Source organism: Pseudomonas sp. BE134 (assembly GCF_031456105.1).
Classification (GTDB): Bacteria; Pseudomonadota; Gammaproteobacteria; order Pseudomonadales; family Pseudomonadaceae; genus Aquipseudomonas.
In genome coordinates this window covers 1-90,544 of sequence record NZ_JAVDUA010000030.1, presented here as the reverse complement: position 1 = coordinate 90,544, position 90,544 = coordinate 1, and the positions used below count along the sequence as shown (strand labels likewise).

Sequence of the window (90,544 nt, the reverse complement as noted above, 5' to 3'; positions counted from 1 at the left end):
CTCTCGTCAGCGGGAGGCGAATTCTACAGCGTTACACGCTGCTGTCAACACCTCTTTTTCAACTTCCTTTCGGGCTTCGATGAACTGAAGCCGCTTGCTGTCGAAAACTGCGTAACTCTTTGTTTATCAAGGAGTTTTCCGTTTCGACTGCGCCGGAAGTGAGGCGAATTATAGACATCCAGAATCTGCCGTCAACCTTTAATTACGCCTTTCGTACAGACGGTGCCTTTTTATCCACTAAACGCGGGATTCGACGGGCAACTGCCGGTATTCGCAACACTAATAGCAACACCCCTATAGAGGCATACACCGCCCACTCCTTCAGATCGGCGCGTACGATCCACAACATATGCAGCAACCCAAGCCCGAGAATTACATAGACCAGGCGATGAAGTTTCTTCCAGCGCACACCCAAACGCCGCTGACTGTAGCGATTGGAGGTCACCGCCAACGCCAGTAAACACAGAAACCCCAACGCACCGACGATAATGTACGGCCGCTTGCGCAACTCAACACCCAGCTGCGACCAGTCAAACCCCAGGATGAACGCCATATAGCCGCTTAAATGCATAACCACATAAGCAAAGCACCACAACCCCAACTGCCTTCGAACCGCAATCCACCCTGCCCACCCGGTGAGTTTTTGCAGCGGCGTCATGCTGAGCGTAATGAGTAACAGCACAAGCGTACCCAACCCCAGTCGATCGACCAGCACCTTGCCCGGATCAGGACCCAAGACGTCCGCCCACGCCTGATACAGCCAGAGCAGCGGCCACACCGCTGCCGCAATGAAAACGCCAATACGCCAAACCGGGAAACGCATCAGTAGTTCTTCCGCAGATCGAGCCCTGTATATAGAGAGGCGACTTCATCTGAGTAGCCATTGAACATCTGCGTGTCCCGCACATTCGGCTTGAACAAACCACTTGGCAATCGGCGCTCCCGGGCCTGAGTCCAGCGCGGGTGATCAACCTCGGGATTCACATTCGCGTAGAAACCATACTCATCCGCCGCAATGCTCTGCCATGTCGTTTTCGGTTGCTCACTGACCAGACTGATACGCACAATGGATTTGATGCTCTTGAAGCCATACTTCCAGGGCGCCACCAAACGTAGCGGCGCTCCATTCTGATTAGGCAGTTCACGCCCGTACATGCCGACCGCAAGTATCGCCAGCGGGTTCATCGCCTCATCCAGACGCAGCCCTTCTACATACGGCCAGTCAATCAAGGCAAAGCCTGACCGCTGACCCGGCATGCTCTTGGGGTCTTCCAGGGTTTCGAAACGAATGTACTTCGCCTGAGAGGTCGGCTCGACTTGCTTGAGCAAGGCCGAAATGGGGAACCCGATCCACGGAATGACCATCGACCAGGCTTCAACACAACGAAGACGATAGATCCGCTCTTCCAACTGATAAGGCTTCATGAAGTCTTCCAGCGCATACCGCCCTGGCTTGCCCACTTCACCATCCACCACCACACGCCACGGTTCGGTCTTCAGTGCGCTTGCATTCGCAGCAGGATCGCCTTTATCAGTGCCGAACTCATAGAAGTTGTTGTAGTGGGTTGCATCCTTGAAGGGCGTGATCGCTTCGTCCTTGACGGTAATCGCCCCCCATTTAGTAGAAGGAAGCTTTTCGGCAAACCAGGAAGGCGCCTTGCCAGGCTCGACGTCCGCATAACGCGCAGCCTCTTCGGCACAAGCCCAGCGCGGCAGGCTACTGACAGCCAAACCTGCACCGGCAGCCCCGAGAACATTTCGACGAGATAGATAGAAGGATTCAGGCGTGACGTCCGACTCATGACAGTCAGACGCCTTGGGGACTTTGATCAGCATGGCAACTCCGCAGCTTTGGAGAACAGATGCACCAATAGACTGCGGAGTATGAGGGAAATTACATCACTCGGCGTTTTTGTGCCGACGAAGACGCAACAGGTATTGCACCGGACCAGAGGCCGCGTAAGCGAGAAAAACCAGCAGCAGAATGCGTGGCGGATCGCTGAATACCACAGCAAAGACCAGCACCACCGCAAGAATTGCCACGAAAGGCACGCGCCCTTTCAAGTCCAGCTCCTTGAAGCTGTTGTACTTGATGTTGCTGACCATCAGCATGCCGGCAGCCGCTACCATCAGCGCAACCAGGAAGGACATCTTCGACCCCTGAATGCCGTAGTCGCTGAACGCCCAGACAATTCCCGCAACCACACCCGCCGCAGCCGGACTGGCCAGACCAATGAAGTAACGCTTGTCCGCAGTGCCGACCTGAGTGTTGAAGCGCGCCAGACGCAATGCCGCCCCCGCCACATAGATGAAGGCAACCATCCAGCCGACCTTGCCCATATCACCCAAGGCCCAGCCAAACGCCAGTAATGCCGGCGCGACACCGAAGGCGACCATGTCCGACAGCGAGTCGTACTCGGCACCAAAAGCACTCTGGGTATTGGTCATGCGAGCCACACGACCATCCAGACCGTCGAGCACCATCGCGACAAAAATCGCGATTGCGGCAAAAGCAAAGTACTTGCTCGCATTGACCGAATCACCGGCGCTCAAGGCGGCCTGGGCGCTCATCGAGTTAATGATGGAATAAAACCCTGCGAACAGGTTCGCAGTGGTGAACAGATTCGGCAGAAGATAGATACCACGATGCCGGACTTTGCGACCTTCAGCGTCATGCCCTTCCTCGATATGTTCATCGATAGGCAGCAGGCTTTCGGCGTCAGAAGCCTGGTTTGGCTCTTCGGGGCGTTCGCTCATGGACGTTACCTTGCAACAGGATGGAAAGTTTTCGACAGGTGTCTGGGACGACGGTTCGGCCACAAACGATGCAGCTTTATACCAGAAGCGGCGACCCAAACGAAAAAACGCGGCCTAGGCCGCGTTTTCCGTACAAGGGCGTGACTTAGTTTTTGGCTTTGTCGACGATCTTGTTGGCACCGATCCACGGCATCATGGAACGCAGTTGCTCGCCGATGATCTCGATACCGTGAGCGGCATTGTTACGACGCTTGGCGGTCATCGAAGGATAGCCGGTTGCGCCTTCGCTGATGAACATCTTGGCGTATTCGCCGTCCTGAATACGTTTCAGGGCGTTGCGCATGGCCTGACGGGACTCGGCGTTGATCACTTCCGGGCCAGTCACGTACTCGCCGTACTCAGCGTTGTTGGAGATCGAGTAGTTCATGTTGGCGATACCGCCTTCGTACATGAGGTCAACGATCAGTTTCAGTTCGTGCAGGCACTCGAAGTAGGCCATTTCTGGCGCGTAGCCAGCTTCAACCAGCGTTTCGAAACCGGCTTTGACCAGTTCAACGGTACCGCCGCACAGAACGGCTTGTTCGCCGAACAGGTCGGTTTCGGTCTCGTCCTTGAAGGTGGTTTCGATGATGCCGGTACGACCGCCACCAACGCCAGCGGCGTAGGACAGCGCAACGTTTTTGGCGTTGCCGGAAGCATCCTGATAGATAGCGATCAGGTCAGGAATACCGCCGCCTTTGACGAACTCGGAACGCACAGTGTGGCCCGGTGCTTTCGGCGCGATCATGATCACGTCGAGGTCAGCACGCGGAACAACCTGGTTGTAGTGAATCGCGAAGCCGTGGGAGAAGGCCAGGGTGGCGCCTTTCTTGATGTTCGGCTCGATTTCGTTCTTGTACAGGGCAGACTGGAACTCGTCCGGGGTCAGGATCATGACCAGGTCGGCAGCCGCGACAGCGGAAGCAACGTCGGTCACTTTCAGGCCGTGAGCTTCGGCTTTGGCAACAGTGGCCGAACCTTTACGCAGACCAACAGTAACGTCAACGCCGGAGTCTTTCAGGTTGCACGCTTGAGCGTGGCCTTGGGAACCGTAACCGATAATGGCAACTTTCTTGCCTTGGATGATGGACAGGTCGCAGTCTTTTTCGTAATAAACTTTCATGAAATTCCCCTATATATCCAGGCCGTTCAGGCCATTCGCTAATTTGGTTTAGATGCTGAGTACTTTGTCGCCGCGGGCAATACCGGTTACGCCGCTACGGACGGTTTCCAGAATCGACGCAGTGCCAATGGACTGAATGAAGCTGTCGAGCTTGTCGCTGGTACCGGTCAGTTGAACGGTATACACGCTGGCGCTGACATCAACGATCTGCCCACGGTAAATATCGGTCGTGCGTTTGATCTCGGCACGCTGGGCGCCGGTGGCCTTGACCTTGACCAGCATCAGTTCGCGCTCGATGTGAGCACTCTCCGACAGGTCGACCAATTTGACCACTTCGATCAATTTGTTCAGGTTCTTGGTGATCTGCTCGATCACTTCATCATGGCCAACCGTGGTCAGCGTCAGACGCGACAGGGTCGGGTCTTCGGTTGGCGCCACGGTCAGGCTTTCGATGTTGTAGTTGCGCTGCGAGAACAGGCCGACTACACGAGACAGAGCGCCCGGTTCGTTTTCCAGAAGCAAGGAAATAATGTGTCGCATGATTAAGTACGCTCCGTCTTGCTCAGCCACATATCGCGCATGGAGCCGTCTTTGATCTGCATCGGGTAGACGTGTTCGCTGGTGTCGACCGAAATATCGATGACCACCAGGCGATCTTTCATGGCGAACGCTTCTTCCATCTTCGACTTCAAATCTTTCGAGTCGGTGATGCGCACGCCGACGTGGCCATAGGCCTCTGCCAGCTTGACGAAGTCAGGCAGCGACTCCATGTAGGAGTGCGAGTGACGACTGCCGTAACTCATGTCTTGCCACTGGCGAACCATACCCAGAACGCCATTGTTCAGGATGACGATTTTTACCGGCAAACCATATTGCAGACAGGTGGACAGTTCCTGAATGTTCATCTGGATACTGCCCTCGCCCGTCACACAGGCGACATCCGCATCCGGGAAGTTCAACTTGATACCCATGGCCGCCGGGAAACCGAAGCCCATGGTGCCCAATCCACCGGAGTTGATCCAGCGGTTCGGCTTGTTGAACTTGTAGTACTGCGCCGCGAACATTTGGTGCTGACCCACGTCGGAGGCCACAAAGGCGTCGCCCTTGGTGACTTCGCACAGGGTTTCGATCACGGTCTGCGGCTTGATGACGCTGCCGTCGCCCTTGTCGTAAGGGAACAGGCCACGATCACCGCGCCACTCGTCGACCTGCTTCCACCAGCTGGCAACGGACTCCTTGTTCGGGGTCTCGCCGATTTCCTTGAGAATCGCGACCATTTCGGTCAGGACGCTCTCGACCGGACCGACGATAGGCACGTCTGCCTTGATGGTTTTGGAAATCGAAGCCGGGTCGATGTCGATATGAATGATCTTGGCATTCGGGCAGAACTTTGCCGGACCGTTGATCACGCGGTCATCGAAACGCGCGCCGACTGCAAGGATCACGTCGGCATGGTGCATTGCCAGGTTGGCGGTATAGCTGCCGTGCATGCCGAGCATGCCGATGAACTGACGATCGGTGCCAGGGTAGGCACCCAGGCCCATCAGGGTATTGGTCACTGGCAGGTTGAGCATCTTCGCCAATTCGGTCAGCGGCGCGGAGCCACCACCGAGAATCACACCACCGCCGGCGTACATCACTGGACGCTTGGCCGCCAGGAGCATTTCTGCCGCCTTGCGGATTTGCCCGGAGTGACCGCGGACGGCCGGGCTGTAGGAACGCAGCTTGGCTTTCTTCGGGAAGATGTATTCGAACTTTTCGGCAGGGTTGGTCATGTCTTTCGGGATATCGACAACGACCGGACCCGGACGACCGGATTGCGCCAGGTAGAACGCTTTCTTCATGACTTCCGGGATTTCCGATGCGTGCTTGATCATGAAGCTGTGCTTCACGATCGGCCGGGAGATACCGATCATGTCGGTTTCCTGGAACGCATCGGTGCCCACCATGCTGCTAGGCACCTGGCCGGAAATGACCACCATCGGAATGGAGTCCATATAGGCCGTGGCAATACCGGTGATGGCGTTGGTTGCGCCCGGGCCGGAAGTCACCAGTACCACGCCGGCTTTACCGGTGGCACGGGCATAACCGTCAGCCATATGGGTCGCAGCCTGCTCGTGACGAACCAGGATGTGAGTCACTTCCGGTTCTTTGAACAGGGCATCGTATACATGAAGAAGAGCACCACCCGGGTACCCGTAGATATATTTGACGCCTTCGTCACGCAAGAAGCGGACGAGCATCTCACCGCCAGATAAAAGCTCCACGTTGTTCACCTCTAAAACGCCAGAATACCGTCCACTCAAACGGGGACGGGTCTTAATAGGTTTACTTCTCAGCAGAGCATGAGCGACGGTGGTCGCCGACTACGTCAGCACTGACTGAGCAAGTATTGGGATCGTCCCAAGTGTTGCGGGCCTTTCCCACCCAGCGCGAGGTAACGCGTTGCGGGTGTAACAAGTCGGCGCGGGTGTGCGCCTCATGATCTGCTGAGTGGGCCTGCTTCTGGCAGTCCCTCTACAGCGGACTTTGGATTCTTCTGTTTCGTCCTCTGCAAGTCAAGTCGTCAATGTGCTTTATTGAAGTAAGCACATGAGAAAGCAAGAAAAAATCGCCAAACAGCGACTGTGTTAGCTTCGATTGCGCAACTCAACACCAGTAAATGGTACGAGAACGAAGCTGGTGAAACTGCGGAGCAATCCCCGACTTCGGAGGATGTGAGCGGCGAGATGCACCGCCTGACCGATCAACAACGTCAGGAACGCATTGGCGAAACACAGAAACAGGTTGTGCAGAACTGCTGTAGGAGCCGAGCAAGCTCGGCTCCTACAAAGAAGGATCGGTGTTAGCGCGAGGTGGTGATCAGCAGGTCAAACTCTTTGAGCAGCACTTGCAGCTGCCGATCCTTGCCCTGGACATCACGGGCGGCGAAGACCATTTCGGCCATTTCCTGAATCCCGGATACGGCGGGCAATGGCTGATCCTGCTCGAGGATCATTTTCATCCGGGGCAGGAAGATCCATTGCAGCCACTGTTCGAAGTCCAGCGTATCGACCGAAAACGGCTCGACACTGGAAAGCGCTTCAGCAGAGGGTGCAACGTCACCCCACCACCCCTGCACCCGCAGTTCACGCTCAATCAGCAGCAGCTGCTCGGCAATCTTCGGGAAACGTGCGTCCATCACAGCGATACCTTGGCCTTCTGACGGGCCAAAGCTGCGCCGGCAGAATCACCTTGTTTGTCTCGCGCCTGGGCGATCAAGTCCCAGAGACTGGCCTGGAGATCCGGACGGCCATTGGCGAAGGTCAGACCACGACGGGCGAATTGTTCAGCCTGCGCGGCATCCCCTTGAGCCATGCGCACCTGAGCCAGACGATAAAGCACCTGCGGCTCACGCGGCGCGACGCGCTGAGCACGCTCCAGACTGGACGAAGCACCGTTGAGGTCGCCGCTTGCCTGTTGCTGTTGAGCCGTGGTCAACAGCGCCAGCACCGGACCATCAAGCTGCTCGTCGGCTGACAGACCGCCAGCGCTCGCCGAAGGAATCCCGCTCGGCGTCGACGGCATGCTGTAGCTGCCCTGATCGATCGGTGCAGACTGGACTGGCGACGTATCGATCGGCCCAGGAGTAATCGGACCCGGTGTGATTGGCGAGGTACTGATCGGTGCGGAGGTGGCAGCGCCGCCACCCGGGATCATCACCACCACACCGGTATCGCCTTGCGGAATCGCCTGGGTCTGGGATTGGGTTTGGGCTTGCGCAGGACGTTTCACAGTCGTCTTGCGAAAGCCGCCATTCGCCGAAATCCGCTCACTGTTGGACACAGCCGTGCCGGAATCCTCAACCGGAATCGAACCACGTTGTACGGTGGAGCAACCGCTGAGCAACGCCACGGTGACAACCGCTGGTATCAACCACTTGTTCACTTGAATCCCTCTTTGCTTAATTCATCCAGCCCTTGACCCAATCCATCACCGTTTCACCGGAAGCGGGGCCTTCGCCACCACAAGCCGCACCGGGAGGTGGTTCGCTGCCGCGAATATACGGCATCTGCACAGCGCCTGGGCAGCCCGCATCGGAGCCTTGACCGCTACGTGAATCGACCCAGGCTTGAACTACGTTGTCCGGCTGCGGCATGTCCAGCGGCAGCGGATCGGCTTTGCGCATGAAACTGGTCCAGACCTGCAAGGCGCCGGTAGCGCCGGTGAATGGCGTCTTGCCGTTGTCATCGCGGCCCAGCCAGACCACCGCCAGCAAGTCCTGACTGAAACCGGCGAACCAGCTGTCCCGGGAATCGTTACTGGTACCGGTCTTGCCAGCCAGGGTGAGGGTCTTGGGCAACACGTTATAAACCGAACTGCCGGTACCTTCACGCATGACCCGCTGCATGGCGCTCTGGATCAGGTAAATGGACGCTGGATCAAAACGCTGCTCGATCTGGAAAGGATAGCGTTTGAGCGGTTCACCTTCGGCGGTCAATACGCTGCGAATCCCGCGCATCGGTGTGTTGAAACCACCGTTGGCCAACGTCTGGTACATGGTCGCCACTTCAATCGGCGTCATGCCACCTGCGCCCAGCAACATCGACGGGAACGCCGGAAATTCACGAGTCACGCCCAAGCGAGCCAGGGTCTTGAGGACGTTCGGTACACCTATTGCCAAACCCAGGCGCGCGGTTGAAAGGTTGTAGGAATGCGCCAGCCCCTGATACAGGAAAACCGTGCCGTGGGAACGGCGATCGTAGTTCTGCGGTTTCCAGACCTGACCGTCCGCGCCTTTGACCGAAAAGGACTCATCCGACAGCCAGCTGGTCAGCGTGTATTGAGTGGGCTTCTCAAGGGCCGTCAGATAAACCGCCGGCTTGATCAACGAACCGATGGGGCGTACCGCGTCCAGCGCACGGTTGAAACCGGCAAAACTGGCCTGACGGCTGCCGATCATGGCCTGGACCTCACCGGTTTCCGGGTTGGTCACGACCATGGCGGCTTCGACTTCATCGGAACCCTTGCGACCGGACAGACGCTTGAACGTGTCGTTGACCGAGGCTTCGGCTTTCATCTGCAGAATCGGGTCGAAGCTGGTGAAGATCCGCAGACCTTCTTCGGTCAAGTCTTCGTCGCGGTAGTCTTCGCGCAACTGGCGTTTAACCAGATCGATAAAACCCGGGAAAGAGCTGTCGGCCAGCTTGCCGCGCGTCGTCACACCCAGTGGCATTATCTTCGCGGCAGCGACCTGCTCAGCGGTGGCGACGCCTTGTTGTTCAAGGACATCGAGCACCAGATTGCGTCGCTCAAGGGCCCGCTCAGGATTGCGGCGCGGGTTGTAATAGGACGGCCCCTTGACCATTCCCACCAACATGGCGACCTGGTGCAGTTTCAGTTCGGACAACGGCTGCCCGAAGAAGAACTGGCTGGCCAGACCGAAACCGTGAACCGCGCGCTGGCCGTCCTGACCAACGAACACTTCATTAAGGTAAGCCTCAAGAATTTCTCGTTTGTCGTAATGCAGCTCAAGCAGCATCGCCATCATGGCTTCGGTGAGTTTGCGCGACAGGCTGCGTTCGCTGGTCAGGTAGAAGTTCTTGACCAACTGTTGTGTCAGCGTACTGCCACCCTGGGTCATTTTGCCGCCAGAGGTATTGACGTAGACAGCCCGGACAATCGACTTCGGTGACACGCCCCAGTGGCTATAGAAGTCCCGATCTTCCACGGCAATCAGGGTTTCCAGCAGATAAGGCGGGACCTGATCGATTTTGATCAGGATGCGGTCTTCCAGGTTTTTCGGGTAAATACCGCCGATCATCAGCGGCTCCAGCCGCACCACCGATAGCTTCGAACCGTTGGTCGCCGAAAGCTCTGCGACATAGTCGCCAGAGAAACGCACGCGCACGGGCTGAGGTTTCTCCAGGCCTTCATAGAACTGGAAGCCGCGGGTATTCAAATCGACGGTATTGCCGTTGACCGAGGCTGCGCCCGGGCCATTGCTCACGCTTTCACGTCGGTAGCCCAAGGCGTCGAGCTCGGTGAGGAAGTCCTCCTTGCTCAGCTTCTGGCCGGTGAACAGTTCGAGCGGGCGCGCATACACCTTGGCCGGAATGGTCCAGCGCTTGCCGGAGAATTTTTCCTGGACGATAGCGTCGAGATAAACCGCGAATCCGGCGAGCACCACGAGGCCGACCAGACTGAGTTTAAGGGCCCAGCCCAACCATGGGCTCAGGCCCCTGGAAGGTGGTTTTTTTGGAGTGCGGGGGGATCGAGTACGAGTCATGGCGGCGGATTATACGCACTTTATCCAGACTCGACAGACGCCCTCCGAGGTTTGCGTCAGGCGGACTTGCGGCCATAATGGCGGCCTTGAATTTTTCCCAGACTCTGAAGGATCGCCTGTGAGCCAGTCCCTGATCGCCGCTCTGCAAAACCCGGCCCTCTACCCGCATCCGGTAGACGGGTTCCAGGTCATCGAAACCCATATTTCCTGGGTCATCCTCACAGGCCCCTTTGCTTATAAAGTGAAGAAGCCCATGAATTTCGGCTTCCTCGACTTCACCAGCCTCGACGCCCGCGAGCACTTCTGTGGTGAAGAACTGCGCTTGAACCAGCGCCTGACCAACGATTTGTATCTGGAAGTGTTGCCAATCACCGGCAGCGCCGAAGCGCCACAACTGGGCGGTGAAGGCCCTGTCGTCGACTTCGCCCTGAAAATGCGTCAATTCCCACAAAGCCAACTGCTCAGCACCCTGCAGGCCAATGGCGAACTGACCACCGCGCACATCGACGAAATGGCTGCGCAGATTGCCCAATTTCACCTCTCCGCGCCGAAAGTCCCTGCCGAACACGAAGCTGGCACCCCGGACAGCGTGATGGCACCGGTGCGCCAGAACTTCGAACAGATCCGCCCGTTCCTCAGCGACAAGGCTGATCTGCTGCAACTCGACGCCCTGCAAGCCTGGGCCGAAAGCAGCTTCGAACGCCTCAAGCCACTGTTCGCCCAGAGAAAAGCCGAAGGCTTCATTCGTGAATGCCATGGTGATATCCATCTAGGCAACGCTACCGTGATTAGTGGCAAGGTCGTGATCTTCGACTGCATCGAGTTCAACGAGCCGTTCCGTTTCACCGACGTCTACGCCGACACCGGTTTCCTGGCGATGGACCTGGAAGACCGTGGCCTGAAGTCCCTGGCACGCCGCTTCATCAGCCAATACCTGGAGCTGACCGGAGACTATCAAGGCCTTGAACTGCTGAACTTCTATAAAGCCTACCGCGCACTGGTTCGCGCCAAGGTCAGCTTGTTCAGCATGCCGGCCGAAGCCGACCCGGTGCAGCGCGCCACGACCCTGCGCCAGTACCGCAACTACGCCAACCTCGCGGAAAGCTACAGCACCATTCCTTCGCGTTTCATGGCGATTACCCACGGTGTGTCCGCTGTCGGCAAGAGCCACGTCGCCATGCGTCTGGTCGAAGCGTTGGGCGCCATTCGCCTTCGCTCGGATGTAGAACGCAAACGTCTGTTCGGCGAACAAACCGTAGCGAATGAACCGCAGGCCGGCATTTATAGTGCCGACGCCAGTGCCGCCACCTACAGCCGTCTGCATGAGATTGCCGGGGTCATCCTGCGCGCCGGTTTCCCGGTGGTGATCGATGCCACCTACCTCAAGCGCGACCAGCGCGACGGCGCGGCAAAAATCGCCGAGGCCACAGGTGCACCGTTCCTGATCCTCGATTGCAACGCACCACAAGCCGTGATCGAAAGCTGGCTGGCCCTGCGCCAGGCAGACAACAAGGATCCGTCCGACGCCAACCTGGCCATAATCGAAGCCCAGCAAGCCAATCGTGAACCACTGACGCCTGCAGAAATTCTGTGCAGCAAGCGTGTCCAGACCAATGAAAGCGGGACCCTCGATACGGTCGTCGCGCAAATTCGTCAACGCATGCCAGGCCTGTAAAACTATTTCAGCCGTGAGGCCTCCCCAGGCTTCACGGCTGTCAAATAGTGGCACTATACTGGCGTCATAAAACCATCAGGTGATGCGACATGAGCCAGCCCAAGTTTCTCGACACCCCGCTGTATGCCCTGCTGCACAAAGACGACATCACAGGCTTCAACAACGAACGGCCCAAAGACGGCCCCATTGACATGGTGGGTGGCGATTTCCGGGGGCTGGACTTGCGTGAGCTGAACGCTGATGGGGTCGACTTTACCGATGCCTATTTCCGATCCGCCGATTTGCGCGGCATCGACTTTCGCAACGCATCCCTCGAAGGGGCCAGCCTGGCTCATGCCCAGATCTCCGGCGCCTACTTCCCGCCAGAGCTGAGCGCGGACGAGATCCTGATGTCGATGAACTTCGGCACTCGCCTGCGTTATCGCACTCGTTAAAAAGACGCTTTACCTGACAAGTCCAGCGCGCCACTTTGCGCTGGACTCCGAATTTGCTCGCGACAGCTAGACTTCTAGTACCCACCCCATTTGCATTCGCCGACACTCAGCCAAGTTGTTGAGTTTGCTTCTTAGAAGCTTTTACGTCGAAAACCGCCAAACAATCACGCTTTTCCTACTGATGGCTACACTCCTGAGAAGCTCGCACACGCTCCGTTCGGCCGTCGCAAGGAGGCTTGATGAATGATGAACTGCAGCACCTGAAAAATCTTGGCAAGACGTCGGCGCAGTGGCTGCATGCCGTGGGTATCCACAGTGCCTCGGACTTGCGTCGCCTTGGGGCGGTGGATGCTTATCGAGCCGTGCGTACGCGCGGGTTTCGAGCGTCCAAGGTGTTGTTGTATGCAATCGAAGGCGCATTGATGGATGTGCACTGGAATGACATTCCAGCCGAGCGAAAAGAAGCCTTGAACAAACAGCTGGAAGCGATTTCGTCGCGCCACAAGGCTTGAGGTATTGATTTCACTCAGGCTCGCGACCTCATGCCCCAGTGTTTACCGGGCTTTGAAACGGACTGGCGACGCATTTAAAAGAAATCAAAAAACAGCGGCTGACTTGGTAATGAGAATCGATATGATTATCACAACTGGTCGCGAGACTGGTCGATATTTGAAAAGCCCTTGGTTCGGACTCTCAGATATCTCCTCATCAGGCTAATCACGGTTATTTGACCCGGCTCTTGCCGGGTCTTTTTTTGCCTGTGAAAAACCTGTCCGTTACTTGCCGAATTGCTGACGCATCTGTGCGCAGTAATCCTTAGGCGGTGAAGCGGGGGTGTACCAGACGTAATCGGCCATTGCGGCTGTCACCTCGGCCCCCTGCTCTGCCAGCATCAAAACCGCCGGCGCTTGTGCCTGCCCCAAATCCAGCATATGAATCGGCACACCAACGTCCTTGCGCGCGTGATAAGCACCGACAAAAAGCAGTGAAGGTGTAGGGGCTGCCACCAAGCGCTCAGCCATTCGCCGGTCTCGTTGCTGCTGGACCGCCAACATGGCGGGCATTTGCGAAGCGGGCAGCAAGCCACAATGGGAGTCGCTGATCTGTGCCAGCAACACCTGCTTGACCACTGCGGCATTGGAACGCGAACCGCTCAATGGCGCAGGCTTGGCGTAAACCGCACGAACGTCGAGGCTATCCAGATTGGCCGCGAGCAGCGGATAAGGCTGAGTCAGCGCGAAACGCACGATCGGCCCGTACAGCTCCCAGTCCCACCCCTCCTGCCAAGCCAAGGCAGCTGGCAAATTTTCCGGTGGCGTCGTGGCATGGCGAACGTCATCAACGCGCTGTTGTTGATCCGGCATCAGCATTTCCAGGAGCAAACTGCCTTGTGGTCGCAGCTCACCCAGCGACTGCAGCAACCACAGTTGCAGTTGATGGTGATCGCGATTGTCATGCTGCTCGCCGACGATCAGCCGCGAAGGCTCGGCAAGTCGTTCGATCAGTTCCTGCGCCGTCAGCGTTTGGCCGGTACTCAGGTCCCGAATGTCAGCACTGACCGGCGGTGGCACCGAGACATGTTGGCAGGCACTCAATAGCAGTACGGCCAACAGCAAAATTCCACGCATGTTCACCTCAATGACAAGTATCAGCGGGCGATGATCAGCGGATGCCCACGCTCCGGATGGCGCTGGACCAATACTTCCAGCCCGAATACGGCTTTGAGCGGCTCCGGCTTCAGGACCTGTTCCGGTGTATCCAGTGCCACCGGACGCCCGCCCTCAAGCAGCAACAGTCGATCACAATAACGCGCCGCCAGGTTCAGATCATGCAAGATGACCAACACGGCCGCGCCGCGATCGGCAAATTCGCGCACCGCTTGCAGGGTGGTGTGCTGATGCAGCGGGTCGAGCATCGAGGTCGGCTCATCGAGCAACAGCGTCTGCCCTGCCTCACCCGGCCAAAGCTGCGCCAGCACCCGGGCCAGATGCACCCGCTGACGCTCGCCACCGGACAGGGCCAGGTAGCTGCGACCACTCAGGTGCCCGGCATCGGCGGCGTGCAACGCGGCAGCGACAATCTCGTCATCGCGCACCCGACCGCTTTGATGGGGTAAACGCCCCATACCCACCACTTCTTCGACGCGAAAGGCAAAGTCCAGGGTCGACACCTGCGGCAGCACCGCCAGGCGCTGGGCGCGCAACGCTGCAGCCCAGTGACTTAACTGGCGATCATCGAGCCAGACGCTTCCATGATGGGCGTGCAATTCGCCGCACAAGGCACTCAGCAAGGTACTTTTGCCGGCGCCATTGGGGCCGAGCACGCCAAGCACTTCGCCAGGCATGAGCTCAAGCGTGATGTCCGACAATACGGTCTTGGCGCCGCGACGGATTTGCAGGTCTTGCGTGCGCAACATCAGGCGCGCCTCCGGAGCAACAAGAACAGGAAAAATGGCGCACCAATAAAGGCCGTGACGATGCCGATCGGTAGTTCGGCCGGCGCCAGGACCAGTCGGGCCACCAGATCGGCAAATAACAGAAGACTGGCACCTGCCAGAACCGAGGCGGGCAACAACACTCGATGATCGGGGCCGGCCAGCAAGCGCACCAGGTGCGGCACCACCAGCCCGACAAATCCGATCATTCCCGCCGCCGCCACCGCTGCGCCAACACCCAATGCCGTGCAGAACACCAGCTCACGCTTGAGCCCTTCGACGTCGATGCCCAGATGTCCGGCCTCCGACTCGCCCAGCAATAATGCATTCAAGGCCTTGGCTCGACGCGGCAACCAGAGTGCCACGCCCGCACTTACCACCAGCAACGGCCAGAGTCGTGCGTAACTGGCGCCATTAAGGCTGCCCAGGTTCCAGAAGGTCAGCGTACGCAAGGTTGCATCGTCAGCCAGATAGGTGAACAACCCCACCGCCGAGCCTGCCAGAGCGGTCAATGCGATACCGGCCAGCAGCATCGTCGCGACGTTCGTCTGGCCATTGCGTCGGCCCAGTCGATACACCAGCGCCGTCACCCCCAAGCCACCGAGAAACGCACACACCGATAACAGATAAGGCCCGAACGACTCAGGCAGCCCGCCAAACATTGACCCACCCACAATCGCGATGGCGGCACCCAATGCCGCGCCGCTGGACACTCCAACCAATCCCGGATCGGCCAGCGGGTTACGAAACAGACCCTGCATCGCCACACCGGTCAGCGCCAGCACGCCGCCCACCGCCAAGCCAAGCACGGTTCGCGGCAGACGGATCTGCCCCACGATCAATTCGGCTTGCTCCAGCCCGTCCGGCGCAATCGGCAATCCGAGCAGGCGCAGGGCAGCGTGCAAGGTGTCGAGCAACGGCAAACTGACCGGCCCCAGCGCCAGTGACAGCCAGATCGCCAGCAAACACAAAAGGCTCAGACCAATGAACAGCGCACGCGGTTTAACCAGAATGGTCATTGGTCGGCAGTGCCAGGAAAGAACCCGTCAGAGAGCTTTTTCAGGCTCTCGGGCAACCTTGGCCCCAATCCGCCCACCAGCAACGTCGGGTCCAGCTCCATGACTCGACCGCCCTTCGCCGCGCGGGTCGAGGACAGCATCGGATTTTCCTTGAACAGCGCGGCACGCGCCGCATCCCCCGTCAGTGCGCGGTCGGCAAACACCAGCACTTCGGGATCCAGGCTCACAAGTGACTCAACAGAAAAAGGCTTATAGCCGGTATGTGTGGCCAGGTTGTGACCGCCGGCCTGTTGCAGCAACCAATCGGCGGCGGTGTCCTTGCCAGCGATGAGCGGTTTGCCGCCCGCATGCCCGAGCAGCATCAACACGCCCGGTGATTGTTGCGTGAGCTGTGCCTTGGTCACCCGGATTTTTTGTTGATCGAGTTGCGCCTGATAGCGCTGGTATGCCTGTGCAGCCTGGTCTTCAGCCCCCAGCAATTTGCCCAGATGCTGCAAATTGACCTGCAACGTCGGTAGATCCGGTTGAGCCAAGAACAACTCAACCTGCACCCCTGCGTTACGAATCTGCGTGATCACCGGCGGCGGACCCATTTCTTCAGTGCCTATCAGCAACTGCGGGCGTAAGCTCAAAATACCTTCTGCCGACAATTGCCGCTGATAGCCGATGCTTGGTAGCGCCTTGAGGCTTTCCGGGTGCTGACTGGTGGTGTCGACACCCACCAGTTTCGATTCGCCCCCCAGTACGCTCACCCACTCGGACAGCGCGCCACCGGCAGTGACCCAACGTTGCGGTAACTCGTCCGCTGCGCCATGGTGACTGACGAAGAGTCCGACACAGAGCGCAGCAACGCGGGTACTCAGGCGCATAGACAGCTTCCTTTAAAGTTTTTTCCCGGGCATCGAGATGGCAGGCCACGTATTCTCGGCCACCGGCACCTGCGCCCGACGGGCAAGGCGGCCATTTGATAATTGTTTGCATTTGAACGTCAAGCTTGGACATTTCTAGTCACGAGGCGATGGATCTGAGGATAGACATGAAGTTTCTTTGCACAGGTGTCGAATTGGCTGACGCCAGCAGTCGCGGTTTCGACATCGAAGGACAGAAACTCTTTGCCGTACGCCGGGGTGGTCAGGTCTACGTCTACGTGAATCGCTGCCCGCACCGCGGGGTCGGCCTGGAATGGACGCCAAACAGCTTTCTCGACCCCAGCAACAGCCTGATTCAGTGCGCCACCCACGGCGCGCTGTTTCTGATCGAAGACGGGGAATGCGTTTCCGGCCCCTGCGCCGGTCAATCGCTGACCACCGTGCCCTGCCGCGAAGACGCGCAAGGTATCTGGGTCAGCCTTTAGCCGCTGAGCAGCACGTCCAGGCGCCGATCAACCACCATTTCCTCATGGGTCAGACGCACGCCATAGGCCAGCACTTCCACCCCGCACGCCACCGCCTCACGCAAAGCCGCCGCGTAGGCCGAGTCGATTTCTTGCGCAGGACGCACCGCATCGATACCGGTCAAGTTGACGCAATACAACTGAACCGCACGAATCCCGTCCCGGGCCAGGTGCGCCAATTCGCGCAAATGCTTGGCTCCACGCTGGGTCACCGCATCGGGAAACGCGGCCACCGCAGAGCCGTCGAAGCCCAGGGTAACGCTTTTGACTTCTACATAGGCCGGGCCGCTGGGGTAATCAAGACGGAAATCGATCCGGCTGCTTTCCTGCCCATAAGCCACCTCGCGCCTGAGCTCAGTAAAACCGTTCAGTTCACTGATCACACCCGCGCGCAACGCCTCTTCAATCAAACCATTGGCTCGCCCGGTGTTGACACAAAACAAGCGCCCTTGCGGGGTTTCGCCGACTTCCCAGGTACCGGGCAACTTGCGTTTCGGATCGTTGGAACGGCTGAACCAGACCTGCCCACCCTCGACCTGACAATTGAGCATCGAGCCCGTGTTGGGACAATGAATAGTCAGCAACTCGCCGCTAACGGTTTCGATATCGGCGAGAAAGCGCTTGTAACGACGGATCAGACGCCCTTCTTCGAGGGGAGGATGAAAACGCATCAGCCTTGCCAGCTCTTCAAACCGCGAGCGATTCGCTCGACCGCTTCCTGCAAGCGCGGCAGGCTTTGAGTGTAGGCAAAACGTACATGGTGCCCAGCGTGAAAGCGCCCGAAATCGAGTCCCGGGGTAATTGCCACATGCTCGGTTTCAAGGAAGTGTCGGCAGAACGCGTAGGCATCACCGCCGAACTTGCTAATATCCGCATACAAATAGAACGCGCCTTCCGGCTCCACGGCGATACCAAAACCCAGCTCGCGCAAGGCTGGCAGCAGGAAATCGCGACGACGGCCAAATTCAGCGCGGCGCTCTTCGAGAATGCTGATGGTCGCCGGCTCAAAGCAGGCCAATGCGGCATGCTGGGCCATGCTCGGCGCGCTGATGTAGAGATTTTGCGCGAGTTTTTCCAGCTCGCCGACAGCGGCCTCAGGCGCCACCAGCCAACCGAGACGCCAGCCAGTCATGCCGAAATACTTGGAAAAGCTATTCAGCACAAACGCACTGTCATCGACTTCCAGCACGCTGGCGGCATCGGTGCCGTACGTCAGGCCGTGATAGATCTCATCCACCACCAGATGACCGTGTCGCAGCTTGATCGCCGCAGACAACCCCGCCAGCTCATCGCGCGTCAGGATCGTCCCGGTCGGATTGGCTGGGGAAGCCACTAACGCGCCCACGCTGTCGTGCTCCCAATGACGCGCAACCAGATCAGGGGTCAGCTGATAACGCACCTCTGGACCTACAGGAACAAGCTGCGCCGCACCTTCCACCAATCGCAGGAAGTGCCGGTTGCAGGGGTAGCCCGGATCCGCCAGCAACCAGTGCTTGCCCGGATCCACCAGCAAGGCGCTGGCCAGTAACAAGGCGCCCGAACCGCCTGGGGTGATGAGGATTCGTTTGGGGTCAATGTTCAACCCATAACGCTGCTGATAGAAACCGGAAATGGCCTCTCGCAGCTCGGGAATACCCCGCGCGGCGGTGTAACAGGTCTTCCCTGCCGACAATGCCGCCTGGCCGGCTTGAATGATCGGCTCAGCGGTAGTGAAGTCAGGCTCGCCGATTTCCAGGTGGATGACGTCGTGGCCAGCGGCTTGCAGTTCGTTGGCCCGCGCCAGCAACGCCATGACGTGGAAAGGTTCGATTGCACGACTGCGGGCACTGTAGGACTGAGCCATTAGCCTTCCTTCAACAGAGAAAAGAATCAATTCTACCCAAGCGCAGGAACGAGCGAGAGCCTAAAGCGGTCTGACGCCTTAGCACCTGACCATAAACGACTCAAACGAGTACCCCAAGTTTGACTAAAATCAATATTTGACCAGGTCTCCAACACCACCAGACAAGGCTTTGCGATGATTTGCAAGCGCAAAGGGCCACTACCTCGACATCCAGGAGTAGCGCGCCCCGATTTGATCTGGTAAGTTCGCCCGCTTGCAGCCGCAGGGCCGGCAGGTGTCGGTGATGGAGCAATCCTGCGCAGATGGATTACAAGAGTAGAGGCGGTCCATTTCATGCCCACCCAAGCAAAGCAACAGCAAAGCACGACAATCAGCGGCTTCGAACCCTACAAAGAAGTGAAGGGCGAGGAGTACATGGGCAAGCCCATGCGCGCTCACTTCACCAAGATCCTGAACAAGTGGAAACAGGACTTGATGCAGGAAGTCGACCGTACTGTTGATCACATGAAAGACGAAGCGGCCAACTTCCCGGACCCGGCAGACCGTGCCAGCCAGGAAGAAGAATTCAGCCTCGAGCTGCGTGCCCGCGACCGCGAGCGCAAGCTGATCAAGAAGATCGACAAGACGCTGCAACTGATTGAAGACGAAGAATATGGCTGGTGCGAGTCCTGTGGCGTCGAAATCGGCGTCAAGCGACTCGAAGCCCGCCCTACCGCCGACATGTGCGTTGACTGCAAGACCCTGGCGGAAATCAAGGAAAAGCAAGTCGGCAAGTAACATCGACTTGAACGAAGAACGGAGCGTGCGAACGCTCCGTTTTTGTTTCTGAGATTCACCACGGAGAGCAACCTGTGGGAGCGAGCCTACTCGCGAAAGGGCCATCAGCTTCAACATTGATGGCGGCTGATACACCGCTTTCGCGAGCAGGCTCGCTCCCACAGGGACTTGAGCACGACCAGACAAAGTAAACTTGCCCTCATGACTGCTATCACCTCCCCCACCTACATCGGGCGTTTCGCCCCCACGCCCAGTGGACATTTGCATTTCGGTTCGCTGGTCGCCGCACTGGCCTCGTACCTCGACGCCCGCGCGGTGGGTGGCCGCTGGCTGATGCGCATGGAAGACCTCGACCCGCCACGGGAAGAACCCGGCGCTCAGGCGGCGATTCTCAAGGCATTTGAAAGCTATGGTTTCGAGTGGGACGGCGAAATGGTCCGCCAGAGCGACCGGCATGAAGCGTACGCCGAAGTACTCAACCGCCTGTTCAATCACGGCCTTGCTTACGCCTGCACCTGCTCGCGCAAGCAGCTGGAGCACTACCACGGTATTTATCCGGGACTGTGCCGCAACGCTGGCCACGGCACCGAAGACGCGGCGATTCGCCTGCGCGTGCCTGAGCTGGAATACCACTTCATCGACCGCGTGCAAGGTGAATTCCGCCAGCATCTGGGTCGCGAGGTGGGCGATTTTGTGATTCGCCGTCGCGACGGGCTCTACGCTTATCAATTGGCTGTCGTACTGGACGATGCCTGGCAAGGCATCACCGACGTTGTGCGTGGCGCCGACCTGCTGGACTCCACGCCGCGCCAGCTCTATCTACAAGAACTGCTCGGCCTGCGGCAACCGCGTTATCTGCACATCCCGCTGATTACCCAGCCCGATGGCAACAAACTCGGCAAATCCTACCGCTCGCCGCCGTTGACCGAAGATCAGGCCACCCCTTTATTGCTGCGTGCATTACGCGCTCTCGGGCAAAATCCCGCTACCGAACTGGCTTACGCCAGCCCACGGGAAGTGTTGAACTGGGGCATTGCCCACTGGGATGCGACGCTGATCCCGCGCACACTGAACCTGCCTGAGGCGCAACTGCAGTGATCGCACTTGCAGTGGCGCGCCCATCCGTTACCATCGCCGCACGTTTTCGGGCACGCGCATAAAAAAGAGAGACCGGGATGTACATCTATCGCTTGGTCCTGCTCCTGGTAGTGGGGATTTATCTGTTCTCCCCGGCCATCATGGATTGGTGGATCGACGCCACTGGCGCCTGGTATCGCCCTTATCTGCTCTGGCTGATTCTGATCGTCGTGACCTTCATCCTGCAGAGCCAAAAAGATGCCGATGAGCTTTAGCCTGACCCAGATGATCCTGATCAGCGCCGCGTACCTGGCGGTGCTGTTCGGCGTGGCCTGGGTCAGTGAACGGGGCATGATCCCCCGGGCGATCATTCGCCACCCGCTGACCTACACCCTGTCACTGGGCGTTTACGCCAGTGCGTGGGCGTTTTACGGCACGGTGGGCCTGGCCTATCAGTACGGCTACGGGTTTTTATCCAGCTACCTCGGGGTCTCCGGCGCATTTTTGCTGGCGCCGGTGCTGTTGTACCCGATCCTGAAAATTACCCGCACCTATCAGCTGTCGTCCCTGGCCGATTTGTTCGCGTTCCGCTTCCGCAGTACATGGGCGGGGGCGCTGACCACCATTTTCATGCTGGTCGGCGTGTTGCCGCTGCTGGCCTTGCAGATTCAAGCAGTCGCCGACTCCATCAGCATTCTCACCCGTGAGCCGGTGCAGCATCGGGTCGCCCTGAGTTTCTGCGCACTGATTACCCTGTTCACCATCTTCTTTGGTTCCCGCCACATCGCCACCCGCGAGAAACATGAAGGCCTGGTGTTCGCCATTGCCTTCGAGTCAGTGATCAAGTTGATCGCCCTCGGCGGTGTCGGTCTGTATGCCTTGTACGGTGTATTTGACGGCCCGCAACACCTTGAGCTTTGGCTGCTGCAAAACCAGACCGCCCTCGCCGCTTTGCACACGCCGCTGCAAGAAGGTCCGTGGCGTACGTTGCTGCTGGTGTTCTTCGCCTCGGCGATTGTGATGCCGCACATGTATCACATGACCTTTACCGAAAACCTCAACCCGCGCTCGCTGGTCAGTGCAAGTTGGGGCCTGCCCCTGTTCCTGCTGTTGATGAGCCTGGCGGTGCCGCTGATTCTCTGGGCCGGACTGAAGCTCGGTGCCACCACCAACCCGGAATACTTCACGCTGGGCATCGGCATCGCCGCCAACAGCAAAGCCTTGGCACTGCTGGCCTATATCGGCGGTTTGTCGGCGGCAAGCGGCCTGATCATCGTCACTACCCTGGCGCTGTCCGGGATGGCACTGAACCATCTGGTGTTGCCGCTCTATCAGCCACCGGCCGAAGGCAACATCTACCGTTGGCTGAAGTGGACTCGTCGGGCGTTGATCGTTGCGATCATCATGGCCGGCTACGGCTTTTACCTGATGCTGGGTGCAGAGCAGGATCTGGCGAACCTCGGCATCGTCGCATTTGTTGCCACGTTGCAGTTCCTGCCCGGGGTGCTGTCGGTTCTGTATTGGCCAACCGCCAACCGTCGCGGCTTCATTGCCGGTTTGCTGGCGGGAATTCTGGTGTGGCTGGTCACGATGCTGTTGCCGCTGGTGGGCAATCTGCAGGGCTTCTATATTCCGCTGCTGAACATGATCTACGTACTGGACGACACCAGTTGGCACATGGCGGCGATTGCCTCGCTGGCAGCCAACGTGCTGATGTTCACTCTGATATCGCTGTTCACCAACGCCAGCCCTGAAGAGGCCAGCGCCGCCGAAGCCTGTGCGGTGGACAATGTGCGTCGCCCGCAACGCCGCGAACTGCACGCCGCGTCGCCTCAGGAATTCGCCACGCAGCTGGCAAAACCCTTGGGCGCCAAGGCGGCACAAAAAGAAGTCGAACAGGCGCTGCGCGATCTCTACCTGCCGTTCGACGAGCGTCGCCCATACGCCTTGCGCCGATTGCGTGACCGCATCGAAGCCAACCTGTCTGGCCTGATGGGCCCGAGCGTGGCTCAGGACATGGTCGAAACGTTCCTGCCTTATAAGGCAGGCGGCGAGAACTATGTCACTGAAGACATTCACTTCATCGAAAGTCGCCTCGAGGACTACCACTCGCGCCTGACTGGCCTTGCCGCCGAACTCGATGCCCTGCGCCGCTATCACCGCCAGACCCTGCAGGAACTGCCGATGGGTGTTTGCTCACTGGCCAAGGATCAGGAAATCCTCATGTGGAACAAAGCCATGGAGGAATTGACGGGGATTGCCGCGCAACGAGTGGTCGGTTCGCGCCTGAGCACCATTGCCGATCCGTGGAAAGAACTCCTGCAAGGCTTCATTAATTTGCCGGACGAACACTTACACAAACAGCACCTGGCCCTGGATGGCCAGACCCGCTGGTTGAACCTGCACAAAGCGGCGATCGATGAACCGCTCGCACCGGGTAACAGCGGCTTGGTGTTGCTGGTGGAAGACCTGACCGAAACTCAGATGCTTGAAGACAAACTGGTGCACTCCGAGCGCCTGGCCAGCATCGGTCGACTCGCGGCAGGTGTCGCCCACGAAATCGGCAACCCGATCACCGGCATTGCTTGCCTGGCGCAAAACCTGCGCGAAGAGCGCGAAGACGATGGCGAACTGAAGGAAATCAGCGGGCAGATCCTTGAGCAGACCAAGCGTGTGTCACGCATCGTCCAGTCACTGATGAGCTTCGCCCACGCCGGCAGTCACCAGCAAACCGATGAGCCCGTCTGTCTGGCCGAAGTGGCTCAGGATGCCATCGGCTTGCTGGCGCTGAACCGACGCAATTTCGAAGTGCAGTTCTATAACTTGTGCGACCCCGATCACTGGGTCGAAGGCGATCCGCAGCGACTCGCCCAAGTACTGATCAACCTGCTCTCAAACGCCCGCGACGCCTCGCCTCCCGGTAGCGCGGTGCGGGTAAAAAGCGAAGCCGGCGAACACACGGTCGACTTGATCGTGGAAGACGAAGGCAGCGGTATTCCGAAGAACATCATGGACCGATTGTTCGAACCTTTCTTCACCACCAAGGATCCTGGCGAAGGCACCGGTCTGGGCCTTGCACTGGTCTATTCCATCGTTGAAGAGCATTATGGACAAATCACCATCGACAGCCCGGCTGATGTTCAAAGCCAACGCGGCACCCGAATCCGGGTGACCTTGCCGCGTCATGTCGAAGCGACGTCCGCTGTGAACTGAGACCGTCGAGAGTATCGAATCAATGCCGCACATTTTGATCGTCGAAGACGAAACAATTATCCGCTCCGCCTTGCGCCGCCTGCTGGAACGTAACCAGTACCAGGTCAGCGAAGCCGGTTCAGTGCAGGAAGCACAAGAACGCTTCACCATTCCCACGTTCGACCTGATCGTCAGTGACCTGCGTCTGCCGGGCGCACCGGGCACCGAGTTGATCAAACTCGGCCAGGGCACACCGGTGCTGATCATGACCAGCTACGCCAGCCTGCGTTCGGCAGTCGATTCGATGAAGATGGGCGCGGTGGATTACATCGCCAAGCCTTTCGATCACGATGAAATGCTCCAGGCCGTCGCCCGCATCCTGCGTGACCGGGCATCACTGCCAGCCAACGTCGAACCTGCCGCCGGCAAAGCGACCAACGGCGCCGCAAAAGCTGGCGTCGATAACAGCAACGGTGAAATCGGCATTATCGGTTCGTGCCCGCCGATGCAGGACCTGTACAGCAAAATCCGCAAAGTCGCGCCAACCGACTCCAATGTCTTGATTCAGGGTGAATCCGGTACCGGTAAAGAGCTGGTGGCGCGTGCCCTGCACAACCTGTCCAAGCGCGCCAAGGCACCGATGATTTCGGTGAACTGCGCAGCCATTCCGGAAAGCCTGATCGAGTCCGAGCTGTTCGGTCACGAAAAGGGCGCGTTCACGGGCGCCAGCGCCGGGCGTGCAGGTCTGGTGGAAGCGGCGGACGGCGGCACCCTGTTCCTCGATGAAATCGGCGAATTGCCACTGGAAGCCCAGGCCCGCTTGCTGCGCGTGTTGCAGGAAGGCGAAATTCGCCGGGTAGGCTCGGTACAATCGCAGAAAGTCGACGTACGCCTGATCGCCGCGACTCACAGGGACCTCAAGAGCCTGGCAAAAATCGGCCAGTTCCGTGAAGACTTGTATTACCGCCTCCATGTGATCGCCCTGAAGCTGCCGGCCTTGCGCGAGCGCGGTGCGGACGTTAACGAAATCGCCAATGCCTTCCTGGCGCGGCAGAGCGCGCGGGTCAACCGCACCGATCTGAAATTCGCCCCGGATGCCGAACAGGCGATTCGTCATTACACCTGGCCAGGTAACGTTCGCGAGCTGGAAAACGCCGTCGAGCGCGCAGTCATCCTGTGCGAGAGCCCGGAAATTTCGGCCGAGCTGCTGGGTATCGACATCGAACTGAGTGACCTGGAAGACGACGACTTCATCGGCCTGGCACCGCAGCAGGCCAGCAATGGCGGTAACTCCAGCCATGAGCCGACCGAAGATTTGTCACTGGAAGACTACTTCCAGCACTTTGTCCTTGAGCATCAGGACCACATGACCGAAACCGAGCTGGCCCGCAAACTCGGGGTCAGCCGTAAATGCCTGTGGGAGCGTCGTCAGCGCCTGGGCATCCCGCGCCGCAAAACCGGGGTCGCCAGCGAAAGCTGAATGGCACCTGTCTGATGCGCGGGTAACACATGACTTTGTGAAAAAACTGTTACCTCAGATTTTTCACGTAACAGAAGCCGGGGCTTACGGTAACGAAGCCCCGGTTTTTTTGGCCTGAAAAAACTGAACCAACCGGCCAAACCCCTTGTTTTACTGGGGTTCGCAAAAGTTGGCACGCACCATGCTATATGTCTGGTACAAGAACAATAACAAGCAATGCATAACATAATAAAAATAAGACGAATCGACTCACGCACAATAAAAACAAGACGGCGAGAGGCGCAGCTAACTGATTCTTTTGGAGAGGCGTTGTATTTGGGGGATCGCCCCACGACCAGGCCGAGAATAATAAAAAACTGTCCTAAGACAGTGCCTGAACTGGTTGGATCGCAAGATCACTGCAGCACAGCGACCAAAGCAATCCGTTTGCTCTTGGCTCCCGATTGGGAGGGTCATGAAAGAAACACGTCATGACGAGGGCACTTAACAAAAACAAAAAGCCCGAAACCAATAATAAAAATAGAGCATGCAACTACTTCTTGGGGAGCTTCGGCTCCCCTTGTAGTTTCCGAGATTCAAAAAAACCTTCCCAAATCTGCCTTGAATTGCGCTTGAAGCCTGCGGCTTACAGCTCATATCTGCTGTGTCCTACACCATCCCTCGACTAAATGCTAGAATCCCCGCCCATCATGCGGTCATTCTTCTGTTATGGCCGAACATTCCTTCAAACAGTGCATCCCATGCTGAAGAAGCTGTTCCAGTCATTCCGTTCTCCCAAGCGTCATACGCAACACATTCGCAGTACGCCTGAAGTGCTCAACAGCGGCCAACACTCGCTGCAAAAGGCCCAATTCAGCCGTTACGCGGTGAATATCGTCGAACGCCTGCAGAACGCCGGTTACCAGGCTTACCTGGTCGGCGGCTGTGTGCGTGACATGCTGCTCGGCATCACGCCCAAGGATTTCGACGTCGCCACCAGCGCCACACCTGAACAGGTGCGGGCCGAATTCCGCAATGCGCGGATCATCGGCCGTCGATTCAAGCTGGTGCACATTCACTTCGGCCGCGAAATCATCGAAGTCGCGACCTTCCGCGCCAATCACCCGCAAAACGACGAGGAAGAAGACAGCAACCAGTCTTCCCGCAATGAAAGCGGGCGCATCCTGCGCGACAACGTCTACGGCACGCTGGAAGAAGACGCGCAACGCCGCGACTTCACCATCAACGCCCTTTACTACGACCCAGTCAGCGAGCGCATTCTTGACTACGCCAACGGCGTACACGATATCCGCAATCACTTGATCCGCCTGATCGGCGATCCGAAACAGCGCTACCAGGAAGACCCGGTACGGATGCTGCGGGCCGTGCGTTTTGCCGCCAAACTGAATTTCGGTATCGAAAAACACAGCGCCTTGCCGATCCGCGAGCTGGCCCCGATGCTGCGCGAGATCCCGTCGGCCCGCCTGTTCGAAGAAGTGCTCAAGCTGTTCCTCTCCGGCCACGCCGCGGACACCTTCGAGATGCTGGTCGACTTGCAGCTGTTCGATCCGTTGTTCCCGGCCAGTGCCGAGGCGCTGGAATACAACCCGACGTACACCCACACCCTGATCAGCGATGCGCTGATCAACACGGACCTGCGGATCAAGCAGAACAAACCGGTGACCCCGGCGTTCCTGTTTGCTGCCCTGCTGTGGCCGGCCCTGCCGGCTCGCGTACTGCGCCTGCAAGAACGTGGCATGCCGCCGATTCCGGCCATGCAGGAAGCCGCTCACGAACTGATTGCCGAACAGTGCCAACGCATTGCAATCCCGAAACGCTTCACCATGCCGATCCGCGAGATCTGGGACATGCAGGAGCGCCTGCCACGCCGCAGCGGCAAGCGCGCCGACCTGTTGCTGGACAACCCACGGTTCCGCGCCGGTTACGATTTCTTGCTGCTGCGCGAAAGCGCCGGTGAGCAGACCGATGGCCTGGGTGAATGGTGGACGGATTACCAGGACGCCAATGACAGCGAACGTCGCGACATGATCCGCGACCTCAGTGGCAAGGACGACGGCACCGGCGCACCCCGCAAACGTCGCCGCAGCGGTGGCGCCAAGCGTAAACGCGCAGCCGGCGAGCCGAGCGTCTCGGGCGAGTAATCCATGGAACGCATCTACATCGGCATGGGCAGCAATCTGGCTGACCCCGCCGAACAATTGCGCAACGCCGTCGATGCGCTGGCGCAGCTGCCGCAGACCGGACTGGTCGGGGTGTCCGCGTTTTATCAAAGCGACTCGCTGCTGCCCGGCCAACCGCGTTACACCAACGCGGTCGCTGCCCTCGACAGCACCCTGGCGCCGCTGGAGCTGCTTGATGCGCTGCAAGCCATCGAGAACGAACAGGGTCGCGAACGCCTTGAACGCTGGGGGCCACGCACCCTGGATCTGGACATCGTGCTGTTTGGCGATCGCCTGATCGATGAGCCTCGCCTCAAAGTCCCTCATTACCATATGCAGGAACGGGCCTTTGTCCTGTACCCGCTGGCTGAGTTGGCACCTGTGGATTTGCGTTTGCCTGATGGCCGCTCTCTCTACGAATTGCTCGCAGCTTGCCCGTTCGTCGGCCTGGAACGCCTGCCTGCGAATTAACGCTGATCCCCTGTGGGAGCGGGCTTGCCCTAATGCCGATCAGTTAAGCCTTAACGCGGACCGTAGCAGCTGGCGAAGCCTGCGTTCGGCTGCGCAGCAGTCGTGAAATCAGCCGGTGCGGTGTTTCAGGTAGACCGCAAACTCATGTTTCACGACTGCTGCGCAGCCGAACGCAGGCTTCGCCAGCTGCTACAAAGTGCGGTTCGGCTTAACTGACTGGCATTAGGGCTTGCCCGCGATAGCGGTTTTACATTCAGCATCAATGTTGACTGATAGTCCGCCATCGTGGGCAAGCCCGCTCCCACACGGGTTGTGTGCCGCACATGAGATCTATTGTTGCTGAATCGCATCAGTTACGCCGGTAACACCCCCGACGTAACAGCGCGGTAACACATCCAATTGACTTCCCGAGTTCTCCTCACGACTATAGGCGTCCCGCTGCCGCCAACACGGCGTTGAAGGGCGCAATCCAGGCCTTAAAAGCACGACAAAAGACCGTGCGCCTGTATTTAACGAAGAATCACGCGCGTTACTCGCAGTAGTTTCCACAGCGCCTGAATGAGGATCTTTTCATGCCAGCCATCACCCTGACCACTCTGCAAGGTCTCAAGCAAAAAGGTGAGAAAATCACCATGCTGACCTGCTATGACGCGACCTTCGCCCACGCCTGCAATGAGGCTGGCGTCGAGGTGCTGCTGGTGGGCGACTCCCTCGGCATGGTTTTGCAAGGTCACGACAGCACCCTGCCCGTGACGACCGCAGACATGGCTTACCATGTGGCAGCCGTCAAACGTGGCAACTCCGATGCGCTCATCCTCGCTGACCTGCCGTTCATGGCCTACGCCACCACGGAACAAGCCATGACCAACAGCGCCCTGTTGATGCAGGCCGGTGCGCACATGGTCAAGGTTGAAGGCGCACTATGGCTGGCAGACTCGATCCGCCTGCTGGCCGAACGCGGCATCCCGGTGTGCGCGCACCTGGGGCTGACACCGCAATCGGTGAACATCCTGGGTGGTTACAAAGTCCAGGGGCGTAACGAGAACCAGGCTCGGCAAATGCGTGCCGATGCCATTTCGCTGGAACAGGCCGGGGCCGCCATGTTGCTGCTTGAATGCGTGCCCAGCGAACTGGCCGAAGAAATTACCCAGGCCGTGAAGATTCCGGTCATTGGCATCGGCGCCGGCAGTGGCACCGACGGTCAGGTATTGGTCCTGCACGACATGCTGGGCTTGGCGATTACCGGTCGCGTGCCAAAATTCGTGAAGAACTTCATGACCGGCCAGCACACCATTCAAGCCGCCCTGAGTGCTTACGTAACCGAAGTCAAAGCGGCGACTTTCCCAGGTATCGAACACGGATTCTCTGCATGAACACCGTAAAAACCGTACGCGAACTGCGGGCCGCCGTGGCCCGTGCCCGCGGTGAAGGCAAGCGCATCGGCTTCGTGCCGACCATGGGCAACCTGCACAGCGGGCATATCGCGCTGATTACCAAAGCCTCCCAACGGGCGGATTTCGTGGTCGCGAGCATTTTCGTCAACCCGCTGCAGTTCGGTGCTGGCGAAGACCTCGACAAATACCCGCGCACCCTCGCCGCTGACCAGGAAAAACTGCTCGAGGCCGGTTGCCACTTGCTGTTCGCGCCCAGCGCTGAAGAAATGTACCCGGACGGCATGGCCGGCCAGACCCGTGTCAGCGTTCCGCTGCTGTCTGAAGGCCTGTGCGGCGCCAGCCGTCCCGGGCATTTTGAAGGTGTGGCGACGGTGGTCAGCAAATTGTTCAACATGGTCCAGCCAGACCTCGCGGTCTTCGGCCAGAAAGACTACCAGCAACTGGCGGTGATCAAATCCCTGGTACATGACCTGAACATGCCGGTCCAGATCATTGGTGAGCCGACTGTCCGAGCGGCCGATGGCCTGGCGCTGTCTTCACGCAATGGTTTCCTCAGCGAAGACCAGCGGGCCGTGGCGCCAGTGGTCTATCGCACACTGAGTTCGATTGCCGATGCGATCAAGCAGGGTGAGCGGGATTTCCCCGCACTGATCGACGCGCAGATCAAACAGCTTGAAGCGGCTGGATTGCGTCCCGACTATCTGGAGATTCGCCACGCGCTGACTTTGCGCCCGGCTACGGCGGATGATCGCGATCTGGTGATTCTGGTGGCGGCGTTCCTTGGCACCACACGGTTGATCGACAACCTGCACCTGAATCTCGACACTACTGCCTGAACACCCCCCCTGCAGGAGCCGAGCTTGCTCGCGATAACGCCGGCACATCCAACACAGGGTGTGACTGACATATCGCCATCGCGAGCAAGCTCGGCTCCTACAGTGTTCTGCGCGGTTCTTACTCCGTATTGCTGCCCTCTGAGGCTTCGGGCAAACTGCCCGCCGTTCGATTCCGACCCGGGAAAACACTCATGCACGCCATCATGCTCAAGGCGAAGCTGCATCGCGCCGAAGTTACCCATGCAGTACTCGACTACGAAGGTTCTTGCGCCATCGACGGCGAATGGCTGGATTTGTCCGGCATCCGTGAATACGAGCAAATCCAGATCTATAACGTCGACAATGGCGAACGCTTCACCACTTACGCGATTCGTGGCGAAGAGGGTTCGCGCATGATCTCGGTCAACGGTGCCGCCGCCCACAAAGCCAAGGTCGGCGACCGCGTCATCATCTGCGCTTACGCTCATTACAGCGAAGCCGAACTGCTCAACTTCAAGCCACGCATGCTCTACATGGCGCCGGGCAACGAGTTGAGCCACACCAGCAACGCCATTCCGGTTCAGGTTGCCTGATCAGGCCGTTTGTCGGACCGCTCCCGGCTTCCATGCATAAAAGTACCGGGATCGGGTCTGACAAAGTCAAGACAGATCGCAGTGCGAGGTTTACTGTATTCGCCCTGTGCCATGAAATCGTGTCGACACAGTTGACCGGACGCCGACCCGCAGCGCTCCGGGATTTTTAGTGTTCAAAAAGCCGTTCAAGTAAAAAGGAAACCCGCAGCGATGGCGTACTACCGCACTCCTCACGACGTGACCGCTCTGCCCGCCTGGCAAGCGCTGAATGATCACCGCCAAGCCATGCAGGATTTCAGCATGCGCGAAGCCTTCAATGCCGACCCGCAACGTTTTACTCAATTCACCCTGAGCAGCTGCGGGCTGTTTCTCGATTACTCGAAAAACCTGATCAACGCCGAGACCCGTAATCTGCTGGTGGGCCTGGCGAATGAAGTCGACCTCAAGGGCGCGATCAAATCGCTGTTCGACGGCGAAATCGTCAACGCTTCCGAGGGCCGTCCGGCCCTGCACACCGCGCTGCGCCGCCCGGTGGGCGACAAGCTGTCGGTGAATGGCGTCAACGTGATGCCGGAAGTGCACAAAGTACTGAACCAGATCACCGACCTCGTGGGCCGCATCCACGACGGTCTGTGGCGCGGTTACACCGAGAAACCGATCACCGACGTGGTCAACATCGGCATCGGTGGCTCGTTCCTCGGCCCGGAGCTGGTGTCCGAGGCGCTGCTGTCCTACGCCCAGAAAGGCGTGCGCTGCCACTACCTGGCGAACATCGATGGCAGTGAGTTCCACGAACTGGCCCTGAAGCTGCGCGCCGAGACCACGCTGTTTATCGTGTCGTCGAAATCCTTCAACACCCTCGAAACCCTGAAAAACGCCCAGGCCGCACGCGCCTGGTACCTGGCTCAGGGGGGTTCCGAAGCCGAGTTGTATCGTCACTTCATCGCCGTTTCCAGCAACAATGCCGCGGCTGTGGCGTTCGGTATTCGCGAAGAAAACATCTTCCCGATGTGGGACTGGGTCGGCGGCCGTTATTCGCTGTGGTCGGCCATCGGCCTGCCAATCGCCCTGGCGATCGGCATGTCGAACTTCAAGGAACTGCTGTCCGGTGCCTACACCATGGACCAGCATTTCCTGACCGCCCCGTTCGAGCAGAACATGCCGGTGCTGCTGGCCTTGCTCGGCGTGTGGTACGGCAACTTCTGGGGCGCGCAAAGCCACGCGATCCTGCCGTACGACCACTACCTGCGTAACATCACCAAGCACTTGCAACAGTTGGATATGGAGTCCAACGGCAAGAGCGTGCGTCAGGACGGCACCCCGGTGTCCACCGACACCGGCCCGGTCATCTGGGGCGGCGTCGGGTGCAATGGTCAACACGCCTATCACCAGTTGCTGCACCAGGGCACCCAGCTGATCCCGGCCGACTTCATCGTGCCGATCGTCAGCTTCAACCCGGTGTCCGATCACCACCAGTGGCTGTACGCCAACTGCCTGTCGCAAAGCCAGGCGCTGATGCTGGGCAAGACCCTTGCAGAAGCGCAAGCCGAATTGCGCGACAAAGGCATGAGTGAAGAGGACGTGAAAAAACTGGCGGCGCACAAAGTGATCCCCGGCAACCGTCCGAGCAACACGCTGGTGGTCGAGCGCATCAGCCCGCGTCGCCTCGGCGCATTGGTGGCGATGTACGAACACAAAGTCTTCGTGCAAAGCGTGATCTGGGGCATCAACGCCTTCGATCAGTGGGGCGTGGAACTGGGCAAGGAACTGGGCAAAGGCGTCTACAACCGCCTCGTCGGCAGTGAAGAAACCCCGGCTGACGATGCCTCGACCCAAGGCCTGATCAACTACTTCCGCGGCCGTCACCGCGGGTGATCTGAAGCCCTGCCCACAGGTTTGAAACACAAACTCTGTGGGCAACACCCGCTCCCACATTGGTTTTGTGTCCGGCTTGAACCCGTTCGCTACTCGGTGCATCTTTATTACTTGTCGCAAAACAAGAATAAGGAACCGTCAATGTTCGATATCAGCACGTTCCCCAAAGCCGATGCCGTCCGCCGGGCTGCGAATTTAAGTCAAGACGACTATCACCGCCTGTATCGCGAATCCATCGAACACCCCAGTACGTTCTGGGCTGAACAAGCCACGCGCTTTCTCGACTGGAGTGCGCCGTGGAACACTGTCCAGCGCTACAACCTGAAAACCGGTGAAGCCAGCTGGTTTTCCGGTGGCAAATTGAACGTCAGCTACAACTGCATCGACCGCCATCTGGAACAGCGCGGCGATCAAATCGCGATCATCTGGGAAGGCGATGACCCCGCCGAATCCGCACAAATCACTTACAAAAAACTCCACCACAACGTCTGTCGCCTGGCCAACGTGCTGAAAAGCCGTGGCGTGAAGAAAGGCGACCGCGTCTGCATTTACATGCCGATGATCCCCGAAGCGGCCTACGCCATGCTGGCCTGCACGCGCATCGGCGCGGTGCATTCGGTGGTCTTCGGCGGTTTCTCCCCGGATTCTGTGCGCGACCGGATTCTTGATGCCGATTGCCGCACCGTGATCACCGCCGACGAAGGCGTGCGCGGCGGCAAAGTCGTGCCCCTGAAGGAGAAAGTCGACAAGGCGCTTGAGAGTTGCCCGAACGTCAGTACGGTGATCGTGGTCGAGCGCACACAAGGTGCGGTGAATTGGGTTGAAGGTCGCGACCTCTGGTATCACCACGCCTTGCGCGACGTCAGCGATGATTGCCCGCCGGAACCGATGGACGCCGAAGACCCACTGTTCATCCTCTACACCTCCGGCAGCACCGGCAAACCCAAGGGCGTGTTGCACACCACCGGCGGTTACCTGCTGCAAGCCGCGATGACCTTCAAATACGTGCTCGACTACCGTGACAACGAAGTGTTCTGGTGCACCGCCGATGTCGGCTGGGTCACTGGCCACAGCTACATCGTCTACGGTCCGCTGGCCAACGGCGCGACCACGCTGATCTTCGAAGGCGTGCCGAGTTATCCGAGCAGCTCGCGCTTCTGGCAGGTCATCGACAAACACCACGTCAACATTTTCTACACGGCGCCGACTGCGCTACGCTCGCTGATGCGCGAAGGGCCGGAACCGTTGAAGGAAACGTCGCGCGCCAGCCTCAGATTACTTGGCACTGTTGGTGAGCCGATCAACCCGGAGGCGTGGGATTGGTACTTCAATATTGTCGGCGAACAGCGCTGCCCGATTGTCGACACCTGGTGGCAGACCGAAACCGGCGGCATCATGATTAGCCCGCTGGTCAGCGCGCAACGGATCAAACCCGGCTGCGCCACGCAACCGATGTTCGGCGTGCAACCGGTGTTGCTCGATGAAACGGGCAAGGAAATCAAAGGTGCGGGCAGCGGCGTGCTGGCCATCAAATCCAGCTGGCCGGCGCAGATCCGCAGCGTCTACGGCGACCCGCAACGGATGGTCGACACTTACTTCAAGCCCTACCCCGGCTACTACTTCACCGGTGACGGCGCGAGGCGCGATGAGGACGGCGATTACTGGATCACTGGGCGCATCGACGACGTGATCAACGTCTCCGGGCACCGCATTGGCACCGCCGAAGTGGAAAGTGCCCTGGTGCTGCACGACAGCATCGCCGAAGCCGCTGTGGTCGGTTACCCCCACGACCTCAAAGGCCAAGGTATCTACGCCTTCGTCACGCCCATGAACGGCACCGCCCCCGACGACGAACTGAAGAAAGTACTGTTGGCCCACGTCAGCAAGGAAATCGGCAGCTTCGCCAAACCGGACTTGATCCAATGGGCCCCGGCTTTGCCGAAAACCCGCTCGGGCAAGATCATGCGGCGTATCCTGCGCAAAATTGCCTGCAATGAACTGGACACGCTGGGTGATACCTCGACCCTGGCCGACCCGAGCGTTGTTCAGGATCTCGTGGATAAACGCCTGAATCAATAAGCCTCACGCGGCCAGCAATGGCCGCGTTTCAATTTCGTCACCGAGTCGCCATGGAATTCATCCGTACCCGCATCGAAACCCAGATCATGAGCCTGACCGGTCTGTCCCTCGGAAAGCTCGATCTGGAAAACCCCAAGGGCGATCCCGGTCTGTTCGGCCCCGACTCGGTGAGTTGGCAAGTGCATGGCGATTTCAGCAGCATGCTGATCGGCGGTATCAGTGCGCTGATGCTGCAAGCCTTGCATCCATTGGCCCTGTCAGGGGTCTGGGACCATTCAAATTTTCGCGAGGACATGCTCGGCCGACTGCGCCGCACCGGACAATTCATCTCCGGCACCACGTTTGGCTCCCGAAAAGATGCCGACTGGCTGATTGAAAAAGTCCGCACCATCCACCTGCAAGTGACGGGCACCGCGCCGGACGGGCGTCCTTATGCGGCCAGTGATCCGGACTTGCTGACCTGGGTGCATGTGGCCGAAGTCAGTAACTTTCTCGCCGCCCATTTGCGTTATCGCAATCCGAATCTGTCACTGGCCGATCAGGACCGTTACTACGGGGAAATCGCGCTGGTCGCCGAGCGACTGGGCGCCCGTGATGTGCCCCGCTCGCGGCAAGAAATTGCGGATTACCTTGAACGCCTTCGCCCCCAGTTGCTGTGCGATTCACGCAGCCACGAAGTCTTGCGATTGCTGTTGAACGCCCCCTCCCCCAGCCGTCTGGCCAAGCCTTTTGGCGGTTTGATGATGCAGGCCGGCATCGATCTGTTGCCTGACTGGGCCAGTGACATGCTGGGCGTCACCCAACCCCCGCTGCAACGCAAACTGATCCGCGCCAGCGTCAACCGCAGCGCGCCGATGCTGCGCTGGGCGGTGCGCAATGGCTCGGTGCAGCGGGCTAAACGGCGGATGGGGTTGCTCACCTGAAAAGCTAAAAGCTTCGCGAGCAGGCTCGCTCCCACTGTGGATGTGTGTCGAACATAAATGTGCAAACAATTGAGATCTCTTGTGGGAGCGAGCCTGCTCGCGATGGCATCACCTCGGTTCCGGCCCAAGCTGGTAAACTCCCGCGCCCAATTCCCTCCTGCAAGGCGCCCAGCATGTCTTCCTTGAATCAGGCGCTGCGCGCCGCCCTCGAACATCGCCAGGACCTGCTTGCCGAACTGCATCAGCAAGGCACCGATTGCTATCGCCTGTTCCACGGCAGCCAGGAAGGCGCCGGCGGCCTGACCATCGACCGCTATGGCCCGCAGTTGTTGGTGCAAAGCTTTCACCAGTCGCTGGAACGCGACGTGCTACTGCACCTGCACGAGACGATCAACCAGCATTTGGGGCTCGACACCCTGCTGGTCTACAACGACCGCTCCCGGGGCAATTCGCGTATCGACCGTGAAGACACAGTTTACCGTGCCGATGCGGCGGCGCTGGAGGACTTGGTCGGCCACGAATGGGGCCTCAACTACCGGGTTCGCGGGCGTCATGCCGGTCAGGATCCGCTGCTGTTCCTCGACCTGCGCAATACCCGTGGCTGGGTCAAAGCGCACAGCCAGAACAAAAGCGTGCTCAACCTGTTTGCCTACACCTGTGGTGTCGGCCTGAGTGCTGCGGCCGGTGGCGCCCGTGAGGTGTGCAACCTCGATTTTGCCGAGGGCAACCTGGCAGTCGGCCGTGAAAACGGTCTGCTCAATCCGCAGTTGCCAGCCATGGAATTCATCCAGTCCGATTACTTCCCGGCGATCCGTCAACTGGCGGGCCTGCCCATCAGTCAACGGCGCGGGCAGAAACTGCCGAGCTACCAACGCCTTGAGCAGCGTCAGTACGACCTGGTGCTGCTCGACCCGCCCGCCTGGGCCAAGAGTGCTTTCGGCACCGTCGATCTGCTACGCGACTACCAGAGCCTGCTCAAACCCGCACTGCTGACCACCGCCGACAATGGCGTGCTGATCTGCTGCAACAACCTGGCAAAGGTCAGCATGGACGACTGGCGCGAACAGGTACTGCGTTGCGCGGAGAAAGCCGGGCGACCGGTGCGCGAATGGACCGTGATGACACCGGGCGCTGATTTTCCGTCGATGGATCAACAGCCACCGCTGAAAACGCTGATCCTGCAGCTCTGACATCCACCTGAAAATTCAGACAAAACCTGCAAATTCTGGTCACTTTTGAACTGCAATCGCATGCCATACTCCAAGGCACTCCGATTCAGACAGATGAAGCCACACATGCCCAAAGGATTGATTCGCGCCATCGGCGCCTTGTTGACTGCTCTGGCCCTCTACAGCTTGCTGGGGTTTCTGATTTTACCGGGTATCGCGTTGCGGGTTGCCAACCAACAATTGGCCCATTACGCCACGGTACCCGCCCACCTTCAGCGGATCGAAATCAACCCGTTCAGCCTCGAAGTCACCCTTTGGGGCCTGGTCATCGGTGAGCCGGGCAAAGAGCAGGTCGGCTTCGAACGCCTGTACGCCAACCTGCAACTCGACAGTCTCTCGACCAAGGCCGTGCATCTGTCCGAGATCGAACTGGTCAAATCCAAGACCGAAATCCTCTTCGGCAAGGACGGTAAACTCAACCTGCTTGGGCTGTTCAAACTGCCCGCGAGCGAACCGACGCCTGCCGACCCGGACGCCAAGCCGTTTCCGCTGCGCGTGGAGCGGATCAATCTGGTCGGCGGCTCGGTGCACTTCCAGGATTTGCGCCCCAGCGAACCCATCGAATTTATCTACGACAAACTCGATCTGGAACTGAAACACCTCAGCACCCTGCCCGACGACAGCGCCGACATGACGTTGGTGGCCATCGGACCGGCCGGTGGGCAGGTCGACTGGACCGGCAACTTCAGCCTGATCCCGCTCGCCTCCGAAGGTAAGCTGAAAATCACTGACGGCAAGATGAAGTCTTTCTGGCCTTATGTACGTGACGCCGTGCCACTGGATCTGGAAAGCGGTGTGCTCAGCCTCAGCACCGACTACAAACTCAATCTGTCCAAAGAAACCGAACTGCTGCTGAGCAATGTCGCCGTCAGTGTCGCGCCTTTCGCGATCAAGGCCCCGGACGGCCGACCTTTGGCGAAGCTCGATCGACTGGACATCAGCGAAACCACGGTAGACCTGGCCAAGCAACACGTGGTGGTCGGCAAGATTCGCAGCCACAAGCTGGAAACCTGGGCCGCCCTCGAAGCCGACGGGCAACTCGACTGGCAAAAGCTGTTCGCCAGCCAGCCCTCCAAACCTGCCGCCAAGGCCAAGGCCGAACCCGCCAGTACACCAGCGGCCGCTGACTCACCCCCACTTGAACCGGTGCCGCCGGGCAAGCCGTGGCAGGTGCTGCTCAAAGACGTGCAGCTGCGCGATTCCCTGGTGCACCTTGCCGACCGCAAGGCGCAACCCGCTGTGGCGCTGGAAGTCGGCCCGTTGAATCTGAACCTGCAAAATTTCGACAGCCTTAACGGCTCGCCATTTAATCTCAAGCTCGACACCGGCGTGGGCAAACAAGGCAAGATCCTCGCCGACGGCGTGGTCAATCTCGCCCCGGTCAGCGCCAAACTGAAGGTGCAGACCAAAGACATCGACCTGCGTGTCGCCCAGTCCTACATCACCCCCTTCATTCGCCTGGAACTGCGTAGCGGCATGCTCGGCAGTGATCTGGCGGTCGATCTGAAAAGCACCGAGCCGCTGGCGTTCAGCGTCACCGGCCGCGCTCAAGTCGATCAGTTGCACACCCTCGACACCCTTAAAACCCGCGACTTCCTCAAGTGGCAGCAGCTGGTGCTTGAAGGCCTGAACTATCAGCACGGTGACAACTTGTCGATCGACAAGGTCAATCTGTTCCAGCCTTATGCGCGCTTCATGATCAACGAAGATCGCACCACCAACATCGATGACCTGTTGATCCCGCAACCGACCGATGCCGGCGCCAAAACCACCGCCGCCAAACCGGCCAGCAACAACAAACCACTGGGCATTCACATCGGCGGCATCGCCATCAATGACGGCTCAGCCAACTTCGCCGACTTCAGCCTGACACCGAACTTCGCCACCGCCGCGCAGCAGCTGAACGGGCAAATCGGCACCATCGACAGTCGTCAGGCAAAACCGGCCAGCGTGGATATCAAAGGCAAGGTCGATCGTTATGCGCCGGTGACCATTAAGGGCGCGGTCAATCCGTTCGACCCGATGGCCAGCCTCGACATCGCCACCAGTTTCAAACGTGTGGAACTGACCACGCTCACCCCTTACTCCGGCAAGTTTGCCGGGTATCGCATCCGCAAGGGCCGACTCAATCTCGACCTGCATTACCTGATCATCAAAGGCCAGCTCAAGGCCGAAAACAAAGTGGTGGTCGAACAACTGCAGCTGGGTGAAAAAGTCGACAGCCCGGACGCCGTGAGCCTGCCGCTGAAACTGGCGATTGCCTTGCTCAAGGATGTGGATGGCAAGATTTCCATCGAACTGCCCGTCACTGGCGACCTCAATAATCCGCAGTTCAGCGTCATGCCGATTGTCTGGCAAACCCTGCGCAACCTGATCGTCAAAGCGGCCGCAGCGCCGTTCAAAATGATTGGCGGCTTGGTCAGTGGTGGTGGTTCCGAAGACTTGGGCACCGTGTCGTTCGCAGCGGGCTCAAGCGATTTGAGCCAGGAAGCTGAAGGTGCGTTGGTCAAACTGTCCCAAGCCTTGAAGGAACGTCCGGCCCTGCGTCTGGAAATCGAAGGCACGGCCGCCGCCAGCACCGACGGCCCACTCATTGCCGAGCAACGCCTGGAGCGTGAATACCAGTACAACTACTACAAAATGCTCCAGCGTCGCGGCGACAAAGTCCCGGCCCAGGCTTCATTGCTGGCGGTCCCGGAAAACGAGAAAGGCCCGCTGCTGGAAGGCATCTATCGCACGCGTCTGAAGACTCAGCCACCGGCTGAATGGAATGACTTGGGCAAGGAAGAACGCACCGCAAAAATGCGCGCCGACGTGATCAAGTTCTGGAGCACCAGTGACGTGCTGTTGCGTCAGTTGGGGCAGGAGCGCGCGAGCAGCATCAAGGACTATCTGGTGGACAAAGGTCAGCTGGCCGATGACCGTGTGTACTTTATCGATGCCAATCTTGGTCAAGCAGAAAGTGATGGTCGGGTGGTGACACCGTTGCATCTGGATGCCGAGTGATGCTCAGAAGATGGCTCAGTAGCCAGTGAGATCTGCACGACCTTGAGCGACCACAGTTATTTTGTGCCGCCCAAATAGAACAGGCCCCGACACGAATGCCGGGGCCTGTAATGGCCACATCCTTATGGCCGTTCGCATGAACTCCTAATCTTGAGAAGTGGCAGGCGTATAACTCACTCGTCTGCCACACCTTCTCCCGGTCCAGGCGAGAAGTCTTGCCTTAGTCGGCTTTCAGGCCGTCAGCGGAGACCGCTTTGACGCCTTCGATTTTCTTGGTGATCGCCACAGCGGTGGCTTTCTGAGCATCAGTCACTGCAACGGTGGACGACAGGGAAACCACGCCTTTGTTGGTTTCGACTTTGATGTCGGTGCCCGGAATGCCTTTTTCGGTCAGCAGGTCGCTTTTGACTTTGGTGGTGATCCAGGTATCGGAAGTAGCTTCCGTGGCCTTGGCAACTTCACCCGAAGCCAATGTCAGCGGGGCTTGAGTGGTGGTGGTCTGTGCGAATGCTGCGTTGGCCAGAGTCAGGGTCAGCGCGGTAGCAGTAGCGGCAGCGATAGCGAACTTCTTCATACGTGTAACTCCTGTTTTTCTTGAAAGTCTGCTGGTTGTCTTCTCAGCAGGGTTACCAGGTATATTGCGAACGCTGTGCCAACTTTGAAACACTCAAAAAATCGTTATAAATCAATAGTTTAAAAATACGGCGAAATTTCGAAATCATGCAAAATGCATGACCGGGCAAAACTCTGCATGCAACTTGCGGGTTTTCACAAAGTTCCTAACACACTGAATTTTTTGTCTTTTTTTTCACAGTTGCGGTGCATTCGACAATAAAAAAAAGCCCCGCAACCGAAGCAGCGGGGCCTTGCTGGATATCTGCGTTTACGAGGCGGAAGGGGTGCAACCTTTAGGCACGTAATCCTGCTCAGCGGAACTGGCACACGACCAGCCTTTGGTTGCATTACGGGTCAATGTAATGGTCTTGCTCATAACGGGTGCCGGGGCATTCAAAATCGTGCAGGTGATGCTGCCATCCCCTGTAGCCACGGTGCCGGTGACCGCCACGGCGCAATTGCTGGTCGTGGCACTACCCGCCGGCGCTACGTTGGCGACCGTTGGCGCCTCGCCCTGGTTGATCGCATCTTCGTACGGCACCTTCATGGCGGAAATCTCGGCCAGGCCCGCCGTCAACTTCGCCCTGGCTTGATATTTGGAATACGTCGGCAACGCAAACGTCGCCAGAATCCCGATGATTGCCACCACGATCAACAGTTCGATCAAGGTAAAACCTTTCTGAGTTTTCATAGACAAGCTCCATGCATGAGTCGAAAGCTCATGATCTGAAATAGCATCAGCACAGCCCATGCCAAGCGCTACCCCCCCTGTTGGCGGGGCAGCACGTGGAATCAACGACCTTTCCTACTCCCAGTAACCGCACTATCTGACAATTTTTGTCACCCAACACCACGGGTTTGGCTCAGCGCCTTGACTAGGCTATAAGCCATGAAGAAATCAATCGAGTCACCAAGGACTGAACATGTCGGTCAAAGCAGCAAAAATCAGCGTGTATGCCTGGGAAGGCACAGACCGCAAAGGCGCCAGAATGACCGGCGAGTTGAGTGGCCAGAACCCGGCGTTGATCAAGGCCCAACTGCGCAAACAAGGCATCAATCCCGGCAAGGTGCGCAAGAAGTCCGCTTCGATTTTCAACATCGGCAAACGCATCAAGCCTCAGGACATTGCCCTGTTCACCCGGCAGATGGCGACCATGATGAAAGCCGGCGTGCCGCTGTTGCAGTCGTTCGACATTATCGGTGAAGGCTTCGATAACCCGGCCATGCGCAAACTGGTGGACGAGTTGAAACAAGAAGTCGCGGCGGGCAACAGCTTCGCCGCGTCCCTGCGCAAAAAGCCGCAGTATTTCGATGAGCTCTACTGCAACCTGGTGGATGCCGGTGAGCAGGCCGGCGCCCTCGACACACTGCTTGAGCGGGTGGCGACCTATAAGGAAAAGAGCGAAAGCCTGAAGGCCAAGATCAAGAAAGCCATGACCTACCCATTGGCCGTGATATTCGTCGCGATCATTGTCACGGGGATCCTGCTGGTCAAAGTGGTGCCGCAGTTCGAGTCGGTGTTCAAGGGTTTTGGTGCAGAGTTGCCTGCGTTCACAGTGATGGTCATCGGCCTGTCGGCGTTCATGCAGCAAGGGTGGTGGGTAATGCTCGGAATACTGCTCGCGGGTATTTTGGGCGTGCGCCACGCTTTCAGGAAATCTCCGGGCTTTCGCGACTGGCTGGACACCTGGCTGTTGAAGCTGCCCCTGATTGGCACGCTGATGCGCAAGTCTGCCGTTGCGCGCTACGCCCGAACACTGTCGACAACCTTTGCCGCCGGCGTGCCGCTGGTTGAAGCGCTGGAGTCCGTGGCCGGTGCGACCGGCAACATTGTGTTCAAGCGTGCGGTGCTGCGCATCAAACAGGATGTGTCGAGCGGCATGCAGCTGAATTTTTCCATGCGCACTTCGGGTGTCTTTCCCAATATGGCGATTCAAATGACGGCCATTGGTGAAGAGTCCGGCGCACTGGATGACATGCTCGACAAAGTCGCGAATTTCTACGAAGACGAAGTGGACAACATGGTCGATAACCTCACCAGCCTGATGGAGCCATTCATCATGGTCGTGCTGGGTGTTATCGTCGGGGGCCTGGTGGTTGCGATGTACTTACCCATCTTTCAACTCGGCTCAGCGATCTGACATGCCTTTGAATGAAATTCTGACCGTTTACCCGGCGTTCTTCGTGGCCCTCGCATTGGTCGTGGGCCTGGTCGTGGGCAGCTTCCTCAATGTGGTGATCTGGCGCCTGCCGAAAATGCTCCATCGCGAATGGCGGCTGCAAGCCCACGATGTGCTGGGCGTACCGCCCGAAGCGCCTGGCCCGACTTACAATCTGATGCTGCCCCACTCCCACTGCCCGCAGTGCGATCATCAAATTCGCCCGTGGGAAAACATCCCGCTGCTCAGCTACCTGTTTTTGCGGGGGCGATGCTCGAACTGCGCCGCACCGATCAGCAAGCGCTATCCGCTGACTGAACTGGCCTGCGGCTTGCTCTCGGCGTTTATCGCCTGGCATTTCGGCTTCGGCTGGCAGGCCTGCACGGTGCTGGTCCTGACCTGGGGCTTGCTGGCGATGAGCCTGATCGACGCCGAGCACCAACTGCTGCCGGATGTTCTGGTGCTACCGCTGTTATGGCTGGGGTTGATCGTCAACAGCTTCGGGGTCTTCGTGTCATTGCATGACGCGCTGTGGGGGACGGTGGCCGGATACATGGTGTTGTGGTCGGTTTTCTGGCTGTTCAAGCTGCTCACCGGCAAAGACGGTATCGGCCACGGTGATTTCAAGTTACTGGCCATGCTCGGGGCGTGGGGCGGCTGGCAGATTTTGCCGCTGACGATCCTGCTGTCATCGCTCGTGGGCGCCATTCTCGGGGTGATTTTGTTGCGTCTGCGCAACGAAAAAACCTCGTCGCCAATCCCCTTCGGCCCCTATCTGGCGATTGCCGGCTGGATTGCCTTGCTCTGGGGTGGTCAAATAACCGACTTCTATTGGCAGTTTGTCGGTTTGAAATGAATACCCCTGTGGAAAAACCCTGGATTCTCGGCCTGACCGGCGGCATCGGCAGCGGCAAAAGCGCGGCAGCCCAACACTTCATCGACTTGGGCATCCACGTCGTGGACGCCGATCACGCGGCGCGCTGGGTGGTGGAACCGGGGCGCCCGGCGCTGGCCGCCATCGCCGAACACTTCGGCCCCGGCGTGCTGCAAGCCGACGGAACACTGGACCGTGCGGCCCTGCGCGCATTGATCTTTGAGGTCCCGGAGCAGCGCCGGTGGCTCGAAGACTTGTTGCATCCGTTGATCGGTGAAGAAATTGCACACAATCTGGCCAAGGCACAATCGCCCTACGCGATTCTGGTTTCGCCACTGCTGATCGAGTCCGGGCAGACCGCCATAACCCAACGGGTCCTGGTGATCGATGCCCCGCAACAGTTACAAATCGAACGCACCTTGCAGCGCGACCAGACCACGGAACAACAGGTCCAAGCGATCCTCAAGGCCCAGTCCAGCCGCCAGGACCGCGTGAGCCATGCCGACGACGTGGTGGTCAACGACCGCGACCTCGCCTGGCTGCACAGCGAGGTCGAACGCCTGCACAACTTTTACCTTACTTTGCGTGGAGGCCAGTCATGAGCCAGACCCCAACCGTCCAATGTCCAACCTGTGGCGCGCCTGTTGAATGGAGTGCCGAAAACACCTTCCGGCCGTTCTGCTCGGATCGCTGCAAACTGATTGACCTCGGGGCATGGGCATCGGAAGAACACAAGATTCCGGTCAGCCCGGACGCCGAAGACGACCTGTTCAGCGAAGACTTCGAACCGCGTCACTGATGTTCACGGCCGCGTAAAACCGTAGTCCTGGCCGTCATCAAGGTTTTCCGCGAGAAAACGCAATTCGTCGGCCAGGTCTTCGGCACTGCGCACTGCCTTGCTTTGCTGTACCACTGCGCTGAGCAAGGCGCGCAGGCTCAAGCCAGGATCAAACCCCACCTCCTGCGCCCCGTCCAGACTCTGACGCAACTCCTGCCTCGCCCATTCGTAGACACTCATATCCATGCTCCTGAAGGTTTTGTCGAGCATGTGTTCGCCGGCGAAAAATCGATTTGATGTGGATCAAGATTTTGGATCGTCGTCTTTCCAGGGGGCGGAAAGGTAGCGCGTGCGATTGAACGTCTCCAGCCATTCCGGGCTGAACACCACCAATGCGCTGACGACCATGCCGTTGATGAACGCTTCTGGAAATATCAGCAACCACAGATAGCCGACAAAATCCTCCAGCCAGTACGGCATGACAAAAAGCTCGTCGTACCACAGCACCCACAGCGACAACAGCAGGCACAACAACGCTGAAAGCGCCGCTGCAAAAAAACCGGAACAGAAGATATACACAAAGGGATTACGCGGTTGCGCCCGCTCGACCAGGATGGCGATGCATTCAGTGACCAGCACCGGCAGTAAAATCAGCAGCGCGCCGTTCACGCCAACGGCGGCCAGGTCCTGACGCCCGAGCAGCACCAGCCCGAGTTGCGCAACCAAGCCGCCGACAATTGCCAAAGGCCAGTCCAGCAGCAAGGTCACGGCTGTCATGCCAATGAAGTGATAAGACACGCCGGTATCGAAATCCCGTCGCACCAGCCACAACATAAATAACGCAAACACGGTGCCGAACAGCAGATGCTGGCGGCGGCTGTCTGTGAACAACTCAACCCAGGGCGCACGCCAGATGGCCCAGAGCAGCACGGGCACATAGATCAGCCAGCCGACTGTCAGCGTCTGCGGTGACAGTAGTTCTACACCGATCATGTGGGTACCCTCTTGAACTCCACCGCCGACTCCTTGCGTGATAACGGCTCTATGCACAGCAGTCTACACCGGCGCAAAAGTGGCTCCATCAGATGCAAAGCTTTCTGCTTGTAGCATTTGAACGCTAAGCTTGGGCCTATGGATGACTCAGATTATTTACGCCTGCTGACCATCGCGGCCGAGCAAGCCAACGCGTTCCTGTCCAATGCCCGCAAATGGGAGCGTGAGCGTTGGGTGTGCCAGCGCCTGCTGCAAGGCCTGAACATTCCTTACCGCGCCGACGAGTTCGCTCCGGCGGGAGAGCCACCGGACGTTTTGTTTCGAGAGGCGAATTTCGAGGTGTTCTTCGTGCTCGATGAGGGCCGGCGACTGAACGACGAATGGCGTGACGAGCTGCAACGTCGGCGCAGTGCGTTTTCCCTGAGCCAGCTAGTGCGACGCGAAGCCAAACCCAAACGCATCCCCGCCAATGAGTTTTTGCTGAGACTGGCGCCGACCTTGCGCAAAAAAGCGCACAACTACAAGGAACGTGGCATGGACCTTGGGGAACTCGACATCATTGCCTTCGCCAGCCTCAAGCGCGAAGTGCTGGACCTCAACAGTCATTTCCCTCCACCTACCGAATACTTGCGCCAGGGGTGGCGCTCGTTATCGCTGGTCGGCCCGACGTTCGCCCGGGTGCTGTTCGCGCACCCGGATGCGCCGGATTTCCTGCGCAGCAACCTGGGGCGCAGCATCGTCTTCGATGTCGGAATCAGCCTGTGAGCCCATTGCAGGAATTGATCGCGCAAGTCCCGCAAACCGGCCGCGTACGCTGGATCGGCGTGCGACCGAAACCTCACCTACCGATGATCGAACTGGAGGCGGTGGAAGCGCGTCTGGAGGCCGGTTTGACCGGCGATCGAGCCCGTCCTGGCGTACGCAACGCACGGCAGGTGACGTTGATTCAGTGGGAACATCTGGCGGTGATCACTTCGTTGATGGGGCGCCCGGACGATCAGCCCGTATTGCCTAATGATTTGCGGCGCAACCTCGTTATCAGCGGTATCAATCTGTTCAGCCTCAAGGGTCGTCGCTTCCGGATCGGCCAGGCCATTTTCGAAACCACCGGCTGGTGCCAGCCTTGTGCGCGCCTTCAAAACAACCTCGGCCCGGGGACCTTTCAGGCCGTGCGCGGACATGGCGGAATCACTGCCCGGGTGTTACAAAGTGGCATCATTCGCCTGGACGACACGGTGAGCGTCGAGCCCATCCCGGACACCGGCTATGCTCCGTTCAACGTTCGTTAAATCAGCCTGTAGCTTCTACACATTCAGCAACGTCTACCGACGAGGCCTTTATGACCAGCCGCCTGAACCCCGACGACCAAAAGCGTGTCGAAGAGTACCTGCACTTGTCCCAGCACCAAGTCGAGCGCCGACCTTTCCGGCCGTGGATGCTCCTGGTGGTGGTGTTGGCAGTGACCATTGGACTGGGCCTGTTGAGCCGATTTATCAGTTACCTGACGCTATGAGCAGCATCGCGCTCGCTCGGGTAATTGCACCGATTTCTTTTAGCCTTGCGAGATATCCCCATGACTCATCGTATTGTCATCGTTGGCGGCGGCGCCGGCGGTCTGGAGTTGGCTACCCGTCTGGGTAAGACTCTGGGCAAGCGCGGCACGGCCAGCGTGATGCTGGTTGACGCGAACCTGACCCACATCTGGAAACCGCTGTTGCACGAAGTGGCAGCCGGGTCGTTGAACTCTTCCGAAGACGAACTCAACTATGTTGCCCAGGCCAAATGGAACCACTTCGAGTTCCAGCTAGGACGCATGAGCGGGCTCGATCGCACGCAGAAAAAAATCCAGCTGGCCGCTACTTACGACGAAGCGGGCCTGGAACTGGTGCCCGCCCGTGAAGTGGGTTACGACTCGTTAGTGATCGCGGTCGGCAGCACCACCAATGATTTCGGCACCCAGGGCGCGGCGCAACACTGCCTGTTCCTCGACACCCGCAAACAAGCCGAGCGTTTCCACCAGCAACTGCTCAATCACTACCTGCGCGCCCATGCCGGGCAAACCGACAAGGTCGAGCAAATCAGCGTGGCCATCGTCGGTGCCGGTGCTACCGGCGTAGAACTCGCCGCCGAGCTGCACAACGCTGCGCACGAACTGGCCGCTTATGGCCTGGACCGGATCAAACCGGAAAACATGCACATCACCCTGATCGAAGCCGGACCACGGGTATTGCCTGCCCTGCCGGAACGTATCGGCGGACCTGTGCATAAAACCCTGGAGAAACTCGGGGTCAACGTCATGACCAATGCCGCGGTCAGTGAAGTGACGGCCGACAGCTTGATCACCGTCGATGGCAAAGTGATCAACGCCAGCCTCAAAGTCTGGGCCGCCGGAATTCGTGCACCGGGGTTCCTCAAAGACATCGACGGCCTGGAAACCAACCGCATCAACCAGCTGCACGTGCTGCCCACCCTGCAAACCACCCGCGATGAAAATATCTTCGCTTTCGGTGACTGCGCGGCATGCCCGCAACCGGGTACTGATCGCAATGTACCGCCGCGTGCCCAGGCGGCACATCAACAAGCCTCGTTGCTGGCCAAATCGCTGAAGCTGCGGATCGAAGGCAAGCCTCTGCCTACGTACAAGTACACCGATTATGGTTCGTTGATCTCGCTGTCACGCTTTTCGGCTGTGGGTAACTTGATGGGCAACCTGACCGGCAGTGTGATGCTGGAGGGCTGGCTGGCGCGGATGTTTTACGTGTCGCTGTACCGCATGCACCAGATGGCGCTGTATGGCGCGTTCCGTACGGCGATGCTGATGCTGGGCAGTAAGATCGGGCGCGGGACTGAGCCGCGTCTCAAGCTGCATTAATTATTCGACGCCTGTCAGGGCCTCATCGCGGGCAAGCCCGGCTCCCACATTGGATCTGCGTCGTACACAGATCCAATGTGGGAGCTGGGCTTGCCCGCGATGCAGGCGCCTCGGTCTGACCTGCAAAAAGATAGTGTCTCACTGTATCTGCCCCCGCGATTCGCCCCTTCGCTTACAAACTCCCCCTTGCGCGACACAGTAGCGATACACCACTCCCGCTAAATGGCTACACCCGAGCAAGGCAGCCTGCCTGCTTCGGTTGTCGCCGCACTTACGTGGCAACCCTTTATCAAGCGGTTGTGTCGTGCAACCCAGGAGCATTGAAATGTCCCGTACCACCAAAAACACTATTGGTCTGCTTGGCGCTGTTCTGGCTGGCGGCATGATGTTGACCGGCACCGTATTCGCTGCTCAGCCGCTGACTCAAGGCTATCTGCTGGCCTCGGCCGAACAGGTGGTGAAAACCCCTGAAGGCAAATGCGGTGAAGGCAAATGTGGCGATGCGTCGATGGCAAAGACCGACACCGATGACGACGGCAAGGTATCGCGTGCGGAATTCCAGAAAGTCGCGCCGAAATCCAACTTCGACAAGATCGACACCAACCATGACAGCTTCATCGACGAGCAAGAGGCGTTTGATAACGTGAAAGCCAACTTCGAAGCCAACGGCAAAAAAATGCCAAAAGGCTTGTTCGAGCACCTGAAAGACCAAGACGGCGCCTAAGCCTCTGAGTACCACGCCCCGCTTTCTCCACCGAGAAGCGGGGCTTTTTTCGGCAGACAAAAAAAATCCCCGTATCTTTCGATACGAGGATTTTTAATATGGTCGGGGTAAGGGGATTCGAACTCCTGACATCCTGCTCCCAAAGCAGGCGCGCTACCGGACTGCGCTATACCCCGGTAAAAAAAAGGCGACCTTTACAAGTCGCCTTCTTCGATCAGTGCTTTTGGCCTCTGATCTTAAGATCTGATCCCAGCGTTAACTGGTTTCAAAAATGGTGGGTCGTGTGGGATTCGAACCTACGACCAATTGGTTAAAAGCCAACTGCTCTACCAACTGAGCTAACGACCCAAAAATGGTCGGGGTAAGGGGATTCGAACTCCTGACATCCTGCTCCCAAAGCAGGCGCGCTACCGGACTGCGCTATACCCCGGTTTGAAATTGGCTCCGTGACCAGGACTCGAACCTGGGACCCAATGATTAACAGTCATTTGCTCTACCGACTGAGCTATCACGGAACTACATATTTCAATTTACAACGGTGAAGCTTTTTGCGTTCTCTTCGACCCGTTCGCATCGCTGCGTTCGTGTGTCTGAGGCGCGCTATTCTACAATCTTCAGAACCTCTGTCAACCCCCTAAATTGCTTTCAAGTTAATGATTTGCAACTTATTTTGGATTTCTGCTTGGGGAGCGGAAACCCTGGCGGGTGACTTACTGCGGGGCGCACTTTACAAGCCTTTTCCTTAGAGTTCAACAGCCTGGCGAAAAAAAGGCCTCGCAATGCGAGGCCTTATCCATTTTGCTGCCTGAGTGAATCAGACGAATACGATTTCGTCGTTTTCCACCACACCCTTAGCGGTCTCGCCGGGCATGAAGCGACCCGACAGAATCAACTGAGCCAGCGGGTTCTCGATCCAGCGCTGAATCGCTCGCTTGAGCGGACGTGCGCCGTATACAGGGTCGTAACCCACCGCGATCAGCTTATCCATGGCCTCAGGGCTCAGATCCAGTTTCAGCTCGCGCTCGGTCAGACGACTGCGCAGGCGTCCCAGCTGGATCTCGGTAATGCCCGCGATCTGGTCCCGCGCCAATGGCTCGAAGATCACCACTTCGTCGACCCGGTTGATGAATTCAGGCCGGAAGTGGGTGGAAATCGCATCCATCACCGCTGCACGCTGTGCTTCACGATCGCCGACCAGCTCCTGGATCTGCACCGAGCCCAGGTTGGACGTCATGACGATCACGGTATTCTTGAAATCCACCGTGCGGCCATGGCTGTCGGTCAAGCGGCCATCTTCCAGCACTTGCAGCAAGATGTTGAACACATCCGGGTGGGCCTTCTCGACCTCGTCCAGGAGGATTACCGAGTAAGGCTTGCGACGCACCGCCTCGGTCAGGTAACCGCCCTCTTCATAGCCCACGTACCCTGGTGGCGCACCGATCAGTCGAGCCACGGAATGTTTCTCCATGAACTCGGACATGTCGATCCGCACCATCGCCTCTTCCGTATCAAAGAGGAACTCGGCCAGTGCCTTGCACAACTCGGTTTTACCGACACCGGTCGGGCCGAGGAACATGAACGAACCACTTGGGCGATTTGGATCGGACAGCCCGGCCCGCGAACGGCGCACGGCGTTGGAAACAGCAATCACCGCTTCGTCCTGACCGATCACACGCTGGTGCAACAGGCTTTCCATTTTCATCAGCTTGTCGCGCTCGCCTTCGAGCATTTTCGACACCGGAATGCCGGTCCACTTCGACACGACTTCAGCAATTTCTTCCTCAGTCACCTTGCTGCGCAGCAACTGGTTTTCGCTTTTACCGTGCTGATCGACCATTTGCAGGCTGCGTTCCAGGTCCGGGATCACCCCGTATTGCAGCTCAGCCATGCGGTTGAGGTCGCCTTTACGGCGTGCGGCTTCAAGTTCCTGACGGGACTGTTCAATTTTCTGCTGGATCTGCGCAGAACCCTGGACTTCGGCTTTTTCCGAATTCCAGATTTCTTCCAGGTCCGAATACTCGCGCTCGAGGCGGACGATTTCTTCCTGGAGTTTTTCCAGGCGTTTGATCGCCGCTTCATCGCTTTCTTTTTTCAGCGCCTGAGACTCCACCTTCAACTGAATCAGGCGACGCTCCAGACGATCGAGCACTTCAGGCTTGGAGTCGATCTCCATCCGAATACGGCTGGCCGCTTCGTCGATCAGGTCGATGGCCTTGTCCGGCAATTGGCGATCGGTAATGTAGCGATGACTGAGCTTGGCCGCGGCAATGATGGCGCCGTCGGTGATCGCCACCTTGTGGTGAACCTCGTAACGCTCTTTGAGGCCACGCAAAATCGCGATGGTGTCTTCTTCGCTCGGCTCGTCCACCAATACTTTCTGGAAGCGCCGTTCGAGGGCTGCGTCCTTCTCTATATATTGGCGGTACTCGTTGAGCGTGGTCGCGCCGACGCAATGCAGTTCACCGCGCGCCAGCGCAGGCTTGAGCATATTGCCCGCATCCATCGAACCTTCACCCTTACCGGCGCCGACCATAGTGTGCAGTTCGTCAATGAACAGAATGATCTGCCCTTCCTGCTTCGACAGCTCGTTGAGCAGCGATTTCAGGCGTTCTTCGAACTCACCGCGATACTTGGCGCCGGCAATCAGCGCGCCCATGTCGAGGGACAGCAGGCGCTTGCCTTTGAGGCCATCCGGTACCTCGCCATTGATGATGCGCTGGGCCAGGCCCTCGGCGATGGCGGTTTTACCCACGCCAGGCTCACCGATCAGCACCGGGTTGTTCTTGGTACGGCGTTGCAGGACCTGAATGGTCCGGCGAATTTCGTCGTCACGGCCGATCACCGGGTCGAGTTTGCCTTCTTCGGCACGCTTGGTCAGGTCCACCGTGTATTTATCCAGCGCCTGGCGCGACTCCTCGTGGTTGGCGTCGTTGACCGCTTCGCCGCCACGCAGGTTATTGATCGCGTTTTCCAGGGCTTTCTTGCTCACCCCCTGCCCCAGCAGCAACTTGCCGAGCTTGCTGTTCTCGTCCATCGCGGCGAGCAGCACCAGCTCGCTGGAGATGAACTGGTCGCCCTTCTGCTGGGCCAGGCGATCCGCCTGATTAAGCAGGCGCGCCAAGTCCTGCGACATGTTCACGTCGCCGGTCGGGTTCTGGATTTTCGGCAGCTGGTCGAGCTCTTTGGTCAGCTCTTTACGCAGGCTGTTGACGTCGAAACCAACCTGCATCAGCAGAGGTTTGATTGAGCCACCCTGCTGTTCAAGCAGCGCCTGCATCAAGTGCGCCGGCTCGATGCCGGGATGGTCGAGGCCGACAGCCAGGGATTGGGCGTCGGATAGTGCTAACTGCAATTTGCTGGTTAAACGATCTATACGCATGGGTCACCTTCCTTTTGAGCAGGCCGGACCTATAAAACATCCTGAATGAAGAAACCTGCCAGATACTGTTATAGATGCGGTCGATTCTGGGAGTTTCAAGCGTCGATCAGTTGATGCAGATCAGAGAAGTCTAGCGTTCCAGCCAGACAAGAGAGGCAAACCGACCCGTTTGTGGACTGCGGCGGTAGGAAAAGAAGCGCGGATCGGTCACGGTGCAGAAACCGCCACCATAAACAGCAGTGACACCACGAGCAGCCAGACGCAAACGCGCCAGTTCGTAGATATCAGCCATGAATTTGCCAGCATTGGCGCTTGGCACAAAAGCCTTGGCGGCCTCAGGCAATTGTTCGACGAAGGTTTCGCGCACTTCCGGGCCAACTTCAAAGGCTTGCGGGCCAATGGCCGGGCCAAGCCAGACCAGCACGTCTTCTGCCGGGACAGCCAATGCGTCGAGCGTCGCTTCGAGCACGCCCGCCGCCAATCCGCGCCAACCGGCGTGCGCCGCCGCAACGCGGGTGCCGGCACGGTCGCAAAACAGCGCGGGCAAGCAGTCGGCCGTCATTGCCGCACAGGCGATACCGGGCGTGGCTGTCCAGCTGGCGTCAGCGGTGGCTACCAGGCTTGGGTTCGCGTGGGCCACGGCGATGCCGTGAACCTGTTGCAACCAGGCCGGTTGAATAGAGAAATGATCGGTGAGGCGACGGCGATTTTCGGCCACAGCTTCTGGGCTGTCGTCGACATGATCGCCAAGGTTGAGGCTGTCGAACGGCGCCAGACTGACGCCGCCCGCACGGGTGGTCACACAGGCTTTCACCCCGGCAGGCGCAGGCCAGTCGGGAATCAGCCAGTCACTCATCCGATGAACGCCTCACGGTCTTGCTTGAGCAGGGTCAGCAACCAGACGAAATCGTCCGGCAGTGGCGATTCCCAACTCATGCGTTTACCGGTGGTCGGGTGATCCAGCTCCAGGAACCGCGCATGCAGGGCCTGACGCGGGAACGCCTTCAACGATTCGACCATGGTCACACTGGCTGCCGGCGGGATACGGAAGCGACCGCCGTAGGCAGGGTCTCCGACCAACGGGTAGTTGATGTGAGCCATGTGCACACGAATCTGGTGAGTACGACCGGTTTCCAGCTTCACCCGCACGTGAGTGTGGGAGCGGAAACGCTCGAGCACGCGATAGTGGCTGACGGCTTGCTTGCCACCTTCCATCACCGCCATGCGCTGGCGTTGCTGGCCGTGACGACCGATGGGAGCGTTGATCTTGCCCCCCGCCGTCACCACACCGATCACGATGCATTCGTAGATCCGGCTTACGCTGCGGCTCTGCAATTGCGTGACAAGCTGTGTCTGCGCTTGAATGGTCTTGGCCACCACCATCAGACCGGTGGTGTCCTTGTCCAGGCGATGCACGATACCGGCGCGGGGCACATTGATAATGTCCGGCACGTGGTGCAGCAAGGCGTTGAGCAAGGTGCCATCAGCGTGGCCGGCAGCCGGATGAACCACCAGACCCGCAGGCTTGTTGATCACCAGGATGTCGTCATCTTCATAGACGATGTCCAGCTCGATGTCTTGAGCGATCCATTCGCCCTGAGCTTCCTGCTCGGCAGTCAGTTCAAGAATGGCGCCACCGTGAACGATGTCTCGCGGGCGGATAACCGCCCCATCCACAGTCAGGCGGCCGTCTTTGATCCAGGCGGAAAGGCGCGAGCGCGAGTGCTCAGCGAATAATTGTGCGGCGACTTGATCGAGGCGTTGGCCGCCCAATTCGGACGGCACCTCTGCGCGAAGTTCAATTTTATCGGACATGCTCAGACTAGGCGTCGGCACAGCTTTTGGTTTCGGCTGCGCGCTTGTGGTTAAATACGGCGTCTTTTGCCCCGAGGCTATACAACGGGGCGCTCATCATAACAGGACGGCCACGCCCAAGACAGCGGCCGTCATAGGGACGCAAGCCGCCATGCAAGTGAAACACCTGCTGCTGATCGCCATCCTCGCATTGACCGCTGCTTGCTCATCGAAGGAAGTCGTAGACGAAAACCTTAGCGAAGTCGAGCTGTACCAGCAGGCTCAGCAAGATCTGGACAAGAGTAGCTACACCAGCGCAATTACCAAGCTGAAGGCTCTGGAATCGCGTTATCCGTTCGGTCGCTACGCTGATCAGGCTCAACTCGAGCTCATCTACGCGAACTACAAAAACACCGAGCCTGAAGCTGCCAAGTCGGCCGCCGAGCGTTTCATTCGCCTGCACCCGCAGCACCCGAATGTGGATTACGCCTACTATATGAAAGGTCTTACGTCCTTTGATCAGGATGTCGGCCTGCTGGCGCGTTTCCTGCCGCTGGACATGACCAAGCGTGATCCGGGCGCCGCTCGCGACTCCTTCAACGAGTTCGCTCAGCTGACCAGCCGCTTCCCGAACAGCCGCTACTCGCCGGACGCCAAGCAGCGCATGATTTACTTGCGCAACTTGCTGGCGGCCTACGAGATTCACGTTGGCCACTATTACCTGACCCGTCAGGCTTATGTTGCCGCCGCGAACCGTGGCCGTTACGTGGTGGAAAACTTCCAGGATACCCCGTCCGTCGGTGACGGACTGGCGATCATGACTGAAGCCTACCAGCGTATGCATCTGGACGATCTGGCAGCCACCAGCCTCGAAACCCTGAAGCTCAACTACCCGAACAATCCAAACCTGGAAGACGGTCAGTTCAAGCCTTCGGTCGCCGAAGCCGACAACCGTTCGTGGTTGAGCAAGGCCACGCTGGGCCTGATCGAGTCCCGTCCACCGCTGCCGCCGGGCGAAACCCGCGCCAACCAGGACGTGCAGAGACAGTTCCAGGATGCCAAGGAAGCGATTCCGGCCGAACTGAAGCCTAAAGATGGAAGTGGCGACGCCGTCGAAGAAGAGCAACAGGAGTCCGAAGGCAACAACAGCGACCGCTCGTGGTTCAGCTACATGACCTTTGGCGTGTTCGACTGACACCTCTGGTTGTACAAAAAGGAGCCTTGCGAGGCTAATGCCGATCAGTTAAGCAATTTCTGCGGTAACGCAATTGTTGTAGCAGCTGGCGAAGCCTGCGTTCGGCTGCGCAGCAGTCGTGACATCAGACGATGCGGTGTTTCAGGTAGACCGCAAACTCCGGTTTTACGACTGCTGCGCAGCCGAACGCAGGCTTCGCCAGCTGCTACAGAACGCGTTATGGCTTAACTGACCGGCATTAGCCTTGCGAGGCTCCTTTTTTGTGGGCGTGATGATTACGCTGTGCGCTCGGCATGTCCTTGGCTAAACTGCTTAATCACCCGTCATAAAGCTGCTCACCATGCTTCGTTTACTGTTCTGGATCGCCCTGATTGCCGCTGCGGTATGGTTCTGGCGCAAGTTCAAGGGCTCGACGTCCACGCTCAAGTCCTCCGCCGAGCTGGAAGCTGCCCCCATGGTCCGCTGCGCCCATTGCGGTGTTCACCTGCCCCGCGACCGCGCGCTGAGCCTTCAACAACAGTGGTATTGCAGCCAGGCTCACCTTGAGCAAGGCCCGGGCCCTGGTGGTCGCTGAGACGTCCAGTCCCGGCGACAAACAGGCTCGGCGACTGCTGCGCCTTTACCACCTCTACCGCTTAAGCGTCGGCATCACCTTGGTGTTGTTGATGACCAGCAACCTCGACAACGGGTTGCTGACGTTCGCCAATGACGATCTGCTGCGCAGTGGCAGCTGGTTGTACCTGGTGCTGAATATTCTGCTGGTGGTGTTTTTGGGAAACACCCGACGGCCGGCGCAGCTGTTCGGCCTCGCGCTGGTCGACGTCTTGCTGCTCTGCGGTTTGTTTTACGCCGCAGGTGGAGTGGCCAGCGGTATTGGCAATCTATTGATCGTGACAGTGGCCATCAGCAATACCCTGCTGCGTGGACGTACCGGCCTGTCCATCGCCGCCGTCGGCGCACTGGGTATCGTCGGTTTCAGCTTCCTCCTTGGCTTCAGCCACCAGGCCAGCCCCAACGACTACCTGCAAGTCGGCACGCTCGGCGCACTGTGCTTTGCCGCGGCATTGCTGGTGCAAGGCTTGACCCGACGCCTGGAAGTCAGCGAACACCTCGCCGAACAGCGAGCCAGCGAAGTGGTGGGACTCGAAGCGCTCAATGCGCTGATCCTGCAACGCATGCGCACGGGCATTCTGGTGCTCGATGAGCAGCGGCGGGTGCAACTGGCCAATCACAGCGCCTTGATATTGCTGGGGCACAAAGCACTCGACGGACAACGGATCGATGACTTTTCGCCAACGCTGGTCGAACGTCTTGAGCTGTGGTTCAACAATCCGGCCTTGCGCCCGCAAAGTCTGAAAATCGATAGCAGCGGCCTGGAATTGCAACCCAGTTTCATCGCCCTGAACCAAAGCCCTAATCACCAGACCCTGGTGTTTCTCGAAGACCTCGCTCAGGTCGCACAACAAGCACAGCAACTAAAACTCGCTGCACTCGGTCGACTGACGGCGGGTATTGCCCATGAAATCCGCAATCCATTGGGCGCCATCAGTCATGCCGCGCAATTGCTGCGCGAATCAGAGGAACTCAAGGGGGCAGATCGGCGTCTGACCCAGATTATTCAAGACCACTCTCAGCGAATGAATCGGGTTATCGAACACGTCCTGCAATTGTCCCGCCGCCAGCAAACCGTCCCGCAACGGCTCGATCTGAAGCCATGGCTGCAAACGTTCGTCGCCGACATTCGTGAAGCTGCGACCGAAGGTCAGCACATTCACCTGCATATAGGGTCAGGCGATTTCAACACCTTGATGGACCCAGACCAGCTCACCCAGGTTCTGGACAATTTGTTGCGCAACGCCTGGCACCACAGCGCCCTGAATCACGACATGGCCCAGGTCTGGCTCGATTTGTTTGTCGATGCCGACAGCCAGTTGCCCACCCTCGAAGTCACGGACGACGGCCCCGGTGTTGCGCCGGACCAGCAGGTGCATTTGTTCGAACCGTTTTTTACCACCCGTAGCCAAGGCACAGGCCTGGGGCTGTATCTGTCCCGTGAGCTGTGCGAAAGCAACCAGGCCCGCCTAGACTTCAAACCACGCCAAGACGGCGGCTGCTTTCGCATTACTTTTGCCCACGGACGGAAACGAAGTTGAACATGAGCCCACGGCCCAAAGTCCTGATCGTCGACGACGAACCGGACATCCGCGAACTCCTCGAAATCACTCTGGGACGGATGAAACTCGATACCTTCAGTGTCCGTAACCTGGGCGATGCCCAAGCGTTGTTGGCCCGGGAAACCTTCGATTTGTGCCTCACCGACATGCGCCTGCCCGACGGCACCGGCCTTGAGTTGGTTCAATACATTCAGCAGCGTTACGCGCAAGTGCCGGTGGCGATGATCACCGCCTACGGCAGTCTCGAAACGGCGATCAATGCACTCAAGGCCGGCGCCTTCGACTTCCTGACCAAACCGGTCGACCTCACTCGGCTGCGAGAACTGATCACCAGCGCCCTGCGCGTGCCTGCACCGGGCGACGCCAGTACCGCCATTGATCGCCAGCTACTGGGCAGCTCCCTGCCCATGCACAGCCTGCGCAAACACATCGACAAACTCGCGCGCAGCCAGGCGCCGGTGTATATCAGCGGCGAATCGGGCAGTGGCAAAGAATTGGTCGCCCGATTGATCCATGAGCAAGGACCGCGAGCCCATCAACCCTTCGTCCCGGTCAACTGTGGGGCGATTCCGTCAGAGCTGATGGAAAGCGAGTTCTTCGGGCATCGCAAAGGCAGTTTCAGTGGCGCCATCGAAGACAACCCCGGTCTGTTCCAGGCCGCCCATGGCGGCACGCTGTTCCTCGATGAAGTCGCGGATTTGCCTTTGGCCATGCAGGTCAAACTGCTGCGTGCAATTCAGGAAAAAACCGTACGCAGGGTCGGCGAACAACAGGAAACGGTGGTCGATGTGCGCATCCTTTGCGCCAACCACAAAGACCTCGATGTCGAAGTTTCTGCTGAACGATTTCGCCAGGATTTGTATTACCGCCTCAACGTGATCGAACTGCGAGTTCCGTCATTGCGCGAACGCCGTGACGACATCGAACCACTGGCCAGTCATGTGCTCGGGCGCTTGGCAGCCAGCAGCGACCAACCCGCCGCAACGCTTCACCCGCTGGCCCTGGAAGCACTGAAAAATTACCGCTTCCCCGGCAATGTGCGGGAACTGGAGAACGTGCTCGAACGGGCTCACACCTTGTGTGAAAACAAGCAGATTGAAGCGAGTGATTTACGACTGGCCGACGGTAATTGCACGGCAGAAGGTGCGGCTGCGGACCTGACGCAGATTGATAATCTTGAACATTATCTGGAAAACGTCGAACGCAAACTCCTCCTCCAGGCGCTGGAGGAAACCCGCTGGAACCGCACGGCGGCGGCTCAGCGGTTGAGTTTGTCGTTCAGGTCGATGCGCTACAGGCTGAAGAAGTTAGGGTTGGATTGAGGGCCCCTTAGCGGGCAAGTCGAATCGTCGCACCGCCGCTCCCACATTGGATCTGTGAACTATGCAAATCCCCTGTGGGAGCGAGCCTGCTCGCGATAGCTATCTGCCCGGCGATACATCATTAGCGGTCAGATCCGCCCGGTCGGTGCATACGGCGCAGGATCAATAATCGGCTCGCGCCCCAGCATCACATCGGCAAACAACTGACACGACGCCGGCGCCAGCACCAGCCCATTGCGGTAATGCCCGCAGTTGAGCCAAAGCCCTTCAAACCCTGGCACTTGGCCGATGTATGGTATGCCTTCCGGCGAGCCCGGCCGCAACCCGGCCCAATGCCCGACCACTTCGGCATCCGCCAATGCCGGAATCAACTCCACCGCCGATGCCTTCAGGCTTTCCAGCGCCGAATCGGTCGGTGTCTTGTCGTAGCCTTCATGCTCCAGCGTACTGCCGATCAGAATGTGCCCGTCGCGCCGGGGAATCGCATAACGCCCCTTGGCCAGCACCATGCTCGGCAGAAAGTCTGACGCGCACTTGTACAGAATCATTTGCCCTTTTACCGGTTCGACTGGCAGTTCCAGCCCCAGGCTTTTCAGTAAATCACCACTCCAGGCGCCTGCTGTCAGGACCACTTGATCACCCGCAATGGCACCCGTCGAGGTCTGCACACCCACGATTTGATCACCCTCACGAATGAACCCGCTGACTTCGCACTGCTCGTGGATCGTCACATTCGGCAGCGCCAGCAAGGCAGCCTTCAGCGACTTCACCAGCCGAGGATTACGCACATTGGCGACATCGGCCATGTAGACCGCCCGCGAAAAACCCGCGCCCAGCACCGGCACTGCATCGTGTGCCGCCGAGATATCCACAGCCCGCAGCGGACGATTCTCGCGCTCGGCCCAGGCCAGCGCCTCAATCTCGTCATCCAGATCCAGCCAGTACAAACCGGTGGTATGAACTTCAGGGTCAACCCCGGTTGCGGCGAACAGGCGCTCACCGAGCTGTGGATAAAAATCCTGGGACCAATGCGCCAACGCAGTGACTGCCGGGCTGTAGCGCCACGGGTACAACGGCGAAACAATCCCGCCCCCCGCCCATGACGACTCCTGCCCGACGTTCGAACGATCCAGCAGCACAACACTCTGCACTTCGGACGCGAGATTGAACGCCGTCAGCAGCCCAATCACGCCACCGCCGACAATCACCACTTGCTGTTGCCTGGTCATGTTCAGATCCAACCGTTAAATAGACGAAGGGCACAAGAGGCGCCCGAAAAGAAACTCAGCCACCCCAGCAGTCCTTGGCGGTCAACCCGTCTGTGGCATTGACCATGCTTCTGACACCGGTATTGGTGAGGGTGAAATCCCCGCACTTGTCGGTGGCCATGCTCGAACCGGACTTGCGCACCGCGGTCAGCAGGAAGGTCTGATCAGTCAGGGTCGGGGTGATGGTGTAATAGTCGTTGCCGGCGCTCAGGCCGGTGGCATTGGTGTAGACATTGTTCTGGGAGTAGAACCGTTCAAGGATCTGCGCCTGCTCCGATAGCATTCCGGCAATTTCGCCGCGCCGGCCTTTATTCAGGTATTCGGTGAAGCTCGGGGCGGCAATGGTGATGACGATCCCGATGATTGCAATCACGATCATGATTTCGATCAGGGTAAAACCTCGGTTGGATCTACGCATGCCTCAACTCTCACTTACTGTATTTGTCGCCACATGATGCGACGGCTGCCGCCGCCGGATTTTTCCACCACTGGGGTGATCACGTCTCCAGAATCATTTCCGGTGATGTCATTGGCGATGCCATCGGAGGACGGATTATCGCCGATATAGATCACCCCGCTGGAAATTGCGTCGGGATTATCGACTACGCCATCGCCATTACCGTCGAGCATCTTAACGCTGAACGCTTCAGGCAGCCTCAGGCAGATTGCCGTCAACCCCTGTTTTTCGCGATAGAAACCGTACCAATTTCCAGCGGCCAGACATCGACGTTTACTCGGGGTTGGCGCGTCCGGCGACGTAAAACAATAGGCCGGCATCGACAGGCACAGCAGCAACCCAACGCCAAACCGCCGCAGTCGCCATGCAATGTGGCGCTTAGTATTTTGCATAAATACTCTCCACCACGCTGCGCGAATGGCCCGCAATACCTACTGCCGTCACCCGGTACAGGGTTGCCGTGGTGTGAGTCGGTAAATTCACGGCAGCCTGGGTAGTGCCAATGTTTTGCACACCATAAAAGCCCGTTCCGGATGCGATCCAGGTCACCCCCGAAGCGGAATTAACCCCTGCGGCAGTCACGGACTTTGACTCGGGTGGCGGTGAGCACTGACGGCCATTGCTGCAAATCGGCAGTGAATAGCCATCCCGCTGCACGGCGCTTTCCCCCACCCGCAGCGCCGCTTCTGCACCTTGAAACGACTGATTGCGCAAGCTCACGCTGCCGGCCATTTTTTCCTGCAGGGTGGCGTTCTGCATCGAAGACAGGCCGATCAACGTCAGCAACAGCAGAAACACCAGACTGACCAGCAGCGCCATACCGCGTTGGGCGTGAGACGTCATGGCAGCCACCCTCATGGCAAGCGGTTGCGCAAAGCGGCAACCACGTTGAAGGTTTGGTCGCGCACTCGATGGTTCGGGTCCGTGAGGGTCAGGCTTAGCCGTACGCTGCGAATGCGTGCCGGGTCTGACGGGTTGCTGCTGTAACTGGAAGCGGCCAGATCGGTGGCCGAACTGGCGAGGCCGAAGCTGACATTGAACGCCTCCACGTTATTCACCAGTACGTACTGGGTTGGCTTGCCGGCGCCAGCCCCCATCAATATCTGATTATTGCTGAAGCTGTAGATCAATCGCCGTATCGGAAACGCCAGAAACCCCGTTGCGGGTTTACGTTCGCCGGTGTACGCCGTCGCCGAGTTTCGACAATTAGTGATTACCGTCCACACCGGCACTCCGCCCGCGCCGCCGACATCCGCCGTCACCAGGGTCAGCTTGTGATTGGCATTGTCCCAACTGATGGGCGTTATCTGGCTGGCGTTAAAATCACCTGCATCACTTGAGTCAGTGATGGCCCCCAGACAGCCGAACATGCCGACCATGCGGATTTCCTGAATCATCTTGCTCAACACAAATCGCGCGTCTTCCTGCATCCCCGCAGAGACGTTCTGGCTAACGTAGGTATTTTTAGCCGCGATAAAAATTTGCACGACGCCGAGCACCACGATCAGGCTCAACGCCAGTGCAATCAACAACTCGATCAAACCGAACCCCCGGCTGGAGCGGCTCATGGCGTGGACACCGGGTCGACCGTGGCGCGGCTGGTCAAGATGAAGCTGCGGCGCGAGTTGGCGGTATTGGCAGCGCGCGAGTCATCCCAGGTGATGGTGATGGTGTAGACCCGCTGGTTCAACGCCACGCTGCCGGTAGCCGTCGCACCGCCGAAATTGACGATGTTGGTGGTGAAATCGTAGAGATCCTGATCTCGGGCGACACTCAAGTTGCCCGAGGCCGGTGGTGTGACGGTGTAGTCGGCCGCGGAATTGGCGCGGATGCGGTCCATCATGTCGTAGGCGATAAAACTGGCCTGGCTGGTCATGCGTGAACTGTCGGTGTATTTCAGCGCATTGAGCTGAATCGCCGCGGCCCCCAATAGCCCCACCGTCAGTATCAATAACGCAACCAAGACTTCGATCAGCGTCATGCCCTCCTGTGCACGCTTGCTCCATCCCCTCATCCGCAACTTCCACCCAATAGAATTCGTCCGTTCAAACACACATTCAGCGTCCTGCTTTGCGTCCCCCGTACGTAGTTGATGACGACTGAAGTAGACGGTGCCGACAAACCACCCAGGTTGTTGAAGTCCAGCGCTGTGACCTCTGAGGTTAGCGTCAGAGTGGCGCCGCCGCTCATCGCTGGAACAACCCGCAATACATTGGCCGGCGTGCCGGTACCGTCATAGACCGTCAATTCACCGCTCCATCCATTGCCACCAGCCGTCGGGCGGACCCGGATGGTGATGCCACGATCGATGGCCTCCAGCCGGGCGAAATTGAGCCCACGCTGCAAGCCGCCTATTTCAGTATCGGCCCTGGTGGTTTGCACCGAACGGGTAAACGCCGGCACCGCCAGGGTGATCAAAATCAGAAACACCGCGAGCGCGAGCAACAACTCGATCAGCGTGAAACCTTTTGTACGATGATCCATCGGTGCCCTCGGTTGCCGTCGGCTATACCTGCCTTTACGCGCTAGAACATCTGCCTGCACCCCCGCATGGATTGCGTGGGTGACAACTCTCCAGGGAAGGAAATGCCATGCAACAGCAAGGTTTCAGCCTGATCGAACTGCTTATGGGACTGGCAATTGCCACAATTGTTCTGCTGTTGGTCAGTCCGGCGTTCGCGGCACTCACTGAATCGAACCATCGAGAGCAAGCGGCGCACGCGCTGGCCAGTGGAATACGCAACGCCAGAACCCTAGCCATCACACACAATCAGACCGTTGTGATTCATGGCATCAACGGGAATTGGGGTCAGGGCTGGCGGATCATTCTGGACATCAGCGGTAAAGGGCCGGCGGACAGCAACAATCCGCTACTGGTTGAGCACGCGGGCAGCGCTCGGGGGTCGATAGTCGGAAATAGGCAGGTCAGGCGTTACATTCGTTTCAGCGGGATAGGCGCACCACAGATGCCCGGAGGATGGGCCTTTCAAGCGGGGACACTGCACTTTTGCGCAGCTCGCGAACCCGTCAGCCAGCTTCAAGTGGTGTTGGCTGCGACAGGTCGCGTCAGCCTGCGCAGCGATAAAGCCGAGCAGACTTTATGTCAGCGTTAAAGCAGAGAACGTACGCGCAGTTCTTTAGGCATGGAAAACGTGATGTTCTCCTCACGCCCGGCCAGCTCATCGGCACCGGTTGCGCCCCAGGCCTGCAATTGCTGGATGACCCCACGCACCAACACTTCCGGAGCAGAAGCACCGGCGGTAATGCCGATGCGCTCGACACCTTCAAACCAGCTCTTTTGCAGATCTTCGGCGCCGTCGATCAGGTAAGCCGGGGTGGCCATCCGTTCGGCCAGCTCTCGCAAGCGATTGGAGTTGGAACTGTTCGGGCTGCCGACCACCAGCACCACGTCGCATTCGTCGGCCAATTGCTTGACGGCGTCCTGACGGTTTTGCGTGGCATAGCAGATGTCGTCCTTGCGCGGACCACCAATCGCCGGGAAACGCGAACGCAACGCGTCGATCACGCGGCTGGTGTCGTCCATGGACAGGGTGGTCTGGGTCACGAAAGCGAGTTTTTCCGGGTTGTGCACCTGCAAGGCGCCAACGTCTTTCTCGTCTTCGACCAGGTAAATAGCGCCACCATTGCTGCCATCGTATTGACCCATGGTGCCTTCGACTTCCGGATGCCCGGCGTGGCCGATCAGGATGCATTCACGGCCATCGCGGCTGTAGCGAGCGACTTCGATGTGTACCTTGGTCACCAGAGGGCAAGTCGCGTCGAACACCTTGAGGCCACGGCTGGCGGCTTCGGTACGCACGGCCTGGGAAACGCCGTGGGCACTGAAGATCACGATGACGTCATCCGGCACCTGATCCAGTTCCTCAACGAAGATAGCCCCGCGAGCACGCAGGTCTTCGACGACGAACTTGTTGTGAACCACTTCGTGGCGCACGTAGATCGGCGGCCCGAAGACTTCAAGGGCGCGGTTGACGATTTCGATCGCACGGTCCACGCCGGCGCAGAAGCCACGGGGGTTGGCGAGTTTGATTTGCATGCTGTGCCTCGTGTCTTGCGCGCAAGAAATAGCGAAAACAGGGAAAAACCTTTTACTGTGGGAGCGAGCCTGCTCGCGATGACGGAGTATCAGTCGACATCAATATTGAATGTCAGGCCGTCTTCGCGAGCGGGCTCGCTCCCTCAAGTTACAGCGATTTGACGTTGATGATTTCGACGTCAAAGGTCAATGTCTTGCCAGCCAGCGGGTGGTTGAAGTCGATGGTCACTTGCTCGTCATCGAATTCTTTCACAACGCCAGGCAGCTCAGTATTCGCCGCATCGTTGAAGATCACCAGCAGGCCCGGCGACAGGTCCATGTCCTTGAACTGCGAACGCGGGATGATCTGTACGTTCTGCGGGTTCGGCTGGCCGAAAGCGTTTTCCGGCTGAATCGTCAGCGTACGCTTGTCGCCCGCCTTGAAGCCGAACAGTGCGGCTTCGAAACCCGGCAACAGGTTGCCGTCACCGACCTGAAAGGTCGCCGGTGCTTTGTCGAAGGTGCTGTCGACGGTGTCGCCGTTCTCCAGGCGCAGTGCAAAGTGCAAGGTGACTTCCGTGTTCTGGCGGATGCGTTGCTCGGCCAATACCTGTTCAGTCATGAATGGCTTCTCCGGTCTTCTTACTTTTGAACATATCCAGTGCCAGCATCACGGCACCCACCGTGATTGCGCTGTCGGCAACGTTGAACGCCGGGAACTGCCAGCGGTTCTGCCAATGCACCAGAATGAAATCGATCACATGGCCCAGGGCAATGCGGTCATACAAGTTACCCAGCGCGCCACCCAGCACGAGCGCCAAGGCGACCGCCAGCCAGGTTTCATTGCGCCCCAGACGCTTGAGCCACACCACCAGCACCACACTGACCACTATCGCGATCAGTGCGAACAACCAGCGCTGCCAGCCGGAACTGTCGGCCAGGAAGCTGAACGCCGCGCCGGTGTTGTAGGCCAGGGTCCAGCTGAACAAATCGGGGATCACCACGATTTGCTGGAACATCTCGAGCCTGTCTTCGAAGTAGAACTTGCTGGCCTGGTCGATGACCAGGACCAGCAAACTCAACCAGAGCCAGCTCAGCCGTCCGAAACGGCCAACGGCGTTAGGCATAGTGACGGACCTCGCCAGCGCCGCTGATGTTGTCGATGCAACGACCGCAGATTTCCGGATGCTCCGGGTTCACGCCGACGTCTTCACGGCAGTGCCAGCAACGGGCGCACTTGGCGTGGCTCGACTTGACCACTTGCAGCTTCAAACCGCTGACTTCGGTGACCACGGCATCGGCCGGCGCCTGAACGAATGGTGCAACAGTCGCGGTCGAAGTGATCAACACGAAGCGCAGTTCGTTGCTCAGCTTGGCCAGGTCGGCGCTCAGCGCTTCTTCGGCAAACAGCGTCACTTCGGCTTGCAGGTTGCCACCGACGGCCTTGGCCGCGCGCTGGATTTCCATTTCTTTGTTGACGGCCACTTTGACCGCCATGATCCGCTCCCAGTAGGCGCGGTCCAGCTCGACGCCTTCCGGCAGCTCGGTCAAACCTTCATACCAGGTGTTGAGCATTACCGATTCGTTGCGTTCGCCCGGCAGGTATTCCCACAGTTCGTCAGCGGTGAACGCGAGGATCGGTGCAATCCAGCGTACCAGCGCTTCGGAGATGTGATACAGCGCGGTTTGCGCCGAACGGCGGGCCTTGCTGTTGGCGCCAGTGGTGTACTGACGGTCCTTGATGATGTCGAGGTAAAAACCACCCAACTCCTGCACGCAGAAGTTGTGGATCTTGGAATAGACGTTCCAGAAGCGGTATTCGCCGTAGTGCTCTTGCAGTTCACGTTGCAGCAGCAGCGTGCGGTCCACGGCCCAACGGTCCAGCGCGAGCATGTCTTCGGCCGGCAGGATGTCGGTGGCCGGGTTGAAGCCGGTCAGGTTCGAGAGCAGGAAGCGCGCGGTGTTACGGATACGCCGGTAGGCGTCCGCACTGCGTTGCAGGATCTGCTCGGAAACCGCCATTTCACCCGAGTAATCGGTGGAAGCCACCCACAGACGCATGATGTCGGCGCCCAGGGTGTCGTTGACCTTTTGCGGTGCAATCACGTTGCCCAAAGATTTGGACATCTTGCGACCGGACTCATCAACCGTGAAGCCGTGGGTCAGCAGTTCGCGGTATGGCGCGTGGTTGTCGATGGCGCAACCCGTCAGCAACGACGAATGGAACCAGCCACGGTGTTGGTCCGAACCTTCCAGGTACAGGTCGGCGCGTGGACCGGTCTCGTGGCCCATCGGGTGCGAACCGCGCAGGACGTGCCAGTGCGTGGTGCCCGAATCGAACCAGACGTCCAGGGTGTCGCTGATCTTGTCGTACTGCGGTGCTTCGTCACCCAGCAGTTCGGCGGCGTCCATCTTGAACCAGGCTTCGATGCCTTCGACCTCGACGCGCTTGGCGACTTCTTCCATCAGCTCGGCGGTGCGTGGGTGCAGTTCGCCGCTTTCCTTGTTCAGGAAAAACGGGATCGGCACGCCCCAGTTGCGCTGACGGGAGATGCACCAGTCCGGACGGTTGGCGATCATCGAGTGCAGGCGCGCCTGGCCCCAGGCCGGGACGAACCTGGTGTCTTCGATGGCTTTGATCGCCCGCTTGCGCAAGGTGTCGCCGGTCACAGGCTCTTTGTCCATGCCGATGAACCACTGCGCGGTGGCGCGGTAGATCAGCGGGGTCTTGTGACGCCAGCAGTGCATGTAGCTGTGTTCGATGATCGTGGTGTGCAGCAGCGCGCCGACTTCAGTCAGCTTGTCGACGATGGCCGGGTTGGCTTTCCAGATGAACTGGCCGCCAAAGAATTCCAGTGACGTCGCGTATACGCCGTTGCTTTGTACCGGATTGAGAATGTCGTCGTTGACCATGCCGTACTTCTTGCAGGTCACGAAGTCGTCCACGCCGTAGGCCGGTGCGGAGTGAACCACGCCCGTGCCGGCGCCCAGTTCAACGTACTCGGCCAGGTAAACTGGCGACAGGCGATCGTAGAACGGGTGACGGAAATTGATCAGGTCCAGTTCTTTACCGGTGGTGGTCGCGATGACCGAACCTTCCAGGCTGTAACGCGCCAGGCACGACTCGACCAGCTCTTCAGCCAGCACCAGCAGTTTGTCGCCGACATCGACCAGGGCGTAATTGAATTCCGGGTGAACGTTCAGCGCCTGGTTGGCCGGGATGGTCCACGGGGTGGTAGTCCAGATCACGATCGAAGCCGGTTTGGCCAGCGATGGCAGCCCGAAAGCGGCAGCCAGCTTGGCTTCGTCGGCAATCGGGAAGGCTACGTCGATGGTCGAGGACTTCTTGTTCTCGTACTCGACTTCCGCTTCAGCCAGGGCCGAACCGCAGTCGAAGCACCAGTTCACAGGCTTCAGGCCCTTGAACACGAAACCGCCCTTGACGATTTCAGCCAAGGCGCGGATTTCACCGGCCTCGTTCTTGAAGTCCATGGTCTTGTACGGGTTGGCGAAGTCGCCCAACACGCCCAGACGGATGAATTCGGATTTCTGGCCTTCGATCTGCTCAGTGGCGTAGGCACGGCACAGTTCGCGGGTCTTGTCCGCGCCCAGGTTCTTGCCGTGGGTCACTTCGACTTTGTGCTCGATCGGCAGACCGTGGCAGTCCCAACCCGGCACATAAGGCGCGTCGAAACCCGACAGGGTCTTCGAGCGGATGATCATGTCCTTGAGAATCTTGTTCAGCGCATGACCGATGTGAATCGTGCCGTTGGCGTACGGAGGACCGTCGTGCAGGACGAACTTCGGACGATCCTTGCCAATCTCGCGCAACTTACCGTACAGGCCAATGCTGTCCCAGCGCTGCAGAATCTGCGGTTCGCGCTGAGGCAGGCCGGCCTTCATTGGGAAGGCGGTGTCCGGAAGGTTTAGCGTGGCTTTATAGTCGGTCATTTAAGGCTCTTCATTAGCGATTGGCGCTAGGTGCGACAGGGCACGGGCGGCGGCGACATCCGCATTGATCGCCGTCTTAAGCGCCTCCAGAGAGGCGAAACGCTGCTCTTCACGCAGCTTGTGGTGGAAGACCACCGTCAAACGCCGGTCATACAGATCGCCGGCAAAATCTAAAAGATGCACTTCGAGGTGGGCTTTGCCATCACCTTGAACCGTTGGCCGCACGCCGATATTGGCGACGCCTGGCCAGGTCTTGCCGTCGATGTCGACGTTGACCAGGTAAACCCCGGACAGCGGCACGCGACGGCGCTTGAGTTGTATGTTGGCCGTGGGCGTACCCAACTGGCGCGCCAGTTTCTGGCCGTGCAGCACCCGCCCGGTAATCTGGAACGGCCGCCCGAGCAGTCGCTCGGCCAAGGCGAAATCAGCAGCGGCCAAGGCATTGCGGACCTGGGTGCTGCTGACCCGGATGCCGTCCAGCTCGACCGTTTGCGCCGCCTCGACGGTAAAGCCCTGAACGATGCCGGCTTGTAGCAGGAAATCGAAATCTCCTACGCGGTCGCAGCCGAAGCGGAAGTCATCTCCGACTTCCAGGTGCTGTACGCCAAGGCCATCCACCAGGATGGTATCAACGAATTCGCTGGCACTGAGCTTGCTCAGGCGCTGGTTGAAAGCCAGGCACAGGACGCGGTCGACACCTTCGTCGGCCAGCAGCTGCAGTTTGTCCCGCAGCCGGGCCAGACGGGCCGGGGCCGTGTCCGGAGCAAAGAATTCGCGCGGCTGCGGCTCAAAAATCACCACGCAGCTGGGCACGCCCAACTCGAGCGCACGTTCACGCAGCCGCGCCAGGATAGCCTGGTGACCACGGTGAACACCGTCAAAGTTGCCAATGGTGGCGACACAGCCCCGATGCTGGGGGCGCAGATTTTGGAGGCCTCGAACCAGCTGCATAACGCGCTTCTTGCTCATAAAGTGGTCGATTATAACCACACCCGGCGGCCGACGACAGGCAACACCGTAACCAAAGTGATCGAGCCGACAAAACCACCGGCTCGCCCGTGTTTATCGAGGTCGAAACCTCAACTCAATGCCTTGCGATTGAAGTCGCGCAAACGGAAGCCCATCAGCAGCAACATCCCGAAATAAGAGACGATACCGGCCGCGACCAAAGCGCCAAGGCGCAGGAACCGCTCCAGCATATGCCCCTGATCCCAGGCCGGCATGAAGTGCATCCCGACCAGCAACACCCCGGACATCACCAACACGGCGATGACGAGCTTGGCGCCGAACTTCGCCCAGCCCGGCTGCGGCTGGTACATCTGCTGCTTGCGCAACTGATAGAACAATAACCCGGCGTTGAGGCAGGCACCGGCACTGATCGCCAGGGCCAGACCTGCGTGGGCCAGCGGACCGATCAGCATCAGGTTGAACAACTGGGTTACCACCAGGGTGAAAATTGCAATTTTTACCGGAGTACGGATGTTTTGTTGCGCATAAAAGCCCGGTGCCAGCACTTTAATTACGATAATACCGAGCAACCCGACTGAATATGCGATCAACGCCCGCTGCGTCATTGAAGCATCAAAGGCGCTGAACTGGCCGTACTGGAACAGCGAGACGGTCAGCGGCTCGGCCAGAATCCCCAGCGCCAGCGCACACGGCAACACCAGGACGAAGCACAGGCGCAGCCCCCAATCGAGGATGCGCGAATATTCGTGACGATCCTTGCTTGCGTAGGTTTTGGCCAGTGTCGGCAACAGAATCGTGCCCAACGCCACACCCAGTACGCCGGACGGCAATTCCATCAATCGGTCGGCGTAATACATCCAGGACACCGATCCGGCCACCAGAAAGGACGCGAAGATGGTGTTGATGATCAGCGAAATCTGGCTCACGGACACGCCTAGAATCGCCGGCAGCATCTGCTTCATGACCCGCCAGACGCCACTGTCACGCAGGTTCAGGCGTGGCAACACCAGCATGCCGATCTTTTTCAGGTGCGGTAGCTGATAGAGCAATTGCGCCAGACCACCCACCAGAACCGCCCAGCCCAACGCCATGACCGGGGGATCGAAATACGGGGTCAGGAACAGCGAAAAGATGATCATGCTGACGTTGAGCAGGGTCGGCACGAAGGCCGGCACCGAAAAACGGTTGTACGTATTGAGGATCGCACCGGCCAGGGAAGACAGGGAGATCAGCAATATGTAGGGAAAGGTCACCCGCAACAGGCTGGCAGTCAGCTCGAATTTTTCCGGTGTATCGGTAAAACCCGGCGCGGTCGCCCAGATCACCCAGGGAGCAGCAATCATCCCCAACACTGTCACCAGCGCCAGTACCAGCGTCAGCAGGCCCGAGACGTACGCAACAAACGTTCGCGTCGCCTCCTCACCCTTCTGACTTTTGTATTCGGCCAGAATCGGCACGAAAGCCTGGGAAAATGCCCCCTCGGCGAAGATCCGGCGCAACAGGTTTGGCAATTTGAAGGCGATAAAGAAGGCGTCCGTCGCCATCCCGGCACCAAATGTACGTGCGATCAGCGTGTCACGAACAAACCCCAAAACCCGGGAAATCATCGTGATAGAGCTGACGGCGGCCAACGATTTGAGCAGATTCATTGAAAGAGTTTGTGCCTGTCGATAAACAGCAGGCGAACAAAGCGCCTACTTATGCGATACTCCGCGCCGCAGCAGCACAGAGCCAAAGCTCGCGAGTTTACAGGTCAAGCGCCGGAAATAAATATCCCGCCTCTTTATACCTACCACTTAGCGGAACGTCTCAACCGCCCTTGACAAGACATCAACTCATCGGCATGATTCGCGGCCTATTTTGTTTGCTATTTCCTAAAAAGTCTTTCGAGGAGCTCGACGGTGGCCAACACACCTTCCGCCAAAAAACGTGCAAAACAGGCTGAGAAGCGTCGCAGCCACAACGCCAGCCTGCGTTCCATGGTTCGTACCTACATCAAGAATGTAGTTAAAGCCATCGACGCAAAAGACGCTGCCAAAGCTCAAGCTGCTTACGTTCTGGCCGTGCCAGTTATCGACCGTATGGCCGATAAAGGCATCATCCACAAGAACAAGGCTGCTCGTCATAAGAGCCGCCTGAACGGTCACGTCAAGGCTCTGAACCTTGCTGTTGCCGCTTAAGCGATAAGCTTGTTGAAAAACCGACCTCAGGGTCGGTTTTTTATTGCCTGCGATTTGGCAAACACAACAAAAAAAATGTGGGAGCGGGCTTGCTCGCGAAGAGGTCGTTACATTCAACATCATCGTTGACTGCTACACCGCCTTCGCGAGCAAGCCCGCTCCCACACTTGGATTTGCGTCAGATTATTGAGGCTGCGCCCACGGCAGAATCGGAATCGCCGTCACCGCATTCTGCGGGCTACCTTCAATCACACGATCGCTGTAGACCAGATACACCAGCGTATTGCGCTTCTTGTCGAGGAAGCGCACCACCTGCATGGTCTTGAACACCAGCGACGTGCGCTCCTTGAACACCTCATCGCCATCCTTCAGCTCACCCTTGAAGCTGATGGGCCCGACCTGACGGCAAGCGATGGACGCCTCGGCGCGATCTTCAGCCAGCCCCAAACCACCCTTCACACCACCCGTCTTTGCTCGCGACAGGTAGCACGTCACGCCATCGACCTTCGGATCATCAAACGCTTCGACGACGATACGGTCGTTCGGACCGACGAATTTGAACACTGTTGATACCTGGCCAATTTCCTCAGCCGAAGCCAGCAACGGCATCGCCAGCAGCAGACCCAACAATCCTTTTGCCATTCGCATTCAGGTATTCCTTCAGACCAGAATCAGGTTATCGCGGTGAACCAGTTCCGGCTCAGCCATGTAACCCAAAAGACCGACAATCGCCTCAGACGACTGACCGATAATTTTTTGCGCTTCCAGCGCGCTGTAGTTAGCAAGGCCTCGAGCGATCTCGCGACCATCCGGCGCCACACACACCACCATTTCGCCACGACGGAAGCTGCCCTGGACCAGCTTGACCCCCACCGGCAGCAAACTTTTATGGTCCTGGACCAACGCTTTCACCGCACCACCATCCAGCACCAGCGTGCCACGGGTTTGCAAATGCCCGGCCAGCCACTGCTTGCGCGCCGCCAGCATGCCACGCTCAGGCGAGAGCAAGGTGCCAATGCGCTCACCCGCCTTCAGGCGATCCAGCACACGCTCAATGCGCCCGCCCACGATGATGGTGTGCGCCCCGGAGCGGGCCGCCAGACGCGCAGCACGCAATTTGGTCTGCATACCACCACGCCCCAGCGCACCACCGGTACCGCCCGCCACCGCATCCAGCGCTGGATCATCGGCGCGCGCTTCATAAATCAGGTTAGCGTCGGGGTTGTTGCGCGGATCAGCGTCGAACATGCCATCGCGATCCGTGAGGATCACCAGCAAGTCAGCCTCGACCAGGTTGGCCACAAGGGCCGCCAGCGTGTCGTTGTCGCCGAAACGGATTTCGTCAGTCACCACGGTGTCGTTTTCGTTGATCACCGGGATCACCTTCAACTCAACCAGTGCACGCAAGGTGCTGCGGGCGTTCAGGTAACGCTTGCGGTCGGACAAGTCATCGTGCGTCAGGAGAATCTGCGCCGTGTGCCGATCATGCTCGGCAAAGCTCGACTCCCAGGCCTGCACCAACCCCATCTGACCGATGGCGGCGGCAGCCTGCAACTCGTGCATCGCGCTGGGTCGTACGGTCCAGCCCAAGCGGCTCATCCCCGCAGCCACCGCCCCGGAAGACACCAACACGAGCTCGACGCCAGCTTCATGCAAAGCCACCATCTGCTCGACCCAGACACCCATTGCTGCGCGATCCAGGCCTTTGCCGTCCGCCGTCAGCAAAGCGCTGCCGATCTTCACGACCCAACGCTGCGCACCTGTCACCTTGCTCCGCATCATCTTCAACCTTAGCTTGAGGACAGCGCGACCTGGCACTGCCCGTAACGTTATTCGTGGTTATTCGTGACCAACTATCGATTTCCAGATACTAAAACGCCGCTCGATTGAGCGGCGCTTAAGTTTACTGCAACGAATCAGTCACGCACGTAAATGATTTCCGGACCGTCTTCGTCATCCACATCTTCTTCATCCCAATCATCGTCGCCGATGTCATGGACTGACTTCACGCCGCTGCGACGCAGGGCACGCTGGTCATCCAGGGCCTGCAACTGAGCACGGGCTTCGTCTTCGATGCGCTGATCGAGCTCAGCCAACTCTTCCTTGTAAGCCGGGTCGGCAGCCAGACGGTCAGCACGATCTTCCATGTAGCGCATGATGTCGTGACACAGACGCTCGGTGCCGAGCTTGGAGATAGCCGAGATCACATAAACCGGACCAGTCCACCCCAGACGATCGACGATCTCCTTGACGCGAGCATCGTGCTCTTCCTCAAGGATCTGGTCGCACTTGTTCAGCACCAGCCAGCGATCACGCTCAGCCAGGGACGGGCTGAATTTGGTCAACTCGCTGACGATTACTTCAGCGGCATCCGGTGCGCTGGTGTCATCCAACGGCGCCATATCCACGAGGTGCAGCAGCAAACGGGTACGCGCCAGGTGCTTGAGGAAGCGAATCCCCAGGCCAGCACCATCGGAAGCGCCTTCGATCAGGCCCGGAATGTCCGCAACCACGAAGCTCTTCCAGCGATCGACGCTGACCACGCCCAGGTTCGGCACCAAGGTGGTGAACGGGTAATCGGCGACTTTCGGCTTGGCAGCCGATACCGAGCGGATAAACGTACTTTTACCGGCATTCGGCAAGCCCAGCAGACCGACGTCCGCCAGCACTTTCATTTCCAGCTTGAGGTCACGCGCCTCACCCGGCTTACCCGGAGTGGTCTGACGCGGAGCGCGGTTGGTACTGGATTTGAAACGGGTGTTACCCAGACCGTGCCAGCCGCCGTGAGCGACCAGCAACTTCTGGCCGGCCTTGGTCAGGTCGCCGATCACTTCTTGAGTGGCCGCATCGATGACGGTGGTGCCGACCGGTACGCGCAGCACCAGCTCTTCACCTTTCTTGCCGGTGCAATCGGTGCTGCCACCGTTGGAACCGCGCTCGGCGTCGAAGTGACGGGTGTAACGATAGTCGACCAGGGTATTGAGGTTTTCGTCGGCGATCATATAGACCGAGCCGCCATCACCACCGTCACCGCCGTTCGGGCCGCCGTTTTCAATGAATTTTTCGCGACGGAAGCTCATGCAACCGTTACCGCCGTCACCGGCCTTTACTCGAATCGATACTTCATCAACAAACTTCATAACAAAACGCCTCTCGCCATACGGACGAGCCGAAAAAATCTAGACATAAGACTCTTGCAAAAATGAGCGCAGCGACCTCAATCAACGACCGCAAAACCTGCGCTGGAGCCCATCACAAACAGCTTTGCAAGAGACTCACCCCACAAACGAAAAAGCCCCGTCGCAAGACAGGGCTTTTCCAGCAACCACGTAATTATGCCGCGACGACGTCAGTCTTCGGGACAATGCTTACGTAACGGCGATTGAAAGCGCCTTTTACTTCAAACTTGATCACGCCGTCGATTTTAGCGAACAGAGTGTGATCTTTACCCATGCCAACACCGTAACCGGCGTGGAATTGGGTGCCGCGCTGACGCACGATGATGTTGCCCGGAATGATAACCTGGCCGCCATACATCTTCACGCCAAGGCGTTTGGCTTCTGAGTCGCGACCGTTACGGGTACTACCACCAGCTTTTTTGTGTGCCATGAGTCAATTCTCCTAGTGAGGAATTAGGCTGAAATTAAGCCTGAATACCGGTGATTTTGATCTCGGTGTACCACTGGCGGTGGCCCATACGCTTCATGTGGTGCTTACGACGACGGAACTTGATGATGCGGACTTTATCGTGACGACCTTGGGAGATCACTTCAGCCACAACGGTAGCGCCAGCAACAACTGGAGCGCCGATGTTCACGTCATCGCCATTGGCGACCAACAGAACGCGATCAAAAGTAACGGATTCGCCGGTAGCGATTTCCAGTTTTTCGATCTTCAGGTATTCACCTGGGGCGACCTTGTATTGCTTGCCACCAGTAACAATTACTGCGTACGACATGGTATTTCTCCGATAATCCTGCTCACCCAGCTCTTTATAAGAAGAGGTATTGGCTGGCATGGCTGCATAGGGCTGGAAGGCCGGTTTGCAATTGCGTAAGGCAGGTGCTGCCCAGGAAGTTCAGGGTGCGCGATTGTACGCAAGCTGCCGGGGCGATGCAAGAGGCCGTCCATCGCGCCTTGACACTCGCCGACGTGGGTCCTAGCATGCCGCGCAACCCTTCTGGAGCGACTGTCGCTGATGCAACCCCAAGCTTTCTACCGCGCGGTGGCGGACGATTTTAGCGCCGTCGACGGAATCATCAAGAAGCAGCTGACTTCCCGAGTGCCGCTGGTATCGAAAATCGGCGATTACATTACCTCGGCCGGCGGTAAGCGCCTGCGTCCTTTATTAGTGTTGCTGTGTGGCAAGGCGCTGGGCCGCGAAGGCGATGACCTGCGTCTGCTGGCGGCGACCATCGAGTTCTTGCACACCGCCACTTTGCTGCACGACGACGTGGTCGACATGTCCGGCATGCGCCGTGGCCGCTCGACCGCCAACGCCATGTGGGGCAACGCACCGAGCGTGCTGGTCGGCGACTTCCTCTATTCGCGCTCCTTCGAAATGATGGTCGAACTGGGCTCCATGCCAGTCATGAAGATCCTTTCGCAAGCGACCCGCATCATCGCTGAAGGCGAAGTGTTGCAGCTGTCGAAGGTCCGTGACGCCAGCACCACTGAAGAAACCTACATGGAAGTCATCCGCGGCAAGACTGCGATGCTTTTCGAGGCTTCGACCCACAGCGCCGCCGCTCTTTGCGAAGCCACAGCAGAACAGGCTGAAGCCCTGCGCACTTTTGGCGATCATTTGGGCGTGGCCTTCCAGCTGGTCGACGACCTGCTGGACTACAAAGGCGATGCCGAAACCCTGGGCAAGAACGTCGGTGACGATCTGGCCGAAGGCAAACCGACCCTGCCGCTGATCTACACCATGCGCGAAGGCACGCCGGAACAGGCCGCCCTGGTGCGCAAGGCGATCCAGAAAGGCGGTATCGAAGACCTGGAAAGCATCCGCGAAGCGGTAGAGGCCTCTGGCTCGCTGGAATACACCGCGCAACTGGCTCGTGATTACGTGGCCCGTGCGATCAAGTGCCTCGACGCGCTGCCTGCCAGCGAGTATCGCGATGCACTGGTTGAGCTGAGTGAGTTTGCGGTAGCCCGCACGCACTAATACCACTTGTTAGAACCCGGTCCCGGTGGGAGCTGGCTTGCCTGCGATGCCATCACTGCGGTGCTTCTGATACACCGAAGTGCCTGTTTCGCGGGCAAGCCCGGCTCCCACAGGGACCGTGCTGCCCCACCTCCCTCCTAAAACCCTATATAATGTGCGCTTTTTAGCCATCCAGGATTCAAGGAGCTTTAGTGAGCACGTTGCCACCCTGCCCAAAATGCAATTCCGAATACACCTATGAAGACGGCGCACAGCTGATCTGCCCTGAGTGCGCGCACGAATGGTCCGCCAGCGGCGAAGCCGAAACGGCGTCCGACGACACCGTGAAAAAGGATTCGGTCGGCAATGTCCTGCAGGACGGCGATACCATCACCGTGATCAAGGACCTCAAGGTCAAAGGCACGTCGCTGGTGGTCAAGGTCGGCACCAAGGTCAAGAACATCCGCCTGTGCGATGGCGATCACGACATCGACTGCAAGATCGACGGCATTGGCCCGATGAAGCTCAAGTCCGAGTTCGTCAGAAAAGTCTGAACCAGCCGTATTCCATCCCGCGCCTTGCGTGGGATGGTGCTTCGCCCTCCCCCTGCTTCAACGTGCCTGTACGCGCAATAGCCAAACGCCAGCCGTTTTGACCTGACGCAACCTTTACCCGTAAAAAAAGCACAATCCGCCAATAGACCCTTGCTATTTGATGAATAAGAATTATTCTCATTAAAACCCATTCAATGGAGATGAGACATGACTTATTTGATCGACGCCTGGCTGGACCGCCCACACCCGTACCTCAGAATCCTGCATCGGGAAACCGGGGAAGTCTGTGCGGTGCTTGAAGAAGAAGCCTTGAGCGAGCTGCAGGATCAGGGGGATCTGGACGTCAGCGACTTGAGTTCCAGCGAGCCGTTGGTGCTCAAGGAGCTGGTACGTAACCTGTTTCTGTACTGCTACGCCCGGGCGTTGCGCCCGTCGAATGAACTGCACCACAAGATCGAAATATGAGACAGCACAAAGAACTGTGGAAGCGAGCCTGCTCGCGATAGCATCACTGCGGTTTCACAGGAAACCCGAGCAGACCGCATCGCGAGCAGGCTCGCTCCCACATCGGTATTACAGAACGTCGAGCAGTTCGACGTCGAATACCAGTACGCTGTGCGGCGGAATGCTGCCAACGCCTTGAGCGCCGTAAGCCAGTTCGCTCGGCACGTACAGACGCCATTTGCTGCCGGCGTTCATCAGTTGCAGGGCTTCGGTCCAGCCAGCGATCACGCCGCCAACCGGGAACTCTGCAGGCTCGCCGCGCTCGTAGGAGCTGTCGAACACTGTGCCGTCGATCAGGGTGCCGTGGTAGTGAGTGCGCACTTGATCTTCACGGGTTGGCTTGGCGCCTTCGCCGGCAGTCAGCACTTCGAATTGCAGGCCGGAAGCCAGGGTGGTGATGCCATCACGCTTGGCGTTTTCAGCCAGGAAAGCCAGGCCTTCGCCAGCAGCGGCTTGAGCTTTGGCAGCAGCTTCGGCCTGCATGACTTCGCGGATCACCTTGAAGCTCGCGGACATAGCTTCCTGGTCAACACGGCTTTCCTTGCCGTTGAAGGCGTCAGTCAGACCAGCCAGGATCGCGTCCAGGCTAACGCCCGGTGGCGGGTTGTCGCGCAGTTGGTCGCCCAGCTGACGGCCAATACCGTAGCTGACGCGAGTTTCGTCGGTGGACAGATTTACTTCGGACATGACATTGCTCCGCTGTGCGGACGGCCCAGGAACTTGCCGTGCTCGCACAGCGCATCCCGGAGCGCCCGGAACCAAAAGGGCCAGCAGACTAGCACATATGTCATTGTTCTGATGAGGGCTGTCAGTGATGCCAGGAGGAGCGGAAGGCAATCGGCACCTTCAGGCTTTCCCCCACGCTCGCACCCAGTCCGCACATTTCATCATGTACCGAAGCGTGGACAAGGTTGAAGGGTAAGGAAGGGAAGTCATGCAGCACTTCACGAGCATGCTCGACCGAGCGCAGGTGGAACATTTGGTCGTGGCCATCACTCAGCGGATAGGCGGCACCATGCATGCGCGCCTCCAGCAGGTAGATCCCGCCCTCCATGGAAATCAGGTTCAGCTCATCGATTTTCCCTGCGATGGCATAAGCGCGTAGTTCAACAAGGTTCATGAATGCACCTCATACAGAGTCGAGCCAACACTACTTACAGGGATAGGCTTCGGCGCTTCAAAGTACAAGCCAGAATCACACCACCCGTCCGGTTCGACCAAATACCCTTGTGGGAGCGAGCCTGCTCGCTCCCACAAGAGTTGTGCAGGTCAGTGTTTGGTCAGCTTGTCCAGGTAGCCCATAGCGAACGCCGACACGACAAACGTCATGTGAATGATCACGTACCACTTCAAATGCTCCGGATCGACGTTCTTGGCGTCCATGAAGATCCGCAGCAGGTGGATAGAGGAAATCGCCACAATGGAAGCGGCCACTTTCATCTTCAGCGAAGATGAATCCATGGTACCCAGCCAGTTGAGCTTTTCCTTGCTGTCATCGATATCCAATTGAGAAACGAAGTTCTCGTACCCGGAAATCATCACCATCACCAGCAGACCGCCCACCAGCGCCATGTCGATCAGCGACAGCAGCACCAGAATCAGGTCCGATTCTGCCATCGAGAAAACGTTGGGGATAACGTGAAAAACCTCCTGGAAGAACTTCAGCGCCAGCGCCAGCAGCCCAAGGGACAGTCCGAAGTAGATCGGCGCCAGCAGCCAACGGGAGGCGTACATTGCATTTTCGATAAAGCGTTCCATTGAATCTCACACGTGGGTTGAAAATGGCCGCGAGTATACCAGTCACCTGTCTACACCCAGAAGCAGCCAGAAACCGTCGAAAAATCCGCCACCTGCGCGTGTGTCGTAAAGTTTTTCTGCTAGTGTCCAGTCTATTGACCGCTCAGCAAATCGGACAGGAAGACTGGAAAATGGATGTGCGATTGCCATTAACGAGCACCGGCATTTGCCTGATCCTGCTGATGAGCGGCTGCTCTCCCAGTGAGGACAAGCGTCAGGCCAGCCTCGAGGAAAAAACCGCACAGTTCGAGCAATCGCTGGATCAGATCCAGGACCCGAAGCTCAAGGACGCGGTCTCTGAACTCGGCGGCTCACTCTTGTTGCTCGAACGTGCGCAACTCAAGCTCGACAGTAAACCGATGGAAACCGAATACGGCGAAGACGCCCTCGCCGTGCTCAAGCACTACCCTTCGCCCCAGGCCTTGGTCGACACCTACATCAATGGCCTGTTCGTGCTGCACAAGGACTCCAGCTCCGATTACCTGACCGATCTGCAACCGGTATTCCCCTTCAACTTCAGTATTCCGGCGACGTTCCTTTTCCCCCATGGCCTGGAATGGCAATCGGTGACGCTGAACAACAAACGGGTTATCCCCTTCCAGCCCGAATGGTCGGAAACCGATCCCGGCATCCAGCTCAGCCCGTCGAGCTCCAACCTGACCAGCCCCGACGACTTGACGGTGACCTACCCTTTCATCGACGGCCTGGATGTCGACAAAAAAACCCAACCGCAACCAGTGAGCCTGCAGGGCAAAGTCGAAGTAATCGCGCCACGCAGGCTCTACAGCTTCAACCTGACCAAAGGGGACGTCGGCAAGAAGCGCACCGACGACAACCTCAGCGTCACCCTGTTGAAGCTTGAAAAGAACTACGCCGAAATTGAATACAGCAACAGCGCGCCACTGCCCCCCGAAGTCAGTGATACCGGGTTGATCCCACTGATTGTTCAGGCCAAAGACACCACCGGGCAATTCCTCGCGCGCGCAGGCTCGATCAACGAAAACGCCACGCAAATTGCCTTCTATCAAAAACAGCTGGCGAAAATGCAGCAGCAGAAGGCCTGGAGCGAGGCGTTCGAACAACAGCTCAATGAAGAACAGCGCAGTTTCGAACAGCAGCAGGGGCGACGTTATTCCAAGGTGTACTTCAACGGGCCGATCGACACACTTGAAGTCAGCCTGCTGGACTTCTCCGGCGCCACTGTCACCCGCAAAGACCTTAACCTGCCGATACGCCGCTTCGACCCGCACACCACGGAAAAAACCATCCCGCCGCTGACCTTGCCGGTGGTGGTGTATGACGATCAAACGCCGAACTGGCTCAAGGGCGCGACACTGAGCGAGGAACAGCTGAAAAAAAGCATCAACATCAATCAATCAGTGGAGGACCCGAGCGCCGCGCGCATTGAGTTCAATCACCCCAGAAGCTTCAATGACGAGTTGCTCGGCAGCACCTTCAGCCTCGGCGATAGCCCACTCAGTTTTTTTACCGCGGACAGTAGCGGCAAACGCGATGAGCCGATTGAACTGCCACCGCAGGCGTATCAGGTCGACCCTCTGCGCGGCACCATCACTTACGATCTGAACCTGTTTCCACAAACGCCAGCGTATGCAGTGGGCGCCATGCCGTTGTTCCTGGCCACGATCGAGAAGCAGACGCTCGACACCCGGACATTGCCCAAGGGCCTGATGCTCAAAGGCAATGCGTTAGTGGTGGATGTGAAGCTGTTTCCTGCGCAGGACTGGCGATTTTTCGCCAGGGACGACAGCGGGAATTACCTGAAAGAGATTCTTGCGGTCACACATGACGCAAGCACCGAAGGCCCGGCGTTATTCAAGGTGCATTACTTTTATGGTCAACCGACACACCTGGAAAGCTATCAGCGCACCGGGCTCACCACCGTGCAATATGGTTTCGAAGTCAAACTGGTCACAGCTGATCCAGGTGAACTTGATCAATAACCCACTCAGTGATCGGGCCGATATTCAAAGCCACCCAGATTGCGGCAACGGCCACCGTTGATTTCCCGCAGCTGGGCTTGCAGGTGCAGGCACCAGATTTGTGGGTCGTCGGCCAGTTCGTAGCCGTGCAAAGTCAGGCTTTCAACAATGGTGTCGAGGATTGATTCAGCCACGACAGGACCATGAAACGGGCCTTGTGCCTTGATAGCTGAAGGTTGCTCGCCAGCCATCCCGGCGGCGAAGAGCAAGGTCCACATGCCCGTATCTCCCGCCAGAGGGCGGATGGCACACTCGATACGGGTTACAAGACCCAGGCATTGACGGGTAAGGCAGAGGTTGCGCGACATGGCGGCGACCCTCGGTAGATCCGGTATTCAGCCTCCATAGAGAGGCTGTCTCGTTCCAGTGATTACTGTCGATCCTTGAAGCAGAGAATAGAAGAAAAGTCCGCCCCGTACGTCGGGTGGGACCGGAAGGCGCCGAATGGTCATTGTGTGAAGTTTGACGCCAGCGAGATGGCACTTTTCAAAATTCACACAAAACAAATGTGGGAGCGGGCTTGCTCGCGAATGCGGTATATCAGGCAACTTATCTGTTGAATGAAAACCGTATTCGCGAGCAAGCTCGCTCCCACAAGTGGATTGAAGTGATCTCAGGTACGCATCAAGCCGGCTTGGTCTCGACCAACGCTTCCTGCGCAGCTTCTTTTTCGGCTTCCTTGAGGTCTTCTTCGCTGATCATTTCCGCGATCACCCGCAAGCGTTCCACCACCCGCGCATTGACGCTGCCTTCCGGGAACTCGCCATTCTCATCCGGTGCACCGGCAGGCTCGCCGACCAACAGGCTCAAGGCCTCGTCCGCCTGACGCACCGCGTAAACATGGAACTGCCCCGCGCGCACTGCCGCCAATACCTTCTCGTCGAGCATCAACGTGGCAACGTTCGCCTGAGGAATGATCGCCCCTTGCTGACCGGTCAGCCCGCGCGCTTCGCAGAGCCGGAAGAAGCCTTCGATCTTCTCGTTGACCCCGCCTACCGCCTGCACTTCACCGAACTGGTTGATCGAACCGGTGATTGCAAAGCACTGCTTGAGCGGGGTTTTCGACAAGGCCGAAATCAGCGTACAAGCCTCGCCAAGCGACGCACTGTCACCATCGACATACCCGTAGGACTGCTCCAGGGCAATGCTCGCGGAAATGGCCAGCGGGAATTCCTGGGCATAACGACTGCCCAGATACCCCGTGAGGATCATCACGCCTTTTGAGTGAATCGGCTGCCCAAGGTTGACCTCACGCTCGATGTCGACAATGCCACTGCCGCCCGGATAAACCGTGGCGGAAATCCGGGCCGGCACACCGAAGGCCGAGTCGCCGACTTCCAGCACTGTCAGCCCGTTGCACTTGCCGACAGCGGCGCCATCGGTATCGATCAGGATAATCCCGGCCAGCATGTCGTCGAGAATCCGTGCCGAGACGCGCCCTGTGCGGGTGGCCTTGGCCTTGAGCGCACGCTCGATGTGCCCGGCGTCGGTCATCTCGTCGCCGGCCAGATGACGAATGAAATCCGCCTCGCTGACCAGCTGGAACAAGTCACCGATTCGCGCCGACAAACGCCCTTGGTGCTCGGCCAGACGCGCGCTATACGTGGCCAGACGCGCCACGGCATCCGCCGTCAACGGGGCCATGCCTTCTTCGGAGGTGCGGGTTTTGAGCAACTGGGCGAACTGCTCCAGGCTCTCATCGACCATCGGGATGTCTTCGTCGAAGTCCACCAGGACGCGGAACATTTCCTGGAAGTCCGGATCGAGGTCTTGCAGGGTGTAATACAGTTGACGGGCGCCGATGATGACGACTTTGACCGCCAATGGAATGTGTTGCGGTGTCAGGGTTACGGTGGCCAGACGGCCCAGCTCACCCAGCGGCGATTCCATTTTCAGCTTGCGCGATTGCAGGGCGCGCTTGAGCGCATCCCAGACGAACGGCTCGCTGAGCATTTTTTCCGCTTCAAGGATCAGAAAACCGCCGTTGGCCCGGTGTAAGGCACCCGGGCGCAGTTGCCGATAGGTCGTGTACATCGCGCCCTGATCGGTACTGTATTCAATGCGGCCAAACAGGTTTTCGTAAGTCGGGTGCGGCTCGAACACCACCGGCGCACCGCCACTGGCCGAATGCCCGACGACCAGGCTCGGCGCGTATTGCTCTTCCAGCAGCTTGCGGGCAATGGCGTCGGTCTTGCTGTCGTCCACCAGTTGCTCGACAACCGTCTTGAGCAGGTAAACCTGCATCGCTTGCAGGTAACCGCACACGGCCGCGTTCTCGGCGTACTTCTCCGACAACGGCGACAGCAACGGCTGCAACGCGAGCGTGATGGTTTCTTCGTTGAGGTGGCGCAGTTGATTGCTCGACTCACGCTTCCATTGCGGCAGGCTGGCGAGCTCTTCGTTCAGACGCTCTTCCAGACCAGAGATGTCCTCGTGAAAACGTTCGCGATCGGCTTCCGGCAACTGGGCGAATTCCGCTTCATCCAGCGCTTTGCCTTCGCTCATGGGGGTAAAGGCGATGTTGCTGGCGTCGCGGTACAGCGCGACTTCTTTTTCCAGGGCCAGACGCTCGATGACGTCCAGCGCCTTGTCGTAGCGCTGATTGAAGGCACGATCGATGGCGCTTTTCTTCTGCTGGTAGGACGGGTGTTCAAACACCGCCGGAAAGGTCGCCAGCAGGTTGTCGATCAAGCCATTGATGTCGCCAATGAATGCGCCCGCGGTACCTGACGGCAATTCCAGGGCGCGAGGCTCGCGCGGCTCATCGAAATTGTTGACATAGACCCAGTCGGCCGGGGTCTGCAGGCGCTTGCCTTCGGCTTTCAGGTAACGTTTGACGAACGAGAACCGGCCGGTGCCAGGCTCACCCATGACAAAGACGTTGTAACCGGGGCGTGGCATGGCCACGCCGAACTGCAAGGCTTCGACCGCACGTTCCTGGCCAAGCACACCGCGAAAGGGCTCCAGATCATTGGTGGTAGAGAAGCTGAACTGTTCAGCGGAAAACGGACGGGTCAGCGCTTCAGGCGCTAGACGCAAGCTGGCAGCAACAGGATCAGGCATCGGGCTTCCTTACATCAGGCGGGGCAGATAGCGGCATTCTGGCGCTGCCTATACCTCACTTGCAAGGCGCACCTCCAGCCAAAGCATAGACAAACTGCCATCCCTCAGCGGGCCGGGGCTAAATCAATGATTTCAGCGGATGTTTTGCGAAAAATCACGGAACCTCGGGATCGTGCCTAAACTCCAAATTGCGCGGCTGGACCAATAACCAGCCTAACTGGCGCCAAAATGGCACCAGTCTCCCTTGTCCATCGGTATGCAAACAAAGAGAACATAGCTATGAAACGGATTCTTCTCGGTACTCTCTTCACCGTTGTATCCCTCAACGCCATGGCGCAAGCCCCAGGCGGCCCGGATTGTGGTTGGGGCAACATGCTGTTCGAAGGTCAGCGTGGCACCCCGGCTCACTTCATGGCCTCCATTACCAACGGCACGTCCGGTAACGCGACCTTCGGCATGACGTCCGGCACCAACGGCTGCGCCACGAATTCGTCGCTGACCTACGGCGGCAAATCCTGGTTTGCCATGAATGGCATGATGAACGAGCTGTCCGAAGACATGGCTAAAGGTCAGGGCGAAGCGCTGACCACTTACGCCGTGGTCCTTGGCGTGGCGCCGCAAGACCGTGCGCATTTCGCCGCCGTGACTCACGAGCATTTCCAGCAAATCTTCAGCAAGGCGGATGTAACCGCTGAAGATGTGCATACCAACACCCTGGCCGTTCTGAAGAACGACCCGCGTCTGGCCAAGTACGCCACTCAAGCTTAAGCTCGACTCGCCCGCTCCTTTCGGGGAGCGGATTTGTTTTTTTGGCCCGCCCCTCTTTGGGTCTTTGTTTTTTTCGAATTAAGTTGCCCACTATGCTCAAACGCCTTGCCTGGCTGACGCTCTGTGTCTGCGCCCCGCTGTCCGCTGCGCCGCACATCGACCCTCAACGTTTGCAGCAATTGGCCAATGACCCCTTCTGGATTTCCCTGGGACACTACGAAACCGCCAAACTCGGCGGCTGGCGCAGCTATATCAGCGACAAGGCGTTCTTCTTGGCGCCCGACGGCAACGAACACCCCGAGCGTGAACTGGCGGCTACCGTGCAAGCGTTGTACGCCCCGGCCAGTGCCGGCGAACAACACGCTCAATGCGTTTACCCAGCCCGTACCCGCTGGCTGAAATCGCAACTCAACCTGACCGGTCTGCCGACGCCTGCCTGCACTGAGTTCAAGCAATGGTTCAAGGACGTCTCGCCCCACAGTGCGGTGATGATTTTCCCGGCAGCTTACTTGAACAGTCCGTCATCGATGTTCGGCCACACGTTGCTGCGCATCGACCAGGCGGATGTGCAAAGCGACCAAACGGCCCTGCTTAGCTACGCCATCAACTTCGGCGCCTTCATCGAAGGTTCGGACAACAGCATCCTCTTCGCCTGGAAAGGCTTGATGGGTGGTTATCCCGGGCTTTTTTCGCTGGTGCCCTATCAGGAAAAACTCTCGGAATACCGCAGCCTCGAGAACCGTGACTTGTGGGAGTACCGGCTGAACCTGACCCCGCCAGAAACCGAGCGTATGGTCGAGCACGTCTGGGAGCTGAAGCAGGTCCGGTTCGACTATTTCTTCTTCGACGAAAACTGCTCCTATCGCTTGCTGGAATTGCTGCAAGTGGCGCGCCCCAGCCTGCGGCTGACAGAGCAATTCCCGCTGACCGCGATTCCTACCGACACCGTCAAGGCCGTGAAAGAAGCGGGTTTGGTGGAATCGATTGAATATCGCCCGTCCCGCGAACGTGAATTATTGAGCCGTGTCGAACCGCTGAACCCCGATGAACAGCAATGGGTGCTGAAAGTCAGCGCCGACCAGAAGCAGTTACAGGAACCCGCTTTCAAGGCGCAACCCAAGGATCGCCAGGCGCTGATCATCGACGCGGCTTATCGTCTGGAACGCAACCGCGCCAATGGCCAGGAACGTGACCCCACGCAGGCTCAGCGCAGTTTCGAACTGCTGCGGGCGATCAACCAGAACCCCGCGCCCGAGCTGGATATCCCGCAACCCGGCTTGCCCGAGGATGGTCACGAGTCGCGAACCTGGCAGGCCGGTGTCGGCACCCGGGGTGACAAGGCGTTCGGCGAATACGGCCTGCGTATGGCCTATCACGATCTCAACGACAACGCCGAAAGCTTCCCGCTCGGTGCACAAATTGAAATCCTGCAAATGAAACTGCGCCAGTACGAAGGCAATCACTGGCAGTTTCAGCAGCTTGATCTGGCAACGATTCGCTCCTTCACCCCGCGCAATGAGTTGCTGCAACCACTGTCGTGGCAGGTGACTGGCGGCCTGGAACGCGTGCCGGGCAAACATGATGACGAAACCCTGGTCAGCCACATCAATGGCGGTGGCGGCGGTACCTGGGAACTGGGCGACGACATGCTCGGTTTTGCCCTGGGGACCGCGCGCATTGAACACAACAACGACTTCGCCGGTTTCATCGCCCCGGCGGCGGGTTTCAATACCGGCGTGTTGTGGAAAAACCCGCTGGGCAATTTCAGTCTGGAAACCAAAGGCGATTTCTTCACCAATGGTGAAGTGCGCCGTAGCATCAGCCTGAATCAGCAGTGGGAACTGTCGCGCAATCTGGGCCTGCGCCTGAGCGCCCAACGCGAATTCAGCCACCTCGCCACACCGGAGAATGAAGTGATGCTTGAGGTGAAGTGGTATCACTATTGACCTGACACAGCCATACCCTTGTGGGATTGGTGAGTCGCCGGCGGACATCCGGCGAAACTAAAAGCCTGCCACCATGGCCCAAACCCTATAACGGGAGAAGAGCATGAGCCGCGCTTTCGTCAACGAAGATAACGCCGCCGCGCAAGCCGATCAGCCTGTCGAACGGCAAGTCAGCACGCAACCCAATTACGTCACGCCCGCGGGCCTGGCCCAATTGCAGGCGAAAGTATCCGAACTGCAACACCTGCACAGCGAGCAATCGGCCAGAGGGGAGCAAGCAGACAAGCAGCGCCAAGCGGACCTTGAGCGCGATTTGCGATATTTCAACCAGCGCCTGCAAAGCGCGCAGGTAGTAACCGCCGCCAGCTCGACTGAAAAAGTGCAGATCGGCAGCCGTGTGACGTTCGTTAATGAACACGACACCGGGCAAACCGTGCAGTTGGTGGGTGAAGACCAGGCCGACGCGACCGCGGGCCTGATCAATTGGGGTTCACCGTTGGGTCGGGCGTTGCTCGGGGCGCAACTCGGCGACGAGGTGCTGTGGCAACGCCCGGCGGGTGATCAACTGATCGAGATCACCCGTATCGAACCGGCTTAAACCACGCCCTGGGCGAGCATGGCGTCGGCAACTTTGACGAAGCCGGCGATGTTCGCGCCTTTGACATAGTTGACCCGGCCGTTCTCTTCACCGTAATGCACGCAAGCATGGTGGATCGATTGCATGATCGCGTGGAGCTTGTTGTCGACTTCACCACCGGTCCACAGCAGACGCATGGCATTCTGCGACATTTCCAGCCCGCTCACCGCCACACCACCCGCGTTGGAAGCCTTGCCCGGCGCGAACAGAATCCCCGCTTCGATAAACAGGTCCACGGCCTCCAGGGTAGTCGGCATGTTGGCCCCTTCCGCCACACAGATACAGCCGTTGCGTAGCAGCGTACGAGCCGCCTCGGCGTCCAGTTCGTTTTGTGTAGCGCATGGCAGCGCGATGTCGCAGCTCAGCGTCCATGGGTGATGGCCCGCCAGGAACTCCAGACCGAATCGGCCGGCCAGTTCACTGATACGTCCACGCTGGACATTTTTCAGCTCCAGCACCGCCAGCCATTGCTCTTCGGTCAAACCGCTTTCGCAGTAGAGCGTGCCTTCGGAGTCGGACAGCGAAACCACGACGCCGCCTAGGTCCATGACCTTGCGTGCCGCATATTGTGCGACGTTACCGGATCCAGAGATTGCAACGCGTTTGCCTTCAACGGTTTGACCACTGCGCTTGAGCATTTCCTCGGCGAAGTACACGCAGCCAAAACCGGTGGCTTCCGGACGAATCAGGCTGCCGCCATAGCTGGGGCCCTTGCCGGTCAATACGCTGGTGAACTGGTTGCTCAGGCGCTTGTATTGCCCGAACAGGAAACCGATTTCGCGGGCACCGACGCCGATATCACCGGCCGGCACGTCAACGTCCGCACCGATGTGCCGGTACAACTCGCTCATGAAGGCCTGGCAGAAGCGCATGACTTCAGCGTCGCTCTTACCTTTGGGGTCGAAGTCCGAACCACCTTTGCCACCACCCATCGGCAACGACGTCAGCGAGTTTTTGAACGTCTGTTCGAAGGCGAGGAACTTCAACACGCCGAGGTTCACCGAAGGATGGAAACGCAGCCCGCCCTTGTAAGGACCAATCGCGCTGTTCATCTGGATACGGAAACCGCGATTGACCTGCACTTTGCCTTGATCGTCGACCCAGGAAACCCGGAAAACGACCGCGCGCTCAGGTTCGCAGATCCGCTCCAGAATGCCGGAAGTCAAATAATGCGGATTGGCTTCGAGAAAAGGCCACAGGCTGCGCAGGACTTCTTCCACGGCCTGGTGGAATTCAGGCTGGTCAGGGTCGCGTTTTTTCAGACGGGCAAGGAAGGATTCGACGGATTCGATCATGGAACAGTCTCGGCAGATTTGTTGTCGTTGGGAGAGATTGGGCCGGACTCTAACAAACAGAATGCGCACAATGACAGCGCCGAATGTCGCAATTATGAAATTAAATGGTGCGCCAAGTATAAATAAGTCCGGTTTTCGAACTGTTTTCGCACCGAAACAGGGAACAACCCTTCGCGTTTTGCACCATCAGTGACAACTGAAGCCCCAATCGGCATAGGGGACGGCCTTCATAGGCCGCTCCCCTGCCACACCACCCGGCATGCGGGTCCGCACCGGGCGGTTCGAGAGATTGAGGTCAGGAGAGACGTGGAAGTCCCAAGCGATCAAACCACGCAAGATTAAGCACCCAATTCAGCGCCCATCGACTGTTGTCCCACCAGCGACGGGTGTTGCATGCCACTTTCTGGGCGACCTCTTTACTCGCGCCAAGGGCCACTAACTCACGAAACACCGTCGTCCCTCGCTTCCATTGCTTGAGTTGGATCGCTCTAAGTCGATGCCGTATCCATTTGTCCAATTCACGCCAGATACCTGGTGTTTGTGACAACTTGAAGTAGGCTTTCCAACCCAGCAAATAGGGACGTAGAAAGTCGATGACTTGCTGCAAGCTACGGCCACATGAACGCCGAGTGAGCTGTCGCATACGTTGTTTGAATTGCTTTTGTGCCTTCTGAGATACCGCGTATTTGACTTCGTCACGAGCAAGCCAAAATTCATAACCCAGAAATTTACGACCAAACGCACTCGTCACCGCGCTCTTGCTCTCGTTGACGCTCAAGTGCAGCTTTTCATATAGACGTTTCAGCAGCGCCATCACTCGGTGCCCAGCCTTCTTACTGCGAACATACACATTCGCGTCGTCGGCATAACGCACAAAACAATGGCCTCGACGTTCAAGCTCTCGGTCCACTTCGTCCAGCAGCACATTCGCCAGCAGTGGCGACAGTACGCCGCGTACGATCTTGCATACTTTTTTCTCTTGTGCCTGAGCCAGTCGACGTCTCGCTGGCGCTGAACCCGGGATCCGGATCAACCCGGA

Annotated in this window: 87 protein-coding genes, 4 tRNA genes and 1 pseudogene; 41 read left to right on the top strand and 51 right to left on the bottom strand. The window is 58.5% G+C overall.

Features of this window, described 5'->3' with window-relative positions:
• Positions 1 to 202: 202 nt before the first annotated feature.
• The 9 genes from msrQ to mrcB all read right to left on the bottom strand — a co-directional run bounded on the left by msrQ (position 203) and on the right by mrcB (position 10,187).
• The gene (gene msrQ, locus J2Y56_RS22840; protein ID WP_310339243.1) at positions 203 to 823 is read right to left on the bottom strand and encodes a protein-methionine-sulfoxide reductase heme-binding subunit MsrQ; all 621 of its coding nucleotides are present in this window, start codon (positions 821 to 823) and stop codon (positions 203 to 205) included.
• Positions 823 to 1,836, bottom strand: a complete 1,014-nt coding sequence (gene msrP / locus J2Y56_RS22835) for a protein-methionine-sulfoxide reductase catalytic subunit MsrP (RefSeq protein ID WP_310352867.1) — start codon at positions 1,834 to 1,836, stop codon at positions 823 to 825. Before msrP ends, msrQ begins: the two co-directional genes overlap by 1 nt.
• Positions 1,837 to 1,899: 63 nt before the next feature.
• Positions 1,900 to 2,757 carry a CDP-diacylglycerol--serine O-phosphatidyltransferase gene (gene pssA, locus J2Y56_RS22830; RefSeq protein WP_007948646.1) on the bottom strand — a complete coding sequence of 286 codons (858 nt, stop codon included), beginning with the start codon at positions 2,755 to 2,757 and terminating at the stop codon, positions 1,900 to 1,902.
• Positions 2,758 to 2,902: 145 nt separating this feature from the next.
• Positions 2,903 to 3,919, bottom strand: a complete 1,017-nt coding sequence (gene ilvC / locus J2Y56_RS22825; RefSeq protein WP_007948647.1) for a ketol-acid reductoisomerase — start codon at positions 3,917 to 3,919, stop codon at positions 2,903 to 2,905.
• Positions 3,920 to 3,967: 48 nt separating this feature from the next.
• Positions 3,968 to 4,459, bottom strand: coding sequence for an acetolactate synthase small subunit (gene ilvN, locus J2Y56_RS22820; RefSeq protein WP_003176102.1), 492 nt, complete (start codon positions 4,457 to 4,459; stop codon positions 3,968 to 3,970).
• A 2-nt stretch (positions 4,460 to 4,461) separates the two neighbouring features.
• Entirely contained in the window at positions 4,462 to 6,186 is a 1,725-nt protein-coding gene (locus J2Y56_RS22815; protein ID WP_007948648.1) for an acetolactate synthase 3 large subunit, read from the bottom strand.
• Between the two features lie 578 nt (positions 6,187 to 6,764).
• Positions 6,765 to 7,100 carry a YqcC family protein gene (locus J2Y56_RS22810; protein ID WP_007948649.1) on the bottom strand — a complete coding sequence of 112 codons (336 nt, stop codon included), beginning with the start codon at positions 7,098 to 7,100 and terminating at the stop codon, positions 6,765 to 6,767.
• The gene (locus tag J2Y56_RS22805) at positions 7,100 to 7,846 is read right to left on the bottom strand and encodes a tetratricopeptide repeat protein (RefSeq protein ID WP_007948650.1); all 747 of its coding nucleotides are present in this window, start codon (positions 7,844 to 7,846) and stop codon (positions 7,100 to 7,102) included. Before J2Y56_RS22805 ends, J2Y56_RS22810 begins: the two co-directional genes overlap by 1 nt.
• A 16-nt stretch (positions 7,847 to 7,862) precedes the next feature.
• The gene (gene mrcB / locus J2Y56_RS22800; protein ID WP_033049703.1) at positions 7,863 to 10,187 is read right to left on the bottom strand and encodes a penicillin-binding protein 1B; all 2,325 of its coding nucleotides are present in this window, start codon (positions 10,185 to 10,187) and stop codon (positions 7,863 to 7,865) included.
• 118 nt (positions 10,188 to 10,305) lie between these two features.
• Between mrcB and J2Y56_RS22795 the strand changes: the two genes are divergently transcribed.
• The 3 genes from J2Y56_RS22795 to J2Y56_RS22785 all read left to right on the top strand — a co-directional run bounded on the left by J2Y56_RS22795 (position 10,306) and on the right by J2Y56_RS22785 (position 12,808).
• Positions 10,306 to 11,862, top strand: coding sequence for an AAA family ATPase (locus tag J2Y56_RS22795; RefSeq protein ID WP_310352862.1), 1,557 nt, complete (start codon positions 10,306 to 10,308; stop codon positions 11,860 to 11,862).
• Positions 11,863 to 11,951: 89 nt separating this feature from the next.
• On the top strand, positions 11,952 to 12,296 hold the full coding sequence (locus J2Y56_RS22790) for a pentapeptide repeat-containing protein (protein ID WP_310339230.1): 345 nt from the start codon (positions 11,952 to 11,954) through the stop codon (positions 12,294 to 12,296).
• Between the two features lie 239 nt (positions 12,297 to 12,535).
• Complete coding sequence (locus J2Y56_RS22785; RefSeq protein WP_007948654.1) at positions 12,536 to 12,808, top strand: TfoX/Sxy family protein; 273 nt, start codon at positions 12,536 to 12,538, stop codon at positions 12,806 to 12,808.
• 264 nt (positions 12,809 to 13,072) lie between these two features.
• On the opposite strand, the gene J2Y56_RS22780 is transcribed toward J2Y56_RS22785, so the two are convergent.
• From J2Y56_RS22780 to J2Y56_RS22765, 4 genes are read right to left on the bottom strand one after another with little or no spacing between them, the layout of a single operon-like run.
• The gene (locus tag J2Y56_RS22780; protein WP_310339228.1) at positions 13,073 to 13,924 is read right to left on the bottom strand and encodes a ChaN family lipoprotein; all 852 of its coding nucleotides are present in this window, start codon (positions 13,922 to 13,924) and stop codon (positions 13,073 to 13,075) included.
• A gap of 20 nt (positions 13,925 to 13,944) precedes the next feature.
• On the bottom strand, positions 13,945 to 14,712 hold the full coding sequence (locus J2Y56_RS22775) for a heme ABC transporter ATP-binding protein (protein WP_007948656.1): 768 nt from the start codon (positions 14,710 to 14,712) through the stop codon (positions 13,945 to 13,947).
• Positions 14,712 to 15,695 carry an iron ABC transporter permease gene (locus tag J2Y56_RS22770; RefSeq protein WP_310352872.1) on the bottom strand — a complete coding sequence of 328 codons (984 nt, stop codon included), beginning with the start codon at positions 15,693 to 15,695 and terminating at the stop codon, positions 14,712 to 14,714. Before J2Y56_RS22770 ends, J2Y56_RS22775 begins: the two co-directional genes overlap by 1 nt.
• A gap of 50 nt (positions 15,696 to 15,745) precedes the next feature.
• Complete coding sequence (locus J2Y56_RS22765) at positions 15,746 to 16,618, bottom strand: ABC transporter substrate-binding protein (RefSeq protein ID WP_310352859.1); 873 nt, start codon at positions 16,616 to 16,618, stop codon at positions 15,746 to 15,748.
• A 167-nt stretch (positions 16,619 to 16,785) separates the two neighbouring features.
• Here J2Y56_RS22765 and J2Y56_RS22760 point away from each other — a divergent pair, with 167 nt between their 5' ends.
• Entirely contained in the window at positions 16,786 to 17,103 is a 318-nt protein-coding gene (locus J2Y56_RS22760; RefSeq protein WP_007948659.1) for a Rieske (2Fe-2S) protein, read from the top strand.
• Here the strand turns inward: J2Y56_RS22760 and sfsA are convergent.
• Both sfsA and J2Y56_RS22750 read right to left on the bottom strand, forming a co-directional pair.
• Entirely contained in the window at positions 17,100 to 17,813 is a 714-nt protein-coding gene (gene sfsA, locus J2Y56_RS22755; protein ID WP_007948660.1) for a DNA/RNA nuclease SfsA, read from the bottom strand. The two genes, J2Y56_RS22760 and sfsA, sit on opposite strands and share 4 nt — an antisense overlap.
• The gene (locus tag J2Y56_RS22750) at positions 17,813 to 18,985 is read right to left on the bottom strand and encodes a pyridoxal phosphate-dependent aminotransferase (RefSeq protein ID WP_310352856.1); all 1,173 of its coding nucleotides are present in this window, start codon (positions 18,983 to 18,985) and stop codon (positions 17,813 to 17,815) included. The genes sfsA and J2Y56_RS22750 overlap by 1 nt, the downstream gene beginning before the upstream one ends.
• Positions 18,986 to 19,318: 333 nt before the next feature.
• On the opposite strand from J2Y56_RS22750, the gene dksA reads away from it, so the two are divergent.
• The 15 genes from dksA to J2Y56_RS22675 all read left to right on the top strand — a co-directional run bounded on the left by dksA (position 19,319) and on the right by J2Y56_RS22675 (position 40,055).
• Positions 19,319 to 19,762 (top strand): RNA polymerase-binding protein DksA, encoded by a 444-nt coding sequence (gene dksA / locus J2Y56_RS22745; RefSeq protein ID WP_007948662.1) that lies wholly within the window; start codon positions 19,319 to 19,321, stop codon positions 19,760 to 19,762.
• Positions 19,763 to 19,963: 201 nt separating this feature from the next.
• The gene (gene gluQRS / locus J2Y56_RS22740; protein ID WP_310352853.1) at positions 19,964 to 20,860 is read left to right on the top strand and encodes a tRNA glutamyl-Q(34) synthetase GluQRS; all 897 of its coding nucleotides are present in this window, start codon (positions 19,964 to 19,966) and stop codon (positions 20,858 to 20,860) included.
• 77 nt (positions 20,861 to 20,937) lie between these two features.
• Positions 20,938 to 21,114 (top strand): hypothetical protein, encoded by a 177-nt coding sequence (locus tag J2Y56_RS22735; RefSeq protein WP_003176118.1) that lies wholly within the window; start codon positions 20,938 to 20,940, stop codon positions 21,112 to 21,114.
• On the top strand, positions 21,098 to 24,052 hold the full coding sequence (locus J2Y56_RS22730) for a sensor histidine kinase (protein WP_007948665.1): 2,955 nt from the start codon (positions 21,098 to 21,100) through the stop codon (positions 24,050 to 24,052). Before J2Y56_RS22735 ends, J2Y56_RS22730 begins: the two co-directional genes overlap by 17 nt.
• 22 nt (positions 24,053 to 24,074) lie before the next feature.
• Entirely contained in the window at positions 24,075 to 25,511 is a 1,437-nt protein-coding gene (locus tag J2Y56_RS22725) for a sigma-54 dependent transcriptional regulator (RefSeq protein WP_007948666.1), read from the top strand.
• 740 nt (positions 25,512 to 26,251) lie between these two features.
• Positions 26,252 to 27,652, top strand: coding sequence for a polynucleotide adenylyltransferase PcnB (locus J2Y56_RS22720; protein ID WP_007948667.1), 1,401 nt, complete (start codon positions 26,252 to 26,254; stop codon positions 27,650 to 27,652).
• Positions 27,653 to 27,655: 3 nt separating this feature from the next.
• Positions 27,656 to 28,141, top strand: a complete 486-nt coding sequence (folK, locus tag J2Y56_RS22715; protein WP_007948668.1) for a 2-amino-4-hydroxy-6-hydroxymethyldihydropteridine diphosphokinase — start codon at positions 27,656 to 27,658, stop codon at positions 28,139 to 28,141.
• 572 nt (positions 28,142 to 28,713) lie between these two features.
• Positions 28,714 to 29,514, top strand: a complete 801-nt coding sequence (gene panB, locus J2Y56_RS22710; protein ID WP_007948740.1) for a 3-methyl-2-oxobutanoate hydroxymethyltransferase — start codon at positions 28,714 to 28,716, stop codon at positions 29,512 to 29,514.
• Positions 29,511 to 30,371 carry a pantoate--beta-alanine ligase gene (panC, locus tag J2Y56_RS22705; RefSeq protein ID WP_310352849.1) on the top strand — a complete coding sequence of 287 codons (861 nt, stop codon included), beginning with the start codon at positions 29,511 to 29,513 and terminating at the stop codon, positions 30,369 to 30,371. Before panB ends, panC begins: the two co-directional genes overlap by 4 nt.
• 191 nt (positions 30,372 to 30,562) lie before the next feature.
• A complete protein-coding gene (gene panD / locus J2Y56_RS22700) occupies positions 30,563 to 30,943 on the top strand; it encodes an aspartate 1-decarboxylase (protein WP_003228271.1) in 381 nt (126 codons plus the stop codon).
• Between the two features lie 210 nt (positions 30,944 to 31,153).
• On the top strand, positions 31,154 to 32,818 hold the full coding sequence (gene pgi, locus J2Y56_RS22695) for a glucose-6-phosphate isomerase (protein ID WP_310337145.1): 1,665 nt from the start codon (positions 31,154 to 31,156) through the stop codon (positions 32,816 to 32,818).
• Positions 32,819 to 32,959: 141 nt separating this feature from the next.
• The gene (acs, locus tag J2Y56_RS22690) at positions 32,960 to 34,897 is read left to right on the top strand and encodes an acetate--CoA ligase (RefSeq protein ID WP_310352846.1); all 1,938 of its coding nucleotides are present in this window, start codon (positions 32,960 to 32,962) and stop codon (positions 34,895 to 34,897) included.
• Between the two features lie 50 nt (positions 34,898 to 34,947).
• Positions 34,948 to 35,820, top strand: a complete 873-nt coding sequence (locus tag J2Y56_RS22685) for an oxygenase MpaB family protein (protein ID WP_310352844.1) — start codon at positions 34,948 to 34,950, stop codon at positions 35,818 to 35,820.
• 173 nt (positions 35,821 to 35,993) lie between these two features.
• Positions 35,994 to 37,010 carry a class I SAM-dependent methyltransferase gene (locus J2Y56_RS22680; RefSeq protein ID WP_310352841.1) on the top strand — a complete coding sequence of 339 codons (1,017 nt, stop codon included), beginning with the start codon at positions 35,994 to 35,996 and terminating at the stop codon, positions 37,008 to 37,010.
• Between the two features lie 60 nt (positions 37,011 to 37,070).
• On the top strand, positions 37,071 to 40,055 hold the full coding sequence (locus J2Y56_RS22675) for a DUF748 domain-containing protein (protein ID WP_310352838.1): 2,985 nt from the start codon (positions 37,071 to 37,073) through the stop codon (positions 40,053 to 40,055).
• Between the two features lie 220 nt (positions 40,056 to 40,275).
• Here the strand turns inward: J2Y56_RS22675 and J2Y56_RS22670 are convergent, their stop codons facing one another.
• Together J2Y56_RS22670 and J2Y56_RS22665 are read right to left on the bottom strand one after the other, a co-directional pair.
• The gene (locus J2Y56_RS22670) at positions 40,276 to 40,629 is read right to left on the bottom strand and encodes a BON domain-containing protein (protein ID WP_007942293.1); all 354 of its coding nucleotides are present in this window, start codon (positions 40,627 to 40,629) and stop codon (positions 40,276 to 40,278) included.
• Positions 40,630 to 40,938: 309 nt separating this feature from the next.
• Positions 40,939 to 41,361: a pilin gene (locus J2Y56_RS22665; protein ID WP_310352835.1), complete on the bottom strand. Its 423-nt coding sequence runs from the start codon at positions 41,359 to 41,361 to the stop codon at positions 40,939 to 40,941.
• A gap of 232 nt (positions 41,362 to 41,593) precedes the next feature.
• Here J2Y56_RS22665 and J2Y56_RS22660 point away from each other — a divergent pair, with 232 nt between their 5' ends.
• Genes J2Y56_RS22660 through yacG form a run of 4 tightly spaced genes read left to right on the top strand, consistent with a single transcriptional unit; the run spans position 41,594 to position 44,502 of the window.
• Positions 41,594 to 42,811 (top strand): type II secretion system F family protein, encoded by a 1,218-nt coding sequence (locus J2Y56_RS22660; RefSeq protein WP_310337136.1) that lies wholly within the window; start codon positions 41,594 to 41,596, stop codon positions 42,809 to 42,811.
• A 1-nt stretch (position 42,812) separates the two neighbouring features.
• Positions 42,813 to 43,685, top strand: coding sequence for an A24 family peptidase (locus J2Y56_RS22655; RefSeq protein ID WP_310352832.1), 873 nt, complete (start codon positions 42,813 to 42,815; stop codon positions 43,683 to 43,685).
• Positions 43,682 to 44,305, top strand: a complete 624-nt coding sequence (coaE, locus tag J2Y56_RS22650) for a dephospho-CoA kinase (RefSeq protein WP_310352829.1) — start codon at positions 43,682 to 43,684, stop codon at positions 44,303 to 44,305. The genes J2Y56_RS22655 and coaE overlap by 4 nt, the downstream gene beginning before the upstream one ends.
• Positions 44,302 to 44,502, top strand: a complete 201-nt coding sequence (gene yacG / locus J2Y56_RS22645; RefSeq protein WP_007942299.1) for a DNA gyrase inhibitor YacG — start codon at positions 44,302 to 44,304, stop codon at positions 44,500 to 44,502. The genes coaE and yacG overlap by 4 nt, the downstream gene beginning before the upstream one ends.
• Positions 44,503 to 44,505: 3 nt before the next feature.
• Here the strand turns inward: yacG and J2Y56_RS22640 are convergent, their stop codons facing one another.
• Positions 44,506 to 44,721 carry a hypothetical protein gene (locus J2Y56_RS22640; protein WP_046028516.1) on the bottom strand — a complete coding sequence of 72 codons (216 nt, stop codon included), beginning with the start codon at positions 44,719 to 44,721 and terminating at the stop codon, positions 44,506 to 44,508.
• A 63-nt stretch (positions 44,722 to 44,784) separates the two neighbouring features.
• A complete protein-coding gene (locus tag J2Y56_RS22635) occupies positions 44,785 to 45,474 on the bottom strand; it encodes an energy-coupling factor ABC transporter permease (protein ID WP_310352827.1) in 690 nt (229 codons plus the stop codon).
• A gap of 138 nt (positions 45,475 to 45,612) precedes the next feature.
• Between J2Y56_RS22635 and J2Y56_RS22630 the strand changes: the two genes are divergently transcribed.
• The 5 genes from J2Y56_RS22630 to J2Y56_RS22610 all read left to right on the top strand — a co-directional run bounded on the left by J2Y56_RS22630 (position 45,613) and on the right by J2Y56_RS22610 (position 49,070).
• Entirely contained in the window at positions 45,613 to 46,239 is a 627-nt protein-coding gene (locus tag J2Y56_RS22630) for a DUF1780 domain-containing protein (RefSeq protein ID WP_007942303.1), read from the top strand.
• Positions 46,236 to 46,763, top strand: coding sequence for an MOSC domain-containing protein (locus J2Y56_RS22625; protein WP_007942304.1), 528 nt, complete (start codon positions 46,236 to 46,238; stop codon positions 46,761 to 46,763). Before J2Y56_RS22630 ends, J2Y56_RS22625 begins: the two co-directional genes overlap by 4 nt.
• A gap of 50 nt (positions 46,764 to 46,813) precedes the next feature.
• On the top strand, positions 46,814 to 46,987 hold the full coding sequence (locus J2Y56_RS22620; protein ID WP_150782043.1) for a DUF3094 domain-containing protein: 174 nt from the start codon (positions 46,814 to 46,816) through the stop codon (positions 46,985 to 46,987).
• Between the two features lie 60 nt (positions 46,988 to 47,047).
• Entirely contained in the window at positions 47,048 to 48,346 is a 1,299-nt protein-coding gene (locus J2Y56_RS22615) for an NAD(P)/FAD-dependent oxidoreductase (protein ID WP_007942306.1), read from the top strand.
• A 325-nt stretch (positions 48,347 to 48,671) separates the two neighbouring features.
• The gene (locus J2Y56_RS22610) at positions 48,672 to 49,070 is read left to right on the top strand and encodes a hypothetical protein (protein WP_007942307.1); all 399 of its coding nucleotides are present in this window, start codon (positions 48,672 to 48,674) and stop codon (positions 49,068 to 49,070) included.
• 99 nt (positions 49,071 to 49,169) lie between these two features.
• Here the strand turns inward: J2Y56_RS22610 and J2Y56_RS22605 are convergent.
• From J2Y56_RS22605 to rluD, 7 genes are all read right to left on the bottom strand, one after another.
• Positions 49,170 to 49,246, bottom strand: a tRNA-Pro gene (locus J2Y56_RS22605).
• Between the two features lie 96 nt (positions 49,247 to 49,342).
• Positions 49,343 to 49,418, bottom strand: a tRNA-Lys gene (locus J2Y56_RS22600).
• Positions 49,419 to 49,423: 5 nt separating this feature from the next.
• Positions 49,424 to 49,500: transfer RNA gene (locus J2Y56_RS22595), tRNA-Pro, on the bottom strand.
• A 9-nt stretch (positions 49,501 to 49,509) separates the two neighbouring features.
• Positions 49,510 to 49,585: transfer RNA gene (locus J2Y56_RS22590), tRNA-Asn, on the bottom strand.
• 299 nt (positions 49,586 to 49,884) lie between these two features.
• Positions 49,885 to 52,449: an ATP-dependent chaperone ClpB gene (gene clpB, locus J2Y56_RS22585; RefSeq protein WP_007942308.1), complete on the bottom strand. Its 2,565-nt coding sequence runs from the start codon at positions 52,447 to 52,449 to the stop codon at positions 49,885 to 49,887.
• 130 nt (positions 52,450 to 52,579) lie between these two features.
• Positions 52,580 to 53,305 carry a peptidoglycan editing factor PgeF gene (pgeF, locus tag J2Y56_RS22580; protein WP_310337128.1) on the bottom strand — a complete coding sequence of 242 codons (726 nt, stop codon included), beginning with the start codon at positions 53,303 to 53,305 and terminating at the stop codon, positions 52,580 to 52,582.
• Positions 53,302 to 54,264 carry a 23S rRNA pseudouridine(1911/1915/1917) synthase RluD gene (gene rluD / locus J2Y56_RS22575; protein WP_007942311.1) on the bottom strand — a complete coding sequence of 321 codons (963 nt, stop codon included), beginning with the start codon at positions 54,262 to 54,264 and terminating at the stop codon, positions 53,302 to 53,304. Before rluD ends, pgeF begins: the two co-directional genes overlap by 4 nt.
• 151 nt (positions 54,265 to 54,415) lie before the next feature.
• Here rluD and J2Y56_RS22570 point away from each other — a divergent pair, with 151 nt between their 5' ends.
• The 4 genes from J2Y56_RS22570 to J2Y56_RS22555 all read left to right on the top strand — a co-directional run bounded on the left by J2Y56_RS22570 (position 54,416) and on the right by J2Y56_RS22555 (position 58,934).
• Positions 54,416 to 55,438 (top strand): outer membrane protein assembly factor BamD, encoded by a 1,023-nt coding sequence (locus J2Y56_RS22570; RefSeq protein ID WP_150782047.1) that lies wholly within the window; start codon positions 54,416 to 54,418, stop codon positions 55,436 to 55,438.
• A 340-nt stretch (positions 55,439 to 55,778) separates the two neighbouring features.
• Complete coding sequence (locus tag J2Y56_RS22565; RefSeq protein ID WP_007942313.1) at positions 55,779 to 56,012, top strand: PP0621 family protein; 234 nt, start codon at positions 55,779 to 55,781, stop codon at positions 56,010 to 56,012.
• Positions 56,002 to 57,591, top strand: coding sequence for an ATP-binding protein (locus J2Y56_RS22560; RefSeq protein WP_310352870.1), 1,590 nt, complete (start codon positions 56,002 to 56,004; stop codon positions 57,589 to 57,591). The genes J2Y56_RS22565 and J2Y56_RS22560 overlap by 11 nt, the downstream gene beginning before the upstream one ends.
• A gap of 2 nt (positions 57,592 to 57,593) precedes the next feature.
• Positions 57,594 to 58,934, top strand: a complete 1,341-nt coding sequence (locus J2Y56_RS22555; RefSeq protein WP_310352819.1) for a sigma-54 dependent transcriptional regulator — start codon at positions 57,594 to 57,596, stop codon at positions 58,932 to 58,934.
• A gap of 128 nt (positions 58,935 to 59,062) precedes the next feature.
• Here J2Y56_RS22555 and thiO read toward each other — a convergent pair whose 3' ends face one another.
• The 7 genes and pseudogenes from thiO to J2Y56_RS22520 all read right to left on the bottom strand — a co-directional run bounded on the left by thiO (position 59,063) and on the right by J2Y56_RS22520 (position 63,143).
• Positions 59,063 to 60,163: a glycine oxidase ThiO gene (gene thiO / locus J2Y56_RS22550; protein WP_310352817.1), complete on the bottom strand. Its 1,101-nt coding sequence runs from the start codon at positions 60,161 to 60,163 to the stop codon at positions 59,063 to 59,065.
• 55 nt (positions 60,164 to 60,218) lie between these two features.
• A complete protein-coding gene (locus J2Y56_RS22545) occupies positions 60,219 to 60,620 on the bottom strand; it encodes a type IV pilin protein (protein WP_007942325.1) in 402 nt (133 codons plus the stop codon).
• Positions 60,621 to 60,634: 14 nt separating this feature from the next.
• A pseudogene (locus J2Y56_RS22540) lies at positions 60,635 to 60,850 on the bottom strand (hypothetical protein); the annotation flags it as partial.
• 187 nt (positions 60,851 to 61,037) lie between these two features.
• Positions 61,038 to 61,517, bottom strand: coding sequence for a PilX N-terminal domain-containing pilus assembly protein (locus J2Y56_RS22535; RefSeq protein WP_033048620.1), 480 nt, complete (start codon positions 61,515 to 61,517; stop codon positions 61,038 to 61,040).
• Positions 61,514 to 62,227, bottom strand: coding sequence for a PilW family protein (locus J2Y56_RS22530; RefSeq protein ID WP_007942328.1), 714 nt, complete (start codon positions 62,225 to 62,227; stop codon positions 61,514 to 61,516). The genes J2Y56_RS22535 and J2Y56_RS22530 overlap by 4 nt, the downstream gene beginning before the upstream one ends.
• Entirely contained in the window at positions 62,224 to 62,673 is a 450-nt protein-coding gene (pilV, locus tag J2Y56_RS22525) for a type IV pilus modification protein PilV (RefSeq protein ID WP_007942329.1), read from the bottom strand. The genes J2Y56_RS22530 and pilV overlap by 4 nt, the downstream gene beginning before the upstream one ends.
• Positions 62,670 to 63,143, bottom strand: a complete 474-nt coding sequence (locus J2Y56_RS22520; RefSeq protein WP_007942330.1) for a GspH/FimT family pseudopilin — start codon at positions 63,141 to 63,143, stop codon at positions 62,670 to 62,672. Before J2Y56_RS22520 ends, pilV begins: the two co-directional genes overlap by 4 nt.
• Before the next feature lie 107 nt (positions 63,144 to 63,250).
• On the opposite strand from J2Y56_RS22520, the gene J2Y56_RS22515 reads away from it, so the two are divergent.
• The gene (locus tag J2Y56_RS22515; protein ID WP_310352811.1) at positions 63,251 to 63,772 is read left to right on the top strand and encodes a GspH/FimT family pseudopilin; all 522 of its coding nucleotides are present in this window, start codon (positions 63,251 to 63,253) and stop codon (positions 63,770 to 63,772) included.
• Here the strand turns inward: J2Y56_RS22515 and ispH are convergent.
• From ispH to murJ, 6 genes are all read right to left on the bottom strand, one after another.
• Positions 63,769 to 64,716, bottom strand: a complete 948-nt coding sequence (gene ispH / locus J2Y56_RS22510; RefSeq protein WP_310352809.1) for a 4-hydroxy-3-methylbut-2-enyl diphosphate reductase — start codon at positions 64,714 to 64,716, stop codon at positions 63,769 to 63,771. The two genes, J2Y56_RS22515 and ispH, sit on opposite strands and share 4 nt — an antisense overlap.
• 148 nt (positions 64,717 to 64,864) lie before the next feature.
• Positions 64,865 to 65,302, bottom strand: coding sequence for an FKBP-type peptidyl-prolyl cis-trans isomerase (fkpB, locus tag J2Y56_RS22505; protein WP_177318165.1), 438 nt, complete (start codon positions 65,300 to 65,302; stop codon positions 64,865 to 64,867).
• 7 nt (positions 65,303 to 65,309) lie between these two features.
• On the bottom strand, positions 65,310 to 65,822 hold the full coding sequence (lspA, locus tag J2Y56_RS22500) for a signal peptidase II (protein WP_007942336.1): 513 nt from the start codon (positions 65,820 to 65,822) through the stop codon (positions 65,310 to 65,312).
• Complete coding sequence (gene ileS / locus J2Y56_RS22495) at positions 65,815 to 68,646, bottom strand: isoleucine--tRNA ligase (protein WP_310352806.1); 2,832 nt, start codon at positions 68,644 to 68,646, stop codon at positions 65,815 to 65,817. Before ileS ends, lspA begins: the two co-directional genes overlap by 8 nt.
• Entirely contained in the window at positions 68,647 to 69,597 is a 951-nt protein-coding gene (gene ribF / locus J2Y56_RS22490) for a bifunctional riboflavin kinase/FAD synthetase (protein ID WP_007942338.1), read from the bottom strand.
• A 128-nt stretch (positions 69,598 to 69,725) separates the two neighbouring features.
• Positions 69,726 to 71,264: a murein biosynthesis integral membrane protein MurJ gene (gene murJ / locus J2Y56_RS22485; RefSeq protein WP_007942339.1), complete on the bottom strand. Its 1,539-nt coding sequence runs from the start codon at positions 71,262 to 71,264 to the stop codon at positions 69,726 to 69,728.
• A gap of 252 nt (positions 71,265 to 71,516) precedes the next feature.
• Between murJ and rpsT the strand changes: the two genes are divergently transcribed.
• A complete protein-coding gene (gene rpsT, locus J2Y56_RS22480; protein ID WP_007942340.1) occupies positions 71,517 to 71,795 on the top strand; it encodes a 30S ribosomal protein S20 in 279 nt (92 codons plus the stop codon).
• 183 nt (positions 71,796 to 71,978) lie between these two features.
• Here the strand turns inward: rpsT and J2Y56_RS22475 are convergent, their stop codons facing one another.
• The 5 genes from J2Y56_RS22475 to rplU form a co-directional block, all read right to left on the bottom strand.
• Positions 71,979 to 72,443 carry a CreA family protein gene (locus tag J2Y56_RS22475; protein WP_007942341.1) on the bottom strand — a complete coding sequence of 155 codons (465 nt, stop codon included), beginning with the start codon at positions 72,441 to 72,443 and terminating at the stop codon, positions 71,979 to 71,981.
• Between the two features lie 12 nt (positions 72,444 to 72,455).
• Positions 72,456 to 73,574 (bottom strand): glutamate 5-kinase, encoded by a 1,119-nt coding sequence (proB, locus tag J2Y56_RS22470; RefSeq protein WP_033048621.1) that lies wholly within the window; start codon positions 73,572 to 73,574, stop codon positions 72,456 to 72,458.
• A gap of 137 nt (positions 73,575 to 73,711) precedes the next feature.
• The gene (gene cgtA, locus J2Y56_RS22465) at positions 73,712 to 74,935 is read right to left on the bottom strand and encodes an Obg family GTPase CgtA (RefSeq protein WP_310352802.1); all 1,224 of its coding nucleotides are present in this window, start codon (positions 74,933 to 74,935) and stop codon (positions 73,712 to 73,714) included.
• A 193-nt stretch (positions 74,936 to 75,128) separates the two neighbouring features.
• Positions 75,129 to 75,404, bottom strand: a complete 276-nt coding sequence (gene rpmA / locus J2Y56_RS22460) for a 50S ribosomal protein L27 (protein ID WP_007943982.1) — start codon at positions 75,402 to 75,404, stop codon at positions 75,129 to 75,131.
• A 34-nt stretch (positions 75,405 to 75,438) separates the two neighbouring features.
• Positions 75,439 to 75,753, bottom strand: a complete 315-nt coding sequence (rplU, locus tag J2Y56_RS22455; RefSeq protein ID WP_003176051.1) for a 50S ribosomal protein L21 — start codon at positions 75,751 to 75,753, stop codon at positions 75,439 to 75,441.
• Between the two features lie 240 nt (positions 75,754 to 75,993).
• On the opposite strand from rplU, the gene J2Y56_RS22450 reads away from it, so the two are divergent.
• The 3 genes from J2Y56_RS22450 (at position 75,994) to J2Y56_RS22440 (ending at position 77,960) form a co-directional block, all read left to right on the top strand.
• A complete protein-coding gene (locus J2Y56_RS22450; protein ID WP_007943981.1) occupies positions 75,994 to 76,962 on the top strand; it encodes a polyprenyl synthetase family protein in 969 nt (322 codons plus the stop codon).
• Between the two features lie 191 nt (positions 76,963 to 77,153).
• Entirely contained in the window at positions 77,154 to 77,495 is a 342-nt protein-coding gene (locus J2Y56_RS22445) for a zinc ribbon domain-containing protein YjdM (protein ID WP_007943980.1), read from the top strand.
• A 207-nt stretch (positions 77,496 to 77,702) separates the two neighbouring features.
• Positions 77,703 to 77,960 carry a hypothetical protein gene (locus J2Y56_RS22440; protein WP_007943979.1) on the top strand — a complete coding sequence of 86 codons (258 nt, stop codon included), beginning with the start codon at positions 77,703 to 77,705 and terminating at the stop codon, positions 77,958 to 77,960.
• A 108-nt stretch (positions 77,961 to 78,068) separates the two neighbouring features.
• Here the strand turns inward: J2Y56_RS22440 and J2Y56_RS22435 are convergent, their stop codons facing one another.
• The 3 genes from J2Y56_RS22435 to J2Y56_RS22425 form a co-directional block, all read right to left on the bottom strand.
• Entirely contained in the window at positions 78,069 to 78,686 is a 618-nt protein-coding gene (locus J2Y56_RS22435; protein WP_007943978.1) for an FKBP-type peptidyl-prolyl cis-trans isomerase, read from the bottom strand.
• Between the two features lie 121 nt (positions 78,687 to 78,807).
• Positions 78,808 to 79,119 carry a DUF6482 family protein gene (locus tag J2Y56_RS22430; protein ID WP_007943977.1) on the bottom strand — a complete coding sequence of 104 codons (312 nt, stop codon included), beginning with the start codon at positions 79,117 to 79,119 and terminating at the stop codon, positions 78,808 to 78,810.
• A 149-nt stretch (positions 79,120 to 79,268) separates the two neighbouring features.
• Positions 79,269 to 79,757, bottom strand: a complete 489-nt coding sequence (locus tag J2Y56_RS22425; protein ID WP_007943976.1) for a TIGR00645 family protein — start codon at positions 79,755 to 79,757, stop codon at positions 79,269 to 79,271.
• Between the two features lie 170 nt (positions 79,758 to 79,927).
• Between J2Y56_RS22425 and J2Y56_RS22420 the strand changes: the two genes are divergently transcribed.
• Positions 79,928 to 81,757, top strand: a complete 1,830-nt coding sequence (locus J2Y56_RS22420; protein WP_310352797.1) for a hypothetical protein — start codon at positions 79,928 to 79,930, stop codon at positions 81,755 to 81,757.
• Between the two features lie 5 nt (positions 81,758 to 81,762).
• Here J2Y56_RS22420 and J2Y56_RS22415 read toward each other — a convergent pair whose 3' ends face one another.
• Both J2Y56_RS22415 and J2Y56_RS22410 read right to left on the bottom strand, forming a co-directional pair.
• On the bottom strand, positions 81,763 to 82,104 hold the full coding sequence (locus J2Y56_RS22415; RefSeq protein WP_007943974.1) for a hypothetical protein: 342 nt from the start codon (positions 82,102 to 82,104) through the stop codon (positions 81,763 to 81,765).
• Between the two features lie 316 nt (positions 82,105 to 82,420).
• Entirely contained in the window at positions 82,421 to 84,859 is a 2,439-nt protein-coding gene (locus tag J2Y56_RS22410) for a Lon protease family protein (protein WP_150782067.1), read from the bottom strand.
• Positions 84,860 to 85,138: 279 nt separating this feature from the next.
• Between J2Y56_RS22410 and J2Y56_RS22405 the strand changes: the two genes are divergently transcribed.
• From J2Y56_RS22405 to J2Y56_RS22395, 3 genes are all read left to right on the top strand, one after another.
• Entirely contained in the window at positions 85,139 to 85,627 is a 489-nt protein-coding gene (locus tag J2Y56_RS22405; protein ID WP_007943972.1) for a DUF3015 domain-containing protein, read from the top strand.
• A gap of 92 nt (positions 85,628 to 85,719) precedes the next feature.
• On the top strand, positions 85,720 to 87,573 hold the full coding sequence (locus J2Y56_RS22400; protein ID WP_310352793.1) for a DUF4105 domain-containing protein: 1,854 nt from the start codon (positions 85,720 to 85,722) through the stop codon (positions 87,571 to 87,573).
• A 103-nt stretch (positions 87,574 to 87,676) separates the two neighbouring features.
• Positions 87,677 to 88,171 (top strand): GreA/GreB family elongation factor, encoded by a 495-nt coding sequence (locus tag J2Y56_RS22395; protein ID WP_007943967.1) that lies wholly within the window; start codon positions 87,677 to 87,679, stop codon positions 88,169 to 88,171.
• Here J2Y56_RS22395 and gdhA read toward each other — a convergent pair.
• Both gdhA and J2Y56_RS22385 read right to left on the bottom strand, forming a co-directional pair.
• Positions 88,168 to 89,505 carry an NADP-specific glutamate dehydrogenase gene (gene gdhA / locus J2Y56_RS22390; protein WP_007943964.1) on the bottom strand — a complete coding sequence of 446 codons (1,338 nt, stop codon included), beginning with the start codon at positions 89,503 to 89,505 and terminating at the stop codon, positions 88,168 to 88,170. The two genes, J2Y56_RS22395 and gdhA, sit on opposite strands and share 4 nt — an antisense overlap.
• A 295-nt stretch (positions 89,506 to 89,800) precedes the next feature.
• Positions 89,801 to 90,544, bottom strand: a 744-nt coding sequence (locus J2Y56_RS22385; RefSeq protein ID WP_310352788.1) for a group II intron maturase-specific domain-containing protein, incomplete at its 5' end; no start/stop codon positions are given.

Coding starts and splice junctions, on each gene's coding strand:
- msrQ (WP_310339243.1), bottom strand. CDS start 823: ATGCGTTTCCCGGTTTGGCGTATTGGCGTTTTCATTGCGGCAGCGGTG.
- msrP (WP_310352867.1), bottom strand. CDS start 1,836: ATGCTGATCAAAGTCCCCAAGGCGTCTGACTGTCATGAGTCGGACGTC.
- pssA (WP_007948646.1), bottom strand. CDS start 2,757: ATGAGCGAACGCCCCGAAGAGCCAAACCAGGCTTCTGACGCCGAAAGC.
- ilvC (WP_007948647.1), bottom strand. CDS start 3,919: ATGAAAGTTTATTACGAAAAAGACTGCGACCTGTCCATCATCCAAGGC.
- ilvN (WP_003176102.1), bottom strand. CDS start 4,459: ATGCGACACATTATTTCCTTGCTTCTGGAAAACGAACCGGGCGCTCTG.
- J2Y56_RS22810 (WP_007948649.1), bottom strand. CDS start 7,100: ATGGACGCACGTTTCCCGAAGATTGCCGAGCAGCTGCTGCTGATTGAG.
- mrcB (WP_033049703.1), bottom strand. CDS start 10,187: ATGACTCGTACTCGATCCCCCCGCACTCCAAAAAAACCACCTTCCAGG.
- J2Y56_RS22790 (WP_310339230.1), top strand. CDS start 11,952: ATGAGCCAGCCCAAGTTTCTCGACACCCCGCTGTATGCCCTGCTGCAC.
- J2Y56_RS22785 (WP_007948654.1), top strand. CDS start 12,536: ATGAATGATGAACTGCAGCACCTGAAAAATCTTGGCAAGACGTCGGCG.
- J2Y56_RS22780 (WP_310339228.1), bottom strand. CDS start 13,924: ATGCGTGGAATTTTGCTGTTGGCCGTACTGCTATTGAGTGCCTGCCAA.
- J2Y56_RS22775 (WP_007948656.1), bottom strand. CDS start 14,712: ATGTTGCGCACGCAAGACCTGCAAATCCGTCGCGGCGCCAAGACCGTA.
- J2Y56_RS22765 (WP_310352859.1), bottom strand. CDS start 16,618: ATGCGCCTGAGTACCCGCGTTGCTGCGCTCTGTGTCGGACTCTTCGTC.
- J2Y56_RS22760 (WP_007948659.1), top strand. CDS start 16,786: ATGAAGTTTCTTTGCACAGGTGTCGAATTGGCTGACGCCAGCAGTCGC.
- sfsA (WP_007948660.1), bottom strand. CDS start 17,813: ATGCGTTTTCATCCTCCCCTCGAAGAAGGGCGTCTGATCCGTCGTTAC.
- J2Y56_RS22750 (WP_310352856.1), bottom strand. CDS start 18,985: ATGGCTCAGTCCTACAGTGCCCGCAGTCGTGCAATCGAACCTTTCCAC.
- dksA (WP_007948662.1), top strand. CDS start 19,319: ATGCCCACCCAAGCAAAGCAACAGCAAAGCACGACAATCAGCGGCTTC.
- gluQRS (WP_310352853.1), top strand. CDS start 19,964: ATGACTGCTATCACCTCCCCCACCTACATCGGGCGTTTCGCCCCCACG.
- J2Y56_RS22735 (WP_003176118.1), top strand. CDS start 20,938: ATGTACATCTATCGCTTGGTCCTGCTCCTGGTAGTGGGGATTTATCTG.
- J2Y56_RS22730 (WP_007948665.1), top strand. CDS start 21,098: ATGCCGATGAGCTTTAGCCTGACCCAGATGATCCTGATCAGCGCCGCG.
- J2Y56_RS22725 (WP_007948666.1), top strand. CDS start 24,075: ATGCCGCACATTTTGATCGTCGAAGACGAAACAATTATCCGCTCCGCC.
- J2Y56_RS22720 (WP_007948667.1), top strand. CDS start 26,252: ATGCTGAAGAAGCTGTTCCAGTCATTCCGTTCTCCCAAGCGTCATACG.
- folK (WP_007948668.1), top strand. CDS start 27,656: ATGGAACGCATCTACATCGGCATGGGCAGCAATCTGGCTGACCCCGCC.
- panB (WP_007948740.1), top strand. CDS start 28,714: ATGCCAGCCATCACCCTGACCACTCTGCAAGGTCTCAAGCAAAAAGGT.
- panC (WP_310352849.1), top strand. CDS start 29,511: ATGAACACCGTAAAAACCGTACGCGAACTGCGGGCCGCCGTGGCCCGT.
- panD (WP_003228271.1), top strand. CDS start 30,563: ATGCACGCCATCATGCTCAAGGCGAAGCTGCATCGCGCCGAAGTTACC.
- pgi (WP_310337145.1), top strand. CDS start 31,154: ATGGCGTACTACCGCACTCCTCACGACGTGACCGCTCTGCCCGCCTGG.
- acs (WP_310352846.1), top strand. CDS start 32,960: ATGTTCGATATCAGCACGTTCCCCAAAGCCGATGCCGTCCGCCGGGCT.
- J2Y56_RS22685 (WP_310352844.1), top strand. CDS start 34,948: ATGGAATTCATCCGTACCCGCATCGAAACCCAGATCATGAGCCTGACC.
- J2Y56_RS22680 (WP_310352841.1), top strand. CDS start 35,994: ATGTCTTCCTTGAATCAGGCGCTGCGCGCCGCCCTCGAACATCGCCAG.
- J2Y56_RS22675 (WP_310352838.1), top strand. CDS start 37,071: ATGCCATACTCCAAGGCACTCCGATTCAGACAGATGAAGCCACACATG.
- J2Y56_RS22670 (WP_007942293.1), bottom strand. CDS start 40,629: ATGAAGAAGTTCGCTATCGCTGCCGCTACTGCTACCGCGCTGACCCTG.
- J2Y56_RS22665 (WP_310352835.1), bottom strand. CDS start 41,361: ATGAAAACTCAGAAAGGTTTTACCTTGATCGAACTGTTGATCGTGGTG.
- J2Y56_RS22660 (WP_310337136.1), top strand. CDS start 41,594: ATGTCGGTCAAAGCAGCAAAAATCAGCGTGTATGCCTGGGAAGGCACA.
- J2Y56_RS22655 (WP_310352832.1), top strand. CDS start 42,813: ATGCCTTTGAATGAAATTCTGACCGTTTACCCGGCGTTCTTCGTGGCC.
- coaE (WP_310352829.1), top strand. CDS start 43,682: ATGAATACCCCTGTGGAAAAACCCTGGATTCTCGGCCTGACCGGCGGC.
- yacG (WP_007942299.1), top strand. CDS start 44,302: ATGAGCCAGACCCCAACCGTCCAATGTCCAACCTGTGGCGCGCCTGTT.
- J2Y56_RS22640 (WP_046028516.1), bottom strand. CDS start 44,721: ATGAGTGTCTACGAATGGGCGAGGCAGGAGTTGCGTCAGAGTCTGGAC.
- J2Y56_RS22635 (WP_310352827.1), bottom strand. CDS start 45,474: ATGATCGGTGTAGAACTACTGTCACCGCAGACGCTGACAGTCGGCTGG.
- J2Y56_RS22630 (WP_007942303.1), top strand. CDS start 45,613: ATGGATGACTCAGATTATTTACGCCTGCTGACCATCGCGGCCGAGCAA.
- J2Y56_RS22620 (WP_150782043.1), top strand. CDS start 46,814: ATGACCAGCCGCCTGAACCCCGACGACCAAAAGCGTGTCGAAGAGTAC.
- J2Y56_RS22615 (WP_007942306.1), top strand. CDS start 47,048: ATGACTCATCGTATTGTCATCGTTGGCGGCGGCGCCGGCGGTCTGGAG.
- J2Y56_RS22610 (WP_007942307.1), top strand. CDS start 48,672: ATGTCCCGTACCACCAAAAACACTATTGGTCTGCTTGGCGCTGTTCTG.
- clpB (WP_007942308.1), bottom strand. CDS start 52,449: ATGCGTATAGATCGTTTAACCAGCAAATTGCAGTTAGCACTATCCGAC.
- pgeF (WP_310337128.1), bottom strand. CDS start 53,305: ATGAGTGACTGGCTGATTCCCGACTGGCCTGCGCCTGCCGGGGTGAAA.
- rluD (WP_007942311.1), bottom strand. CDS start 54,264: ATGTCCGATAAAATTGAACTTCGCGCAGAGGTGCCGTCCGAATTGGGC.
- J2Y56_RS22570 (WP_150782047.1), top strand. CDS start 54,416: ATGCAAGTGAAACACCTGCTGCTGATCGCCATCCTCGCATTGACCGCT.
- J2Y56_RS22565 (WP_007942313.1), top strand. CDS start 55,779: ATGCTTCGTTTACTGTTCTGGATCGCCCTGATTGCCGCTGCGGTATGG.
- J2Y56_RS22555 (WP_310352819.1), top strand. CDS start 57,594: ATGAGCCCACGGCCCAAAGTCCTGATCGTCGACGACGAACCGGACATC.
- thiO (WP_310352817.1), bottom strand. CDS start 60,163: ATGACCAGGCAACAGCAAGTGGTGATTGTCGGCGGTGGCGTGATTGGG.
- J2Y56_RS22545 (WP_007942325.1), bottom strand. CDS start 60,620: ATGCGTAGATCCAACCGAGGTTTTACCCTGATCGAAATCATGATCGTG.
- J2Y56_RS22535 (WP_033048620.1), bottom strand. CDS start 61,517: ATGAGGGTGGCTGCCATGACGTCTCACGCCCAACGCGGTATGGCGCTG.
- J2Y56_RS22530 (WP_007942328.1), bottom strand. CDS start 62,227: ATGAGCCGCTCCAGCCGGGGGTTCGGTTTGATCGAGTTGTTGATTGCA.
- pilV (WP_007942329.1), bottom strand. CDS start 62,673: ATGAGGGGATGGAGCAAGCGTGCACAGGAGGGCATGACGCTGATCGAA.
- J2Y56_RS22520 (WP_007942330.1), bottom strand. CDS start 63,143: ATGGATCATCGTACAAAAGGTTTCACGCTGATCGAGTTGTTGCTCGCG.
- J2Y56_RS22515 (WP_310352811.1), top strand. CDS start 63,251: ATGCAACAGCAAGGTTTCAGCCTGATCGAACTGCTTATGGGACTGGCA.
- ispH (WP_310352809.1), bottom strand. CDS start 64,716: ATGCAAATCAAACTCGCCAACCCCCGTGGCTTCTGCGCCGGCGTGGAC.
- lspA (WP_007942336.1), bottom strand. CDS start 65,822: ATGCCTAACGCCGTTGGCCGTTTCGGACGGCTGAGCTGGCTCTGGTTG.
- ileS (WP_310352806.1), bottom strand. CDS start 68,646: ATGACCGACTATAAAGCCACGCTAAACCTTCCGGACACCGCCTTCCCA.
- ribF (WP_007942338.1), bottom strand. CDS start 69,597: ATGCAGCTGGTTCGAGGCCTCCAAAATCTGCGCCCCCAGCATCGGGGC.
- murJ (WP_007942339.1), bottom strand. CDS start 71,264: ATGAATCTGCTCAAATCGTTGGCCGCCGTCAGCTCTATCACGATGATT.
- J2Y56_RS22475 (WP_007942341.1), bottom strand. CDS start 72,443: ATGCGAATGGCAAAAGGATTGTTGGGTCTGCTGCTGGCGATGCCGTTG.
- proB (WP_033048621.1), bottom strand. CDS start 73,574: ATGCGGAGCAAGGTGACAGGTGCGCAGCGTTGGGTCGTGAAGATCGGC.
- cgtA (WP_310352802.1), bottom strand. CDS start 74,935: ATGAAGTTTGTTGATGAAGTATCGATTCGAGTAAAGGCCGGTGACGGC.
- rpmA (WP_007943982.1), bottom strand. CDS start 75,404: ATGGCACACAAAAAAGCTGGTGGTAGTACCCGTAACGGTCGCGACTCA.
- rplU (WP_003176051.1), bottom strand. CDS start 75,753: ATGTCGTACGCAGTAATTGTTACTGGTGGCAAGCAATACAAGGTCGCC.
- J2Y56_RS22450 (WP_007943981.1), top strand. CDS start 75,994: ATGCAACCCCAAGCTTTCTACCGCGCGGTGGCGGACGATTTTAGCGCC.
- J2Y56_RS22440 (WP_007943979.1), top strand. CDS start 77,703: ATGACTTATTTGATCGACGCCTGGCTGGACCGCCCACACCCGTACCTC.
- J2Y56_RS22435 (WP_007943978.1), bottom strand. CDS start 78,686: ATGTCCGAAGTAAATCTGTCCACCGACGAAACTCGCGTCAGCTACGGT.
- J2Y56_RS22430 (WP_007943977.1), bottom strand. CDS start 79,119: ATGAACCTTGTTGAACTACGCGCTTATGCCATCGCAGGGAAAATCGAT.
- J2Y56_RS22425 (WP_007943976.1), bottom strand. CDS start 79,757: ATGGAACGCTTTATCGAAAATGCAATGTACGCCTCCCGTTGGCTGCTG.
- J2Y56_RS22420 (WP_310352797.1), top strand. CDS start 79,928: ATGGATGTGCGATTGCCATTAACGAGCACCGGCATTTGCCTGATCCTG.
- J2Y56_RS22415 (WP_007943974.1), bottom strand. CDS start 82,104: ATGTCGCGCAACCTCTGCCTTACCCGTCAATGCCTGGGTCTTGTAACC.
- J2Y56_RS22410 (WP_150782067.1), bottom strand. CDS start 84,859: ATGCCTGATCCTGTTGCTGCCAGCTTGCGTCTAGCGCCTGAAGCGCTG.
- J2Y56_RS22405 (WP_007943972.1), top strand. CDS start 85,139: ATGAAACGGATTCTTCTCGGTACTCTCTTCACCGTTGTATCCCTCAAC.
- J2Y56_RS22400 (WP_310352793.1), top strand. CDS start 85,720: ATGCTCAAACGCCTTGCCTGGCTGACGCTCTGTGTCTGCGCCCCGCTG.
- J2Y56_RS22395 (WP_007943967.1), top strand. CDS start 87,677: ATGAGCCGCGCTTTCGTCAACGAAGATAACGCCGCCGCGCAAGCCGAT.
- gdhA (WP_007943964.1), bottom strand. CDS start 89,505: ATGATCGAATCCGTCGAATCCTTCCTTGCCCGTCTGAAAAAACGCGAC.